At 44.9% G+C, this 85,966-nt stretch carries 67 protein-coding genes and 1 pseudogene (1 of these 68 cut by a window edge); 59 read left to right on the top strand and 9 right to left on the bottom strand.

The features are described from left to right. The 24 genes from AC1DM9_RS22190 to AC1DM9_RS22305 form a co-directional block, all read left to right on the top strand. Positions 1-396, top strand: partial view of a glycosyl hydrolase family 18 protein gene (locus AC1DM9_RS22190; protein ID WP_477582248.1) — the 3' end only. 1,941 nt of this gene lie to the left of the window's left edge; 396 of the gene's 2,337 nt are visible here — the last part of the coding sequence; its start codon lies off the left edge, out of view; its stop codon occupies positions 394-396. A 297-nt stretch (positions 397-693) separates the two neighbouring features. After that, positions 694-2,517, top strand: a complete 1,824-nt coding sequence (locus AC1DM9_RS22195; protein WP_477509198.1) for a sensor histidine kinase — start codon at positions 694-696, stop codon at positions 2,515-2,517. Beyond that, positions 2,517-4,019, top strand: a complete 1,503-nt coding sequence (locus tag AC1DM9_RS22200) for a response regulator transcription factor (protein WP_477582251.1) — start codon at positions 2,517-2,519, stop codon at positions 4,017-4,019. The genes AC1DM9_RS22195 and AC1DM9_RS22200 overlap by 1 nt, the downstream gene beginning before the upstream one ends. 320 nt (positions 4,020-4,339) lie before the next feature. Then, positions 4,340-5,701: an ABC transporter substrate-binding protein gene (locus tag AC1DM9_RS22205; RefSeq protein ID WP_477582253.1), complete on the top strand. Its 1,362-nt coding sequence runs from the start codon at positions 4,340-4,342 to the stop codon at positions 5,699-5,701. A 91-nt stretch (positions 5,702-5,792) separates the two neighbouring features. Further along, positions 5,793-6,659 (top strand): carbohydrate ABC transporter permease, encoded by an 867-nt coding sequence (locus AC1DM9_RS22210; RefSeq protein WP_475447957.1) that lies wholly within the window; start codon positions 5,793-5,795, stop codon positions 6,657-6,659. Beyond that, positions 6,656-7,561, top strand: coding sequence for a carbohydrate ABC transporter permease (locus AC1DM9_RS22215; RefSeq protein WP_477582256.1), 906 nt, complete (start codon positions 6,656-6,658; stop codon positions 7,559-7,561). The genes AC1DM9_RS22210 and AC1DM9_RS22215 overlap by 4 nt, the downstream gene beginning before the upstream one ends. Positions 7,562-7,867: 306 nt before the next feature. Next, a complete protein-coding gene (locus AC1DM9_RS22220) occupies positions 7,868-9,052 on the top strand; it encodes a Gfo/Idh/MocA family protein (protein ID WP_477582258.1) in 1,185 nt (394 codons plus the stop codon). Between the two features lie 104 nt (positions 9,053-9,156). Then, positions 9,157-9,960: a sugar phosphate isomerase/epimerase family protein gene (locus AC1DM9_RS22225; RefSeq protein WP_477509193.1), complete on the top strand. Its 804-nt coding sequence runs from the start codon at positions 9,157-9,159 to the stop codon at positions 9,958-9,960. A gap of 34 nt (positions 9,961-9,994) precedes the next feature. After that, positions 9,995-11,389, top strand: coding sequence for a sulfatase family protein (locus tag AC1DM9_RS22230; protein ID WP_477582260.1), 1,395 nt, complete (start codon positions 9,995-9,997; stop codon positions 11,387-11,389). Continuing rightward, positions 11,386-12,390: a Gfo/Idh/MocA family protein gene (locus tag AC1DM9_RS22235; RefSeq protein WP_477509191.1), complete on the top strand. Its 1,005-nt coding sequence runs from the start codon at positions 11,386-11,388 to the stop codon at positions 12,388-12,390. The genes AC1DM9_RS22230 and AC1DM9_RS22235 overlap by 4 nt, the downstream gene beginning before the upstream one ends. A 31-nt stretch (positions 12,391-12,421) precedes the next feature. Next, positions 12,422-12,973 carry an adenylyl-sulfate kinase gene (gene cysC / locus AC1DM9_RS22240; protein ID WP_477509190.1) on the top strand — a complete coding sequence of 184 codons (552 nt, stop codon included), beginning with the start codon at positions 12,422-12,424 and terminating at the stop codon, positions 12,971-12,973. A 52-nt stretch (positions 12,974-13,025) separates the two neighbouring features. Then, positions 13,026-14,462, top strand: a complete 1,437-nt coding sequence (locus AC1DM9_RS22245; protein WP_477582263.1) for a sulfatase family protein — start codon at positions 13,026-13,028, stop codon at positions 14,460-14,462. A gap of 57 nt (positions 14,463-14,519) precedes the next feature. Next, positions 14,520-15,434, top strand: coding sequence for a helix-turn-helix domain-containing protein (locus AC1DM9_RS22250; RefSeq protein WP_477509188.1), 915 nt, complete (start codon positions 14,520-14,522; stop codon positions 15,432-15,434). Beyond that, on the top strand, positions 15,403-16,833 hold the full coding sequence (locus AC1DM9_RS22255; protein WP_477582265.1) for a sulfatase family protein: 1,431 nt from the start codon (positions 15,403-15,405) through the stop codon (positions 16,831-16,833). The genes AC1DM9_RS22250 and AC1DM9_RS22255 overlap by 32 nt, the downstream gene beginning before the upstream one ends. A 710-nt stretch (positions 16,834-17,543) precedes the next feature. Further along, entirely contained in the window at positions 17,544-19,847 is a 2,304-nt protein-coding gene (locus AC1DM9_RS22260) for a glycoside hydrolase family 95 protein (RefSeq protein WP_477582268.1), read from the top strand. A 247-nt stretch (positions 19,848-20,094) separates the two neighbouring features. Further along, the gene (locus AC1DM9_RS22265; protein WP_477582270.1) at positions 20,095-21,222 is read left to right on the top strand and encodes a glycoside hydrolase family 88 protein; all 1,128 of its coding nucleotides are present in this window, start codon (positions 20,095-20,097) and stop codon (positions 21,220-21,222) included. Continuing rightward, a complete protein-coding gene (locus tag AC1DM9_RS22270) occupies positions 21,209-23,371 on the top strand; it encodes an alginate lyase family protein (protein WP_477582272.1) in 2,163 nt (720 codons plus the stop codon). Before AC1DM9_RS22265 ends, AC1DM9_RS22270 begins: the two co-directional genes overlap by 14 nt. A gap of 78 nt (positions 23,372-23,449) precedes the next feature. Further along, positions 23,450-25,165 (top strand): sensor histidine kinase, encoded by a 1,716-nt coding sequence (locus AC1DM9_RS22275; RefSeq protein ID WP_477582274.1) that lies wholly within the window; start codon positions 23,450-23,452, stop codon positions 25,163-25,165. 7 nt (positions 25,166-25,172) lie between these two features. After that, the gene (locus tag AC1DM9_RS22280) at positions 25,173-26,768 is read left to right on the top strand and encodes a response regulator transcription factor (RefSeq protein ID WP_477582329.1); all 1,596 of its coding nucleotides are present in this window, start codon (positions 25,173-25,175) and stop codon (positions 26,766-26,768) included. A 216-nt stretch (positions 26,769-26,984) separates the two neighbouring features. Then, positions 26,985-27,923, top strand: a complete 939-nt coding sequence (locus tag AC1DM9_RS22285; protein ID WP_076269513.1) for a carbohydrate ABC transporter permease — start codon at positions 26,985-26,987, stop codon at positions 27,921-27,923. 63 nt (positions 27,924-27,986) lie between these two features. Then, positions 27,987-28,775, top strand: a complete 789-nt coding sequence (locus AC1DM9_RS22290) for a carbohydrate ABC transporter permease (RefSeq protein ID WP_076269617.1) — start codon at positions 27,987-27,989, stop codon at positions 28,773-28,775. A gap of 123 nt (positions 28,776-28,898) precedes the next feature. Then, positions 28,899-30,284, top strand: a complete 1,386-nt coding sequence (locus AC1DM9_RS22295) for an ABC transporter substrate-binding protein (RefSeq protein ID WP_076269514.1) — start codon at positions 28,899-28,901, stop codon at positions 30,282-30,284. A 123-nt stretch (positions 30,285-30,407) separates the two neighbouring features. Further along, the gene (locus AC1DM9_RS22300) at positions 30,408-31,649 is read left to right on the top strand and encodes an alpha-L-fucosidase (protein WP_477582276.1); all 1,242 of its coding nucleotides are present in this window, start codon (positions 30,408-30,410) and stop codon (positions 31,647-31,649) included. A 45-nt stretch (positions 31,650-31,694) separates the two neighbouring features. Beyond that, on the top strand, positions 31,695-33,512 hold the full coding sequence (locus tag AC1DM9_RS22305) for a glycoside hydrolase family 35 protein (protein WP_477582278.1): 1,818 nt from the start codon (positions 31,695-31,697) through the stop codon (positions 33,510-33,512). A gap of 599 nt (positions 33,513-34,111) precedes the next feature. Here AC1DM9_RS22305 and AC1DM9_RS22310 read toward each other — a convergent pair. Then, complete coding sequence (locus AC1DM9_RS22310) at positions 34,112-34,999, bottom strand: LysR family transcriptional regulator (protein WP_477551552.1); 888 nt, start codon at positions 34,997-34,999, stop codon at positions 34,112-34,114. Between the two features lie 109 nt (positions 35,000-35,108). Between AC1DM9_RS22310 and AC1DM9_RS22315 the strand changes: the two genes are divergently transcribed. From AC1DM9_RS22315 to AC1DM9_RS22345, 7 genes are all read left to right on the top strand, one after another. Beyond that, on the top strand, positions 35,109-35,507 hold the full coding sequence (locus AC1DM9_RS22315; protein WP_477509179.1) for a tautomerase family protein: 399 nt from the start codon (positions 35,109-35,111) through the stop codon (positions 35,505-35,507). Between the two features lie 14 nt (positions 35,508-35,521). Next, positions 35,522-35,851, top strand: coding sequence for a carboxymuconolactone decarboxylase family protein (locus AC1DM9_RS22320; protein ID WP_477582280.1), 330 nt, complete (start codon positions 35,522-35,524; stop codon positions 35,849-35,851). Between the two features lie 122 nt (positions 35,852-35,973). Further along, positions 35,974-36,117 (top strand): hypothetical protein, encoded by a 144-nt coding sequence (locus AC1DM9_RS22325; protein WP_477509177.1) that lies wholly within the window; start codon positions 35,974-35,976, stop codon positions 36,115-36,117. Positions 36,118-36,681: 564 nt separating this feature from the next. Next, positions 36,682-37,488: an acyltransferase domain-containing protein gene (locus tag AC1DM9_RS22330; RefSeq protein WP_477551553.1), complete on the top strand. Its 807-nt coding sequence runs from the start codon at positions 36,682-36,684 to the stop codon at positions 37,486-37,488. Positions 37,489-37,647: 159 nt separating this feature from the next. Further along, a complete protein-coding gene (locus AC1DM9_RS22335) occupies positions 37,648-38,454 on the top strand; it encodes a helix-turn-helix transcriptional regulator (protein ID WP_477509175.1) in 807 nt (268 codons plus the stop codon). An 82-nt stretch (positions 38,455-38,536) separates the two neighbouring features. Next, positions 38,537-39,505: a proline dehydrogenase family protein gene (locus AC1DM9_RS22340; protein WP_477582282.1), complete on the top strand. Its 969-nt coding sequence runs from the start codon at positions 38,537-38,539 to the stop codon at positions 39,503-39,505. Positions 39,506-39,769: 264 nt separating this feature from the next. Beyond that, on the top strand, positions 39,770-41,641 hold the full coding sequence (locus AC1DM9_RS22345; RefSeq protein ID WP_477582284.1) for a flagellin N-terminal helical domain-containing protein: 1,872 nt from the start codon (positions 39,770-39,772) through the stop codon (positions 41,639-41,641). Between the two features lie 107 nt (positions 41,642-41,748). Here AC1DM9_RS22345 and AC1DM9_RS22350 read toward each other — a convergent pair whose 3' ends face one another. Then, positions 41,749-41,967, bottom strand: coding sequence for a response regulator transcription factor (locus AC1DM9_RS22350; protein WP_441879524.1), 219 nt, complete (start codon positions 41,965-41,967; stop codon positions 41,749-41,751). A 110-nt stretch (positions 41,968-42,077) separates the two neighbouring features. Continuing rightward, entirely contained in the window at positions 42,078-42,251 is a 174-nt protein-coding gene (locus AC1DM9_RS22355; protein WP_477582286.1) for a hypothetical protein, read from the bottom strand. 165 nt (positions 42,252-42,416) lie between these two features. Between AC1DM9_RS22355 and AC1DM9_RS22360 the strand changes: the two genes are divergently transcribed. Together AC1DM9_RS22360 and AC1DM9_RS22365 are read left to right on the top strand one after the other, a co-directional pair. After that, positions 42,417-43,589 carry a sensor histidine kinase gene (locus tag AC1DM9_RS22360; RefSeq protein ID WP_477509172.1) on the top strand — a complete coding sequence of 391 codons (1,173 nt, stop codon included), beginning with the start codon at positions 42,417-42,419 and terminating at the stop codon, positions 43,587-43,589. Continuing rightward, complete coding sequence (locus tag AC1DM9_RS22365; protein ID WP_477509171.1) at positions 43,582-44,292, top strand: response regulator transcription factor; 711 nt, start codon at positions 43,582-43,584, stop codon at positions 44,290-44,292. The genes AC1DM9_RS22360 and AC1DM9_RS22365 overlap by 8 nt, the downstream gene beginning before the upstream one ends. A gap of 96 nt (positions 44,293-44,388) precedes the next feature. Here AC1DM9_RS22365 and AC1DM9_RS22370 read toward each other — a convergent pair whose 3' ends face one another. Then, positions 44,389-44,715, bottom strand: a complete 327-nt coding sequence (locus AC1DM9_RS22370; RefSeq protein ID WP_339208191.1) for an antibiotic biosynthesis monooxygenase family protein — start codon at positions 44,713-44,715, stop codon at positions 44,389-44,391. 299 nt (positions 44,716-45,014) lie between these two features. Between AC1DM9_RS22370 and AC1DM9_RS22375 the strand changes: the two genes are divergently transcribed. Further along, positions 45,015-46,409, top strand: coding sequence for an alanine/glycine:cation symporter family protein (locus tag AC1DM9_RS22375; RefSeq protein ID WP_477509170.1), 1,395 nt, complete (start codon positions 45,015-45,017; stop codon positions 46,407-46,409). Positions 46,410-46,507: 98 nt separating this feature from the next. Here the strand turns inward: AC1DM9_RS22375 and AC1DM9_RS22380 are convergent, their stop codons facing one another. After that, entirely contained in the window at positions 46,508-47,122 is a 615-nt protein-coding gene (locus AC1DM9_RS22380; RefSeq protein ID WP_441879514.1) for a methyltransferase domain-containing protein, read from the bottom strand. Positions 47,123-47,391: 269 nt separating this feature from the next. On the opposite strand from AC1DM9_RS22380, the gene AC1DM9_RS22385 reads away from it, so the two are divergent. From AC1DM9_RS22385 to glgD, 3 genes are all read left to right on the top strand, one after another. Continuing rightward, positions 47,392-48,207, top strand: a complete 816-nt coding sequence (locus AC1DM9_RS22385; RefSeq protein ID WP_477509168.1) for an alkaline phosphatase family protein — start codon at positions 47,392-47,394, stop codon at positions 48,205-48,207. Between the two features lie 409 nt (positions 48,208-48,616). Beyond that, positions 48,617-49,765: a glucose-1-phosphate adenylyltransferase gene (locus tag AC1DM9_RS22390; RefSeq protein ID WP_477509167.1), complete on the top strand. Its 1,149-nt coding sequence runs from the start codon at positions 48,617-48,619 to the stop codon at positions 49,763-49,765. Positions 49,766-49,776: 11 nt separating this feature from the next. Beyond that, the gene (gene glgD, locus AC1DM9_RS22395; protein ID WP_477582291.1) at positions 49,777-50,889 is read left to right on the top strand and encodes a glucose-1-phosphate adenylyltransferase subunit GlgD; all 1,113 of its coding nucleotides are present in this window, start codon (positions 49,777-49,779) and stop codon (positions 50,887-50,889) included. Positions 50,890-50,943: 54 nt separating this feature from the next. Here the strand turns inward: glgD and AC1DM9_RS22400 are convergent, their stop codons facing one another. Then, entirely contained in the window at positions 50,944-51,882 is a 939-nt protein-coding gene (locus AC1DM9_RS22400; protein ID WP_477582293.1) for an AraC family transcriptional regulator, read from the bottom strand. 195 nt (positions 51,883-52,077) lie between these two features. On the opposite strand from AC1DM9_RS22400, the gene AC1DM9_RS22405 reads away from it, so the two are divergent. From AC1DM9_RS22405 to AC1DM9_RS22440, 8 genes are all read left to right on the top strand, one after another. Then, positions 52,078-52,800 carry a ThuA domain-containing protein gene (locus AC1DM9_RS22405; RefSeq protein ID WP_477509165.1) on the top strand — a complete coding sequence of 241 codons (723 nt, stop codon included), beginning with the start codon at positions 52,078-52,080 and terminating at the stop codon, positions 52,798-52,800. A 597-nt stretch (positions 52,801-53,397) separates the two neighbouring features. Then, positions 53,398-55,635 carry a helix-turn-helix domain-containing protein gene (locus AC1DM9_RS22410; protein WP_477551564.1) on the top strand — a complete coding sequence of 746 codons (2,238 nt, stop codon included), beginning with the start codon at positions 53,398-53,400 and terminating at the stop codon, positions 55,633-55,635. A 317-nt stretch (positions 55,636-55,952) separates the two neighbouring features. Next, positions 55,953-56,837 carry an ABC transporter permease gene (locus tag AC1DM9_RS22415; protein WP_477582332.1) on the top strand — a complete coding sequence of 295 codons (885 nt, stop codon included), beginning with the start codon at positions 55,953-55,955 and terminating at the stop codon, positions 56,835-56,837. A 21-nt stretch (positions 56,838-56,858) separates the two neighbouring features. Continuing rightward, positions 56,859-57,758, top strand: a complete 900-nt coding sequence (locus AC1DM9_RS22420) for a carbohydrate ABC transporter permease (RefSeq protein ID WP_441879500.1) — start codon at positions 56,859-56,861, stop codon at positions 57,756-57,758. 121 nt (positions 57,759-57,879) lie between these two features. Next, complete coding sequence (locus AC1DM9_RS22425; RefSeq protein ID WP_477582295.1) at positions 57,880-59,589, top strand: ABC transporter substrate-binding protein; 1,710 nt, start codon at positions 57,880-57,882, stop codon at positions 59,587-59,589. Positions 59,590-59,616: 27 nt separating this feature from the next. Then, a complete protein-coding gene (locus tag AC1DM9_RS22430; protein WP_477582297.1) occupies positions 59,617-61,032 on the top strand; it encodes an alpha-L-fucosidase in 1,416 nt (471 codons plus the stop codon). Between the two features lie 344 nt (positions 61,033-61,376). After that, on the top strand, positions 61,377-62,711 hold the full coding sequence (locus AC1DM9_RS22435; protein ID WP_477582299.1) for a multi antimicrobial extrusion protein MatE: 1,335 nt from the start codon (positions 61,377-61,379) through the stop codon (positions 62,709-62,711). A gap of 52 nt (positions 62,712-62,763) precedes the next feature. Then, a complete protein-coding gene (locus AC1DM9_RS22440) occupies positions 62,764-63,813 on the top strand; it encodes a glycoside hydrolase family protein (RefSeq protein ID WP_477582301.1) in 1,050 nt (349 codons plus the stop codon). A 133-nt stretch (positions 63,814-63,946) separates the two neighbouring features. Here AC1DM9_RS22440 and AC1DM9_RS22445 read toward each other — a convergent pair whose 3' ends face one another. Further along, on the bottom strand, positions 63,947-64,900 hold the full coding sequence (locus tag AC1DM9_RS22445; RefSeq protein WP_441960055.1) for a hypothetical protein: 954 nt from the start codon (positions 64,898-64,900) through the stop codon (positions 63,947-63,949). A gap of 305 nt (positions 64,901-65,205) precedes the next feature. On the opposite strand from AC1DM9_RS22445, the gene AC1DM9_RS22450 reads away from it, so the two are divergent. From AC1DM9_RS22450 to AC1DM9_RS22490, 9 genes are all read left to right on the top strand, one after another. Further along, entirely contained in the window at positions 65,206-66,981 is a 1,776-nt protein-coding gene (locus tag AC1DM9_RS22450) for a vWA domain-containing protein (protein ID WP_477582304.1), read from the top strand. A 24-nt stretch (positions 66,982-67,005) separates the two neighbouring features. Then, a complete protein-coding gene (locus tag AC1DM9_RS22455) occupies positions 67,006-70,395 on the top strand; it encodes a tubulin-like doman-containing protein (protein ID WP_477582306.1) in 3,390 nt (1,129 codons plus the stop codon). 2 nt (positions 70,396-70,397) lie between these two features. Continuing rightward, the gene (locus AC1DM9_RS22460; RefSeq protein WP_477582334.1) at positions 70,398-72,821 is read left to right on the top strand and encodes a transcription initiation factor TFIID; all 2,424 of its coding nucleotides are present in this window, start codon (positions 70,398-70,400) and stop codon (positions 72,819-72,821) included. A 57-nt stretch (positions 72,822-72,878) separates the two neighbouring features. Continuing rightward, a complete protein-coding gene (locus tag AC1DM9_RS22465) occupies positions 72,879-74,165 on the top strand; it encodes a vWA domain-containing protein (RefSeq protein WP_477582307.1) in 1,287 nt (428 codons plus the stop codon). Between the two features lie 23 nt (positions 74,166-74,188). Then, positions 74,189-74,824 carry a beta-mannanase gene (locus AC1DM9_RS22470; protein WP_076269552.1) on the top strand — a complete coding sequence of 212 codons (636 nt, stop codon included), beginning with the start codon at positions 74,189-74,191 and terminating at the stop codon, positions 74,822-74,824. Positions 74,825-74,838: 14 nt separating this feature from the next. Next, positions 74,839-76,098: a TRAFAC clade GTPase domain-containing protein gene (locus AC1DM9_RS22475; protein WP_339208235.1), complete on the top strand. Its 1,260-nt coding sequence runs from the start codon at positions 74,839-74,841 to the stop codon at positions 76,096-76,098. Beyond that, on the top strand, positions 76,098-79,037 hold the full coding sequence (locus AC1DM9_RS22480) for a GAP1-N2 domain-containing protein (protein WP_477582309.1): 2,940 nt from the start codon (positions 76,098-76,100) through the stop codon (positions 79,035-79,037). The genes AC1DM9_RS22475 and AC1DM9_RS22480 overlap by 1 nt, the downstream gene beginning before the upstream one ends. Before the next feature lie 220 nt (positions 79,038-79,257). Then, on the top strand, positions 79,258-80,148 hold the full coding sequence (locus AC1DM9_RS22485) for a glycoside hydrolase family 43 protein (protein WP_441879479.1): 891 nt from the start codon (positions 79,258-79,260) through the stop codon (positions 80,146-80,148). A 112-nt stretch (positions 80,149-80,260) separates the two neighbouring features. After that, positions 80,261-80,539 (top strand): DUF2277 domain-containing protein, encoded by a 279-nt coding sequence (locus AC1DM9_RS22490; protein ID WP_076269556.1) that lies wholly within the window; start codon positions 80,261-80,263, stop codon positions 80,537-80,539. A gap of 95 nt (positions 80,540-80,634) precedes the next feature. Here the strand turns inward: AC1DM9_RS22490 and AC1DM9_RS22495 are convergent, their stop codons facing one another. Next, entirely contained in the window at positions 80,635-81,510 is an 876-nt protein-coding gene (locus AC1DM9_RS22495) for an arylamine N-acetyltransferase family protein (protein WP_477582312.1), read from the bottom strand. A 205-nt stretch (positions 81,511-81,715) separates the two neighbouring features. Between AC1DM9_RS22495 and AC1DM9_RS22500 the strand changes: the two genes are divergently transcribed. The 3 genes from AC1DM9_RS22500 to AC1DM9_RS22510 are packed head-to-tail and all read left to right on the top strand — an operon-like array spanning position 81,716 to position 82,819. Then, positions 81,716-81,940 (top strand): spore coat associated protein CotJA, encoded by a 225-nt coding sequence (locus AC1DM9_RS22500; protein WP_076269558.1) that lies wholly within the window; start codon positions 81,716-81,718, stop codon positions 81,938-81,940. A 2-nt stretch (positions 81,941-81,942) separates the two neighbouring features. Continuing rightward, positions 81,943-82,206, top strand: a complete 264-nt coding sequence (locus AC1DM9_RS22505) for a spore coat protein CotJB (protein WP_144376813.1) — start codon at positions 81,943-81,945, stop codon at positions 82,204-82,206. 43 nt (positions 82,207-82,249) lie between these two features. Continuing rightward, the gene (locus AC1DM9_RS22510) at positions 82,250-82,819 is read left to right on the top strand and encodes a manganese catalase family protein (protein WP_477582314.1); all 570 of its coding nucleotides are present in this window, start codon (positions 82,250-82,252) and stop codon (positions 82,817-82,819) included. A 442-nt stretch (positions 82,820-83,261) separates the two neighbouring features. On the opposite strand, the pseudogene AC1DM9_RS22515 reads toward AC1DM9_RS22510, so the two are convergent. Beyond that, positions 83,262-83,813, bottom strand: a pseudogene (locus tag AC1DM9_RS22515) (transposase); the annotation flags it as partial. Between AC1DM9_RS22515 and AC1DM9_RS22520 the strand changes: the two are divergent. Further along, positions 83,802-84,179, top strand: a complete 378-nt coding sequence (locus AC1DM9_RS22520; RefSeq protein ID WP_477582316.1) for a manganese catalase family protein — start codon at positions 83,802-83,804, stop codon at positions 84,177-84,179. The pseudogene AC1DM9_RS22515 and the gene AC1DM9_RS22520 sit on opposite strands and share 12 nt — an antisense overlap. A gap of 310 nt (positions 84,180-84,489) precedes the next feature. Beyond that, positions 84,490-85,773 (top strand): hypothetical protein, encoded by a 1,284-nt coding sequence (locus tag AC1DM9_RS22525; RefSeq protein WP_477582318.1) that lies wholly within the window; start codon positions 84,490-84,492, stop codon positions 85,771-85,773. The last annotated feature ends 193 nt before the right edge of the window (positions 85,774-85,966 follow it).

The following is an 85,966-nucleotide window of genomic DNA, read 5'->3' on the forward strand; positions in this document are numbered from 1 at the left end:
AATCTTCAAGTCACAGGCAAAACATCCTCCAGCGTCAGTCTTTCATGGACAGCATCTACTGACAACGTTGGCGTAACCGGTTATACCGTGACTTATGGTTCTACCAACGTGAACGTCACGGGAACGAGCACAACAATTAACGGTCTTGCTGCAAGTACGGCTTATACATTTACTGTAGTAGCGAAAGATGCCGCGGGCAATGTTTCGAGCGGCACATCAGTTGCCGCTACGACTGATGCAAACGGTGGAACGGTAAGTGCTTGGGCACCTAATGTAAGCTACAAAGCAAACGACCTCGTTACTTACGGAGGCAAAACCTATTATTGTATTCAGCCTCATACGTCATTAGCTGGCTGGGAACCATCGAATGTGCCAGCATTATGGGGTTTGAAATAAGCAAGAGCAGCCGCCCTGCCTAAGGGCGGCTTTTTTTATTTTTTAAAGGCTAAATAAAAGGAATAATAAGTTGATTATTTATTCATCTCAAATAGAATCATTGAAGGTAAACTAGCATGCGTGTCGAAAATAGAAGTTCACACTCCCAATCCTCATTTCCTCCTTATTATTTGCAGTCTCGCATTTGCAATACTATACATTAAACAAATTAAGTGTAAGGTTTATGTTCTTTGCTTTCATAGGTGGGATCATCCTCATGCAAAAATAAGAGGAAACATCTTTATATAAGGAGAAGCCATGATGAAAAATTGGAACGACTACTTGCTGAAGAGTAAAATGTTCATCGTCTTCTCCGCGGTATCGCTGTTCATCGTCATGCTGACCTGTATTATTTTCTACTATAAAAATGTAAACGATATTAAAAATCAAACGTTATCGCTTTCCGACACGATTTCTCGGCAGTTCAGCCGAACCTTTGAGCTTTATATACAGGATATGGAGAAACTCTCTGTGTCCATTATTGGCGATCCAATTATTCAAGAAAGTTTAATTGATCATTACGGAATCCCGGAAGCCGTCACGCAGAACCAAATTGAACTGACGATTAACAAAAGGTTGTTCACTCATCTTCAGCCACGCCCTCAGCTCCAGAGCATTTATATTTTCACCACGGACGACATCGCATATTTTGTATCGAAGGCGGGGGGACCTAAGATAAGCTTCGATCTTCAAAGCGAGAGCTGGTATCAGAATCGGCTGGATATGCCCGGAGTCAAATTTCTGCTTCTTCCTGTCACAATAGAGAATACGGGCGGTGATCGTGAAGCTCAGGTGATATCCTTCGTACGGAACATCAGCCGCATACCCTACCTTGATGTTTTGGGCTATATGAAAATTAATATTAACGTTAATGTCATCAAGGACATGCTCGTCAATTCCGACAGCAACGACGTTGAACGGAATATGAGAGCGTTCATCATTACCGATGAAGGCAGCGTCGTCTATGACGACAGGAATGAGCTGACGGGCACCAATGACACTGGAATTGATCTATCCATCTTCCAAAGCAATCATGAATCGAATGAGGTGGTGTGGAACGGCGTGAGCTATATCTATACAACGTCGAAATCCTCCTATACAAAATGGAATACATTGATTCTAATTCCGAACGAATTCCTGCTGTCCAAGCAGAAACATTCTACTTATATTCTTTTTCTCGTTGGCCTGCTCGCGATGGGTCTAATTGCCTTCGTGTCCTATGTGCTGTCTTATCAGATGACGCTTCCGCTCCGTAATTTGATGAAAAAGATGGCACGTGTCGAGCAGGGGGATTTAAGCCAGAGAATGGAGGTGACCGGCAACAATGAGATCGGCCGTCTGAGCCGTATCTACAACAACATGCTCGATAGTATTACACGCTTAATTAGCGAAGTGTACACATCCAAATTGGCGGAGAAGAATGCGCAGCTATCGGCACTGCAGGCGCAGATCAACCCTCATTTTTTGTATAACACGCTTAACATTATGAAGTCTATCAGCAGGGTTCGAGGCATCGAAGAGGTTGCAGAAATGGCAGAATCGCTGGCTGAGCTGTTCAAATACAGTATGACAAATCTTCATCATCCTATCCCGCTGCATGACGAGATGGAGCATATAAGCAATTACATGAATATTCAGCAGCATCGATTCGGCAATCGATTTGAGTTCAATATGGAAGTGCCGGAAGCGCTGCTGCAAGCATCGGTGCTGAAGCTTACCGTTCAGCCGCTAATTGAGAACGCAATCGTTCACGGACTGAGCAAGGTCAAGTCAGGCGGTCGAATCGACATCGCTGTTAAGAGGCTTGGCAGTGAACTGATTATCGAAGTGTCCGACAACGGCTGTGGTATTGAAGAGGAACGCATCCACATGCTGCGCCGAAGGTTGGAGAGAGTACAGGCGGTGGACGCTTACGACGAGGAGGGGCAGGGGATAGGCCTGTCCAATATCGCACAGCGAATCAAGCTGTTCCACGGTAACAAATATGGCGTTGAGCTGATAAGTTCCCCTGACCGCGGAACGACGGTTAGGTTGACGTTCCCGTATGAACAATTCGTCAAGGTGAAGGGAGAGGCCGACTGATGAATATATTTTTGGTAGAAGACGAGCGGTGGGCGCTTGCGGAGCTCGAGGCCCTCTTTAAGCGATACGAGCCGCAGCATCGTGTGCTTGCGTTCGAGAACGGGGAAGATGCGCTGGAAGCAGCGAAATCCGTAGTCCCGCATCTCGTGTTGACCGACATTACAATGCCGGGCATTGACGGTGTGGAGCTGCTGGCCGAGCTTGGCCGCAGCCATCCGGACGTCAAAGGTATTATTCTCAGTGTCCATGACGATTTTGCTTATGCACAGCGAGGAATGCAAACTGGCGTGACGGACTACTTGCTGAAGCCTGTTAAGAAAGAGACCCTTTACAAGGCGGTAGACCGCTTGCTTGCGCGCATTGAAGACGAGTCGCGCAGCCGGAGCGACCGTGTTGCGTGGTCACTTCTGCAGCGGCTGCTGGCGGCGGATGCGATGGAGCATGTTAAGCCCGCCGATGCTGAGCAGCAGCGTATGTTCATGGTGCTGCTGCTTCTGGAGAACTGGGCATCGCCGCTTACTTGGAAGGATGCTGGGCTTGAGGCATCGGATATTCTCTCGCATTTCGGGAGCGTCTTGAACAAGGAGCGGGATAGTCATTGCATTACGATTGACGGCCGCCGCAGAGTTCTGCTGCTGCCCGCTGGGAATGAAGCATTTACGCAGTCGCTAAAGACAAAGCTTCAATCGCTCTTCCAATATGTGAACACCCATGGCATTCTTCTCCATGTGAGCTTCACATTAAAGAAAGAGAACGAGAGTCTGAATCGCAGCTTCATCCGCCTTGGAAAGCAGCTTGAAGAGCATTTGCGAATCGGCGAGCCGACCTTGGCATCACCGGATATGAAGCTGGCTGCGCCTGATATTTCTGAAATATGGGTAAAGGCGCGTGCACTGCAAGCACAGGTTAAAGCGGGCGATATGGCAAGAGGACGAGATACGATATCGCGTATCGTCAAGGGACTGCAGTACAAAGAGGTCACCCAAAAGCAGCTGGTGCAGTTTGCTAGCGATCTGTTTTATTCGTTGAAGTTCAATTTGCAAGCAGAATCATCGATTTTACTGCAGGAGGATATGAGCCTGCTGCACGAAGTGGCCGACTATGAGCCAATCAAGGAATGGCTTACGGCAGCAGTATTCGGGATTGCAGGGAAACACACATCAAAGGAACAGAAGCCAAAAGGGCTCATTCCGGTGTTGATGAACTGGATTCATGCCAACTATCAAGGCGACCTTTCCCTTCAGCAGTTTGCTTCTGATCATCATGTCAGTCTTGGACATTTATCCAGATTGTTCAAAAGCCAAACTGGCTACACCTTCTCTGATTATGTGAGCGGCTACCGGATTAGCAAAGCAAAGGAGCTGCTAGCCGACGGCACGTCGCGTCCGTCTGAAGTCGGCGAGCTGGTAGGTTACGACGATGCCAAACATTTCTCTCATTTGTTTAAGAGAATAACAGGCGAAACACCGACCGCCTTCGCAAAACGCAAAATGAGCGAATGATCCAAGTGCAAGCAAGCAGTTAGATGATATGCGGGCGATGCACTCTCGCAAGCTGGATGTCTCCTAGCCCGTACCGCTTCCTGTTGTTAAAAGGAAAAATTCCCCCCTTAAAATAGCAAATGAGCAGGTATTCATCAAAAACATAAACCCTTAGACTGAAAATACGAGGGAACCCGGGCCCTTGGAACGGAAGCTCGCTCTTTATGGAAGCGTATTCATCACATTGTAACTTACAGCATCAGTGATGCAAAAAAGAGGCAACGATGGACGGCTGCCGAAAGGAGCAAGGGTCCATGCCTACAAAGGGAGGCTGCAGAACGATGAAACGAACGACTAGCCAAACACTCGCATTTATGACAAGCGTGATGATGATCTTGCTGCTGCTCGCTGGATGCGGCAGCAGCAACAACACCCCCTCTGCGACGAAGAACAACACCGGCGCTGCGAACGGGAAAACGGACACGACAAGCGAACCTGCAGCGAAAACGACCTTAACGCTGATGGTAGGCAATTCAGGCACAACGCTCGAAGCGCTCAAGGCTGTTGCCACTGAAGCAGAGAAAAAGCTGAATATCACCATTGAGTATGACATCAAACCGGATGGCACGGAAGGCGACAACCTCGTCAAGACGCGCCTAGCAACAGGAGATATGTCCGACCTTCTCGTTTATAATACGGGCTCGCTGCTGAAGGCAGTTAATCCGGTGGATAACTTTCTCGACCTGACGAATGAATCGTTTATGGCGGACGTGCTTGATTCCTTCAAAACGGTAGTTACGGTCGATGGCAAGGTGTACGGCGCGCCCGTCGGATCAAGCTCCGCAGGTGCGATACTTTACAATAAGAAGGTGTACGGTGAGCTCGGATTAACCGTCCCGCAAACATGGACCGAATTCATGGCGAACAATGAGAAGATCAAAGCTGCGGGCAAAACCGCTGTTATCGCGTCCTACAAGGATACTTGGACGTCCCAGCTGTTTGTTCTAGGTGATTACTACAACCTGCAGGCGCAGGTTCCGAATTTCGCAGACGATTACACGAACAACAAGGCGAAGTACGCAACGACACCAGCTGCACTGCGCAGCTTCGAAAAGACGGAGGAACCGTTTAAAGCAGGTTACATGAATAAGGACTTCCTAGCTACAACGTATGACGTTGCTTTGAAAATGCTTGCCGATGGTACAGGTGTACACTATCCGATGCTGACTAGCGCACTTGATTCCATCTTGCAAAATAGCCCGGACAAGATCAATGACATCGGCGTTTTCCCAATACCGAGCGACAGCGCAGACGTCAACGGACTGACGGTATGGATGCCGAGCGGTCTGTACATCAACAAGAACAGCAAGAAAGTAGAAGCCGCCAAGAAGTTCGCGGAATATTTCGTGTCTAAGGAAGGCCAAGACATATTTGCCTCCAAAGTCAAAGCGGCAGGCCCCAATGTTATTAAAGGAATTGAGCTCCCTGACGATGCTTACGAGGGTGTCAAAGAAATGCAGAAATACTTCGATGAAGGCAAGACGGCACCTGCGCTTGAGTTCGTATCGCCGGTCAAAGGCCCGAACCTTGAGAACCTCACTGTCGCTGTTGGCAGCGGCATCACCTCCGCGCAGAAGGGCGCCGAGGATTATGACAAAGACGTACTGAAACAAGCGCAGCAGTTAAATCTACCGGGCTGGTAGAACGCCCGCCGCATGCGGGAATTCTAGTTGAAGACGGGGCTTCGCACAAAACGCTGCGGAGTCCGTTTTCTCCGGAAAGAAGGGGAGAGCCATGACCAAGCTGACGATTCGGACTTACTCTTATTTATTTCTTATTCCCGCATTTCTGATCTACTTCGTCTTTTACTTGCTGCCAACGGTATTATCGCTCTTCTTCAGTATGACGCGTTGGACGCTCACCGATTGGAATTACATCGGCTTCGACAACTATGTCACTTTTTTCTCAGAGACGGCGCTCAGCATCGGCTTCAGAAACACGTTAATTTATGCGGTTGTAACCTGCGGCCTCAAGGTCGTCCTTGGCCTCTTGCTTGGTGCGTTTCTCACTTCTACCGTTTTATTTAAAAACTATTTGCGTTCTGTTATTTTCTTCCCAACACTGCTTAGCACGATTGCGGTTGGGATCGCCTTCTCCATTATGATGCATCCTTCGCAAGGGCTGATCAATACAAGTCTGGCTGTATTTGGTATTAACGGACCCGATTGGCTTGGCAATACGAAGATTGCGCTGCTGTCTGTTGCCTTAGTAGACGTATGGAAAGGTATCGGCGTTGCTACCGTTATTTATATCGCAGGCATTTCAGCCATTCCAGGCGAATATTACGAAGCGCTCAAAATCGATGGCGGGAGCAGCATGAACGCATTCCGTTATATTACCGTTCCCTTAAGCAGACCGGCGATGAATTCGGTCATCATACTCTCATTCATCGGAGGGCTCCGTTCCTTCGACCTGATCTGGGCCATGACGAAGGGGGGGCCGGGTTTCACGACCGACCTGATCGCCTCGATCATATACAAGCAGTATCAGGCGGGTTTTTACGGCCTAGCAACTGCGGGCAACGTTATCTTGTTTGTCGGTGTGTCACTGCTGGCGTTTCCTCTGTATAAGTACCTGACGAAAAGTGAGGTGCACTTATGAGCAGCGAAATGAGCCGAGTGATGAATAAAGGTGTGGGTAAACCGCTGAACCGCGGCGAAAACAGGGGGATAAGCAGCGCAGTTAAGAGGATTATCGTTGCCGTGTTCTCGCTGATGCTCAGCACCGCCATTTTTTGGATTCCGTTTTATTTTGTCATTATCAACTCTTTTAAAAATCAAGCCGAATCTGCACTTATGAATATGTCGTGGCCGAAATCATTTCATATTTTGGAAAATTACAGGGATGTGTTGACTGCTGCCGATCATATGCTTGTCCGCGCTTTTTATAACAGCATGCTGCTTACGGTATTATCGATCACTGTACTGATCATCGTCAGCGCGATGGCCGGATTTGTACTGCATCGCAGAGAAGGGGGGCGCTTTTCTTCCTTCTTAAACTTTCTAGTTTTGGCAGGTTTGATGATTCCGCCGGCGATCGTGCCTACAATCTGGGTACTCGACTCGATCGGCCTGTTCAAGACGCTGGCAGGCATCACTTTCGTGGAGGTTGCGCTGCACTTTCCGTTTGCAGCTATTTTGTACAAAGCGTTTGTGGCAACGCTGCCGCGTGAAATTGATGAGAGCGCCTTGATTGACGGCGCGGGCGGCGGGCGGCTGTTCTTTAGTATTATTTTTCCTCTGCTAAAGCCCGTTACTTCAACCATCATTGTGCTTGAATCGATAAACGTATTTAATGACTTTGTTAATCCGCTTTACTTCTTCCCAGGTTCCTCCAATGCGACGGTGCAATTGACGCTGTACAACTTCATGAGCCGGTTCACGACATCGTGGAATTTGTTATTTGCCGATATTGTTCTGATCTCTATTCCGATGCTCATTCTGTTTATTTTCTTTAACAAAAAAATTGTAGCCGGCATGACAGCAGGCGCTATTAAGGGATAATCAAGCATGGACTGCACCACTTGAGCACAACAGAAATTCATTGTAAGGTAATTGATTTTGTCCTCATTCAGAGAGCCGCAGTCATTAGGATTGCGGTTTTTTTAGGATGCTTGCGGTGAATCGTTCGCTGCAAATCTCACTTCGTGAGAACATTGATCGACCTAAGCTTACCAGCTGTCTGATGTAGATCCTAAATCGAGCCTCTCCTTTTTTAAAAGCAGTCTCGATCGGAAAGGTTTTTGTCCCGAACCGCCATGATTTGGACAGAAGGAGACAGTATGATGAACTTATAAAGCGTTTACAACTATGAAGGCTTGGCGACTAGGCTATCGATATGATCTAGGAAATTCATTATCCAATTCAGAGGACGAAAGGAAGTTGAATATGGCGGTCAAAATCGGAATTGTAGGCATGAACGGGATCGGCAACAACCATGCGAACTGTTACAAGGAGGATGAACTGGCTGATGTTGTAGCGGTATGCGATGTCATTAAGGAGCGCGCCGACGCAGCTGCAGAGAAGCACGGTGTAAAAGCGTACTATACGCTTAAGGACATGATCGAGAATGAGCCTGATATTCAGGTGATCGATGTGACGACAGGCGGCATTGACAACGGCAGCTGGCATTTTGAACCGGCGATGGAAGCGATGTCTTACGGAAAGCACGTGCTCGTGGAGAAGCCGCTGTGCAACGATGTGCGTGAAGCCCGCGAGATGGTGGCATTTGCTGAGAAGCAGAAGGTGTATCTAGGCTGCAATCTGAACCATTACTTTACGCCGCCGGCGGAGAAGGCGAAGCAATATATGGAGAGCGGAGAGGTAGGCGAATTAATTTATTGTCTGGCTAAAATGGGCTTCAACGGCGGCGAGCTCAACTATGCGCTTGCCAGCTCGGATAAAGTGAAAGGTCACCCTTACTTCCATATGCGGGCGTTCCTGACCCACCCATTCAGTGTTATGCGCCATTTCTGCGGTGATATTACGCACATCCAGACATTCTCCGACCGTCCAGGCTTCCGCCGGAGCGCAGGCGATGTTATGGTGTCCATCAACAGTATCCATATGAAGTTTGCAAACGGTGCAGTTGGCTACCTATTGAGTCAGCGCGGCGATGCGGTCTATGGACTAGGCGGCTGGTGGAGTCTTGAGGTTGGGGGCTCGAAGGGGACATTCACCATTGAGAACTGCGTCGAGAAAGTATCGTTCTGGAAAGCGGACAAAGGCATTCCAGCGATCAGCGTTCCGATTGAGCCTGAAGTGACGGATTTCGGAACAAATGATTTCAACCGGACATTCAACCATCGTCTGCATGCATTTCTGGAGGATGTTGACAACAAGGTGTCTCCGGATGCGCTGCGCGCCAGCGGACGCGATGCGCTTGCTGTGCTGGAGTATGTGCATGCCGTACAGGAATCGTATGAACGTGGGGGAGAGGTCGTTCGTCCTCAGCCGCTGCCGCCGCTGCACGGTGATCCGTTTTATCTGAAATAATCTCAGTAAGATAGCTACTTTGTTGCTTGCGATTTCTATGTAGGTATTGCAGGAACATGAACTAATACATGTTTTACTAATCCATTATTCAGGAGGGCTCATTCATGATTAAACTGGGTGTCAATTCCGTACTGTTCAAAGAGTTCGACTTCGCTGAAGCGGCGAAGCATATTGCGGCATGCGGCTACGATGGTGTAGAGATTGCCGCTATTCAAGGCATGTGCGAGCATCTGGATCTCAGCCGCTGGAAGCAGCAGAAGAGTGAGCTGCAGGCGATTGTGCAGGAAAACGGCCTAACGTTTCTATCGACTGAGGTGGCATCGCTCAATGAGGAGCGGCTGCTCCCAGCGTTCGAAGCTGCCGCTGAAATTGGTATTCCAATCGTAAACGTTGGTCCTGGCGGAAAGCTGGGAGTCGAAGAAGACCTGCAGGCATCTATCGAGATGCTTGCGCGGATGGCAGAGAGAGCGGCTTCGTTTGGCATCACGCTCTGCGTCAAAGCTCATGTCGGCAATGCCATTCACAATACGCCGACCACGCTGCGGGCGATGGAGTCGATCATCTCCCCAGCGTTCGGCATCGACATGGACCCGAGCCATATCCACCGTGCCGGCGAAAATGCGGAGAAGGCGCTGCCCGCTGTGCTTAGTCGCGTAAAGCATGTTCATATCCGTGACTGCAAAGGACGGGAGCAGGGACCTGGACCGATCATGCTTCAGGCGTGCGGACGGGGCGACATCGATCTATATGGCTACTGCAAAGCGATGGTGGATGGAGGTTACGACGGACCGGTCGTCGTTGAGGTCATTGGTGCTTCACCTGAGCATACGCTTGCGCAGGTATCCATCGTAGCCGCTGAGTCGTACGGCTATCTAAATGCGGTTCTTAAACAGCTGAACGCGCGATAAATGCATTATCTTCATCCAAAAGGAGGATTTCAAAATGACTAATAAGAAACCAAATATTCTACTGTTCGGCATAGATAGCCTTCGTCGGGATCATATGAGTGCGTATGGTTATTCGAGGCTGACTACTCCGCATCTGGATAAAATTGCTGCCGAGGGCGTTCTATATGAGAACCATTTCAGCCCGGGCATTCCGACAACGCCGGCTTATGCATCGATGCTGACGGGTATGGATGTGTTCGGAACCGACGTTGTGGCGCTGCGCCACGAAGGACCGCTTGGCAGTCACGTGAAGACGCTGCCTGAGCTGCTTGCGGAGAACGGCTATAACACATCATGTGTCGGCTTCTCTGGCAATCCATCATCGCGCGGTTTCCAAACATATCTCGATTATGAATCTTGGGTGCCTGACGAGTCGGGACGTACGCCTAAGGCGCAAAATCTAAACGATGTCGCTATTCCAGAGCTGGAGCGGCTGGCGGCAGAAGATAAGCCGTTTCTGCTGTTCATGCGGCATATGGATCCGCATTCACCGTATTTGCCGCCTGCGCCGTTCGAGCGGATGTTCTACGGCAAGGACGAAAAGGACCCAGCCAACGATTCCATGGAGCCGGTTTATAATTTCAAGCCGTTCGCCGACTTCTTAAAGTCATGGATTCCAGAAGGCGTCACGGATGAAGCTTATGTTGGTGCCCAATATGATGGAGCAATCGCTTATATGGATGCTTGTATCCAAGGTATCTTTGAGAAGCTGAACGCGCTGGGCTTAGAGGAAGAGACACTTGTCGTTATCACGTCGGATCACGGCGAGACGCTGTATGAGCACGATTGTTATTTTGATCATCACGGCCTATATGACTGTACGCTTGTTGTGCCGCTTATTATTAAGTTTCCGGGGCGTTTGCCTGCGGGAAAACGGGCTCAGGATGTGTCGGTCATCTCGGATATTATGCCGACGCTGCTGCAGTTGATTGGCATCGACAGCGGCATTTCCTTCGACGGCCGCAGCCTGCTTGAGCCGGTTGCGAGCGAAGATTCAGAGCGGATAAGCGAGCTGTATCTGACGGAATGCACGTGGATGCGCAAGCACGGCTGGCGCACACCGGAATGGAAGCTGATCCGATCGCTTGAGCCGGACTTCCATTTTAAGCCGGAGGTAGAGCTGTACAATCTGATCCAAGATCCAGAAGAAAACAACAATGTGGCGGAACTGCAGCCGGAAGTCGTTGCACTGCTTACGAAGCGGATGGAGGACCATATTGCAAAACGTGAAGAGCAGACGGGTCGTACGAATCCGATCTATACGAATCTGAATTGGCATGGCAAAGGCCAGACGTTCACCTCGTCTGAGCAGGCATACGAGTCACTGCATATCGGCAATATTATTGGCGCGCGCTCCCTTCAATCCAAGGAGGAGGCGGCATCCAAATGATTCGGGTTGCTGTCGTTGGTGTCAATCATATTGGGAAAATCCATTGCCGTGCTTATCGGCAGCATCCAGATACGGAGCTTGCGGCTGTCTGTGATCTGATGCCAGAACGCGCGGAGGCAGCTGGTCTTGAACATGGCGTTCCTGCGTATACCGACCTGAGAGAGCTGCTGGCTAAAGAACAGATCGATCTAGTCGTCGTAGCGACAGCGGGGGTTGAGAAGGGCAGTCACCATTTTGAACCCGCGATGATTGCGATCGATGCTGGCAAGGACGTCCATGTAGAAAAGCCGATTTCTAATCGGATCGAGGAAGCGAGGACGCTGGTTGCTGCCGCCAGGGAACGGGGCGTCCGGCTCGCTTGTAATTTGAATCATCGATTTACGCCGGCTGCTTACAAAGCGAAAGAGCTGGTGGAAGCTGGCAAGCTAGGCTCTCTTCTCTTTGTCAATATGAGGCTAACGATTCAGAACCCGCAGGAGGATACGGAATGGCTGCACATGCGTGCTCTGCATCCTCACTCCATCGATGTCATGCGGTATTTTGCCGGTGATATTAAGCGGGTTCAAGCGTTCATGACCAAGGCGCCGGGAAGGCAGAGCTGGTCGACCGCATCCGTCAATGTGACGTTTGCATCCGGCGCGGTTGGCCACTTGACCGGCAGCTACGACATGTCGATGCGGCATCCCATTGAATATTGCGAAGTCGCAGGTAATGAAGGCCGGTTTGTTATCGACAATGTGTATGAAAGCATGACGTATTATCCGCATCACTCCGACGAGCTGCTCGTTGTACGCAACTCGCTGTTTGGCGGGATGCAGGGCTTCAATGATACGTTTACCCATCGAATCAATCGATTCATCGAGCAGGTCAAAGCAGGCGATGCGCCGGAGAAGATCGAGGCGTCAGGAGCGGATGCGCTTGCCGCACAGGAAGTTATTGAAGCCGCAATTCGTTCGCATCAATCCGGTGGGATGCCCATTGACATACCTGCAATCGGATAAGCGACCGAACTTGGCGAGAGGAGAGGACAACATGGATAAACAACATGGCTCGGTTATATGGTTCATGGGCTTGTCGGGAGCAGGCAAGACGACAACGGCCAGGCATATTGCAGCAGAGCTGCTGCGGGAAGGGCGGCACGTGGAGCTGCTTGATGGCGATGAGCTTAGAGAAACGATTTGTAAAGGACTTGGATTCGCACGGGAGGATCGATTGGAAAATATAAAACGAATCGTCTACGTCGCTAAGCTTCTCTCTCGCAATAGCGTAGATGTGCTCGTCTCTGCCATCACACCTTATGAGGAAATGCGGGACTATGCCCGTTCGCAGCTGCCCGGATTTGTGGAAGTTTATGTGCAGTGCCCGCTCGGGGAGTGCGAGCGCCGTGATGTGAAAGGCTTGTATGCTAAAGCGAGAAACGGGGAATTGCACCATTTTACAGGCGTTTCCGATCCATTCGAGGTACCGCACTCGCCCGACATCATAATCGACACGGCTTCTGCTTCATTGCAGAATAACGGCGAAGCCGTAATGGGCTGGCTGCATGCCAATATGAGGTTCAAGCATGCGGCGCAGCGAGCATAACCCAAGAGGTGAATAAGGACCGGAATACCGGACTACCCGAAGGAGACATACAATGAAGATCATACTGATATCGCTGGATACGCTTCGTGCATCAAGGCTGAGCGGGTACGGCTATTCGAAGCCGACAAGCCCATATTTGGACCAGATTGCCGAGCAAGGTGTGCTGTTCGAGCGAGCTTATGCCGCAGACATTCCAACCGAAGTGGCGCATACCGGCATTTTTACAGGCAAAGTAGGGCTCACGACAGGGATTGTCTCCCATGGCTCAGAGCTGACGCATCTGCCCAAATCGACACCGTGGCTGCCAAACCTGCTGCGCGGCGCGGGCTTCACGACATCGGCGGTGGACAATTTGTACCAGCTTAAGGAATGGTTTGCCCGCGGCTATCGCTACTATACGAACAGCGTTGGCGGCAATCGCTGGATCGACGGCCGAACGGTCAACGATCTAGCTATGCCATGGCTGGCGGAGCATAAGGATGAATCGTTCTTTTTGTTTCTTCATTACTGGGATGCTCATACGCCTTATTTGCCGCCGGAATCCTATATTCCAGACTTTTATGAAGCGGGGCGTGATCCGTATGATCCGAACAACCGAAGCATGGAACCGGCTTACAATCATTCCGCCTATCCTTTCTTTAAGCACCACCATTACGATCTCGTTGGCCCAGTGACCGACAGCGCTTACTACGACGCGCTATATGATGCAGAAATCCGCTATCTTGACGATCGTTTGAAGGAACTCGACGCTCATCTGGAGAAGTTAGGTATCAAAGAGGATACGCTGCTCATTCTATTCGGAGATCATGGCGAAAGTCTGACGGAGCACGACATCTACTGGGATCACTGCGGCTTATACGAGCCGACTGTCCATGTGCCGATTATTATGCGATGGCCGGGTCGTATCCCAGAGGGGCGCAGGGTGCAAGGTCTCGTGCAGCAGGTTGACCTCATGCCGACAATACTGGAAGCGATACGCAGCGAGAAGCCAGAAGGTATCGAGCATATGAAAGTTGCAGACCCACCAGGCATGGACGGCCGAAGCTTATGGCCTTCTATTCTCAACTTGGCTGACGGAACGCACGATGCTGTCTACCTTAGTGAATGCGCGTGGCAAGCGGCACGCGGCATACGGACGGAGCGCTACAAGTTTATTCGCACGTACGACGCGGGGCCTTTTACTAGACCGCCTAGAGAGCTGTATGATCTGGATGCCGATCCAGAAGAGACGGTAAATCTTGCGGAGCGGGAGCCAGAGCTCGCCGATCAGCTGGAACGGCAGCTGGATAGTTGGGTGGAGGCGAAGCTGGGGGGACGCGAAGATCCGAAGGATCGGCAGCTTCGGGAGGCGGGACTTCCGTTCCGCAGACGCATTGAGCAGATTTTGGCGGAGTCAGGGATGACGTGGGACGAATGGTTTCAGGATCCGCGCCGTGAACGATTTGATCAAGCGACAGACGGGCTGCATGAACAGACCATCGGATCTTGATCCGATTACGAACCGAGGGGATGAAGGATGGGGCATATACTGGGAAGCAATAGTTACATGAAGGATGAATTCCCGTTCTGGATCAATCGGATGGTGCAAGCGTCTGTCTCTGAACACGGTCACGAGTTCATTGAGCTCGTCTTTGTGGTGCATGGACAGGGCGTTCATATCTTCCAAGGCAACCACTACAATATTCATGCGGGTGATGTGTTTATTATCAATCCCGGCGAGACGCATGCTTATTCCGTAGAGAGTGGCGGGAGTATGGAAATCATCAACTGTTTGTTTATGCCGTCCTTTATTCCCGATGCGCTGCTTCAGGAGCTGGAAATAACGGCATCGATGGACTACTTTTACGTGCATCCCTTCCTGAAGCAGGATGTCCGTTTCAACCATTATTTGAATCTGAACGGGCAAGAGGCGTCGTCCGTGCTGGCGCTGCTGGAGAATATGATCCGTGAGCTCAACAGCCGCGGCCCCGGCCACACGACGTTGATTCGCCTGCAGATGGTGGAGCTGCTCGTTCTGCTGTCTCGCTATTACGCCTATATGCAAAGCCATCGTATTCATAAATCCCCGCGGCAATCGGAACGAGTGATGATGGCTAGACGGATTTCCGGTTATCTCGAACGCCATTTTGACAAAAAAATTACGCTTCAAGCGTTGTCCGGCCTGTTTAATGTCAGCACAAGGCAGCTGAATCGGTTGGTGCGCGAGGAGTTTGGGAAAAGCGTATTCGACCTGCTGCACGAAATTCGTATTGAACGGGCGAAGCGGATGCTGCTGGAGTCCGACCAGAAGGTCATCTACATCGCGACCATGGTCGGCTACGACGATCCATCGTTTTTTAGCCGACTGTTCGTTCGTTATGCCGGCTGCTCGCCGCGCGAATATCGGACCGGTACAAAGGGTGTGCGAGAAGGAAAGGAGCTGAGCGCGCATGCCACACTCGATGAAAGAGTGGAGGCCTAACGTACTGCTGATTACGGCAGACCAATTACGAGAGGATTGCGTGGGCTTCAGCGGTAAATATCCCGTTCGCACACCACACATTGACCGTCTGTCTGAACAAGGAGTCTCCTTCTCCCACGCTTATTCCGTACTGCCGGTATGTGCACCGGCAAGGCAGTCGCTCCTGCGCGGCAGGAGGCCGGAAACATTTGGCGCTTTATGGAATTACAGCGGGGCGCTGCCTGTGGCTGCACTGCCGCCGGAGGACTATACATGGACGAGAGCACTTGCGGAGAGCGGTTATGCAACCGCATATTTGGGCAAATGGGGAGTCAATCCGGTGCACGGACCTGCGGCTTATGGTTTCGATTCATATGTCAGCGAAGCTGAATATCATGACTTTATCTCGCAAAAGCATCCGGACGTCCGATACGAGAATGGCTTCTTCGGCGAACAGAGTCCGCTCCCGCTAGAGGACGCAGAGACGCATTGGTTCGCCGCGCGTGCAAGTGAGACGCTGGAGCGGCTGCAAGGCGATGGTCGACCATGGCATATGGCGCTGCACTTCAGCGATCCCCACTTGCCTTGCCGACCTTCGCTTCCTTTTGCAGAGATGTATGATGCTGCGGACATCCCGGAGTGGGCAGGCTTCCGCGATACCTTTGCCGGAAAGCCGTACATTCAGCGCCAGCAGCTGGAGAGCTGGGGCGTTGCCGATTATGATTGGCAGGACTGGGCGCCGATCGTTGCCCGTTATTACGCCATCATTAGTCAGCTCGACGATGCAATTGGACGAGTGTTGGGGACGCTGGATCGGTTAGGTATGGCGGATAACACCATTGTGATCTTTACTGCAGATCACGGTGACATGTGCGGTTCCCACGGTATGATGGATAAGCACTACATCATGTACGACGATGTTGTTCGGGTGCCGCTGATCATTCGGATGCCGGGCGTCGTCGGGGACGTAGAAGTGGGCGGACGATGTGACCGATTTGTTTATAATTTTCTAGATTTGCCGCCGACGCTTTTGGAGCTTCTCAATCTGCAAACTTGTGAGCCTGGGGATTTGCAGGGGCGCTCACTTGTGCCACTGCTGRCTGGGGAGGAGCCTGCCGATTGGCGGGATGCCGTTGTATCCACTTATAACGGCCAACAGTTCGGACTTTACACGCAGCGGATGATTCGCACGGCAGAATGGAAGTACGTTTGGAATTTAACAGACGTAGATGAGCTGTATGACATGGGTAATGATCCTGGAGAACTGGTTAATGTGAGTGGGAAGTCAGAGAACGCAGAGCTGCTTACCGTGCTTAGGAGACGGCTGTATGAGCAGTTGTCCGTGGACGGTGATGCGATCGTCGCCAACGAATGGACGAAACGTCAGCTGTTGCAAGGTACAAAGTTGGGCGGGATATGAAAAGGATTGCTGAATTCTTTTGCACCACGTTTTGGAAACGATATGATTGATACGATGTTATTTAAGTAGCACAGGGCTTGAAATCCTGCTTTAGGAGCGAAGACGCCCGAGACGGTGGGTCTTGCGATGGTATTTCAATTGAATTAGCTTCTGCTAAAGTCAATTGAAATAGCAATCTTCAAACTTAAAATAAGGAATAGAAGAATTTTCTTATGACATAGCTCGCGCATGGCTGACCGTCGAAGGAACGGAAGGTGGCGGGGGCTTTTTGTTATTAAAAATCCAGTGCTTTTTGGAGTCCTTCGACATGTTTTCATTGTGTTGAAAATACATTGGTCCTCCATGAGTCTGAAAAATCAATGATTTCTACGCTTATCCCCTTTTTTTTCTCCACCTCCTCCGCGAAAATCGAAGGCAGAACCGCTGCCACTAAACAAAAAAAGATGATGTTTGAAAAGGCACTGTAGTATTTAAAACAAAGCAAGGAATTGAATTGCATTGACATAAAGATTCAGACAGTCAAATAGTCAAAATCTTACTTGCCCAAAGTCAGTATCGCTCCTTTGAATTGTCCTTGTTTGCTCTATAGTGGAATGATGACTGTTGTATATTTCAGCATTATTAACGTTTTAAGTTCCTTGGATAATAAATTGCTAGATATTTTAGTTACCAGCATAGCGTTCTAAAGGACTAATTTGGAGTGAGAAAATATGGGGATTAACAATGACAGATTGATAGAGAAACGGCCTGCTAATGTTTGGACTGAGGCATTTCCAATCGGCAATGGACGCTTGGGCGGCATGGTATTCGGTGGGATTCAATCCGAGAGAATTCAATTAAATGAAGACTCCATCTGGTATGGAGGACCGATAGGCAATGATAATCCAGCATCCATTGGAAAGCTGCAGGAAATTAGAAGCTTATTGCTGGAAGGAGAACCGCAGGAAGCAGAAAGATTAGCGTTGCTGCATATGACCAATGCGCCACATTATTTTGGCCCGTATCATCCGCTTGGTGATTTAACCATTAAGATGGAAGGTCATCACAACGCTTCGGATTATCAGCGAGAGTTGAATCTTCATTCTGGAATCAACTTTATTGAGTATAAGTCTGAAACTATGCACTATCGGCGGGAGGTCTTCTCTAGTGCAGCAGACCAAGTATTCATTATCCGTCTGACTGCTTCGCAGCAGGCTGCTCTTACTTTAACTGCCCGTTTGAGTCGAAGGCCATTTGAGGGGGAAGTTGGCAGTGAGGCAGATGGTACTCTGACAATGAAAGGACAATGTGGGCCAGGTGGCGTTCATTACGCAGCTGTATTACGAGCAGTCGTGGATGGGGGCAAGATACAGACGGTTGGGAACTATTTAGATATCCGTCATGCGAGTTCAGTTACTTTAATATTAGCCGCACAGACCTCGTTTAGGTGCATTGATCCGTGCATAGAGGCGCTCAAACAGGTGGAGCAGGCAGCTTCTTTGCCATATGCAGAGCTTAGGAATAGGCATGTTCAAAACCATAGTCGTTTATTCGATAGAGTTTCACTAACATTAGGCTCTGCTGATGAGAATAATCTTGAGCTTGAAAAAAAAACTACCTCTGAGCGGCTGTTGCATTATCAGCAGGGTGATATAGATTTAGGTCTTGAAGCGTTGTTCTATCATTACGGACGTTATTTGCTAATGGCAAGCTCAAGACCCGGCAGCCTGCCGGCTAATCTACAGGGAATATGGAATGAAAGCTTCACACCTCCTTGGGAATCAGACTTCCATCTGAATATCAATTTGCAAATGAATTACTGGATCGCGGAAGCGGGTAATTTGGCTGAATGTCATGAGCCGCTGTTCGATCTCATTGATCGGCTGGTGGTTAACGGACGAGAAACGGCACGCAAATTATACGGTGCAAGAGGTTTTGTAGCACATTCTGTAACCAATCTGTGGGCGGAAACAGGGATATTTTGCGCGTGGGCGCCAGCAATTTTTTGGCCATCAGGAGGTGCGTGGCTTGCCCTTCATTTATGGGAGCATTACAGATACAACAGTAACGTATCGTTTCTACGTGAACGAGCTTATCCAGTGCTGAAGGAGGCCTCGCTATTTTTCCTCGATTATCTGATCGAGGATGATAAAGGCAGGCTTATAACCGCACCATCCCTTTCTCCAGAGAACAGTTATGTATCAGAAAGCGGTGCAATCGGGTCGTTATGCGTTGGTCCTTCGATGGACTCTCAGATTTTGTACGCGTTATTTACAGCCTGTATAGAGTCAGCAAAAATTGTTGATCTTGATCCACTGCTTCAAGTGCACTGGAAGGAAGCTCGGAGCAGACTCCCTAAGCCGGAGATTGGCCAGTACGGTCAGATTATGGAATGGGCTGTCGACTATGAGGAAGCTGAGCCTGGACATCGCCACATTTCACATCTATTTGCTCTTCATCCGGGTGAGCAAATTTTGGCTCATCGAATGCCGGAATTAGGAGAAGGCGCTCGGCGTACCCTCGAGCGGAGATTGGCGCATGGAGGCGGTCATACGGGATGGAGTCAGGCCTGGATTGCGAATTTTTGGGCGAGGTTAGGTGATCGCGATAAATCCCATAACAGCTTGCAAGATTTGTTGCGCAAAGCCGTTCATCCTAATTTATTTGGAGATCATCCGCCATTTCAGATTGACGCTAATTTTGGAGGGGCAGCGGCAATTCAAGAAATGCTGCTGCAATCGCACGGAGGCGAGCTGCTTTTGCTGCCCGCACTTCCTCCCGCATGGTCATCAGGCAGTATTACAGGCTTGAGGGCAATGGGCGGGTTCACGGTTGATATCGAATGGTTGGATGGAAAGCTGATGGAAGCCAAGATTCGTACTGAGATCGGCGGGAAGCTTGCTATTTATAGCAAGGTACAACTTGAAATTCGTGATCTGGAAAATAAACTTATACGAGCTGAATGGGTGGATTGCACCTATCAATTTGTGATGCCACCCGGAACCATGTATGTTGTTAAGCCCGCAACAGAGTGACACCTATTGTTGGCTGGATGGGCAGACGGAGTCTCCATACACGTGAGACTAACATCAAAAGAGGCTTCCAAGTCTTAAACGAGGCTTGGAAAACCTCTTTTTGTATTTTAATCATGGATCAAACGAAGTTCTTGAAAAAAGTCAAAATAATGCACATTCCTGCAAAAATTCATTCTCATTAGACGATCATTCTTTCGTTATGATTGAGCGTAACTAATAAAATGTTGGATGAAGGGGGCCTTGCATCGTGTGGAAAACGGCTATTGATGATGCTATTGCAAAGACGCTAAAAAATATAGAAAGATTTGAGGGGAAATTCCCTCATGTCAGCAGCAATGGAACCTATGAATTGAATGAAAATAATGATTGGACCAATGGCTTTTGGAGCGGGATGCTGTGGTTATGCTACGAATATACACAAGACGAACGGTTTCGGAATGCGGCGGATCAGACGGTTACAAGTTTTCATCAACGTTTGAAGGATCACGTTGTGCTCGATCATCATGATATCGGTTTTTTATACTCCCTCTCCTCCAAAGCACAATGGATCGTGGAGAAGGATGAAGCAGCCCGACAATTAACGCTGCAAGCAGCTGATTTGCTTATGAACCGATGGTGTGAACCTGGCGGCTATATTCAAGCTTGGGGACAAAAGGGAGATGCTAAAGAGGGCGGCCGGATTATCATCGATTGTCTGTTAAACCTTCCACTGCTGTATTGGGCGAGCGAGCAGACAGGAAATCCATCCTATATGGAAGCAGCTCGTATACAAGCAGAAAAATCAAGGCGTTACCTAGTAAGAGGGGATGACAGCTCCTATCATACGTTCTTCTTTCATCCAGAAACGGGTGAACCGATCGGAGGGGCGACGCATCAAGGGTATACGAATGGTTCAACTTGGACAAGGGGACAAGCGTGGGGGGTATATGGATTCGCACTCTCTTATCGCTACACGAAGGATAAAAAGTTCCTCGAAGCTTCAAAGCGACTTGCCCGTTATTTCCTTGAGCACTTGCCAGACGACCATGTAGCCTACTGGGACTTCAATGCTCCCATTGAGAGAGATACTTACAGAGACAGCTCGGCCTCTGCGATTGTAGCTGCGGGATTATTAGAGCTCCTATCCCTCATGGAGCAGCAAGACCCTGAACGTCTCTATTTCCAAGAACATCTTGAGAAATCAATGACCTCACTCGTTCAGAAATACGCGACAATTGGGGAAAAAGACGCAGAGGGACTGCTTAAGCATGGATCATATTATGTGCACGGAGGATTGTCGCCAGATGACTATATGATCTGGGGAGATTATTACTATCTGGAAGCGCTGATGAGGCTTGAGAAGGGTATCGGAGGTTATTGGTATGAAGGCAAATAACCAAGCTCAGTATGAAGAGCGCCTATTTGACCTATTAAACCTAGATTATGAAGGGTTAGAAGTGGTTAAGAAGGCCATCCTTCAGAATCAGCTTGATGATGCATTTGCGGTGCTAAAGCAATATTTTATAGAGCGAGCATCTCCTAGGATGTATTTGCAAAAGAAAGAAATACAACAGGTTTGCGACTATGTTCATGTACATAGCTCAGAAGAAGTGCAGGAAGTGCTGCAAACAGCTGATGAGGTCGTATCGCAAACCTTCCTATTCCGCTTTCAGTGGGATATGGAACGTACCCGTGTTCCTGTAAGCTTTGATCGGCTAATCGATTGGAATCACATTCAAGATAGTGATGTGGAATGGGCCTACATGCTTAATCGACACCGGTACTGGATTGCACTTGGACAAGCCTATCAGCTTACTGGAGATGAGAAATACGCGAGCACCTTCTGTCTACAATTAGAGGATTGGATTGATCGAAATCCCGTTCCTTCGGCACAGACTAGGAATACGTTAACTTGGCGCTCTATTGAGGCGGGACTACGCTGCAGCAACTGGATCAAGGCACAGCCTTATTTAATTGAAAGCCAAGTTATGACGCCGCGTCTATTTGCAAAGATGTTAGTCTCCCTCCATGAGCATGCGGAATATTTAGCTTTATCATTCACAGGCTGGAGTAATATTAGCAACTGGGGAGTTATTGAAACGAGTGGATTATTTCAATTGTCCGTATTCGTTCCAGAATTTAAGCGAAGACTTCACTGGCAGCAGCTAACGGATGAGAGGCTGAGAGAAACGTCGCGACTGCAAGTGATGAAGGACGGCATTCACTGGGAGCAGTCCCCCACATATCATCATGAGGTGCTGAACTGCTTCCTAGATATTATGACTCTGGCTCAAAAAAATAAAATGACCATGGAAGCTAGTTTTACTCGTTCGGTAAAGAGCATGGCTGCTGCCTCTCTCTACTGGGCAAGACCGGATCATAGACAGGTGATGCTTGGTGATAGCGATAATAATGATATTCGGTCAGTTATGACGGCTGCTGCGATTATTTTCAAAGATCCCATGTTTCGGTTTGCTGGATGGGAGAAGGTCGATTTTGATCAAGCTTGGAACTTCGGGCCTGAAGGTATTCGCTATTATGAAGATTGCCCCGTTCAAATACCGCCGCAGCAATCTTATGCGTTTGAACACTCAGGGCATTATGTGATGCGCTCTGGCTGGGAAGAACAAGCGTTGTATCTCTATTTCCGCTGTGGTCCTCTTGGAGGAGGACATGGGCACGCGGATATGCTTCATATCGATATTCATGCGTACGGCAAGGATCTGCTTACGGATCTAGGGAGATACAACTACTCTGATCATACGCCGCTGCGGAAGCAGCTTAAACATTGCAGCTCCCATAATACAACGGTAGTTGATGATACTGAATTTACGGAAGTTATCGATACATGGCAATTTGGGCGAATAGCTTCAAGAACAGGCACGGAGTGGATTTCGGAGCTGAATTTTGATTACGTTAGCGGGAGTCACGATGGATACATTCATTTGGATGATCCAGTCTACCCAAGCAGGAGCATCATCTTTGTAAAACCGTATTTTTGGCTTGTGGTGGATTGCTTTAAAAGCCAGAATGAACATACGTTTAAGCAGTTTTTTCATTTTGCTCCTGGACAACTGAGCTTATCGCAGGAGACGGGGATTTGTCGTACGACAAATGAGAATGATGCAAATCTTTGTATTATTCCGATCCAGGCTGCTGGACTTAAGGCTGAGCAGAGTGAGGGTGTTATTTCTTATGAATATAATCTAGTGGAGCCTAACCAATATGTGACCTACGAGAGAACTGGTTCAGGTACGACATCGATGATGCAGCTTCTTTACCCTTTACGCGCGGGAGAAACAAGCATACCTATCGTTGAAAAAGTTCCAGTCTACCTATATACTGGTGAGTTGGCAGAGGACAACAGCGTAGAAGCATGCCGGATTGTGATTCCGCATTCAACAGAGCAATATATCATTGTTGTATGCCATAGGGCTCCATCCTCTCATATTGATTCATACATGGTTGATGGCACACAGATTTTTGGCGAAGTGGTGTTGATATCCTTGAAAGAAAAGGTCAAGGAGATTACCGTTATAAAATAAAGACTGAAACGCAAAAAAAGGCGATAAGCTACCCTGCTGCAATAGTCATGAAAGCAACTTGAAAGAGGCGCGGTAAATATGTCTAGGTTAAGCTATTATCAAAAAATTCAGCTGTCATTTCTCCTATTTATTATTGTTCCTATCATTACTGTATCTGTTATCTCATTTGTGCTTATTAAAGAGACGATGGTTGAGAAGCTTCAGCTGAGCAATGACAACTTCTTGAATGTCATGATCGAAGAGATTGGAACAACGATTGATGATGTTATATTCGCATCGCATTTCATAGTTAATGATACGAATGTTCGGTCAGATTTGAAAAAATTCGCGGATACAGAACGGTTGAATACGTATGCGGATTACACAAATTTCACGAACATAAGGGGAGTATTTTCGCTCATTACATCGAAACCCTTAAATAATAACATTCGAATGTATTTGGTCAATAGAAAAGACTTTATTATTTCTTCGAATGAGGATGATTTGAATTTAGTTAATAGAAACCTAGACGATTTATATGAAAAAATTGATCTCAAAAGGCCGGAAACGCTGCAACGGCTCGGTATGGTAAAAGAAGAGTCCGATAAGGAAGGGACCTATTATATGGCAAGAGTGATTCATGATAATGATGACAAACGCTATCTATCGGTTCTGATTATTGGTATTTCAGAGTCATACTTTGAGAAAGTGCTAAAGCCCATTGAGTTTGGTAAAGTATCGCTTTTTGATGCAGAGGGAACGCTTATTGCTGGAAGCACGGAGCTTCTATCGCACGATGCAGCAGCAAGCAGAGATATTCTCCGTTCTGAAGTTACGTTAGACAAAACGGACTGGACGCTTGTTTATGAAGCGAATAAGGAAACCTTTACGGGGGAAATTTCAAGAACCTTCTATTTAGGTATTGGAGGCGTTATTTTCCTCTTTATTATTTTTTCCATATCTTCTATGTTTATTGCAAGGAGATTGCACAGGCCTATTCAAAAATTGCAGCGTGCGGTCAGGCAATTTGGGATGGGAAACCTTGATGTGAAGCTTGAAGTGAAAGGCAAAGACGATATCGCTGAGCTTGGTCATTCGTTGAACACGATGATGGAGCAGCTCAAGGGGCTTATCCATGATATTGAGCATGAACAGGAGCTGAAGAGAGTCATGGAGCTCGAGGCTTTGTTCATGCAAATTCGGCCGCATTTTCTAATTAATACATTGAACTCAATCAAATGCAGTCTCATCCTGCACAAGGATCTTCTGCATAGCAAAAGCATCGATTCATTAATGAGCTTGCTTAGAGCCTATCTGAAGGTAAATGAACCGACCTCATTGAAGGATGAGTGCGTGCTGCTCGGGCATTACATCGATATTATGAAGATCAGAAATGAAATGGTTCTTGAGCTTACGGTTGAGCTTGAACCAGGGCTGGAACAATTACTAATTCCGAAGCTGATGCTGCAGCCTTTAATTGAAAATGCGATTGTACATGGTTTGGTAGACAATCCTGCTGCCAAAATTTCGATCCAAGCAAGAAGAGTAGAGAACGGAATTGTCATTGAAATAGAGGATAACGGAAGCGGTATAGAGGAAGAACAGTTAGCTGCACTGAACCATCATCTGCATTCCGTCGGCTCAGAGCAATCCTCTTCTTATCAAAGGGTCGGCTTGATTAATGTGATTCAAAGGTCAAGATTAACATTTGGTCCAACGGCGGCGTTAGCTCTATATGAAAATGCACAGGGCGGGGTAACAGCCTTCCTTCATCTTCCTGTTATTGAACGGCATGTTTATTCTTCGGAGGGGTGAAACGGTGATGTATAAAGTAATGTTAATTGATGATGACGTCCCTATGATTCGGGTTTTGCAGCAAATGATCGATTGGGAGTCACTCCAGCTGCACGTAGTGGGAGCTACCTATTCAAGTGCAAAGGCATTGCATATGTTTGAAGAAACGTCGCCTGATATCGTCATCACCGACATTGGACTGCCGCAAAAAAGCGGTATCGAGCTAGCAGCTATTTTCCGCCGGATGAAACCGGATATTAGAGTCATATTTTTGACTTGCCACGAGGATTTTCATTATGCACAGCAGGCAGTAAAGCTGAATGCGGATGATTATCTTCTTAAAGATCAATTAACGGCGGAGCAGCTTGAGCAAAGCTTAGGAAAATCCATACAATTGCTCAAAATGAAAGTCACAAAGATCGACAATGAAGTATCGAACTATAACAGTGAGCTGTTCAAGCAAGGCTTGTTTCAAAGAGTTATTGATGGTGTTAATCCCACATCAACTGTGGGGTATGCAGCTCAGCTAGGCATCTCATGGGGATACCCTTTCTTTATGATGGGTGTAGTCCATATTAATTTCTCAACTTACGAATCGCTGTACGTTCAGAACAATATTTCGTTAATTTTTTATGCGATCCACAATATCGCGGTGGAGCTGTCTGGTTCGTATGATGGAATAACGCCATTTTTGGAAAAAGACAATTTAGTTATTTTGTATAATTACCGAAATAATTTGGCGAACAATGCTTATCCTTATTTTAAAAAGTATATGCAGGAGCTGCAGGCTCTTTGTCTACAGTTTCTGAAATTGCAGCTTAATATAGTCACCGTGACAGATAAGATGGAGCTGCAATCCATTGGAGCCGTCTATCAGCAGGTGATTCAATATAAAAATGAGTTTTACAAAAGCAGTGAGTTTACGGTTACGAATATGAATGTCTTCTTACAAAGCATGTTTTTATCCTATCCGCTAGGTTTTCTAGATTGTTATAAATCAGATATTGAGCGTGCGATTATGAAAGGCGACTTTGACAGTATCCATAATATCGTCGCAAATATTGGAAAAAATGCAGAAGAGAATAGAGTCGAGCCAAGTGAGCTGGTTCAAGATTTATCAACACTCATTCGCAGCATTGATATAATGTTCTCAAGATGGAAGTCGGATGAGGGGATTTATATATACCTGTCTTCTGCAAGGACTTTGCTCGATGTAACAGGACTGATTGAGAGAAAGCTTATTCACATTGCAAAAAACCGGCAGAAGGGATTAGAACCTGTGATCCAGGAGCCGAAGCTGCAGGTGATTCAACAATATCTAGATAAAAATTTATCCGAAAACATTACCTCAATTGACATGGCGCGTCATTTGTATTTGAATTCAAGCTACTTTTCCCGCTATTTCAAACGACTGACAGGTGTTAATTTCACGGATTTTGTTCACCAGTATAAAATGAAAATTGCTGCAAAAATGCTAAAAACGTCCAACCAAAGCATCGAGTCTTTAGCTATGGGACTTGGATATTCGGACAGAACTTATTTTTCAAAAGTATTTAAGAAGTATATAGGCATGACTCCAAGTGAATATAAAGCAAATTATACGATTAACACTTATGTAAGATGAATAGACTGCAGCCACAATCGAAACCTGTCCTCCGATAATGTCGGGGTACAGGTTTTTTTGTCGTTCCCATTGTTCATAACTCTAAGGTGTTTTCACTCATTACAAGCGATTTGGAAAGTCAAAATATTGCTCCTACGAAGTCATAATCCATCGTTCTTGTCCTGTGGATTTCTATTATCATTAGTATCAACTTAATAAATGTTGAGGTGATACGAAATGGAAGCTGCTAAACCAATCACAAACCCTGAAATTCTACAGAAGCCAAGAAAATTTTGGACTCCGAGGCGGAAAGAAGCATTAATCGGCTGGCTGTTTCTTGCCCCAGAAATCATAGGTATGTTATTGCTGAATGTATTTGCACTTGGGTTTTCTCTTTATTTGAGCTTTACTTCGTGGGACTTGTTATCAGGTCTAGGAGGCATTAAGTTTAACGGTATCGACAATTATATTAAAATGTTTCATGATCCAACCATCATTAAAGCGTTGAAAAACAATCTGCTTTATACCGTGCTAACGGTGCCGGTTCCGATTGCTATATCGCTGGTACTTGCTGTTCTCATTCACAATAAGGTGTTTTGGAAGGATTACTTTAAGGTTGTGTTTTTCATTCCCTATATTTCATCCATTATTGCTGTTGCGGCAGTGTGGAGCGCATTGTTCCATCCTTCACTAGGACCGATTAATCAGTTTTTGATGGATCTAGGCATTTCCAACCCGCCTAAGTGGCTGGTGGATCCAAAAACTTCACTTATCGCCATTGCGATCATCACTTCTTGGGCAGGGCTTGGTTATACGATTATTATTTATTTGGCCGGTCTTACAAGTATTTCGAATGAACTATATGAAGCGGCGGATATCGACGGTGCGACTTCAATGACCAAGTTTCTCAAAATTACGGTTCCATTGCTTCGTCCGACAACGTTCTTCTTGTTTATTACGATGTTGATTGGCTCTTTCAAAGTATTCGATATTATCTCTTATTTGACAGCAGGGGGACCAGACAATTCTTCTACAGTCATTGTATTCCGGATTTATGAGGAAGGATTCGTGAATTATAACATGGGGTACGCGGCTTCAATCTCATGGCTGCTATTTGCGATTATTGCTGTCATTACTGCGGTTACCTGGAAATTCAGAAATGAAGAATCATTATAAGGGGGAGGGGTCAGCTTGCTTATCATAAGAAAAAATATATCAAAAATAATTGTTACCATCATCATGGGTGCCATATCTATTTTCTTCTTAGTTCCATTCATATGGATGATTTCATCAGCGTTTAAATTTGAAAAGGATGTTATGCGTTTTCCCATTGAGTGGATTCCTAAAAATATTAATGTGTTGTACAATTTTAAAGCAGTTTGGATGGGAAATGTAAACTTTCTTCATATTTATTTCAACTCAATTAAAATAGCTTTAATAGTCACATGTCTCACATTGCTCTTTTCCACTATGGCAGCTTTTGCATTTACCAAACTCCGGTTTAGAGGGAGAGGCCTTGTCTTTATGGCTCTGATTTCGTTCATGATTATACCGGATCAGGCCACTCTAATTCCTCGGTTTATGCTGGTTCGCTGGCTGGGTATTTATGATAGTCACTTTGCGCTTATTTTTATGGGGATGTTTTCTATTTATTTCACATTCCTGCTTCGTCAGTTCATGGCGGGCATCAGCGATGAGTATATGGAAGCTGCGAGAATTGATGGAGCAGGCCATTTAAGGATTTTCCGCTCGATTATCATTCCGCTTTGCCAACCGGTGCTTGCTACCGTCGCTATTATAAAGTTCATATGGTCATGGAATGATTATCAGAATCCGCTTATTTTCCTGCAATCCAAAGATTTGTATACGATCCCGCTGGGTATGAGCTTGTTCAGGGATGATTATACAACGAATGATGCCATTATGATGATGGCCGCGCTGTCAGCCATTATCCCTTTGTTAATTATATTTATTATATTGCAGAAGCAAGTAATTAACGGAATTGCCCTTGGCGGAGTCAAAGGGTGATATTTGAAAAAAAGTCAAAAAAGTAATCATTTTACCTCAAAATTATACTCTTCTATGAATCGTCCAATCTTTATACTGATGATGAAAGAAGATGAGTCAGCTATTAAATAGGGGGGCAAAAAAATGAATCATAAGGGTAAACGCAAGTTTTTAGTTTCGATCTGTCTTTTGTTAGCGGCTTTTGCAGTGCTAAGCGCATGTGGAGGTAATTCTAATTCGCCTAAAAGCTCAAACGCTGCCGGGTCTGAGGGTACGGCGGACAAGCAAGTGACCATTAAGTATTACAATTTTGACAGTGCAGCTCAAGAGGTTGGTACAAAAGCTATGCTGCAAGAATTTGAGAAAGAAAATCCGGATATTAAAGTTGAGCATGTCATTCTTGTTCCGGGTAATTCCTTGGAAATGTTGAAAAAGCTTGATTTTCTAATCTCTTCGGGTGAAGCGGTCGACGTCGTAAACGTTCCGAGCGCGTCAGCGGTTATCGAAAGAGCAACTAGAGGCGCGCTAGCTCCGCTGGATGAATATTATGCTGCCAATAATCTCGTTGCTGCGGATGAATATTTTGTTAATCCAAAAGTGGGCGACAAAACTTACGGCATGCAGATGTCTACAGGTTACCAGTTCATTCTATTGAATAAGGATGCCCTGGATGCAGCAGGCTTGCCAGTGCCGACATACGGTTGGACATGGGATGACTTCCGTGATTACTCCAAGAAGCTGACCAAAGGCGAAGGCGTGGATAAACAGTACGGTTCGTACTTCCATACATGGGAATTGTATATGAATGCTCCAGCCCAAACGGTGATGAAAGATCCTTTCCGTTATGATGATGGAACGACGATCTTGGCTGATCCAACGTATAAATACTTCTTCCAGCTGCGCAAAGACATGGAAACGGTAGATAAATCGGCTAAGCCTTATGCGGATGTTCTTGCATCGAAGCTTAACTATCGTACTGAATTTTTCAGTGAAAGTGCTGCGATGATTCTTTCCGGAAGCTTTATGATTCCTGACCCAGGAAATACGGAGCAATATCCGCATGATTTCAAAACGGCATTTGCTCCAGTTCCGCTTCCTCCTGCGAATGCGCAGCCAAAAGATTATGAAGGCGGTAAGTACTTTGTAGGTGGAGGGCATCTAGTAATGGGTGCGACTTCCAAGCATAAAGAAGCTTCGTTCAAATTAATGCGCTTTATGACAACAACTGATTCGGAATCAAGAAACGAATTCTCTGGCTGGAAAAAATCAGACCAAAACGTCGTACTTGATCGCTTGATTGGTGCAAACGCTGATAAATATGATGTTGAATCGCTTAAAAACACATTGTTTGGCCCTGAAATTAAATATTTGGATGCTTCACAAGTGGTAACGACAAGTACTGCTGATTTGACCAAAGTTATCGGAGATGGCTTTAGCAAGTTCATGCTTAGCAGCGATTCCATTGACGATGTACAAGCATGGATGGTAAAAGAAGCGACGAGAATCATTGATGAGAAAGAAACAAAATAAAGTTAAGTGAATTGAAACCGAAATTGAGGAGCTTTGAGCAGTCTAGACATGGCTGCTGCAAAGCTCCTTTTTCTTGTGTCGGATCAATGGCAACTTAGGAGTGCAAGGAAAGGGAGATGCAGCATGGCTAACTCATCATCATCATTATCAGTACCAACCGAGCAGCAGCGTCGTTGGCAGGATCTTGAACTCGGAATGTTTTGTCACTTTGGAATGAATACGTTTTGTGATCAGGAATGGGGCGATGGAAATGACTCGCCTTCTCTATTTAATCCGGCCCAGCTTGATGCCCGCCAGTGGGTGCGTACGGCAAAGGCTGCAGGCTTCCGATACTTCGTCCTTACGGCAAAACATCATGACGGCTTCTGTCTTTGGCCGACCGCAACGACAGATTATTCGGTTGCCTCTAGTCCTTGGAGAGAGGGCAAAGGCGATATCGTAAGGGATTGTGCAGATGCCTGCCGGGAAGAAGGAATTGGTTTTGGCCTTTATTTATCACCTTGGGATAGACATGAACCATGTTATTCCGATCCAGAAGCGTATGATCTCTTCTACGCTAGTCAGCTGGAGGAATTGCTAACGGGTTATGGTCCACTCGTTGAGATCTGGTTCGATGGAGCGGGCTCAGAAGGAAGAGAGTATGACTGGAAACGAATCATGAGCTTAATTAAGCAGCATCAGCCCGATGCCATGGTGTTTAATATGGGAGCACCGACGATCCGATGGGTAGGGAATGAGGATGGTCTTGCCCCTTATCCTTGCTGGAATACAGCTGAATCTGCTCGGGTAAGCATGTTTAGTGAAGGAGATCTGAAATGGCTGCCTGAAACACCTCGCTGGGTACCGGCAGAATGCGATGTCCCTATTCGAAAGGACCGATGGTTCTGGCATCCTGAGGAGGAGCATCTGCTGCTTTCCTTGGAGCAATTAATGGATATCTATTATCGGTCGGTTGGCCATGGTGCAACACTGCTTTTGAATGTTACGCCAGATAACCGGGGGCTTATGCCGGAGGCAGATGTGAACCGGGTTATTTCGTTTGGAAACGAGGTTCGTCGCAGGTTTGATCATTCACTTGCCGAGCTGTTTGGCGAGGGAGAGGTTATCGAGCTTGTGTTGCCTCGGAAACTTGTCATCGACCATATCATCACAATGGAAGATATCGCTTATGGAGAACGGGTACGGGACTATAAAATTGAGGTTCAAGCCGGTAATGAATGGATAGAAATGATCCGTGGGAGCGCAATTGGGCACAAAAAAATAGATTTCTTCCAACCAATTTCCACAGACAGAATACGTTTAACTGTACTTGAGTCGGTAGAGCGGCCAATAATAAAACGTTTTGCCGTGTTTAATAGCAATTAGATTCGATGTTAGCATTGGAAACTATAAAGGTTGGGAGAGGAAACCATGAGTCAATTGGAGATTAGAAATGGGCAGTATTATTTGCATGGGGAGCCTTATCGTATTGTGTCGGGTGCCGTACACTATTTCCGTATCGTGCCAGAGTATTGGATGGATCGTTTGCAGAAATTGCAGGCATGTGGATTTAATACAGTAGAAACGTATGTTGCTTGGAATGTGCATGAGCCGCAGGAAGGTCAATTTCAATTTGAAGGAATGGCAGACATCGTCCAGTTTATTGAGCTTGCGGGACAACTGGGCTTGCACGTGATTGTTCGTCCCAGCCCATTTATTTGTGCGGAGTGGGAATTTGGGGGATTGCCGGCATGGCTATTGAAAGAGAATGATATGCAGCTTCGCTGCTCGGATAGTGCCTATTTGGCGAAGGTAGACCTTTATTACGATGTATTAATTCCTAAGCTTGTTCCACTGCTCTCTACGAAGGGTGGGCCGATTCTTGCGGTACAGGTAGAAAATGAATATGGCAGCTACGGCAATGATACCTCCTATTTGACCTATATTCGAGATGGGCTTGTACAAAGAGGGATAGACGTGCTGCTCTTCACTTCTGACGGGCCTACTGACGAGATGCTGCTCGGCGGCACGATAGATGATGTTCATGCAACAGTGAATTTTGGATCGCGAGTTGCGGAATCGTTCGGAAAGTATCGGGAGTATAGAGAAACAGAACCGCTTATGGTTATGGAGTTTTGGAATGGATGGTTCGATCATTGGATGGAGCCTCACCATGTTCGTGATGCAGCTGAAGTGGCCGAAGAACTGGATAAAATATTGGATAGTGGTTCATCGGTTAATCTTTATATGTTCCATGGCGGAACGAATTTCGGATTTTACAATGGCGCCAATCATATTAAAACGTATGAGCCTACGGTAACTAGCTATGATTATGATGCACCGCTGAGTGAGTGGGGGGATGTGACGAGTAAGTATGAGGCGGTTCGCAGCGTGTTTGCTAAGCACGGCATCGAGCCAGGTTGTGAGATGCCGCAGCCGATTCCTAAATATTCATACGGCAAAGTGACACTGTCAGAGAGCGCGACACTGCTTGATAATTTGGACCAATTATCAGAGCCAGTAAAGTCGACATTCATACAGCCTATGGAGAAATTCGATCAGGCGTACGGTTTTATTTTGTATTCGACATGGGTAAAAGGACCTCGATCTGGGCAGAAGCTGTATATTCAAGAGGTTCGTGACCGAGCGCAAGTATTTCTAGATGGCAAGTTATTAGGTGTGGTGGAGCGCTGGGACCCTAAGCCCTTAGATATTAGCATCCCAGAAAATGGGGCAAGACTCGATATCCTTGTCGAGAACATGGGGCGAATCAATTACGGTCCTCGACTTCGTGATCCGAAGGGGATTACCGAAGGAGTGCTCCTTGATAATCAATTTCTATACAATTGGACGATTCGGACGCTTCCTCTTTGTCCTGACTCTCTATCATCTGTCCGCTACGAGAGAACGAATGCTCATGAATTACATGTAGAAACTCCTGCATTTTACAAAGGTTCCTTTGAGGTAGAAGAGATCGGGGACACTTTTTTAAGATTTGATGGTTGGAATAAAGGCGTAGCATGGATTAATGGCTTTAATCTGGGACGGTACTGGGACATTGGACCTCAGCGTGCGCTTTATATCCCAGGGCCATTGATGCGGAAGGGACGCAACGAGATTGCTCTTTTTGAGCTGCATGGCTTCTTGACTGAGCCTGTAATCACGCTTAGCGACCAGCCTGATCTAGGGGAATCCGCAGCGGTGGATGACCGGGTGTTAAATTTTGTGCAGGATGAGCAGATAACCTAAATCTAGCTTTAACCCTAGGCTTTAGCAATGAAGTAAATCAGAGGGTGTTCCAAAAGCAATAAGCTTCAGGGGCACCCTCCAACAAACCTAGCCGTTTTGCACACTGTAAGAACCTATGTGTGTTTATTGCTCCATTTCCCGCCTCGACCATACGCCTCAGCAACTCTATAAGCGCATATATGTTCTTACAGACCACAAACCTAGCCGTTTCACACGCTGTAAGAACCTATGCGTGCTTATTGCTCCATTTCCCGCCTTGACCATATGCCTCAGCAACCCTGTAAGCGCATATATGTTCTTACAGACCACAAACCTAGCCGTTTCGCACATTGTAAGAACCTATGTGTGCTTATTGCTCCATTTCCCGCCATGACCATACGCTTCAGCAACTCTATAAGTGCATATATGTTCTTACAGACCACAAACCTAGCAGTTTCGCACACTGTAAGAACCTATGTGTGTTTAGCTCCATAACCCGCCTCGATTATACGTCAAAATTCACTTGCCCGCCATTTGCTTAAGTGAGCATCAACAGACCCAAAAGAGAAAGATGCCATCATAGCTTCTGGTTGACCTTATTTTTGGTGCTAAACGAAAGCTCAATACACTTCGTTTCGCTGCAGTTCCTCTTTTACATATTGCATGAAAAGATTTTTGGATGATGAATTATACTCCGTGTTACGTAATTGCAGCAAACCGACTGGAATGGTTGAATTCTTCAGTTCAACGTGAATTTTCACAACATTCGTGGGTAACGCTGTTGAATCTAGAACGGCTCCAACGGAAGGTATTCTCTGAACGAATGAAGGAATAGCCGAAATTTGATTCACCGTATATAGAAAAGGGGTTTCGGTGTAATGGGAATATTGCTTAGCTAACCGCAGATAATACAAGCAGGTATTTCCTCCAACGATCATTTGATAGTTAAGCAGTTCTTCAAAGGATATTATTCCGTTTCTTTCAGCCAAGGGATGGTTGTTCGCTACAATGAAGGAAATATTCTCGTTATATAGAGGCTCAAAACTAAATGAAGAAAAATCGGCAGGCTCTCCGCATATGGCAAAGTCCAGTTGGTTCTGGAGTACCGCTCGTGACAAGGAGTCGGTGTTCCCGCTGACAAAGTGACATGATACTTTTGGTTTAAGTTCCTGGAATTGCCGCAGTGAGCTTGGCAGCACATGCTCGAATATCGATGCTAGTCCTCCGACGCGCAGGGAGCCAATCTCCTCTCTTTGCAAAGCTTTTGCTTGCTCAGTTACATGGTTCCAGTGTTGAATGAGCTTGTCAATTTCCACGGCAAAAATTTGTCCAGAAGCGGTTAACTCTGCATCCCATCCTCGCTTAAATAGCTGGATGCCCAATTCCTTCTCCAGCCGCTGGACTTGATTAGTAATCGTAGACTGCGCGTAATTCAATTTTGCGGCCGCTTTGGTGAAGTTTCCTTCTTGAATAATGGTTCGAAACGTAATTAGTTCCTTTAAGTCCATAGCACATATCTCCATCGGTATAATTGAATTAAAATATCATTTTATTCAATTATACAAATAAATTAGCGGGGAGTAAAATTAAGTTATCCCATTGAAGGAGTGATATAAAATGCCATTCATCAGAGTAAGTTACATGGAAAACCAATATGGGAAAGAACAGCTACCCATCATAAGCCAGGCGATTATGAATGCACTAATTCAGCATTTTAACGTGCCGGAGAATGATTGCTTTCAAGTTTTCCATTCACACAAAGAAAGCGAGTTTTATTTTAGCCGGAATTACTTAAATATAGAGCGAAGTGACGGGCTGCTCTATATTCAAATTACGCTCAAATCCGGAAGAAGCACCGAGCAGAAAAAAAGCTTTTACGCAAAGTTAGCCGAACGATTATCAAATACGCTTAACATGAGGAAAGAAGACGTTTTCGTCGTACTGGTCGATACGGAATTCGAGGACTGGTCATTCGGTAACGGCGTAGCACAAATGATCGAACGTCCAGACAACTAAGGGGAGGCATAAGAATGAAGCATCAAAAAATCAAATCAACTGCCCGAGAATCGTTTGGGGATATTGCACCTGCTTTCGTGCGATATTCGGAAGAAGTACTCTTCGGTGACGTGTGGAGAAGAGAACAATTATCGCTTCGGGAACGCAGTCTCCTTACGATATCAGCGCTAGTCGCCGGTGGACTTACAGAACAGCTCTCTTATCATCTCCGCCTTGCAAAAGAGAACGGTCTGACCGAAGAAGAACTGATCGAAGCGTTGACCCATCTGGCGTTTTACGCTGGATGGCCGCGAGCTGTGTCGGCGATTCAAGTTGCGAAGGAAGTATTCGAGGTGAACATATAAAGATGGAACACGCCAATTCGGGCGTGTTTTTTGTGTATAAGGATGTCCATGGGTTCACTAGAATCATGATATACTAAAGCTTATGGAATAGTTAAGTTTAAGCCTAAGAGGAGGACACAAGCATGTCAACTGTGACCTTTTACCGCGAGGATTCGCTGCCTTTTTTGGAAGCAAAGCGATGTATGAGGAGCGATCTTGCCTATCAAAAGCATTTTCATATGGATGACCGGGTGTTAAATTTTGTGCAAGATGAGCAGACAACCTAACGGTAAGAGGTTTTATCTTGAGGTAGTTTAAGGCCAGCATGTGGTTAACTACCTTGTTATCCTGCACATATGCAGTAACTTATTCCTTATAAGCGTGTATACCTCACCTATCCTGTATATTTGCAATAAAATGTTGAAAACTTCAATGGTTAGCTAACTAATCGGTCTCTATGTTGTATGGTGTGCAACATAGACGCCTATCCGCATCGCATACAAGCCTCTACCCTGCATATATGCAGGATAGAAGCGATTGGTGAGCTTGAGTGTGAAGTATATTTGGTTCTACTTGCTGTATATACACATTAGCGAAAAGGGTCTGTTCTAAAGGTAGCTACAGCTACTTTCGGGATAGACCCTCTCTCTTTGACGATAACTATTGGCAGCGGTAGACTTTGAGAGGGGACAAATGGGTTGACAAGATAAAAGGAAAATTAATTGAATAGATCAAAACTTTACTCTTGATGAAAAAATATTCAAGGAGTACAATTTTTTCAATATAATCAGGGGAGATTGACTATAAATAAATCTTTTACCTGATTTGATGAAAAAAGAGGTGGAATTGTCTTGGACATAACAAAGTTTTGTGAGGGGATTAGGCTTAACGAGGCTGCTCGGCGGCAAGTATATGCGTATCCTATGAAGGAAGAGGAGTATAGTCAATATAAACAACATTTTCTTTCAGATCGATATTCATTTTTTGAAAAGGTAAAGCAAACAAAAGGTTATCGGAAATTGTTATTGTATTTATTTGTTAGATTTGCTGTAGATGCGTATGAGGAGTACCAGATACGAGGGATTAGTGATCAATATTATTATGATACCTTCTCTGATATTCAAATCTGGTGTTTAACCTGCAAGCGTGATTTCAATGAATACGGGATTGAAGAATACAATTGGCTGCAAGAGCATGTTCAGCTTCGTTTATTCCGATTGGGCAGATTGCAATTTCAGCCTTTTGCTATAGATCGTGATTTAGAGGTAGAAGGACAAAAAATATTTAAAAATCAAATTGTGCTTAATGTACATATTCCACAAGGCGAACCTCTTTCTCAACAGGGCGTAGAAGAGTCCTTTGAATTAGCCAGAGTTTTTTTTAGAGGAATATCTCCAGTGTACATTTGTCATTCGTGGCTGCTTTATCCGAATTTAAATAAGATTTTAAGTCATGGCTCCAATATATTGCAGTTTCAAAAGCATTTTTACATCTATGATATCGATGAGGCTTCAAGGGAAGCAGAGCAAAGAATATTCAACCGATTAAGTGCAAACCCATACAGTTATGACGAGGAAACAAGCTTACAGCGCAGTGCGAAAGCATTTCTAGTTGCTGGGAACAACCTAGGAAGCGGTTTTGGAATTAAGCTGGACTAAGAAAAATTCAATTGTGAAACTCCATCATTCGCTACTAAGAAGAACACGCCAATTCGGGCGTGTTTTTTTGTGTATATGGATGTCCATTGGTTAACTGGAATCATGATATACTAAAGCTTATGGAATAGTTAAGTTGAAGCCTAAGAGGAGGGCACAAGCATGTCAACTGTGACCTTTTACCGCGAGGATTCGCTGCCTTTTTTGGAAGCAAAACGATGTATGAGGAGCGATCTTGCTTATCAAAAGCATTTTCATGAGGAATATTCGATTGGACTTATAGATGAGGGTGAAACGAGCGCATGGTGCGATGGAACGCTGCTTCAAGTTGAAGCGGGAAGGGTCATTAGTTTTCCGCCGAAAATGATGCATGCTTGTCATCCTCTTGATGATATGGAGTGGCAGTACAAGATGCTTTTCATCAAGCCCGAATGGTTTCAAGGCCTTAATCATACAGAGCTTGGCCAGCTTGATATCCCGTACTTGCTGGAAGAGGGTAAAAATAATGTTTGTCGATTGCAAATAAACCGGACGATGGAGGCACTTATTAGCAAAGGTACTCCGCTTGAAATCGAAACGGCTTTAATTGAGCTGGTACAAGCACTCGTTAGTCAGAATACGGAAGATCTTGAACATGAATCACAGCGTAAACAGGATCAAAAGTACGTCAAACTGATAAAAGAGTATCTGCATGCGCATTATGACGAAAATGTTACGTTGGAACAGCTGGAGAATGAAGCGGGTATCAGCAGATTTCATCTTGTTCGTCTATTTAAGAAATGGAGCCATCTGCCTCCGCACGCTTATCAGATTTTGCTGAGAATCAATCATGCAAAGCTGGAATTGACCAAGCAGCGACCAATATCCGAAATTGCAGCAGAAGTGGGCTTTTATGACCAGAGTCACTTTTCGAAAGCATTTGTCAAAATCGTTGGGGCAACGCCGCAAAAATATGCTTTGTCTATTTGAAATGGAGCAATTTTATACAATACCGCTTCCTGCCTAGCTTGTAAACTTAGATTTACTTGAATAAAGGAGTGGTTGAACCATTATGCATTACAGATCAGACTTAGAAAAACAATTTACAGCAGCGCTCAAATCTATCGCTCGTCGTCCTGACCTAAAGTCATATGTGGAGCAAACGCCAGAGCTGAACCAAATGCTGCGACGTGCAGCTGCTCGGTATGTAACGGGTGAAGCAAGGCAAGATGGAGTTGAAGCAGCAAGCGAGCTTTCCTCCAAAGGATACGCGGTATCACTCGAGTATATCGGCGAGAATACAGCTGATGTCGCTGAATGTGAGGCAGCAGTTGCAGAAATGATGACGCTCATCCATGAAGCTCGGCAAAATGAGCTCTCCGCACGAGTATCATTTGATCTATCACATATCGGGCTCTCGCTGGATAAGGAGCTTGCTTATTCGAATCTTATGAATCTAGCTGAGCAGGCGCAGAAAGCTGGTGTTGAACTATTCATTAGTATGGAAGAGTCCTCGAAGACGGACAGAATACTGTCTATTTTTGAGCGAGCAGCTTCTATTTATCCGAATGTCGGCATTACGTTGCAGGCGCATTTGAAAAGAACACCGCAGGATTTGGCAGCTATATCCTCACCTAGCCGTATCCGCATCGTCAAAGGCGCGTATCAAGAATCCAGTGAATACTCGTTACCTCGTACTCCTGCGCTAAATGATCGTTATGTTGAACTTGTCGAGAGCGCGCTCCGCCAAGGACATCGTGTATCGATCGCTACCCATGATGAGTCTATTATTGAACAACTTCTTAATCAAGGAGTGGGATCAAGCTCTAATGCTGAGTTTGAAATGCTGTATGGCATTCGTCCAGATTTGAGCAGCAAGCTGAAAGCAGCAGGACATCCGATCAGGATTTATCTTACTTATGGACATGAATGGTATTTGTACTTGTGCCACCGCATTGCGGAGTACCCGCCGAATCTTTTTCAAGCTGTCATAGATACGGTAAGTCATGAGGGAGTCCAGCCTGTGCAGTCGTATGAGTGAAGGAGCTTAGTGGTGTGATGCTTTCGCGCGAGAGCAACTATGCTGAAGTACACTATAAAATAATCGTAAAACGCTTGAATTTTCGAGCGTTTTTTTGTTTTTTGCTTGTTTATAGAAAAATGAGCACCTAAGGAAATTTATTTTAATGTTTGGGAGGTTTTGGGTACATTGGTCTAGAATTGTAGATATAAGTAGTTCCGAAGTCTGTGTTTTAACTGTAAACTAATTAAACTTTCGCTTGATAAACGAACTGGAGAAGCCATAATGATAATTAATAATAACCCATCTGCTATTAACGCTCATAATAGTTTAAAGAAAAATAATATCCAAACGTCTAAAGCATCGGAAAAGCTGTCTTCGGGTCTACGCATTAATCGAGCAGCTGATGATGCAGCAGGACTAGCCATTTCAGAGAAGATGAGAGCTCAAATCAGAGGGTTAGATCAAGCACATAAAAACGTACAAAATGGGATATCACTTATTCAGACTGCTGAAAGCGGATACCAGGAAATAACGGATATTATTCAACGACAAAGAGAATTGATTATTCAAGGTATGAATGATACGAATACGTTTGAAGACAAGCAGAAAATTGACCAAGAAATTCAACAGCTTAAAGAAGAAATAAATAAAATTGCTACCCAAACGGAATTCAATACAATTAATCTTTTGGGACGAGATGACTATCAAATATTAGCCGACCGTTCAAGTCATACGATTAAAGTAAATACATCTGGACCGTTTCCTCCAACGACTATAATTAATGAAAGGACAACATCCTTTTTTCCAATTGGTATGACTGAAGTTCCCGTAACCGCTCAATCTTCGAATACGAATACAACAATCGGTAACGTTAATAATTTTAACGCTTCAGTCACGCCTATTACTTCACCTGATGGACGTGAGGGGTATAACAATTATGAAAAAAATGAACATATCCATACAGAGACAACAACTACAGGTACCTATTATTATGGAAGAGAACTAGTCAGCGATCCTAGATATAAAGAGCTTGATATTAAGCATCTTTCCATTAACAATGTGTTTTTTCAGACTGAGCTTATTCCAAGTGGAACGACAGCTGGACAGTACCCTGATTTTGGTGGATTTGAAGATCGTTTCATAACTGTGGAAATAGACGGTATCTCACATACCCTTGATAACTTTACTTTAACGAGTTCGACTATAACTTCGAGCGCGATTACAGCTGTTTATGAAAAAGATGGTATTGAAATCGAAAAGATTATGTCGACGGACGGGTCGGCTTTTAAAGCAGAGTTTAAAATTAAAAATAATTCCGGTGTAGATGATAAACAAATCAAATTTAGTGCTGGTTTTAAGCCGGAATACGACGGATCATATAATATTTCGTCCTCCAGCGGAGTTCCCACAGGCGTTACTGCTAATCAAACGGAAATACCGAGTTCAGGGACTGTGTTTGAACTATCAAATGATCTTGTGAATTACGATTTTTCATTCCTGAATGGCGGAAGCTACGTTAAGCCTAATACATTAACAACGGGAAGCGATATTTTGCAATCGGATAACTTAGGTCCCAATTTCATCACTCCGACATGGGGAACGACGGATCTTGATGATGGCGCTGTTTTAGAATTTGGCATTGTGCTAAATCATTTTAATTTTAAGAAAGATGTTTACCTCGTAACGAATAAAACGACAAGTCAAATTGATTCAATTATTGAAACGGTTACTACGGACATAAAGGATGTTGACTATATTCCGCCTCGACTTGATATTCAAATCGGGGCAAACGAAAATCAATCGATAATTATTCCCCTTTTCAGTGTGAAGCTGGAAGGATTGGGTATTGCCAATATGTCTATTTTACCGCCGGCCATACCTAGTGAATCGCTAGCTCAAGCAGATCATGCCATAACAAGAGTTACAAACTATAGAACGATTTATGGAGCATTGCAAAATCGATTAGAACACACAGCGAACAACTTAGGAAATTATGCCGAAAATTTAACCGCAGCAGAATCACGAATACGTGATGCTGATATGGCAAAAGAAATGATGGATTTAACCAAATCGCGTATTCTGAATCAAACGGCACAAGCTATGCTCGCTCAGGCTAATCAAAATCCACAGGCTATTTTACATTTGTTCCAGTAACATGAAACCTACCTTTATGGTAGGTTTTTCATGTTGTTAGGGCATCTACATTTTCGCTATTGGTTGTGGATTGGTTAAATGGCTGCCGTATGGCAGGAGGATTGCTTTTAAGAGGATAAGGCATGGAAGAGCAGCAGTGAAAATAGTTTACGCATGGATCGAGCGCCAATTTTGTTCATTAGATTTGATAGATGATTTTTGACCGTCTTTTCACTGATCACGCATTTTTCGGAGATCTCGCGATTAGTAAAACCATATACAACGGAAAGGATGAGAATTTCTGATTCGCGCTGTGTAAGGCGATAACGAGTTGCAAAACTTTGCATAACAAAATCTAATCTTCGAATTAGAAAATCGTTAACATCTTCATTTTCTATATCGTAATTATTATTAAATATCGCTTCATGTGACGGTTTCTTAATTTCATAGGAGAGTTTCACTGTTTATACTTACCTTCTAGTATTAAGCGGATTGAGAAAAACACACTTAAAATGAGAAGCAAACAACCGATTGCGTTCCATACTATCACAAGCATTTCTACAAGTCTCCCTTGAACTTTTTTACTCTCACCTGCAGAAAAAAACATTGCTAATCCTAATTGTTTATCCAACTTTTCTCATTATAGATAATACGAAAGGCTTATTCTAGATGAAGAAGATCATTAGAAAATCGCTTTTTCGTCATTTTTCGACTGCTTTTACCTCGAACATATGACTTAAGTCATGTTTATGATAAAATAAATGGTAAATCTATCATCCCACTCGGGGGCATTACTATGGATGTACAATTAAATAACAAAATGACTCACATCTTGTTCATCATTGTAATAGGAGCGACGATTTGCTTATTGTTTCATACGAGCAAGCTATCTGCTTTGCTTTTATTGCTGGTATGTACGTATATAGCAATCGTCTTCATTCGAAATTACATCCTAAAGATTAACCTAGAAGGATGGATAGGCATATTGAGCTTATCTATTCAATTAATCTTGGCATCTGTTATATCAATAGGGTCGGACAGCTTTTTTGCACAAATTTATATTTTAATTCTCGTTGGAGAATTTAGCTTTTATCACAGCAGAAAACTGTCCATTATCTTTACTACGTTGAGCTATGCTAGTTTTGTACTAGGACTTTTGGTTTATCGCCAATTCCCGCCCTTTAAAGAAATAGCTTATATGTTGCCTCGAATCATCGACTACTTTGCAATTTTTGGGATAAGCCTCCTTGCAAAAATTGCTTTTCAGCAAAAGAATCAGCTGGCCAAAGACAATGAACAGCTGCGAATCGCATCCATTGAGTTAGCAAAGAAAACACAATTACAAGAGCGGACTAGAATATCCCGTGAAATTCATGATTCCGTTGGACACACGTTGACATCAGCGTTAGCCGGCCTGCAAACAGCAGTACATGCGATTGAGAAAAACAATTATGCGATTGCAAAAGATATGATCAATAGAACGAAAGAATATATTCATAATGGTTTGGATGATGTGCGAAGCTCAGTACAGCTGCTGCATGAAAATGTTCTAGATCAACCTTTTATACCTGAGCTTATTAAGCTGATCGATGAAACGAAGAGACAAACTCAGGTGGAAATTACATGCGAGATTGATGCCGCATTGCCTGAACTGCTGCCAATAGTCGAAATAACGATTTATCGGGCATTGCAAGAAGGCCTTACTAATGGTATTCGGCATGGTTGCAGTACCCATTTTGAGTTTTCGCTAACTCATCGTGATGGGCAGATCCGGTTTATTTTATCCAATAACGGAAAAGTTCCATCGCAATTTGTTCATGGTTTTGGTTTGAAAGCGATGAATGAGCGAGTGAAGGAAATTGGCGGAGAACTAACGATTTTGAACGAGCGTGCTGCCGATGGTGTAGCACTAGACATAAGCATACCTATTCAGACGAAAACGATAGAGCGGAGGGAGCAAATTGTCTAAAAGAACGATTGTGATAGCAGACGATCAGCCCTTAATTCGCGATGGTTTGGCAGCTATTTTAAGTATGGAGGAAGAATATTTAGTTGCAGCTACAACGGGTGATGGGTTGGCAACGATAGCGCAAGTACGATTGCACCGTCCTGAGCTGGTTTTGATGGACATCCATATGCCGAAGTTAGATGGTTTGGAAGCTACAAAACGAATCAAAACGGAATTTCCGGATACCAAAGTGCTCGTTCTTACAACATTCGAGGATGAAGAATACATATGGGAAGCGATACGGCATGGAGCTAACGGCTTTTTAGTTAAAGGGGTTGAGACTAAGAAGCTTCTCTCTACGATTCAGGATTGTTTAGAGGGGAGAATCAATTATCCCAGTCGTATTCAGAAACGTCTTGTACAGGCTCTTAACTTTCCAGAACAGCATGAACAAGGATCACCCAAACAAATTTCCGAGCCTTATTCAATCGAGCAGACTGATGACATGCTGAATGGTTTGTCCGCACAGGAACGAAATATTGTAATGCAATTGAAACAAGGGAAGTCGAATCAAGCTATCGCTTCTGAATTGTTTTTAACGACGGGTACAGTAAAAAATTATTTGAGTGCGATTTATAAAAAACTGAAGGTTTCGAGCCGAACGGAAGCAATCGCATATCTTCATCATTCTTCGGGAACATCATCACCCCCGAGTTCTACGTAGTCGATTGCCGAAAAAGCTGATTTTGGGATAGCCCGAAGTCAGCTTTTTTGCGTAGTCGTACGATGTATTTTATGATGCGGCGCCATGCTTATTTGTTTAGTTTTTTTCGAAACCATAATCCCGTTCGACCTTGCAAACTCTTGTTTTGTAACTGCTATACCATTCCGCTATTCCTTGTTGTTGTGCGACCAAATGCCGTTCATTTTGTTTCCATTTTTGTATCGCTTCAAGGGATTCCCAATAAGACACGGTAATGCCTAGTCCTTCTCTCGCACTTTCTACACCAAGATACCCCGGTTGAACGGAAGCAAGCTTCACCATTTCATCCGCCATTTCCTTGTATTGGTTCTCAATTGCTGTTCGTTCTGATGTAAATATGACAGCATAATAAGGCGGTTGTGGCGTTTTAGCAATTTCACTCATGATTTGCCTCCTTGAATTTGTACATATAAAGTTTAAAGAAAATAATTATACAGTTGTTCTTATCGAAAATAAACAACAGGATGAGCAGAAACCAATATGTGTATTTTGAAAAACATAACGTTTGTGCTATCATAGTTTCTTCCGAATATTAGATTGATGGTAGCAAAAGATTACATATTCCTACACAAATGAGTATTCGAGCAATCACATCAATAGATGAAATTATATTGTTATTAATTCCTTGCCTTGGGAAGTATAACTATGAATGGATTCTTAGAACGACATCGAGAGGGAAACAAATGGAGCAAATGATTCAAGATTTAATTGGTATTGTGAATGATTTTTTATGGTCGAAGCTGTTGATTGTTATGCTTATTGCAATTGGCCTTTACTTCACCCTGCGGTCAAATGTACTGCAATTGCGTATGTTAAAGGAAATGTTCCGTCTGCTGTTTGAGTCCACAAGCGGTCCGCGCGGCAGCATTTCACCATTTCAGGCGTTTTGCATTAGTATGGCAGCTCGTGTAGGAACAGGGAATATTACCGGAATCGCTATCGCGATCGCGTTAGGTGGACCAGGGGCTGTGTTCTGGATGTGGATCATCGCGATTATTGGTTCAGCCTCAAGCTTCGTAGAAAGTACGCTTGCTCAGGTTTACAAGATTAAGGACGGAGAGAGCTTCCGCGGAGGCCCAGCTTATTATATGCAAGCGGGTTTAAAGAAGCGGTGGATGGGCGCCTTATTTGCGATCTTAATTACGTTGTCCTTCGGGCTCGTATTTAATGCTGTGCAGTCGAACACGATTACGATTGCTTTTGAGAACTCTTTTGGCACCAATCGACTGGCAGTGGGATTGATTATGACAGCGATATTTGCTGTTATCATTATTGGCGGTGTTAAGCGGATCGCCAAGCTATCCGAATATATTGTGGTTGTGCTGGCGGTTTTGTATATTGGGGTAGCTCTTACGATTGTTGTGATAAATATTACAGATATGCCGGCAGTGCTTGCTTTAATTGTAAAAAATGCGTTCGGAATAGAACAAGTAGCCGGCGGCTCACTTGGCGCAGCGCTTATGCATGGCGTAAAACGCGGTTTATTTTCTAACGAAGCAGGGATGGGCAGTGCACCCAATGCTGCAGCTACCGCAACGACCAGCCATCCGGCGAAGCAAGGCTTGATCCAAGCGCTTGGTGTTCTGTTTGACACCTTAGTCATTTGTACGAGTACAGCATTTATTATTTTGCTGTCAGGCGTATATGAACAGCAGGGACTAGGCGGAATTGAACTCACGCAAGCAGCTCTGAGCGTACATATGGGTTCATGGGCATCGGGATTCCTAGCCATCATGGTTTTTCTGTTCGCGTTCAGCACATTGATGGGCAATTATTATTATGGGGAAACGAATATTGAGTTTCTCAACACTAGTAAAGTCTGGTTATGGCTATACCGTATTTGTGTGCTGGCGATGGTCATTTTCGGGTCGGTTGCCAAAGTGCAGCTTGTCTGGGATTTAGCAGATTTGTTCATGGGACTGATGGTGGTGGTCAATCTCATCGCCATTACTCTTTTATCACGAATCGCCTTTGATGTGCTGCGGAACTATATGCAGCAGAAGAAGGCAGGGCGTGATCCGCAATTTGTGAAGAGCAGCGTCAAAGGTTTGGAAGACGTGGAATGCTGGGATGACTGAGAACCGCATTATGCACAAAGATAAATAAAAGGAGTGTCCTACAGGTCAGAAGTAATGACTTGTAGGGCACTCCTTTTTGTATTTATGGTCATCATCAATCACTTTTCTCTTTGCAATATGATGAAGCTCGCAGATGATAGATGCTTATGTTTTTGTTCGATAATACGCTCAACTTTGTAGTTGCTATAGGCTTTCAAATGATTTAAAATATCCCGATCTCGAATCGTCGGCACGACGTTTGGCTCGTCGGCGCTAGTAATTCGCGTATATAAAATGACATACTCCGCCTCGCATGAGAAAATGTCGTTCAACGTTTTGTTGAAATCATGGTCATCCGTAATATGGTAAAGAACGTCTAAACAAACGACGAGCTCGCATGTTAGATAACCATGGTTAACGAAGTGTCGAGGGTTGTAGGCGAGAAAGCTTTTGGAGCGATCACCGGCAAATCTTTGCGCGCATATATCGATGGAGGAATTGGCTACGTCCAAACCTAAATACTGTTCATAGCTCATTAATGATATTTGGTTTCCATCCCCGCATCCGAATTCGATTACCTTTTGAATCCCGTGTTCGCTTATAAAAGAATTAATTACCTCCGCTTTAAAGTCCGCCAGCACACCGTAAGAGCCGCTGCCTGATGTGCCGCCTTGGGAGTAATTGTTGTCCCAATACGTCTTATAGTCAAATGGCGTCTTTTGTTCTTCGGTCATGTTGATCATTAGCCTCCTTTTATTTCATCCATTTCCTTGGCATCCACCATTATATGTATAACAGCTTTTAAGTGAACCGAAGCAAAGTCCTTATAATAGAAAACAACAAAATATTCAAAAAATAATAAAGCAAAAACTAAAAATGTGTTTTTAGTTGTTATTAGTTGTTTTTATGTTGACTTTGTAAAGGTAGGTGAGTATGATAAACATGGAAATCATGAGTCGGATTGGGGTAGCACTTATTTCATATAGAAGAGGAGAAATGATGAATGGAGAAAATAGCACGGGTGTTCATTATAGGTTGGGATGGAGCAGGGAATTTTGTGAAAGATGCGCATACACCTAATTTGGATCGATTAATTCGTACAGGTACGTTCACATTTGACGCTCAAACGGTCTCACCAACGATTAGTGCGCAATGCTGGGGATCGCTTCTTCACGGAGTAGGTCCTGAAAAACATGGTCTTACGAATGATATCGCCAGTGAACATACGTTTCCCGAGCAATCGCAATATCCTTCCATTTTTCGGATCGTTCGGGATAACATGCCAGATGCCAAAATGGCGGCGTTCAGCGTCTGGAATCCAATTAACGATGGCATTATCGAATCGACGATTGGTGTGCATAAAGTATCGATGAATGACCGTGAGCTTTCGCTTGCGGCTGCTGAATATATTAAGGGGAATCCCGATGTGTTGCTGATGTTTATCGGCTTAGACTTGCCCGATGGAGCGGGGCACCAGCATGGATTCAATACACCTGAACAGCTGCTTGCCATAGAAGAGACGGATGAAAGTACAGGAATCATATTACAAGCCATTGAAGAGACGGGACTTCTGAAAGACAGCTTGATTATTGTCGTTTCCGATCATGGGGGCGGCGGAGAGCAGGCTTATCAGCATGGCAGCGATCACCCACTGGACAAAACGATCTTCTGGGGCTGCACTGGCCCTGGAATTAAACATAATGCCACGCTTCAAGGTGAGCTAATGATTACAGATACGGCGGCAGTTGTTCTCCACGCACTAGGGCTCAATGCAAGAAGCTGGGAGGCCAAGCTGCCTGAAGGCCTTTTTAATCCTTGATCTTTTTTATTCAAAAGCTATGCCTACCCAAAAAACAGCGCGTCCTTAACTAAGGAACGAGCTGTTTTTTTGGGGATATAGACAAATCATTACTAAATTCGTGATAAAAGATGAGCTATTTTCGCTAATATAGGTGGCTTTGTGAGTGAATCTGACAACATTAACAGGAGCATATTTTACGCACTTAAACACTGCGAAAATTGCAAAAATAAGTCATTTAAAATAATAATTAACTGCTGTTGACTTCCTTCTAACGAGGAGGTAATATAATTTTTACAACATTGTATACGCTTACATTTTAAATAAATTTTTGAATACATATAGTAAGGAGGAGGTGTGTTTATAATTATCAGAAAATTCAAACAACATTTTGGAGTATCTAATTTTTTTACGATGGGGAGTGAGCCGAATGCAAAAAAAAGAATGTGTAGCGATGCTGCTTGCAGGCGGTGAAGGAAAAAGATTAAGCCATCTCACGTCTAAGCTAGCAAAGCCAGCTGTGCCTTTCGGCGGCAAATATCGGATCATCGATTTCACGTTAAGCAATTGCAGCAACTCAGGTATTCATACGGTTGGGGTACTGACTCAGTATCAACCGATGGTACTGAACGCTTACATAGGAATAGGCAGCTCATGGGATTTGGATCGAAAAAATGGCGGGGTTACCGTGCTTCCTCCATTTATGGAGCAACGAGGCGGGAGCTGGTATAAAGGGACGGCGCATGCGATCTATCAAAATATTCATTATCTCGAACAATATGATCCTGAATATGTTTTAGTTATTTCCGGTGATCACGTATACAAAATGGATTACTCCCTCATGCTCGAGCAGCACAAGGCAAGGAAAGCGGATGCTACGATCGCCGTAATTGAAGTCCCATTACATGAAGCAAGCCGATTCGGCATTATGGATGTGGATCATGAAGACCGAATTATTGAATTTGAGGAAAAGCCGAAGCTGCCCAAAAATAATCTCGCCTCCATGGGCATATATATTTTTACTTGGGATGTATTAAAAAAGAAATTAATTGCAGATGCGCAGGACCCTGAATCAAGCAATGACTTTGGCAAAGACATTATTCCATCGATGCTCTACAGCAGCCATTCTATTTTTGCCTATCGTTTTAGCGGCTATTGGAAGGATGTTGGCACCGTTGAAAGTCTATGGGAAGCACATATGGACCTTCTTCTTGAAAATCCGCCGTTTACGCTTCATGACGCGAAGTGGCGAATTTACGCTAAAAACCCTAACAAGCCTCCTCATCATATCGCATCTACCGGCAAAGTGACAGGCTCCTTAGTGAATGAAGGATGTATGGTTTTTGGGGAAGTGGATCATTCCGTACTCTTTTACGGTGTTCATGTTGGGGAAGGCAGCCTCATCAAAGACTCGGTTATTATGCCGGACGCAAAGATTGGGAACAATGTCACGATTCATAAAGCGATCATCGGCTCAGGCACTGTCATTCAAGATGGCGCGATTGTAGGCAGTGCGGGTGATGCGGCTGAAATTACTCTAATCGGTGAAAACATGGTCATTTCTTCTCAATTGATATAGGAGTGAATGCGATGAATAATGTTCTAGGCGTCATCAATCTCAGCATTAACCAGCCGCTCCTGCATGAACTGACCTACTCAAGAGCGACTGCGACGGTACCTTTCGGCGGCAGATATCGATTGATTGATTTTGTATTATCGAATATGGTGAATTCCGGAATTAACAATGTGGCAGTACTCGCTCATAACAATTATCGTTCCATCATTGACCATTTGGGTTCGGGGAAAGAGTGGGATTTGGATCGGAAATACCGAGGATTGTTTATTTTGCCCCCTAACAATAGCAATGTTCCCGGCTTTAACGGCGATTTGCAAAATTTTTACGGTTCTCTCGAATATTTTGCCCGCAGCACGGAGGAGTACGTCATCGTTTCAAGCAGTCATATGATTTGCAATATCAACTATACGGAAGCTGTAGAGAATCATAAGCGCACAAATGCAGATATTACCGTCATCTACAAGGAAATGGACGTTGATCGTGACGATTTCTCTAACCTCATTACGCTTGACTTGGCTCGGGATGGGCGAGTCGTACGTATGACAGAAAATCGCCAGAACAAGGAAAGCAACAAAGCCTATATGCGGATGATCATCATTAAGAAAGAGCTGCTTATTAATTTGGTCAAAAAAAGCGTGAATCAAAACTACTATGACCTTGTCCGGCATGTCATTATTCGAAATCTGAACGAGCTAAAAGTGTATGGCTACGAATATAAAGGATATTTGGCCGTCATCAACTCCGTTCAAAATTATTTTAAGCACAGCAAAGAGCTGTTGAATCCTGAGGTATGGAAATCTTTATTTTACGAGCCAGGTGTTATTTACACGAAAATCAAGGATGAACCGCCTGCAAGATATGCGAGTAGTGCCATCGTTAAAAATTCACAGGTGGCTAACGGTTGTATCATTGAGGGAACTGTGGAAAACAGTATCTTATTCCGAGGAGTTCGAATCGGGAAAGGGGCCGTTGTTCGAAACAGTATCGTAATGCAGAAATGTGTGATTGATGAGGATTCTAGCCTTGATCACGTTATTCTCGATAAAGAGGTACATGTCACGCGGGGAAATAAGCTGGCAGGAGAGGAACTGTCACCTACCGTTTTCTCAAAGAAAAGCATAATATAAAAGCAGCGACCGCTTCTCGTTTTTTACGGGAGAGCGGTCGTTTTGTATTTTAACTTACTTCATGCCTTCCATCGCAACTCTGGATTCGCTGCGCATGCGCAGCTTGTATTCTCGTGGTGAGCACTGATTTTGCCGTTTAAAGAGCTTATAGAACTGGGCCATGTTCGTAATGCCGACCTCGTAGCTGACATCCATGATGCTTAGCTCACTCGTCAGCAGCAGCAGCTCGGATCGTTTAATTCGTTTATAGTTGACGTATTCAACGAAAGAGACGCCCATCGTTTTTTTGAAATATTTAATGAAGTAGTGGTAGCTCAAATTAAGCAAAGAACTAGCATCCTCTACGGACAGCTTGCTGCTTAAATGGGTGTCCACATAATCGAGAACGGGTCGTAATCGATTTAGTTCAATTTCCTCTGTATCGTTCAGCAGGTTTCGGCTGTCGCTTCTAAGCAGCAGAAGCAGCAATCGCTTTATAATTGAGCTGATAGCAATCTCGTAGCCTCTCATCCTCGTTTGCGACTCTTTGAATATTTCCAAAATGAAGGCATGGGTTTCTTGCTTGGCTGTTTCGTTCATGTCAAAAATATAATTAAGCTTATCTAGCGGCTCTGTCAGCTCGGAGAAGCAATTCAAATAAGGCATCGTACTCTGGTCAAAATGTTTGCCCAAATCTATCTGAAATACAACATAGTGCTGTACTTCCGAAAGTGGTTTGTGGGAGCGATGCGGCTGGGAGGCGCCTAGCACCATAACATCGCCTGGTCCGAGGACGGCATAGCCGTGCTTGCTTTGCACACCTAAGTGACCTTCAATAATAGCGAGGAATTCTACTTCTTTATGATAGTGCCATGGATGTTTCTCAAGCGTGCTGAAATAGTCAGCTTCGGAGTAAATCTCCCAAATTTTAAGAAACAATAGCGGATTTTGATAAATGACTTCTTCATTGATCGCTTCGGAATGCGTATCAATGGCGGTTTTTATGATAGGCATGGGCATGACCTCCATTTTGAAGTATACCACTTTTGGAAATGTTGAATCAATAAACGCGTCATTATTAGCTGTCTTTTCAGCTCATTTGAAAAAGGAAGACACTTTTGAATATAAAATCAGCATGTTTAAGTATTACGTAAACGGCGCGAATTTTTTATACTGAGATTAACTGAATGAATAAGGAGTGTTCATATAATGGCAAAGGTAACGGTATGGAATGAAAATCGTCATGAGCAATTAAATCCGGTTGTAGCTGGAATTTATCCTCAAGGTATTCACGGTGCGATTGCAGGATTTTTAACTGAAGCTGGCTACGATGCGGGAACGGCTACACTAGATGAGCCAGAGCATGGATTAACGGATGAGGTATTAAACAATACAGATGTACTCATTTGGTGGGGACATCTTGCGCATGGAGATGTAAAGGACGAAATCGTTCAAAAAGTACAGCAGCGCGTGCTGGATGGAATGGGCTTGATTGTTCTTCACTCCGGTCATTTCTCCAAGATTTTTAAAGTATTGATGGGTACAAGCTGTGACTTGAAATGGCGTGAAGCGGATGAGAAGGAACGCCTTTGGGTTGTAGCGCCAAGCCATCCGATTGCTGCAGGCCTTGGGGAGTATATCGAGCTGGAAAAAGAAGAAATGTACGGCGAGCATTTTGACATTCCTGCTCCAGACGAGCTTATTTTTACAAGCTGGTTTGAAGGCGGAGAAGTGTTCCGCAGCGGCTGTACGTTTACACGTGGAAACGGCAAAGTATTTTACTTTAGACCGGGACATGAAACCTATCCGACGTACCATAACAAAGACATTCAACGCGTCATTACGAATGCCGTGAAATGGGCACAGCCGGTAGACCGCAATCGCCCGGTTTATGGAAATGCACAGCCACTTGAAAAAATTTCGGTAAAATAAAGTTATAAAAAAAGTAATGTAACGCTTGGGAGTTGAATCCCAAGCGTTATTTTGTTTTGAGCACTATTTTGAAACGTTGCATTTAGTCAAAATAGAGCATTGGCAAATGGGGTATAATCCACCATACTAAATGGAGTGATCGCTCGGGCTTGCCTGCCCGATTGCATAGATGAAATTCTTGTCGCACGAACAATACAATAAGCGTGCACTATATCTAAAGCCGGCTGCGTGCTTTTGGATATGGTGCTTTTTAATCCTATAACCGATTGTAAAGAAAGCAGCGTTAATCGTGTTGGCAAGCGGCTGTTTTGGCGAAAATAATGCAGGAAGTTGAAAACGGTTTATTGATCTTACCAGCGCAACCGCCTAAGATAAATAAAACCAAACTCGCACGGCCTGCACATGAGAAGAAGGCATTGCTCCTGAAGAGGCTGCCATGCCTCGATACGGAAACGGTATCGGGGTTTCTTTGGTTTACATCACCCGGGAAATAATTACAGTGTGCTTTTGCAGAGAATGACTTTGAAACTTCAGGTAAAGAGCGGCTATTCATAAACAAGAAAACGGCGCTAATCATAAGAGAAAAGGTGAGGGCTAATGATGAGCAAATCGTGGTTTAATCGGCTGCTTCTTTCCTATATGCCGATATTTATTATCGTAGTTACCTTCACTTTTTTTGTGTTTTTTCAATTAATTAGTGAGCAGGGTCGAAAAGAAGCTATTAATGCTAACAGCATGTTGTCTTTGCAAGCGATGAGGTTAATCGACACGTCCTTGCGAGCGATAGATAACATGGTGATGAAGGAATCGATTAACAACAAGTCACTTATCGATTTTTTCAACAGCAACGAGAATGGTGACCCTTATATTAACATTAGCGCCGTCATGAAAATGAACGATATGATTTCTTATTATCCACTCATTGATTCTGTCTATCTGGTTCGCTATGATGATCAGGTTGTGTTAAGTAATGCGACGGGCGGACATATCAACACCTATCCAGACAAAGCTTTTATTGAGCAATATCGCAATACGATCTCTCAGAAATGGACGGATAAGCGGACATTTAAGCAATTTACGTTATTGGAGAGCAAGGATGTTGTCAGCCTCGTGAGAGGTGCTCCATTCATGACGGGTGAAAAAGGAATGATCGTTGTCAATGTCGCAACGGATTCTTTGGAGCGTTTAGTTGATGAGCTTTACAATTCGGAAGTCAGCTTCATTCGCATCAAAGACGGAGCGGGCAATGAATTGCTCAATGCGGCAGAACCTGTAGATTCAATGCGCGTTTATGCAAATTATAAATCGAGTTATTCAAATTGGTCTTATATAAGCGGTTTTGTGCAAGGTACGTTTATTCAAACGGTATCGTTGCTCTATAACGTATGGTTTGTAATCGGGCTCCTGATGATCATTGCAGGTCTCGTATGGATGATTTATATATCAAGGCGAAATGCAAAGCCGGTAGAGCAGATTGTGTCACGCTTTAGCGGATATAAATTAGCGCTGGCAGAAAGTGGGAAAAATATCGGATCGGGCAGGATTAACGAGTTTGTCTTTATCGAATCCGCACTTGATAATTTAACAGAGCAGGCAAGGCAATATCAGCAGCAATATAAGGAAGATCTTCATTTACGGACACGTAATCTATTCCATCAGCTTATTGAGGCTGGAGCGGAGCTGACGCTTGGGGAATGGCAGCGCGAAGCGCAGCGGCTGCAGCTTCCCGCGCCTGCGGATCGCCATACGCTTATTGTCATGGAACTGGATAAGTACGGAGAGTTTTGCAGCAGTTATTCGCGAAACGATCAAAATTTGTTGAAATTCGCTCTGCGAAGCATTACTTATGAGCAATCGTCACGCTTCGGATACGCGTGCTGGGCAGAATGGACAGCCTCTTCTCGTCTCAGTGTTATTTTATTTGAGAGCGGGAATGCTCCTGCTGCAATGTTAGTTCAGCTTTGTGACAGCATTCGGGCTTGGATTGAACAAAATATGAAGTTCACGATTAGTATAGGAATCGGTGATCCAGCCTTGCAGCATTCTGAAATCGCAAAGTCGTTTCAACAGGCTTTGGAAGCACTTAATTACAAAATGGTGCTTGGCGAAAATCGTCTTATTACACGCGAGGATATGATGAGTCAAGGCCAAGTTGAAGTATACGCTTATCTTGGGATGATTAGATCTGCTGTTTATGCCTTCCGCAAATCAGAAGCGAGCTGGAGAGCAGAATTAGACGATTTGTTCAGCCAGATGAAGCAAGGCTTGCTCACTAAGGACGAGATTATGAATGTTATTAATTACTTGCTTTATAGTTTGGGACGCGAGCTGTCAGGTCTCGGCAAAGAATTTAATCTTGTATGGGAAAGCGAAGCACTGCCGGTTCTAACGGGGAAATTGGATAACTGCCATTCTCTGGAAAATATGCACGAGGCGATCATCGGTAAAATGACAGAGCTTGAGCATACGCTTGCAGATATGCGTTACAGCGGTCAGCATGCCGGCATTATTCAGGAGATGCGGAGAGTTATTGAAGAGGAATATGTGAATCCGAATATGTCGCTTGAATATTTAAGCGAGAAATATGATATGAATGCCAAATATGTGAGCAAGCTGTTTAAAGAAACAACAGGCCAGAAGTTCATTGATTTCTTAATTGATATTCGGCTGAATGAAGCGAAGCGGCTTTTGAAAGAGACACGGAGGACGGTTCAGGATATTGCGGAAGAGGTTGGCTACACAAGTGCGATTTCGTTTACGAGAGTGTTCAAGAAAGTGGTTGGATGCTCGCCAGGCGAATACCGTTCAGAGACGCTGAAGCAGCAAAATGGCTGAATATACACGGAGTTGAAAATCGTTAAGCGCAAGAATTATGTTAGTTCTTTTATCGAAAAATGGATGCTATAGGGACGGCAGCACCGATAGTATAAGGTGCTGCCGTTTCTTATGGAGAAGCGATGCGAAAAAGGTTAAGCAAGCAATTAATGTATCTTGTTGCATGGTGAGGGTAGCTTATAAAATGATCATATGAAAGCGCAACCAAAAATGAGAATGTTAAAGGAGGCTAGCCCTTGTCCAAACTTAATCATGAATGGCATTCTGTTCCGCAGGCCTTTGCACACCCAGCAAGAAGGTATGGGCCTCTACGCAAAATGGCTCGCCACTGGCAATTGTATTTCGTTATTTTATTGCCGATTGCTTATCTCATTATATTCAAATATGTCCCCATGGCTGGCATCGTGATCGCGTTCAAAGATTACAACGTCATTAAGGGCATCTTTGGAAGCRAGTGGATCGGGCTAAAATATTTCAAGCAGTTTTTCGAATCTCCAAATTTTTGGCTGTATATGAAAAATACGCTTGGGATTAGCTTCTATGGCTTGTTAGTCGGCTTTCCAGCCCCAATCATCCTTGCGCTTGCGCTTAATGAAGTGCGCAATGGACTATTCAAGAAAAGTGTACAGCTGGTTTCTTACGCACCTTACTTTATATCAACGGTCATTATGGTATCGATCTTAATTGTCAACTTGACCCCAAACGTAGGGATTGTCAGCAAATTGTTCCAAATGCTTGGCGTGGAAAACACAAACTTTATGGGTATTCCTTCATTATTCAAATCCATCTATGTCTGGTCGGATGTATGGCAGCATACCGGTTACGGGGCCATTATCTATATTGCGGCATTAGCTGGCGTCAATCCTGAGCTGTATGAAGCGGCAAGGGTTGATGGGGCATCCAGAATTCAAAAAATTATTAATGTCGATATCCCTAGTTTGATTCCCGTATCCGTCATTCTTCTTATTCTTAATCTAGGCAATCTGATGAAGCTCGGTTTTGAGAAAATTTATTTGATGCAAAATCCGCTTAACCTAGCGACCTCAGAAGTCATTTCTACTTATGTGTATAAAGTGGGCTTGCTGGGTTCGAGCTTCAGCTTCTCAGCAGCAATCGGAGTTTTCAACTCCGTTATTAATTTAACATTGCTGATTGTCGTCAACTATATCGCTAGAAAAATTTCAAATAATAGTCTGTGGTAATTGAGGCAGAAGGGAGACTTTATGAAAAAAACCGTTACCATTCGAGAATCAAACGGAGATCGTTTATTCATGGCATTCATTTATGCTTTTCTGACTGTGGTTCTATTAGTGGTGCTTCTGCCGCTTCTCTATATTTTAAGCTCTTCCTTTAGTTCGCCGCAGGCTGTCGTTTCCGGCAAGGTATGGCTGTTCCCGGTCCATTTCACGCTCGATGGCTACAAGGCGGTATTCAACAATCCGCAGATCGGCACTGGATTTATGAATTCATTGTTCTATACAGTAGTCGGAACGATCATTAATGTTATTCTGACGGTCATGCTTGCTTATCCGTTAGCGAGGAAAACGTTTTATGGAAGAAATTTTTTCATGGTTCTTCTTGTTATCACGATGATGTTTGAGGGCGGGCTGATTCCGTATTATTTGGTCGTCAAACAACTGCATCTGCTGGATACAAGATGGGCTATGATTTTGCCGGGAGCTCTTGCCGTTTTCCAGGTCATCATAGCACGAACCTTCTTCCAGACCAGTATTCCTGAGGAGCTGTCCGAGGCGGCGGACCTCGATGGCTGCAGCGACATTCGGTTTATTTTCAGCATCGTACTCCCGCTCTCGAAACCAATCTTGGCCGTTATGATGCTGATGTATGCAGTAGGACATTGGAATGCATATTTCGATGCACTCATATTTCTGAGATCCCAGGAATTGTTTCCCCTGCAAATCGTATTGCGTAATATTCTAATTCTAAATACGGTGGATGCGTCGATGATTTCCAATGCGAATCAGATGCTTGCTCAGCAGGGACTAAAGGATTTATTGAAATATTCATTGATTGTTGTTGCTAGCGGACCCGTACTCATCATCTATCCTTTTGTTCAGAAATATTTTGTGAAAGGCGTCATGATTGGTTCCTTGAAGGGATGAGTAGGAGGATTTCTTTTGGAGGGGGGATGGGTTGCCTTTGGGGCCGAGGCAATCATTCAGTTACAAACGTTACAGCATGCTGCTAGGAGTGACTAGGATATAACAAGGAGGAGTCGGTTTTATGAGAAAAAGGTGGAAAAAATCTAGTGCAATCTTAATGTGTGTCGTACTTAGCTGTGTTGTTATTCTAGCTGCTTGCAGTAAGGATACGGGGAAATCCGGCAATGGCAAAACAGAGGAAACAGGGCAAAAAGAAACAAATGCTGTGCAAGAGGATCTTTTTACAGCTGTAGGTACGTATCCCATTGTGAATAAGCAGATGACGCTTAAGATGTTTGCTCCTCAGCTTCCTACGATCGAGAACATGGAGACGAATACGTACACGAAGTTTTTGGAAGAAAAAACGAACATTAAGATTGCATGGGATCTCGTTCCAAGCAATGCGCTTGAGGACCGCAAACAGCTGATGCTCGCGAGCGGTGATTATCCGGAAGTCATTTTGCAAGCTAATCTGACAAGAGAAGAGCAAATGAAGTATGGGAAGCAAGGCGTATTCCTTCCTTTGAATGAATTGATCGATAAGTACGCTCCTAATATAAAAAAAGCTCTAGCAGATATTCCATATATGAAGTCTTCTATTACAGCTCCAGATGGAAACATCTATGCGCTGCCGCAAATCAATGAATGCTACCACTGCGATAATGCTTTGAAGCTTTGGATCAACAAGGCTTGGCTTGATAAGCTTGGACTCCAGCTGCCTACAACAACGGAGGAGTTCTATCAGGTCATGAAGGCATTTAAGGAACAAGATCCGAACGGAAACGGGAAGAAGGATGAGCTTCCGCTTACAGGGTCCGATGAAATGTGGGCTGGCAACGTGTCCGCTTTCTTGATGAATGCGTTTATAGTAGATGATTATACCGAAAAAAATGCTGGTACCTTCTTATCAGTTAAAGATAGCAAAGTCGACTTTGTAGCTAACAAGGATGAATGGAAGCAAGGGCTTGAATACTTGAACAAGCTGTACAAGGAAGGGTTGATCGACCCGGCAGCCTTCACGCAAAATGCGGATGCGATTCAACAGCTGGCGAACCGCGAGCCGGATAACATTATGGGAGCTGTGACAACCGCGCTGATAAGCTATGGCTATAATATGTCGGAAACACAGCCTAGGCACAAGGATTATGTGACGCTGCCTCCGCTGAAAGGACCAAGTGGCGTACAGCAAACGCTTAACTTCGCGGGCATTAGCAAATCGCAATTTGCGATTACGAATAAGGCGACCGCAGATCAACAGATCGCTGCGATCAGACTAGCCGATTATTTGTTCACGGAGGAAGCGATTGTGCTGCAAGAGAATGGCCCTGAAGGGCAAGGCTGGCGCAAGGCAGAGGACGGCGAATTAGATATTGATGGCAAGCAGGCAAAGTATGCTTATATTCAACGGGAGAGCAAGCAAACGCATAATGATGGCTGGGAGCAAATTGGCCCTTCACTTCGTACCTATGCATACCGTTCCTCTTGGATGGCCATTCAGGACCCGCTAGCAGATGGTGGATATGGAACACGTTTGAATACGGAATCGAAAAAATATGAGTCATTTCATTCCAAAGAAATGTATCCAAACGGCGTATTCATTGCGCAAGATGATGCGGAAATCGCTGCTCAGCTCAAAACAACGATTATTGATTATACAAAATCCAATATGGCACAGTTTATTACGGGCTCCAAAGACATCAGCAAGGAATGGGATGCTTATGTAAAAGGCTTTGACGGCTTGCAGCTTGGCAAATACATTGAAATTTATCAAAATGCATTGGGCAATTCTTAATAACCGAATGGAGGAGGCTTTGCAGCGATGAGCGAACTATCCACTGATAACGTGCTAGAAGAAACAGAAGAGCAAGAGCTTCATGAAGGTGTGCATAATTTTAGCAGCGAGCGTGATTGGATACGGCCTGATAATCCAGTTACGCTTGAGCGATTGGAATGGTTTAAGGATCAGAAGCTCGCACTTATGATGCACTGGGGACCTTATTCCCAGCTAGGAGTTGTAGAGTCTTGGGCGCTAAGCGACGAGGATCAGGATTGGTCGCGTGAAGGCATTGACTGGGAGAAGGATGGCGAAGCATTCAAGCAGCAATATTTTGATTTAAATAAGACGTTTAACCCGATTCGCTTTCAGCCAGACGTATGGGCAGATCTAGCGGAGGAGGGAGGTTTCAAATACCTCATTTTTACGACGAAGCATCATGACGGATATTGCATGTGGGACACAAAAACGACGGATTATCGCATCACTGATGAACAGACACCGTTTCATACGCATAAATATGCCGATATTTGCCGTCATGTATTTGATGCATTCCGCGCGAAAGGGTTGTCTATCGCCGCCTATTTCTCGAAAGCAGATTGGTATACGCCTTATTACTGGGCACCGGATATGGAACGCAGCCTTACCAATACGCGGCGTGGGCCTACTTACGACCCGCAGGAGCATCCAGAGCTGTGGAACAAGTTTGTCGCGTTTACCCACGAACAGATTACGGAATTACTGACGCAGTATGGCCGAATAGATGTGCTATGGCTTGATGCCGGCTGGGTAAAGCCGCTTCGGAGCGGTCAGGACATTCGCCTTGGCGAGATTGTGGAGAAGGCAAGGGAGCAGCAGCCATGGCTGCTCTCGGCAGATCGCACGGTAGGCGGACCGTATGAAAACTATGTTACCCCTGAGCAGACCATTCCGACTGAGGCGATGAATATCCCTTGGGAGAGCTGCATTACGATGGGGACGTCCTTCTCTTTCCGATATGAAGATAAATATAAACCGACGCGCCAAATCGTGAAGATTTTGCTTGAGGTTGTAGCTAAGGGCGGCAATCTCGCGTTAAATGTAGCTCCGCAGCCTGATGGCAGGCTTCCCGAAGGAGCTATCCAGCGCATGAAGGAACTGGGCGCTTGGCTGAAGGTGAACGGTGAAGCGATTTATGGTACTCGCATTTGCGCGCCTTACTATACAGGCAGTCAAGCTTTTACGCAAAAAGGAGATTATGTTTATTGTGCCAACCACTATCCATCAGATGATACTCTAGTATCAGAGACGGTCTTTATTCCTTATGAAGGCTTGCTGGAGTCGATTGAGCTGCTCGGAATGGAAGGAAAGCTGAACTGGACACATGAGAACGAAGGGATTTCCGTGCAGCTGCCTGAAGTTGCCGTGAAGGGACCTGCACCAATTGCGCATGTGTTTCGGATGTTGAGGAAAATAACTTGAGGTCGTCTGCTATAGCATAGGAATAGATTGTTCAAGATATTAAGCTTAAGCATGTTGCACTCAGCAACATGCTTTTCTCTTGTGGAAAAGGATAAAAGAAATATATTTATCGTATATGAAAACAACAAATGAATCCTTTCAACCAAAAAAGAAGGTGAATCGGGAAGAAATACCAGTTATACTTAAAAAGTGCGTTTCACATGAATCAAACATGATTCGATGACGATAACGGAATCTGCTCTTGAGACGTTTGAAAGTTCAAATACGTTCGGCGGCCGCTTCTCGGTATATTTTCCGGGAGGAGGACGCCTACACTTTTTTTGATATGGCAAGGAGAAGCAGCTATGAACCTATCATTATCAGAGCCACAGAAGCAAGCAGTAAGCATGAAAAAGCTTTGGTCTTTTTTTCTCCCGTTAGGCATTTCGGCAAGCTTAGTTACGATTTCACATGTCATTATCAACAGTACCTTAAGCCGAGCGGCTAACCCTGAGAGCATCATTGCCAGCTATGCCATTGCGATGAGCTTGCTTGCTATTACAGAGAGGCCAGCCGTGCTGCTGCGGCAAACCTGCTCCACACTCGTTCGCGACAAACGCTCGTTTAAATCGACGCTTACCGTGGCACAGCTTGTGTTTGCCAGCATTATGCTATTAGGTTTTATAATCAGCTATACCCCGGTTGGAACGCTTATTTTCAAGGGAGTGTTCGGGGTAAGTGAAGACAATGTCCATGATGTTATTCGTGTGTATAAGGTACTGATGTTCGTAAGCTTGTTCTCTGGCATTCGTTGTCTCTACCATGGTGTCATTATTTACAATCTGCGGACGAAATGGTTAACCATTGGCATGGCGATTAGACTGGCAGGAATGTATGCGCTTTCGCTTTATTTTATACATACAGGCGTTACCAGCGGGGTTGTTGGAGCAATTATTTTCTTATTCGGCATGATGATCGAAGCAGCTGTCAGCTATTCAGAAGGACGTTTACTGGTGCGCAAAATGCCCGAAAAGCTGGACAATCACCCTGTTGAAAACAAGCATCATGTATTTTCTTTTTATCGGCCCTTACTGTTTTCCTCGTTTATATCCGTATGGATCGGACCGGCAATTAATGCGATGCTGGGGAAAACATGGGATGCGCAGCTAGCCATTGCATCGTTTGCGATTGCGGCTAGTCTAGTTATGCTTCTCAGCAGCTTTTTCAGTTATTTTCATCAAATTGTGATTAACTTTTATCGTGTCGATCCTTTAGCTGTCCGAAAGTTTATTTTAATGCTAGGTTTTATTCCTGCTATATTAATGGGATTGATAGCATATACACCCGCAGGTGTATTTTTACTAGAGCATGTGATCGGCGTTCATGGAAGGCTGCAGGCTGAGAGCATACGAGTGCTGCAAGCCTTTGTGTTGTTCGCGCTCGTTATGCCTTGGCTCGATGTCATGAATGGACTCGTGTTTGTGAGAGGGCAAACGAAGCTGATCTTTGGTTCTCAAATTGCCAATCTCAGCTTTACCTTCATCACACTTCTAATCGGCATTGGGCTTGCTCCAGAATGGAACGGGACAATAGGGGCATGGGCACAATCGATCGGCATGACGGCAGAGCTCCTCTTCGTCGCACTGGCGCTGAAATTTGTTAAACAGCCTGATCCTGTGCCAATGGGTAAACGTGGATAGATTCACCCTGCAATATTCGAAATCGACTCATTAATCGACGAGGAGAATGATCATGGGAAATCGCATATATGAAAAGCTATTGCCGGCACCGAAGAACGGTGGATTTAAAATGGATGGCTATTATATTTGGTGCGGCTCAGTTGTGCAAGGCGAGGATGGAAAATATCATATGTTTGCTTCAAGGTGGCCTAAGGAATATGGCTTCGCTGCGCAGTGGCTGTTCAACTGCGAGATTGTTAGAGCAGTTAGCGAAACGCCTGAGGGGCCATATACGTTTGCCGAAGTTATATTTGAGCGAAGAGAGCGTAGTTATTTTGACGCTTTGAATCAACATAATCCGTCGGTGAAATATTGGAACGGAACGTACTATCTTTACTATTTTGGAACGACTTATGGAGGGCCTATCCCAGCTGTGGGAGAGAAAATAAGTCAAGAAAGAGATGTCGAGGTTTGGAATCGAAAAAGAATTGGGTTAGCCACTTCGAAATCAATATTTGGACCGTGGGAGCGTCCAGATGCCCCTTTGTTAGAGCCAAGAGCGCCTGGGCATTGGGATTGTACGATTACAACCAATCCATCAGCAGCAATATTACCGGATGGAACGACGTATATGATTTATAAGTCGAGAGAGTATGCGGGCTCTACCTTGCAATTAGGCGTTGTCCGTGCTCCTCGCCCTGAAGGTCCGTATACCCGTTTGCAGGAGGAACCGATTTTTCAGTTTGGCAATCCAGACTTCCACGTCGAAGATCCGTTTCTGTGGTGGGAGGATGGGGAATTTCATATTTTAATTAAAGATGATTTTAAAAACGATTCGGGCGGTGTCACTGGCGATTGGGGAGCGGGCATCTATGCTACAAGCACCGATTGCTTGCACTGGGATATTTCAAATGATCCTAAGGCGTATACAAGAGATGTCCTGTGGGATGATGGCACGAGGACGGTTCAAGCGAACATCGAGCGTCCTAATTTGTTGTTCCATGATGGCAAGCCAACCCATTTATTTCTGGCAACCGGAAACGGGACTCAGCCTTGGGATTTTGAAGGGAACACTTGGAGTATGGTTATTCCTTTAAAGAAAACAGTGTCAGAGCATAGCTGAGAACAAGCTTTGATTTTTGCCTAAAGACTCTAATCATTCATTCACATAAAAAAGGCAAACGATCACTTTTGTTAAAGTGACTGTTTGCCTTTATTCATTATTTCTCTAATTTGCTCATTTAGTTTTGATCTGCCTACAGGTCTGTTTCCTTGCTCGTACGCTTGAAATCCTCGTCCCATTTGTAACGTTCATTATAGATTTCCATTACTTCTTGATATAAAGGGCTGGCGCCTGCGTGCGGACTGCTTTGAAGCATTTGATAAAGCCGCAAGAAACGGTCTTTAGGAAGCTTTCGTGCATAGCGCATCAGCAAATAGGGATAGAGTGTGATGTATCGCTTCATCCTAACTGCCGCACCGGCAACACCAACGAGAATACTCTCGCCATGCTCCATTTTCAAAATCTGCGCCTCATGAAGCAAAACATAACGAAATGTATTTTCTTTCAGCAAATCTCTTCTGATTTTGGCAAGCTCGCCAATATATTCAACGAGATCGGGATTAAAATGATCCATTAACAAGGGGTCCAGCATCAGATCCATATCCTTGCGCAAAACAAAGGATTGAAGCAGCAAAATTTGCTCCAGTCGAAGCTGGTCGGTATGGACGAGCGCGCCAATTTCACGCAGCATTTCAAACGCAAGCGGTTTATCGCCGCTATGGAACACTTGAATAGCTGTTTCTCGGTCATTTACTAGACCTGCAGAGAGGGTATATGCCTCTTTTTGAAATATTTTTTGCAGCTGCAGGAGCAAAAGTGCAGGGGTCGACCGCTTCTGCAACGTCCATAATAGAGCGACTAGCAGCATTCCTCCAGCAACAATCAAAGTGGAATGCATTGCTGATTCACTCATTGCAAATCCGACAATGATAATAAACAATGCAAAAAACCGCTCTTTCCACATCTTAAGCTTCAGCTTATAGGCTGCCTGAGCTTCAACATTTTTCAGGGCAAATTTGCCGCATACGGGGCACTGCGCATCACCTAGTACTGTAAAGTGGTTGCATCTTCGGCAAATTTTAAGTTTATTATAAGGATAGCGTGTTTTAATATAAGGGTTAAGTAGTACCGGCAGCTTCTTCATCATTCGCGATCACGCTGCCCGCTGCTTTTTAGTATGGAAAGGACAAGCTTGCTCAGCTGTTCTGGAGAAGGCGCCCGTCTCCGCTGTGCACGATAGCTCATTGCTTTGATGATGACAAAAAGAAACAATAGTCCAAGACAAACGTAGGTAACCATATCCTATTCCTTTCTTACAATAAAAGTGATTTAACAAAATCTATCAGGTATACTTATTTTGTAGTATATCATCATACTGGTAGCAGTGACTAACAGTGACTATTGGACTAGCGAAGAAGAACCGTTTGTCCCATTACAAAGGAGTACAGCAAAATGAATAGATTAAAACGTTTATCATGTCAGCTAATTATGGTTTCTGCTATTTTGCTGCTGCCGTTCAGCAGCTTACAAACCGCGCATGCAGCGCAAGGCGACTCGCAAATTGATGCAGTACTTGTGCTGGATGTCAGTAATTCAATGAGCACAAGCGATCCAGGGAAAATTGGAAATGAAGCCATGAAGATGTTCATTGATATGTTGCCGACACAAGGCGACCGTGTTGGCATTGTGGCTTATACCGATGAAATTCAACGCGAGAAGGCGCTGCTGGAAATCCAGTCTGCTTCGGATAAAGAGAAGCTGAAGAGCTTCATCGATCAGTTAAACCGCGGAGCCTATACCGATGTTTCTGTCGGAGTTAAGGAAGCGGTACAGATTTTGGAAGATGGTGCCGACCAAGATCACGAGCCGATGATTATTTTGCTAGCTGACGGCAATAACGATTTTAATAAGGCATCCGGCAGAACGCAGGCGCAGTCCGACGCGGACATGGACAAGGCGCTTAAAGAAGCGAATGATAAAGGCGTTCCGATTTATACGATTGGCCTAAATGCTAATGGAAAACTAAATGAATCTGCGCTTGCTAAGCTATCGGAAATAACCGGCGGGAAATCATTCGCGACCGATTCGGCTGACGATTTGCCGCGTATTTTGAGTGAAATTTTTGCCAGCCATCTTGAGCTGAACGTCGTACCGGTTGATTCTTTGACGGCAAACGGCAGCTATCAGGATGTGAAAATTTCAGTTCCCAACTCGAATGTACTAGAAGCAAATATTTCGATTATGTCGAGCAAGCCGGTTGAGGCGAAGCTCGTAGATCCATCTGGCAACGCTATTCCTATTCCTTCGGATGGCGTCTTGCTATCGAGCTCGAAGAGCTATTCCTTGCTGAAGCTGTTAAAGCCGTCGGAAGGTGACTGGACGCTTCAAATCAAAGGTGTGAATCGCGATAAAATCGACATTAATCTTATTTTCAACTATGACTTAAGTCTTGCTATGGATCCACTAGCCAAAGCGGCCTATTCCAAGGGCGACAAGGTGACGTTCAATTCTTATCTCGTAAGCGGCGGAAAAAAACTGGAAGACACCTCCCAGTACAGCAACATGAGCGCGGTTTTACTCGTTAAAGACTTAGACACGGGCAAAACAGAGGAAATACCAATGGAGAATGCGGGCGACCATTTTGCAGGCTCCTACAAAATACCTGAGAAGCATGACTATGAGATTATAGTGAAGGCCAAAGAGAAAAGCTTTTTCCGAGAGACCGATGCGGTTAAGATTTCGGCAAAGGCGGGGACAACAGGGCAGACGCCAAAGCCGGAGGCAGATAAAGAAGAGAAGCCGTTCCCGGTTGTACCTGTTGTAATTGGCGTTATAGGTCTAGCGGCATTGCTTGCAGCAGCTTACTTTATATTAAGAGTGCTGAAACAAGCGAACCGTGGGTTTGTTGGCCAACTCGTCATTGAAATTCGAGATGAGAATACAGGTGACAAAACGTCGCCGCAGTACAAGAAGCTGACAGCCTTCAAAGGCAAATTGCAGCTTCACCAGCTGTTGCAGCTAGCGCCTGAGCTGAAGGAAACCGACAAGGTCATTTTCAAGCCGGGAAGCAATGATCGTATCGTTCTGCAAAATGGTTCCTCCTGCACAATTGAGAAATCGGGACGAGCAGTGGATGCGACGCGTGCATTGGAAATGAAAAGCGGAGACCGGATTACGGTTTCATTGAAACAAATAGACAAAACGATATTCATTGAATATCTCGTATAAATAGAGCCCTGGAGGTAATGAAAAATGAAACCGATCGTAAGAGAACACATACAGCAGCTTGACGTTTCGCTTGGCGGAGGTATTGTCAGCGAGAAAATTCGGGTAGACACCATAGATAATCCCATTCTGATCATTGGACTTGGCGGTACCGGTATTGATGCGCTTCTGCGCCTAAAATACCAGATCAATCGCCGCTTTAAGCTTCCTGAGGATCCCGTTTCCAAAAGAAAACGCGAGAAGCCTGATAATGTGGAATTTCTTGCTTTTGAAACGAATGAACAGGATCGCAATAAAAAGTATAAAGGGATCGGTCTTGATCCTATTAATGAATTTGTGCTGCTATCAAATGCAGAGGTTGGAGGACTGCTGCAAAATCGCAGCATTTTGGAGCCGTACATCACGGACTGGCTGTCGCCAGAGCTAAGTATAACTGATGGCATGAATGGTGCAGCTGGCGTTCGTCAAGCAGGTCGGCTTCTGCTGTTTACGAAGATCAATCAAGTGGTGCAGAGCATCGACAAAAAAATTAAGACGTTATCCGTCGGGACGAACAAAAAGCTGATGGTGTTTCTGCTAACCGGCTTGTCTGGCGGAACAGGAAGCGGCTGCTTCCTCGATATCTCTTATATCGTTCGAGGAATTATAGAGCGTGATCACGGATCAGCCGGCATTGACCGCGTTAATACGCTTGGTTATTTGTTTACGCCGGATATTAACCTTGCAAGCAAAAGCTTGAGTGACCATACACGTGAGTACATTAAGAAAAATGGCTATGCTGCACTGAAGGAACTGGACTATTGGATGAATGTGGACAGCCGTGGTGAACGGTTTACGCAGCAATATGGCAATATACTAAACGTTAATTCGCCGCTCCCACCGTTTAATTTATGCCATCTCATCTCGGCTACAAACGCTGAGGGCAAGCTGCTTGAAAATGCTTATGATTATTGCATGAATGTAACGGCAGAGAATATTACGAACTTTATTTCCAGCGAGGAAAAACAATCCGGCGAGGAATTCGCTATTCATGATTATATTAGCAACATTCGGACCAATATTGCTCAAATGAACAAAATGTACCCGGCTAACTACGATTACAACATTATCGGAGCTTCTTCGGCGGTACTGCCGATCGAGGAAATGACGACTTATTTGGCCTACCGGCTTTTCAACAAAATGGACAAGATGTTTGAAAAGGCGCCGAGTCAGGACGATGTAGAGAAATTTGCCCGCAAGCTTGGCATTGATCTCGAAACGATGATGAAAACCTTTGACTCACGAGTGCCTGAGCCGCTGCCAGGCTTCGAGAACAGCGAGCGACTCAGCTACAATAACGTGGTGAAAATGCAAGCCGTGAATATGGATACGGAGCTGGAGCAAAACTTTTTGGCTCGTGCGCGCGAGGAATATATTAAGGCCAAAAAACAGCTGCCAGGCGAAATTGTTGGACAATTTACCGATCAAATTCGTCGTACATTTCTACATCCAGAGCAAGGGCCATTTTATGTATCCCGTCTCCTGCATACTGAGAAAGGCTTCTGCTTGCTGAAGATGCTGCTCTCTTATATTGAGACGCTTCGTGAGGGGCTGTCACGTCTTCCTAAAGAGATCGAAGCAGCTAGAGAGCAAGCCAATGAGCGTATGGGCGATGCGAAGAGCGCGTTCGTATCCAAGGATAAGAAGAAAAACAACTATATCGAAGCAAAAATAAATGAGTACTGGCTGCTTGCTGACGTTGAGAGAATGGAGCAACTGATTGAATTTTATGAGGATCTCCACCAGCTGCTGAACAACGAGAATAACCGCATTTATAACGTATTTACTGAAATTTTGAATGTGCTTAATTCGATTTTTGCCAAAAATGGTGAAATCCTGACAAGCGGCGAGGAACAAGCGGATCATAAAGGAAACAAAACTTATTATTGGAATATCGTAGGCGTTCCAGACATCTCCGACGTTATCAGCCGTTTAATGGATAAGAAGGACGGCGATGATCTGATCCGCGACTTTACGCAGGAGCTTCTAGACCATTCGAATCTTTGGGTAAAAGAGCAGGAAATTGATATCGTCAGCTCGATTTCAGAGTTTTTAACGAATAAATTCGGCGATCTAATTACGAAATCAATGGAAGAATTCCTAGTTATGAAATACGGGAACGATGAATCGATTGAGAAGTTTGTTGAGCGTCATATTGCGAGCAAGCTTGATGAGGAAGCTGTGCCTGTATTCCATCTCAGCAACAGCTCAGGCAATTTGCATGTCCCTTCATGGGGGTTTGTGTCCGTGCCTGTGCAGGCGCCGAGCATTTTGAGAGGGATTCGGAATTATCAAAATAACTCGATAGGCAAATCTCACTTTACGATAAAGGAAAGTGAAGTGAAAAACCGGATTTTCTGGCTGAATACGAGAAATGGTGTACCTTTGTTTGTTTATACGCCGCTGAAGGTCTATGAAGAAAGCTATGAACGCACGATTCTCGATAAGGAAGGCATTGGCCGTCATTTGGTGCAGACTGACCGTGTCAATTGGACCTATTTGCCTTCGCCGATTCCAGAGAAATCATGGGGCGATACGTACGTCAACCCACGTGTGAGAAGCTATAATGCAAGGGTTCGCGCTGAGTTTGTCAAAGCCGAGAGCTTCCGTATTATTGAAGAGAAGGGCATAGACAATAACACGAGCAGCCGTTATTCCGTTCGCTTCACGAAGCCGTTCCAGTTATCGGATGCGTTAAAACCGTTCAATATGCAGCTTGATGGCGCGAAGCCGAATTTAGGTGAAGTTAAGCGAGCAGTAAATGAGCTGAAGCGCCTTTTATCCGAGGGGCTGGAGCTTGAATCGACAAAAGATATTTTCGGCAGCTTTACAGAGGAGCTTGCACAAGAAAATCTCATTCGTTCGCCGGAGCAGCTAAGACGGGTTCGTGAGGAATTGGCGAAGTATGAATCCATCTCTGTAAAATTAGTCGAGCTTGAGCAGCTGCTTATGCAGCACCAAGATGATGAGAAATTGCTGGATCAGTTTATCGAGGCGCTGTACACAGAGACTATTTGCAAGAAAGGTGCCCTGTATGTTTATGATCGCGAGCCAGAGGAAGAAGCATGGCCGCCTTTCGCTAATTTAATGAAAAGCAGCAGCTATGTTGAGTTTGAGGTGTTTGAGAGCTTCCGACAGCTGGAGGAGAAAAACCGCAGCGTGCTAAGACGCAAAGCGGAGCGCAGAGTCACGGAGCTGACTGCAACGGAGGATACTTCAAAGCTGTTAGCCAAGCTGGAGGAGCTGTTCGGCACATTCCTTGATGCACGCGAGCGTCTCGAATACGAGAAGGTTGAGCTGGCAAATGGAGAGGAAATGCACCGGTTCTACCGGGAAATGTCTACTAAACTTAACGAAATTCGTAGAAAGTTGAAATAATGATGAGAGAATTGTTGGATCTATATGCAAGCGACTATTCGGCTGCTGAGCAGAAGCTTAGCGGCCTTGAGGATGATCAAAGCAGCATTCACTATCCAACCGTATTTCTATACATCGGAGATGAGGCAGGACATGCGATTGAACCTATGATTCAATCCAATGAACTGAAATGGGACAACAATGCCGGCGTTATTTATTTCCATGTCTCGTCGAGTGAAGCAAATGCTGCCTCTGGAAGTGCAGGTTATAAAGCATCGTCATACCATGGGGCAAATCGTAATCGATCTGTCCCGAAGGTGACGAGGGTAGCGCTTACGGATGTTGTAGATGGCAAAACGGATAATCGCACCAAACGCAAAGATATAGGCACCGCATTCCATAAGGAAGGGCATCATCTAGCGGATCTCAACCGGGCGCTGCGTCAGGTTAGCGATACAATTGCTGATTACGGCCGATTGTACGCATCTTTCGATCGCCTTCATCTTGCTGTCATTACAAGGGTTGATGATCCATTAAACGTGCTTGTTCCAGAAATATCGCTGCTTGCTCAATCGATTTTTTTGCAGCTGTTCAAATCCGTTCAAATGGATTTGTACGCTTTAATTAATGAACGTGAGCAATCAGAGACGTTTGGTTTGGCAAGCGCAGCGGGTATCAGCTTCCTGCGCGAGCTGGATGGAATGCAGCGGCCAGATTATTCTTTTTCGGCGAGGCTTCAGGTGACGGGTGATGGATTATCAATTCCGGTCACCCACAAGGCATCCCCATTATTTGATCTTGTTTATGTATTATCTGATCGCAATGAGCGGGGAATTACAACGCTTAACGGGATGCAGGATAACTATGAAATCATTTGCAATATTCTGCTGTTGAAAAACAGGAGGAGAAAGGAAACACAGGTACAATCGAGTGACGTAAGCTACAACAACTCTTCTTTCAAAAACAGTCTCATGACGGAATCTGGAAGACAGGGGTTCGTGTCAGCGGGCTTGTCCAAGGTGAAACGACCGAATCATTCGATTGCGTTAACCGTCCTCTATCATTTCTTTAAACAAATAAAAGAACGGCTGGAAATTGCTGACCTGCAGGGCAGCAAGGAAAAGCTGTCCTTCTTTGGGCTGGATGCAGCTGCGATGGACACTAGAATGCTCGATCTCGTACCAAGCGAGGACAGTCTCATCGATATGTCGGGTCTTCTAACGAACAACATTCGTTATGATCAACTGCGGCGCATGTCGCTGCGCGAGGCAGAGGAAGCCTTGTTCGGAGATGGCTGCACCATCTTCTTCCGTAAGCATTTCACTAGTTCAGCTGAGGTGAACTTAGGTTATGTGAAGGCCTCAGATGAGCTGCGAGCCACTGTAAACCGTAATATGAAAGATCAGCCATTGTTTAGCTTTTTCCAGGTTGCCAAATGGACAGACGAGAAAAACGAGACAGACAGCGTCATGACAGCTGTTCGCGCTCGAATGCGCGATTTGGTCAGAGAGATTGATATCGCTCAGGATGAGCTGGGTCGAATCCGCGAACAACGTGTGGATGATTTGAAATTTCAGCGTCTTCCATTTATGGACAAGCAAAATGTTCGATCCTTTATACGCGCTTTTTTTGATGCGGTGTACCGGCTGGAATGGCAGCTTTTACGACTTGAGACTGAGCTTGCTTTGTACCGTAAATTTGCTGCTGAGCTGGAGCGTCTTCATGAGAAATACCGAATTCGCGTAGAACAGATGGCGCTGCTAGAGGAAACGCTGAATGCGGCGGCTCAGCACAGTATCCGTTCAGCGGATGATTATATCGGGCAGAACATCTTCGAGTATTATGAGCGAGTCACTGCATCTGTCATGAAGGATATTGAAGAGAAACGCGGCGCATCCATATTTTTTGAGGAACGATTTCTCGGCAATATGACGGAGCTCCTGCAGCAGGGAGATTCCGCGTTTCTGGAGCGATTAATGGAGATTTGCCGAAAGTACATTTTGACAGCAGAGCCTTTTGCACAGACTTTCGAGGAGGAGCTGCTGCTGCGTGCCAATGTATCCGTTGCATACAGCAATCGTAAAGCTTTATCGAGGGACGAGCTGTTTCACCGATTATACCGGACACTGGAAGAGCATGCGGTCGTTCATATTCGTCTTCTCGACTATACACATGAGCATCGGTATGAGGAAAAGTATTTGTTCGGAGATCGCGAGAGTGAATTTATCCGATATGCACTTGGCGTTGACGAATCTTCACGCATTTACAAGCTGGGGTGTGTACATGAGAAGCGCAGCAGCGGTGTAGAAAAGTTGAATATTATGGGCGGCTTTCATTTAGAAGATTTGATGTATTATCGAAACGGCAAAGTGTATTATGAGACCTATTTGCAAAATGGGTACGAATTTCACACGCTTGATCCTGCTCTACTGCCTGATCTTCGCTGACCGATATACATCAACAATTGCTGCGGTCCACTAGCAAGTAGAAAGGGTGCTGTTATTATGCAACGAAAAATAAATGGGCTTCTCTTATTGTTCAGCTTGATAGGAGGCGCAGTAGGATTTGTCATCGGGGAAATCATACTGGGGGCGCTGTCGGAAATCTGGCCGCGCTTTGCCGTCGTTGGGCTTTACTTTGGCGTTCTTGCTTTATGCATTGGACTGGCCTGCCTGATTGCTGAAATGATATCGCCTCGTTTGAACGGAACTTCGTGGCGTCAGCGTTATACCGGATTATCGTGGCAGCTGCTCGTACCAGCAACGCTAGTTCTGCTGTTTGCAGTCGGCGGATTGCTGCAATTTATTTACGGCGCACATTTTGGCGGTGCGAAGCAGGTAAAGGATATTGTGCTTGTCATCGATAATTCAGGAAGCATGCTGGAGACCGATCCTGATAACGAGCGTTATTCGGCTGCGAAGCAATTGATTCAAAACATGGAAAGCGATAAGCGTGTGGCGGTGGTTGCATTTCACAATACCGCACAATTGATACAGCCCTTTGTTAAAGTAAGCACACAGGAAGAGAAAGATAAAGTAAATGCCGCAATTGACTCACTTGAGCCGACGGACGGCGGTACAAACTTTAGTCTTGCGCTTGGCGAAGCAATGAAGACGATTAAGGATAAGGAAAAGGCTGGGCGCGGGACAATGGTCATTCTATTGTCGGACGGTTTCAGCGAATCCGATATCAATAAGCAAATTGCACAATTCCAAGAGCAGCAAATTGTCATTAATACGGTAGGCCTTAGCGTTGCAGATTCCAAGGGCTCTGCCTTGCTGCAGCAAATAGCTGATTCCACCAATGGAAGCTATTACGATGTATCGGAAGCGAACGGGCTGGCGCTCGTATTCCAAAATATTTACAATACAATCGATAATCGGACGCTCTTAACCGAAAGAACGGGATCGCTTGCGGACAGCACGTTGTATACACTGCTTCGTATTTTATCCTTAGCCATTATCGGTGCAGCTTTAGGGATGTCGCTCGGATTGTTTTTCGACAATCGGTTTTTGGCATTAAGCTTTGGGGCGGGCGGTATTGTAGGCGGTTTGCTGGCTGGCTTCATTTTGGACTCCGGCTTGTCCGGGGATATGCTCTCTGACGGTATATCACGTCTATTCGCTGTTCTTGTACTGGCAGCCATTATTAGCATTTTCACACTTGTTGTTCCGATAAGGGATAATAACAGTACAAACCGTTATGATGGCGGCAGAAAAAACAGCAATAGAGATCAGTCCACAAAGGCGTTAGGCGAACGGACGAAGGACAGCCGCAGTCATGGATTTTAAACGATGCGGGAGGCGGATATAAAATGCGGTTTATCGATGCAGAGGATGGTTCTCCGATCATCAGCGGTTTAACTCGCGTGTTGGAGGAGGACCGCTGCACGCTGCGCTGGATTTGGCCGGGCGGTATAGAAGCGGTTTACATTGGGAAAACACCGGCTGAGCAGGCGGCGGAAAGCCCCGTGGATATAGGAACTGTCAAGTTGTACACGAAGGCAGAATATAAAGCGAATAATGGCTATCATAGCCGATTAGAGGGCATCGGACGTTTTGTCTTTACGGTATATGCCGCACTGGAAGGGAGCGGCGGTCCGCAGCTCATCCTTCAGCCTAATCACGAGAACAGCATCGAAATAAGTGCTGGCCGAGCTAAAATTCATTATTCGATTACAAATAAGAGCGGTTTGTTCAGAAAGTTCAAAACGATTCAAATTCAAGTTTCAACAGAGGTACCGATTGGGAAAGACGTACTTTGTTATGTGAAAAAGCAGGGCAGCTATCCCGCGAATAAAGAAGATGGCATGCTGTATCCGTTCGTTGCGCCTTTCGCAGCTGGAAAAACCGTTTTGCCTGCCATTGAGGTTGGCAAACAGGATTTTATACGATTGTTTTTCACTGATGGCCGAACGTCTGGACAGATGTACGAATTGATTTCAGTATAAAGGAGGAAGATCGCATGGGTATTTTCGATCTTTTCAAGAAAAAGCCGGAAGCAAAGCAAAGGCCTTTGTTTTATGATATTGTTTGCCCCTATTGTTTTAGTAAATTTACACCGGATGAGGTTGTGTTCCGCGCTTCACATTCCCGTGAGGATGATGAGGATTATGCGCTTGGAGAAGATGATGAGCTGAATAAGTATCGTGAGCGTTTTGGCCTTGATTCTGTACACGATATGGAAGCGGTGCTCTATCCAAACGACGTGCCTGAAGAGCATCGGATTTACTCAGACCATGTATTGATTGGAATAAATGACCGCTATGGCGAGCTGACACGCAGAAGACTTTGTCCAAAATGCCACAACGAAATTCCAGTAACAGCAGGCAAGGTGCCGAGCAATATTATTTCAATCATTGGCGCTTCACAAGTAGGCAAGTCGGTGTATATGACCGCGTTGATACATACGCTGCAGAACACGACAGCGGACCATTTTAATGCAGCCTGCATGCCGCTTAACGCTGAAATTAGCCGGAAATTCCGAACCTATTACGAGGAGCCGCTGTTTGAGCGCGGCGATCTGCTAGCGTCTACCCAAAAGGAAAAGATGCAGGAGCCTTTTATTTTTCAATTTGTTTTTAAAGATGAATCGAAGCCACCGCTTACTCTCGTATTTTTTGATGTCGCTGGCGAGGGTATGGTAGAGCAGGATTATCTTGGTTTGCATGGTCAGCATATCAAAAATTCAGCAGGCATTTTGCTGATGGTAGATCCGCTTCAAATTCGCTCCATTCGCGAGAAAATTAGAATGAATCTGGGCGATAAGCCCGGTGAATGGGTTTCCCAATACGACGAGCCGCGCGACGTTGTTCTGACGATGTTTGGCGACTTTATTGCTTATCAGGAAAACAACAAAACGGATATTCCGACTGCCGTCGTTTTAACGAAGAGCGATATGCTTCATTCGCTAAAGGATGAAGATGGAGAATATATTAAATCGAACAGCAATATTTTCAACAACATGGTGCATCGCAATTATTTCAACCTGACCGAGTTTGAAAATATTGATGGAGAAATCCGCCGTTTCATCGAGAAGGTCGATCGTCCCTTTAAAGGTACGATGGATGTTTATTTTAAGGATACGGCTTATTATGCGGTTTCCGCACTCGGCAGCAATCCCGTCGATCAGAAGCTGCAAACCGTCGTCAGTCCCATTCGGGTAGACGAGCCCTTCATTTGGCTGCTTTATAAGCTGAACTTCATTGAGGGGAGAAGAGAATAGTGCGCGATTCTACGCCCAGCAGGATGATTCAGCAGCAGATGTATGCACGGGAAAGACGCGGCATTTTCAGATCCACGGAAGGTTATGACACGATCGCCAAATCAAGCGGTTTGGAAGCATCATTTGTAAAAAAAGTGCTTCATCCGTTTTGTGTTTATGATGCCCCGACTGAGCTGGCTACCCGCGGTGAGAAGGACGGATCCGCGTATCCAGAGACGATGCACTTGCTTTATTTGGATAATGGCGATGTGCTGCTTGGCAGAAGTGTTTATCAGGCAGCCGACTTCACGGGTCTGCGCAGCGCTTTTTTTACACATAACTTTATTATTCCAAGCGGTCATAGCAGCAAGCCTGCAAGTGATTATATGAACTGGCTGCAAGCCGCTTTCGCAGATCAATATAATATTGACAGCGGTACGGAAATAGCAGAGCTGCTAGAGCTTCCGATTCAGAGTGCAGCAGCGATTAAGCCGTCTGCTCGTTCCATCCTTTCGTTGCTGAACATTTCAGAAAAATCGTTTAAACAGCTGCTCTATGCGGTAATGGCAGCAGTCGGGGGTAAGAAAAAGATCTATGTTTCGCTTGATGTTCCAATCAAACAGCTGCCAGACAAGGCAAAACAGCTGCTTGGTGTGCTATATGCGAGTTTACCCTACGCCTTCCGCAAGCAGCTTGGTTTCATTACCTATGCGAAAGAGCCGGTAAGCCGCAAATCGGTTCATCTTACGTTCGTAGAGCAAGGAAGCCTCCGCAATGGGGATCGCAGCATCGAGAAGGATTTTACGTTTGATTTCGGCAACGACCGAATGATGAATGTTGATCTGGACAGTATAGATCAGCCTTTTTTGGATTTTGCATGGGATAACTTGGATCGTCCTGACCGTACGGATAGCTTCTTTCAATTCGCTGAGCTGATGCTGGCAGATATGGGGGAGGAGCGCGAACTCGCAGCAGCCAGTTATCATGAGCTATGCGTCGTTTACCAAATCGAGGAAGGCAACGAAAAGTTATATGAATCGCATAAAAGCGCGGTAATGCGGAGCTTGATGGATTATTTGCAGCCATCCGGCGCATTGGATGCCAAGATGCGCTTGAATGATTTATTTCTGTCTCGATTTGATTATGAGTTTGACCGTGCTAGGCAAGGAGTAGTGCCGGAAACCTTCATTGTAGATGTGTTTACACAATACTATCAAATTGAAGGTAAACATATCGAAAATAAGCTGGTTTCCTTTTTCCTTTTAGCATTGTTAAATGCAAGAAAGCAGAGTGAGCAAGACGCAGCGGCTTCCTTCTATGCGGCAGTTGAAAGCAATCCTGACTTTAGTATAGCTTTTTTCACAAGAGTCTTAGTAGATGCGAAGCTAAGTGCAAACTTATTTATTCCATTCCTTGAGCAAAAGCTTAAAGCAGCTGCAGGAGCCAAAAGTGTTCTACAGCTCATTGAGCAGTGGGGCAATGCTCATCCTAAGCTGTACGGTGATGAAGACTTTTTTGTGCTGGTCCGTCAGCAGCTCATCGAGAAGCTGAAACGGGAGCGCCACTCGCTGCCAGCGACGAGCAAAGCGCTTGAACAATTGCGCAGCTTAGCAAGTGAAGGCAAGTTTGGCGTGCGAAAACAGCTGCCGTCTCATGATGCGGTAGAGTTTTATACGGAGCTCGAGCTTGCGGCTTATCGAGCAATGTTAATTGAACTTGATATGGAAAGATTGACGAAGGATCAGCTCATGCTGGGCGAGTTTCTCAAATCGAAGGATCAGCTGAAAAAATGGAATGGACAGCTGAGCGATCCGAGGCAGAAATCAGCAGCGCTTGAGCTGCAGGCGCTTTACGAATGCTTCGCATTCCCGGAGCCAACGGTAGATTTATTCGAAAATCTATCCCCAGCAGAGATCGACCGGGTGCAGCTCGTTGGTCGCCGATTGCTTGCCAATCAGCTGGAGTTAGCTGAGTTTCCCCGTCTCGTGCTATTGTTTCTTCGCAGCTCGGATATGGAATCAGTGGATTATGCCACGCTCCTCAACTATTTGCAGCAAAACGCGTCTCAAAAAGATACGGTATATCTGTTTTTCCGATGGGCAGAAAAACATCCTAGTTTCATGCGCTCGAGAGGTTTTGTCCCTGCCTATGTAACTGCAGTAGTCAGCTATTTCACAAAACATGACCGGGATGCATTTAAGAAACGAGCCAATTGGAAGCAGCATTTTGACAAAGCAGGCCCTATTCTTAAAGGTGTATATAAACAGGCGGAGCGCGAGCTATCCTCACCGCTGACTAAATTTTTTCGCAGGAATCGTAAATCGACGTTTATAACATCGTTATCGGCTATAGGTATTGTACTAATCGTAGCCGGCATTATGTTTGCCTTCGGCGGCAAGGATGATGTGAAGCCTGGTGGTGCTGTTTTGCCTGAAACGACTCCTGAACCGAGCATAACCCAGCCGGATACAATCGTATACGTGGAGCAAAATGCTGCATCAGAGGGCAAGAAGGCTGCGACCACCCTCGTCTTCGCATTTAAGGAAGCAGCAGCTTGCGGACTGTTTAAGCCTAGCTCATTGACGGTAGAAACGCCGGGTGCTGAAGCAGTTTCGTACACGACACTAGAAGTTACTTCTGATTGCAAATCGGATACTGGGAGTAGCAGCACTGACGGAAATCAAGTTGAAAGCTCATCACAGCCGACGGAAACAACGGATTCGACTGCCAAAGAATCCGATAAGCCGACGCCAACGCCAACACCGGCTGAAACTGATTCACTGCCGACAGCTACCGATTCTCAGACGGAGCAACCGAGCAATACTGCAATAAATGAAGCAGACTATACGAACCGGGTTGTAGTTAACCTCGGTAAGCAGGTTGATATACCGGAGAAAAGCATTATCACAGTCGGTGAATCGAAGTATGAGATTTCCGTGCTGCGTGTTGTTGCGCCATAACCAAAGCAACGTATTTATAAGAATAGGAAGGGTTGTTCCGTTAGTAGTTTTACTACTGCTGGGACGACCCCTTTTTTCTTTTTAGCTAATCGGCTATTAAAATGATGAAATTGATTAATGTCATAAAAGTGGATAAGAAAGTTGAATTTAGGATAGAGACATAGGGTCTGCAATATTTTACAATATCGGTACTACAACACGAACAAGGAGCTGTTTTTCGATGAAAGGTATTAATAATCCGATAGTCCCAGGCTGGTATGCTGATCCTGAAGCGAGAACGTATGAAGGCAAGCATTGGATTTATGCTACCAGGTCCATTACGGAATATACGAAGCAATTGAATTTGGATGCGTTCAGCTCAAGCGACCTGATCCATTGGGAGAAGCATGAGAGCATTATTGAAATGTCAGACTTTCCATGGATGTGGAGAGCGGTTTGGGCACCTACAATTATCGAGAAACGAGGAAAATATTATTTGGTTTTTGCAACAAACGATATTCAAAGCAACGATGAGATCGGCGGTTTGGAGATAGCCGTATCTGACCGTCCTGAAGGACCATTCAGAGGATATCTGGGAAAACCGCTCATTGATCGATTCATTCATTCCGCTCAGCCGATTGATGCTCATTTGTTCAAGGATGATGATGGAACGATCTATTTATATTATGGCGGCTGGCGTCATTGCAACGTAGCGAAAATGAATGATGATATGACGGGGTTCATTCCACTTGAAAATGGTGAAACCTTTCTCTCCATTACGCCTGATGGTTATGTTGAAGGACCTTGTATGATAAAGAAGGATGGACTGTATTACCTCATGTGGTCGCAAGGTGACTGGGTGAACGGCTCTTATTGCGTTGCGTATGGCGTGAGTGAGAATCCTTTGGGTCCATTCGAGAATAAGGGCATCGTGCTTGAGCGACAAGAGCCTATTGCGGAAGGGCCAGGACATCATGGGTTCCTCCATTTGCCAGAGAGTAATGAATGGCTCATTGTTTATCATCGCCGTATTATTGGTGACCCTGAAGCGGGTAATCGCATGCTCTGTATAGATAAAATGATTATTGCTGACGGGGAAATAAAACCGATAGTTATGACAAATGCTTGGTAGTTGTTATCCCTTGAAAAGTTTCTATAGAAAAGCTATTATCGAAGTTAAAAGGCTTGTATTTGCATGGAACTAGAGCTTTCAGGCAAAATAAAATGCTGAAAGGAAGAGCATGATGTGCCGAAATATTAAAACGTTATTTAACTTCGATCCACCGGCAACAGAAGAGGAAGTAGCTGCCGCTTCACTCCAGTTTGTTCGAAAGCTATCGGGATATCAGTCACCATCGAAAGCCAATGAAGAAGCATTCAATGTTGCGATACAAGAGGTGGCTGCGGCAGCCCAGAAATTGCTCGACACGCTAGTTACCCAAGCTGAGCCGCGTGATCGAGAGGTCGAAATCGAGCGTGCCCGCGCAAGAAACGCCAAAAGATTCGGTACGGCGGAAGCTTAGCGGTTGGAGTTCTTATACCACTTATAGTCAAATGAACCTCAGACTTCTCTGAGGTTTATTTGATTAGGACAAGAAGATAGTAAAAGCCTTTTTTGTTATGATGATGAGGCTTTTGCTATTTTCCATTGTTCATGAGCAAGCTGTATTCTTTTCCATAGTTCATCCCGCTCTTGACGGCTGTAGTTGACGAGTTTCTCTTCAAAAACCTCGCCCAACACCTCGAGCCACTGGGATTGACTCACTAATTCCGTCTGCCTCACACCGTCAGTTCCTCGTTCATTCCAAATGCAGCCTCGGATTTCATTGCTTCCGCCAGCATGTCTATTTCTAATTAAAAACATATTGATCCATGGAGATTCTGCGGAGCGGCTGTAATGCTCATGCTTAGGCTCAAACTCTGTCATATCCGCCAAAACGGTAGAATCATAATCCACGCCAACAAATGACGCAGATGGATCATGCTCTAAGCGCCATCCATTTGGAACAACAAGAGATTCTGTTACTTTATAAATAAAAGGGTTTTGGTTATACGTTCCAGCAAGAAAAGGCAGCGGCTCAAAAGGCATATCGCCTAATCCAACATCAATAATCCATTTTTCTTCTTCTTTGTTTTCGTTCAACAAGTGAGCGGTTAGTCCAAGGTGAAACGAGTTGATACGAGGCTCGGCACCTAGTGGCTGTACGCCTGCCCGGTGGAATGAAACCTTGTAGCCTAATGAACGCAGAAGCTGGCTAAATGCGCCATTTAAATGAAAACAATATCCGCTTCTGCCATGGATAAGGAGCGGGACGGATTGATTGATGTGAATCCCTGTGGGCTTACCTGCAAAAACATCAATGGTTTGCCAAGAAAAAACTCTTACATGGGCTCTATGAAGCTCAAATAGAAATGCCTTGGTTGGCTCCTGAATTTCTGAGATGCCAAGTCTGCTTAAATAAACTTTTATTTCTTCTCTCGTCAACGGTTCCATAACGATTCACCTCTATTGCTCAAACATCGTTTTGAGCTTCTTTATTTTATTGCCTTTATCACATCCTAAACGAGAAAGAGCTAGAGAACAATGTAGAAATGCACAGACTGTACCGGTACAGCGTCATTCAATGAATGGTTAGTCATGATGACCAAGTCCTTATACATATACTTTTTTGAAGAGCATACCGAGAGGAGACATCTGCGTGAATAATCAGGTGCGTTATTATAAGCCGTTTATTAGCCCTTTAGATCCCTGCCCGCCTATAAAAGTAAAAAGCTTCAGCACGCCGCCTCAATTATTTATTACCTTTCAACCGCCCAATTTACCTCAGTTTTCACCTCATGAAGCATTGAGATATGGTACACTCTGGCCTATGTTGTATAGCCCATATGATCCGAAAAACGACAGACAGGAAGAAGGTGATTGACGGTGGCGATCATACTTGATGAAGAGTATTACAAGCTGCTGCATGATTTGCAGGCGGTAGATTTTGTACTCGTGGAGCTGAATTTATATTTGGATACTCATCCTACAGATTCCAATGCCATACATCAATACAATCAGTTCGCACAGCTAAGATTGCCTATCGTACAGCAGTATGAATCGAAGTACGGGCCTTTAAAGCATTTTGGCCAAAGCTTCTCCACCAACCCTTGGTCATGGAATGATACACCATGGCCGTGGCAGGTATAAATAGTGGATAGGGCGAGTAGGAAAACTAGAGGAGGCACCGTACATGTGGGTTTATGAGAAAAAACTGCAATATCCCGTTCGCGTAAGTAAATGCGATCCAATGATGGCTAAGTTTCTAATGGAGCAATATGGCGGTGCTGACGGTGAGCTTGCAGCAGCGCTTCGGTATTTAAACCAGAGGTACACGATTCCGGATAAAGTCATTGGATTGCTAACAGATATAGGCACTGAGGAATTTGCTCATTTGGAAATGATTGCTACAATGATATATAAATTGACAAAAGATGCAACACCGGATCAATTAAAAGCAGCTGGACTCGGCGCACATTATGTGGCTCATGACAGCGCCTTATTCTATGAGAATGCAGGCGGCGTACCGTTTACGGCTACCTATATTCAAGCGAAAGGCGATCCGATTGCGGATCTGTATGAGGATATTGCAGCGGAGGAGAAGGCAAGGGCGACGTATCAGTGGTTGATTGATATGACGGACGACGTGGATCTGCAGGACAGTTTGAAGTTTCTGCGGGAGCGTGAGATTATACATTCGCTGCGGTTTCGGGAAGCGGTTGAGATCCTTAAGGAAAAGCGGGATGAGAAGATATTTTATTAGAGGGAACCTCTCTGCAGGGTGCTGCGGGGAGGTTTTTTTGCTTACTTTTGTTATTAAACTCCCTTGGTACGATATGATTTTCTCGCGAATTCACGCTTATTCGGAGGATTTCGACCGGATGGTAAGGGATGAAGTACAAGAAGGGGAACTTCGTGTTAGACTTCGACAACATGAAGGCGCACGGGAATAGTGGGGGTATATATTCGCCCCATATACTTCCATTTACTGCACACATTCTCCACGCCACCCTTGGAGGCTTTCACTCCCATGTCTTAACGTGTCAATGCCCTCTCATTCCTTCGTTACACCTTTCCAAGGGGTGGAGGCCGGTCTTGCTAACGGTACGGGTCGGTGCCCTTTGGTTTAATACATCCGGTACTCCGTGCTTTCTTTGAAATCCTGCGAATAAGCCAAAACTCGTACAACGCAACGGGTTGTTTAGTTAAGCTGCTTGCAAGAGAGGTAATGTTTTATGTGGAATATAGGCTTGTCCGATACGAGCCATCCCAACGAGTATTCTGGTCAATTTACCGCATAGTTTCATAATGGACCTCATTTTCTTCATCTTCTTGACCTGCACATTGTGTTTATGCATCGCTTGAAACTCCGAATTGTTCATGACCAAACTCATAGTGGCCATGAAGAGGAAGCGTCGGAGGCGTGATCGTCCGCGTTTACTGATCTTCATTTGCCCCGTCCATTTGACTGAACTGGCTTCCGCGAGGTTGAGTCCGGCATGGCGCAGCAAAGCATTTCCATGAACAAATCCACTTAAATCCCCAGCCTCACCAAGAATACCAGCTAGTGAAATGACACTAATCCCCTTAACGGCGAGCATGGATTTTGCGAAGGGAATACGTTCTAATACGGATGAAATCTCCTTCTCCACAACCTCTAGCTGTTCGCAAGCAAGGTCATACTCAGCGAGCAATTGTTTCAAGTGGAGCTTGTAGTAATGCATGGCTGACTGAGACCCTACAGAATGGCTGGCCAACCTGCTGGACTAGGTGCTCATTATGTGGCTCACGACAGCGCATTGTTTTATGAGAGCGCAGATGGTGTACCCTTTACGGCTACCTATATTCAAGCCAAAGGTGATCCTATCGCTGATCTGTATGAGGATAAAGCTGCAGAAGAGAAGGCTAGAGCGACGTATCAATGGCTCATTGATTTGACAGATGACGTGGATCTGCAAGACAGTTTGGAGTTTTTGGTGAGCGTGAGATTGTGCATACGCTGCGGTTTCGGGAAGCGGTTGAGATCCTTAAAGAAAAGCGGGAAGAGAAGATATTTTATTAGGGTTGATTTGCCAAAGCCATATTGGTTTGAAAAGAAGAAACAAAAACAAGCTATAGAATAAAAGTAAATATTATTTTTGTCATTTTATTTACCAACCCCTTTAATTCATGCGGCTTATTAAGCACCCTTGGTACTTTGATTTTCTCACGAATGCTCGCTTATTCGCATGACCCGGATGGTATGGGGAGAAAGACAAGAAGGGGAACTCCGTGTTAGACTTCGGCAACATGAAGGTGCACGGGAATATTGAAAACCAGGAGACTGTATAGCGTTTGACACCATACATAGGAGGGCCTATATTTTTGGCACCCACAAAGTTACAATAAGAGGAAACAGTATTGTTGTAACTGGAGCTCAAAGGGAGAGAAAGTATGAAACTAGACTTTGAAAAATGGCTGGATGGGCAAGGAATGCCTGAAAAGGCTCGGGATTTTTTTAATGAAGCGATTATCTGCTTTAAGGTTTCTGCTTATCGGGGTGCATTCATGTTATCTTATCTTGGTTTTCAAACCATCATTCGTGAGCGATTGCTTTTATCCGATCCACCAGGTACTCATTTAATTCCTAATACATCGAGATGGGCAGTAATTACGGGTAAGTTGAGAGAGCCAACGGAATGGGATGCCGAGGTAAATCTCTTGATTTCAGATGACAATAGTAATTCAGAAAAAAATATTTTTATGATACATAAAGATGTCCGAAAAGAAGCCGTCTATTTTAAGGATAAGCGAAATGCTTGTGTTCATGGAAAAGATGACATTAGTTATACGCAAGTCGAATCGTTATGGATGTTTATTCGGAATCACTCGGGAAAATTTATGGTGAATAGTGGCATTGAAGGATTCATTCAGCAGGTTAAATTGCATTTCAATCCAAGAGAAAATGACCCGAATGCCCCTTTTGATGAACTACTTAGTAGAATGACAAGTGTTGTTCATGACGACCAATATCATGAACTTTTCAAAAGACTCTTTCAAGAGATTTCTTTAGAGTTTAATTCCAAAAGCTATAAAAATAATTTTTGGCATGAAATTGCGAATAACAAGGATGACAAGATTAGAGAGAATTTCTTGCAATATCTTAGAAATGATCTATACGATTTTGGAGATTTCGTTTTATGTTTTCCAGATACACTTCGCTTTTTCACGGACGATGAATCGACGCTCCGTAAGTTCTGGCACGATCGGTTGCATATGATGCATCTTTATAAAGATCATATTTCAAATCTATATCATATTCTGGACTGGCTTTTTGCAAACAAAAAAATTCCAGAGTCAGAATGGAATGATTTTTGGAAAAAGTGTATTCAACAAGGAACTTTGCAATGGTTAATTAATTACCGGCTTCCAGAAGAATTTATTGAACTCTTGCGTAAGTATGGCTTCTTTCAAACGTACAGAGAGGTTTTACTTCAAGCATCTGTAACTTTTAACAATCAGTTTTGGTATCGACAGGAGGATTTGCTGCCAATCTATTTATCTTATTCTGATTTAGACCCGGATTTTGTTGCTCATCTTAACAAGGCTTTAGGGAGTGTGTATTCTGGGACTTTTACGAAAAAAATATCCGAAGTATTCTACGTTAATGAGGAACGTATACGAAATGAATATCGCGCTACTTGCGAGCAACTAGGAATCAGAAGCTATTTTGATTAATTCTGTCGTATGGCTGCGTTTTGGTATATCCACAATTTGTTCAACTAAACATTCCTGTTGAGGCTAAGAAATAGTCTTTGTCAAAAAAGGAGCACCTCGGTATGATGGGTTTGTCGACAACACATCAAGGAGGCGCTCTTACTATGAAGTTTAAGCAATCAGACGCACAAAATCAACGGATTGAACAAATTAC

The organism is Paenibacillus sp. 01T431 (assembly GCF_056398625.1).

Excerpts from the sequence above, each read along its gene's own strand:
- AC1DM9_RS22320 (WP_477582280.1), top strand. The coding sequence starts at position 35,522 with ATGAAGCATCAAAAAATCAAATCAACTGCCCGAGAATCGTTTGGGGAT.
- AC1DM9_RS22450 (WP_477582304.1), top strand. The coding sequence starts at position 65,206 with ATGAATAGATTAAAACGTTTATCATGTCAGCTAATTATGGTTTCTGCT.
- AC1DM9_RS22470 (WP_076269552.1), top strand. The coding sequence starts at position 74,189 with ATGCGGTTTATCGATGCAGAGGATGGTTCTCCGATCATCAGCGGTTTA.
- AC1DM9_RS22205 (WP_477582253.1), top strand. The coding sequence starts at position 4,340 with ATGAAACGAACGACTAGCCAAACACTCGCATTTATGACAAGCGTGATG.
- AC1DM9_RS22215 (WP_477582256.1), top strand. The coding sequence starts at position 6,656 with ATGAGCAGCGAAATGAGCCGAGTGATGAATAAAGGTGTGGGTAAACCG.
- AC1DM9_RS22380 (WP_441879514.1), bottom strand. The coding sequence starts at position 47,122 with ATGACCGAAGAACAAAAGACGCCATTTGACTATAAGACGTATTGGGAC.
- AC1DM9_RS22435 (WP_477582299.1), top strand. The coding sequence starts at position 61,377 with ATGAACCTATCATTATCAGAGCCACAGAAGCAAGCAGTAAGCATGAAA.
- AC1DM9_RS22285 (WP_076269513.1), top strand. The coding sequence starts at position 26,985 with ATGGAAGCTGCTAAACCAATCACAAACCCTGAAATTCTACAGAAGCCA.
- AC1DM9_RS22385 (WP_477509168.1), top strand. The coding sequence starts at position 47,392 with ATGGAGAAAATAGCACGGGTGTTCATTATAGGTTGGGATGGAGCAGGG.
- AC1DM9_RS22260 (WP_477582268.1), top strand. The coding sequence starts at position 17,544 with ATGGGGATTAACAATGACAGATTGATAGAGAAACGGCCTGCTAATGTT.
- AC1DM9_RS22445 (WP_441960055.1), bottom strand. The coding sequence starts at position 64,900 with ATGATGAAGAAGCTGCCGGTACTACTTAACCCTTATATTAAAACACGC.
- AC1DM9_RS22325 (WP_477509177.1), top strand. The coding sequence starts at position 35,974 with ATGTCAACTGTGACCTTTTACCGCGAGGATTCGCTGCCTTTTTTGGAA.
- AC1DM9_RS22405 (WP_477509165.1), top strand. The coding sequence starts at position 52,078 with ATGGCAAAGGTAACGGTATGGAATGAAAATCGTCATGAGCAATTAAAT.
- AC1DM9_RS22420 (WP_441879500.1), top strand. The coding sequence starts at position 56,859 with ATGAAAAAAACCGTTACCATTCGAGAATCAAACGGAGATCGTTTATTC.
- AC1DM9_RS22485 (WP_441879479.1), top strand. The coding sequence starts at position 79,258 with ATGAAAGGTATTAATAATCCGATAGTCCCAGGCTGGTATGCTGATCCT.
- AC1DM9_RS22345 (WP_477582284.1), top strand. The coding sequence starts at position 39,770 with ATGATAATTAATAATAACCCATCTGCTATTAACGCTCATAATAGTTTA.
- AC1DM9_RS22300 (WP_477582276.1), top strand. The coding sequence starts at position 30,408 with ATGGCTAACTCATCATCATCATTATCAGTACCAACCGAGCAGCAGCGT.
- AC1DM9_RS22360 (WP_477509172.1), top strand. The coding sequence starts at position 42,417 with ATGGATGTACAATTAAATAACAAAATGACTCACATCTTGTTCATCATT.
- AC1DM9_RS22425 (WP_477582295.1), top strand. The coding sequence starts at position 57,880 with ATGAGAAAAAGGTGGAAAAAATCTAGTGCAATCTTAATGTGTGTCGTA.
- cysC (WP_477509190.1), top strand. The coding sequence starts at position 12,422 with ATGGATAAACAACATGGCTCGGTTATATGGTTCATGGGCTTGTCGGGA.
- AC1DM9_RS22440 (WP_477582301.1), top strand. The coding sequence starts at position 62,764 with ATGGGAAATCGCATATATGAAAAGCTATTGCCGGCACCGAAGAACGGT.
- AC1DM9_RS22295 (WP_076269514.1), top strand. The coding sequence starts at position 28,899 with ATGAATCATAAGGGTAAACGCAAGTTTTTAGTTTCGATCTGTCTTTTG.
- AC1DM9_RS22220 (WP_477582258.1), top strand. The coding sequence starts at position 7,868 with ATGAAGGCTTGGCGACTAGGCTATCGATATGATCTAGGAAATTCATTA.
- glgD (WP_477582291.1), top strand. The coding sequence starts at position 49,777 with ATGAATAATGTTCTAGGCGTCATCAATCTCAGCATTAACCAGCCGCTC.
- AC1DM9_RS22230 (WP_477582260.1), top strand. The coding sequence starts at position 9,995 with ATGACTAATAAGAAACCAAATATTCTACTGTTCGGCATAGATAGCCTT.
- AC1DM9_RS22520 (WP_477582316.1), top strand. The coding sequence starts at position 83,802 with ATGGCTGGCCAACCTGCTGGACTAGGTGCTCATTATGTGGCTCACGAC.
- AC1DM9_RS22390 (WP_477509167.1), top strand. The coding sequence starts at position 48,617 with ATGCAAAAAAAAGAATGTGTAGCGATGCTGCTTGCAGGCGGTGAAGGA.
- AC1DM9_RS22350 (WP_441879524.1), bottom strand. The coding sequence starts at position 41,967 with ATGCAAAGTTTTGCAACTCGTTATCGCCTTACACAGCGCGAATCAGAA.
- AC1DM9_RS22235 (WP_477509191.1), top strand. The coding sequence starts at position 11,386 with ATGATTCGGGTTGCTGTCGTTGGTGTCAATCATATTGGGAAAATCCAT.
- AC1DM9_RS22275 (WP_477582274.1), top strand. The coding sequence starts at position 23,450 with ATGTCTAGGTTAAGCTATTATCAAAAAATTCAGCTGTCATTTCTCCTA.
- AC1DM9_RS22335 (WP_477509175.1), top strand. The coding sequence starts at position 37,648 with ATGTCAACTGTGACCTTTTACCGCGAGGATTCGCTGCCTTTTTTGGAA.
- AC1DM9_RS22475 (WP_339208235.1), top strand. The coding sequence starts at position 74,839 with ATGGGTATTTTCGATCTTTTCAAGAAAAAGCCGGAAGCAAAGCAAAGG.
- AC1DM9_RS22460 (WP_477582334.1), top strand. The coding sequence starts at position 70,398 with ATGAGAGAATTGTTGGATCTATATGCAAGCGACTATTCGGCTGCTGAG.
- AC1DM9_RS22495 (WP_477582312.1), bottom strand. The coding sequence starts at position 81,510 with ATGGAACCGTTGACGAGAGAAGAAATAAAAGTTTATTTAAGCAGACTT.
- AC1DM9_RS22490 (WP_076269556.1), top strand. The coding sequence starts at position 80,261 with ATGTGCCGAAATATTAAAACGTTATTTAACTTCGATCCACCGGCAACA.
- AC1DM9_RS22510 (WP_477582314.1), top strand. The coding sequence starts at position 82,250 with ATGTGGGTTTATGAGAAAAAACTGCAATATCCCGTTCGCGTAAGTAAA.
- AC1DM9_RS22400 (WP_477582293.1), bottom strand. The coding sequence starts at position 51,882 with ATGCCTATCATAAAAACCGCCATTGATACGCATTCCGAAGCGATCAAT.
- AC1DM9_RS22195 (WP_477509198.1), top strand. The coding sequence starts at position 694 with ATGATGAAAAATTGGAACGACTACTTGCTGAAGAGTAAAATGTTCATC.
- AC1DM9_RS22290 (WP_076269617.1), top strand. The coding sequence starts at position 27,987 with ATGGGTGCCATATCTATTTTCTTCTTAGTTCCATTCATATGGATGATT.
- AC1DM9_RS22270 (WP_477582272.1), top strand. The coding sequence starts at position 21,209 with ATGAAGGCAAATAACCAAGCTCAGTATGAAGAGCGCCTATTTGACCTA.
- AC1DM9_RS22210 (WP_475447957.1), top strand. The coding sequence starts at position 5,793 with ATGACCAAGCTGACGATTCGGACTTACTCTTATTTATTTCTTATTCCC.
- AC1DM9_RS22430 (WP_477582297.1), top strand. The coding sequence starts at position 59,617 with ATGAGCGAACTATCCACTGATAACGTGCTAGAAGAAACAGAAGAGCAA.
- AC1DM9_RS22225 (WP_477509193.1), top strand. The coding sequence starts at position 9,157 with ATGATTAAACTGGGTGTCAATTCCGTACTGTTCAAAGAGTTCGACTTC.
- AC1DM9_RS22305 (WP_477582278.1), top strand. The coding sequence starts at position 31,695 with ATGAGTCAATTGGAGATTAGAAATGGGCAGTATTATTTGCATGGGGAG.
- AC1DM9_RS22315 (WP_477509179.1), top strand. The coding sequence starts at position 35,109 with ATGCCATTCATCAGAGTAAGTTACATGGAAAACCAATATGGGAAAGAA.
- AC1DM9_RS22465 (WP_477582307.1), top strand. The coding sequence starts at position 72,879 with ATGCAACGAAAAATAAATGGGCTTCTCTTATTGTTCAGCTTGATAGGA.
- AC1DM9_RS22410 (WP_477551564.1), top strand. The coding sequence starts at position 53,398 with ATGATGAGCAAATCGTGGTTTAATCGGCTGCTTCTTTCCTATATGCCG.
- AC1DM9_RS22245 (WP_477582263.1), top strand. The coding sequence starts at position 13,026 with ATGAAGATCATACTGATATCGCTGGATACGCTTCGTGCATCAAGGCTG.
- AC1DM9_RS22340 (WP_477582282.1), top strand. The coding sequence starts at position 38,537 with ATGCATTACAGATCAGACTTAGAAAAACAATTTACAGCAGCGCTCAAA.
- AC1DM9_RS22280 (WP_477582329.1), top strand. The coding sequence starts at position 25,173 with ATGTATAAAGTAATGTTAATTGATGATGACGTCCCTATGATTCGGGTT.
- AC1DM9_RS22525 (WP_477582318.1), top strand. The coding sequence starts at position 84,490 with ATGAAACTAGACTTTGAAAAATGGCTGGATGGGCAAGGAATGCCTGAA.
- AC1DM9_RS22455 (WP_477582306.1), top strand. The coding sequence starts at position 67,006 with ATGAAACCGATCGTAAGAGAACACATACAGCAGCTTGACGTTTCGCTT.
- AC1DM9_RS22375 (WP_477509170.1), top strand. The coding sequence starts at position 45,015 with ATGGAGCAAATGATTCAAGATTTAATTGGTATTGTGAATGATTTTTTA.
- AC1DM9_RS22370 (WP_339208191.1), bottom strand. The coding sequence starts at position 44,715 with ATGAGTGAAATTGCTAAAACGCCACAACCGCCTTATTATGCTGTCATA.
- AC1DM9_RS22200 (WP_477582251.1), top strand. The coding sequence starts at position 2,517 with ATGAATATATTTTTGGTAGAAGACGAGCGGTGGGCGCTTGCGGAGCTC.
- AC1DM9_RS22250 (WP_477509188.1), top strand. The coding sequence starts at position 14,520 with ATGAAGGATGAATTCCCGTTCTGGATCAATCGGATGGTGCAAGCGTCT.
- AC1DM9_RS22310 (WP_477551552.1), bottom strand. The coding sequence starts at position 34,999 with ATGGACTTAAAGGAACTAATTACGTTTCGAACCATTATTCAAGAAGGA.